The 111,950-nt window shown below is 65.1% G+C and carries 109 protein-coding genes (1 of these 109 running past the window's edge); 55 read left to right on the top strand and 54 right to left on the bottom strand.

Annotation, left to right across the window (positions count from 1 at the left end; all coding sequences use genetic code 11):
• On the bottom strand, window positions 1-422 hold the start of the coding sequence (locus P2T57_RS17585) for a DUF354 domain-containing protein (protein ID WP_276302433.1). It extends 709 nt beyond the left edge of the window; 422 of the gene's 1,131 nt are visible here — the first part of the coding sequence; its start codon is at window positions 420-422; its stop codon lies off the left edge, out of view.
• 257 nt (window positions 423-679) lie between these two features.
• Here P2T57_RS17585 and P2T57_RS17580 point away from each other — a divergent pair, with 257 nt between their 5' ends.
• Complete coding sequence (locus P2T57_RS17580; RefSeq protein ID WP_276302432.1) at window positions 680-973, top strand: PadR family transcriptional regulator; 294 nt, start codon at window positions 680-682, stop codon at window positions 971-973.
• A gap of 96 nt (window positions 974-1,069) precedes the next feature.
• On the opposite strand, the gene P2T57_RS17575 is transcribed toward P2T57_RS17580, so the two are convergent.
• Entirely contained in the window at window positions 1,070-2,368 is a 1,299-nt protein-coding gene (locus P2T57_RS17575; RefSeq protein ID WP_276302431.1) for an RDD family protein, read from the bottom strand.
• 74 nt (window positions 2,369-2,442) lie between these two features.
• Window positions 2,443-3,261 (bottom strand): aldo/keto reductase, encoded by an 819-nt coding sequence (locus tag P2T57_RS17570; RefSeq protein WP_276302430.1) that lies wholly within the window; start codon window positions 3,259-3,261, stop codon window positions 2,443-2,445.
• 105 nt (window positions 3,262-3,366) lie between these two features.
• Between P2T57_RS17570 and P2T57_RS17565 the strand changes: the two genes are divergently transcribed.
• Window positions 3,367-3,537, top strand: coding sequence for a hypothetical protein (locus tag P2T57_RS17565; RefSeq protein WP_276302429.1), 171 nt, complete (start codon window positions 3,367-3,369; stop codon window positions 3,535-3,537).
• Window positions 3,538-3,684: 147 nt separating this feature from the next.
• Here the strand turns inward: P2T57_RS17565 and P2T57_RS17560 are convergent, their stop codons facing one another.
• Both P2T57_RS17560 and P2T57_RS17555 read right to left on the bottom strand, forming a co-directional pair.
• Window positions 3,685-5,400: an MBL fold metallo-hydrolase gene (locus P2T57_RS17560; protein ID WP_276302428.1), complete on the bottom strand. Its 1,716-nt coding sequence runs from the start codon at window positions 5,398-5,400 to the stop codon at window positions 3,685-3,687.
• Between the two features lie 176 nt (window positions 5,401-5,576).
• Window positions 5,577-6,395 (bottom strand): phosphosulfolactate synthase, encoded by an 819-nt coding sequence (locus tag P2T57_RS17555; protein ID WP_276302427.1) that lies wholly within the window; start codon window positions 6,393-6,395, stop codon window positions 5,577-5,579.
• Window positions 6,396-6,494: 99 nt separating this feature from the next.
• On the opposite strand from P2T57_RS17555, the gene P2T57_RS17550 reads away from it, so the two are divergent.
• Window positions 6,495-6,638 (top strand): hypothetical protein, encoded by a 144-nt coding sequence (locus P2T57_RS17550; RefSeq protein ID WP_276302426.1) that lies wholly within the window; start codon window positions 6,495-6,497, stop codon window positions 6,636-6,638.
• Window positions 6,639-6,650: 12 nt separating this feature from the next.
• On the opposite strand, the gene P2T57_RS17545 is transcribed toward P2T57_RS17550, so the two are convergent.
• Window positions 6,651-7,031, bottom strand: coding sequence for a CGCGG family putative rSAM-modified RiPP protein (locus tag P2T57_RS17545; RefSeq protein WP_276302425.1), 381 nt, complete (start codon window positions 7,029-7,031; stop codon window positions 6,651-6,653).
• Window positions 7,032-7,173: 142 nt separating this feature from the next.
• Between P2T57_RS17545 and P2T57_RS17540 the strand changes: the two genes are divergently transcribed.
• The gene (locus P2T57_RS17540) at window positions 7,174-8,211 is read left to right on the top strand and encodes a hypothetical protein (protein WP_276302424.1); all 1,038 of its coding nucleotides are present in this window, start codon (window positions 7,174-7,176) and stop codon (window positions 8,209-8,211) included.
• A gap of 1 nt (window position 8,212) precedes the next feature.
• Window positions 8,213-8,854 carry a PH domain-containing protein gene (locus tag P2T57_RS17535; RefSeq protein ID WP_276302423.1) on the top strand — a complete coding sequence of 214 codons (642 nt, stop codon included), beginning with the start codon at window positions 8,213-8,215 and terminating at the stop codon, window positions 8,852-8,854.
• Here the strand turns inward: P2T57_RS17535 and P2T57_RS17530 are convergent.
• The 3 genes from P2T57_RS17530 to P2T57_RS17520 form a co-directional block, all read right to left on the bottom strand.
• Entirely contained in the window at window positions 8,851-10,206 is a 1,356-nt protein-coding gene (locus P2T57_RS17530; protein ID WP_276302422.1) for an MmgE/PrpD family protein, read from the bottom strand. The two genes, P2T57_RS17535 and P2T57_RS17530, sit on opposite strands and share 4 nt — an antisense overlap.
• 251 nt (window positions 10,207-10,457) lie before the next feature.
• On the bottom strand, window positions 10,458-10,991 hold the full coding sequence (locus P2T57_RS17525) for a helix-turn-helix domain-containing protein (protein ID WP_276302421.1): 534 nt from the start codon (window positions 10,989-10,991) through the stop codon (window positions 10,458-10,460).
• Between the two features lie 113 nt (window positions 10,992-11,104).
• A complete protein-coding gene (locus P2T57_RS17520; RefSeq protein ID WP_276302420.1) occupies window positions 11,105-13,246 on the bottom strand; it encodes a BGTF surface domain-containing protein in 2,142 nt (713 codons plus the stop codon).
• Window positions 13,247-13,485: 239 nt separating this feature from the next.
• Here P2T57_RS17520 and P2T57_RS17515 point away from each other — a divergent pair, with 239 nt between their 5' ends.
• Window positions 13,486-14,067: a DUF998 domain-containing protein gene (locus tag P2T57_RS17515; protein WP_276302419.1), complete on the top strand. Its 582-nt coding sequence runs from the start codon at window positions 13,486-13,488 to the stop codon at window positions 14,065-14,067.
• Window positions 14,068-14,113: 46 nt separating this feature from the next.
• Here P2T57_RS17515 and P2T57_RS17510 read toward each other — a convergent pair whose 3' ends face one another.
• Entirely contained in the window at window positions 14,114-15,745 is a 1,632-nt protein-coding gene (locus P2T57_RS17510) for a potassium channel family protein (protein ID WP_276302418.1), read from the bottom strand.
• A gap of 108 nt (window positions 15,746-15,853) precedes the next feature.
• On the opposite strand from P2T57_RS17510, the gene thiC reads away from it, so the two are divergent.
• Entirely contained in the window at window positions 15,854-17,287 is a 1,434-nt protein-coding gene (gene thiC, locus P2T57_RS17505; RefSeq protein ID WP_276302417.1) for a phosphomethylpyrimidine synthase ThiC, read from the top strand.
• A gap of 80 nt (window positions 17,288-17,367) precedes the next feature.
• Here the strand turns inward: thiC and P2T57_RS17500 are convergent, their stop codons facing one another.
• The 3 genes from P2T57_RS17500 to P2T57_RS17490 form a co-directional block, all read right to left on the bottom strand.
• Window positions 17,368-17,970: a hypothetical protein gene (locus tag P2T57_RS17500; RefSeq protein ID WP_276302416.1), complete on the bottom strand. Its 603-nt coding sequence runs from the start codon at window positions 17,968-17,970 to the stop codon at window positions 17,368-17,370.
• Between the two features lie 90 nt (window positions 17,971-18,060).
• A complete protein-coding gene (locus P2T57_RS17495) occupies window positions 18,061-18,243 on the bottom strand; it encodes a nucleoside triphosphate pyrophosphohydrolase family protein (protein ID WP_276302415.1) in 183 nt (60 codons plus the stop codon).
• Window positions 18,244-18,285: 42 nt separating this feature from the next.
• A complete protein-coding gene (locus P2T57_RS17490) occupies window positions 18,286-18,567 on the bottom strand; it encodes a winged helix-turn-helix transcriptional regulator (RefSeq protein ID WP_276302414.1) in 282 nt (93 codons plus the stop codon).
• A 137-nt stretch (window positions 18,568-18,704) separates the two neighbouring features.
• Here P2T57_RS17490 and P2T57_RS17485 point away from each other — a divergent pair, with 137 nt between their 5' ends.
• From P2T57_RS17485 to P2T57_RS17475, 3 genes are all read left to right on the top strand, one after another.
• Window positions 18,705-19,502: a creatininase family protein gene (locus tag P2T57_RS17485; protein ID WP_276302413.1), complete on the top strand. Its 798-nt coding sequence runs from the start codon at window positions 18,705-18,707 to the stop codon at window positions 19,500-19,502.
• Between the two features lie 99 nt (window positions 19,503-19,601).
• Window positions 19,602-20,009 carry a DMT family transporter gene (locus P2T57_RS17480; RefSeq protein WP_276302412.1) on the top strand — a complete coding sequence of 136 codons (408 nt, stop codon included), beginning with the start codon at window positions 19,602-19,604 and terminating at the stop codon, window positions 20,007-20,009.
• A 55-nt stretch (window positions 20,010-20,064) separates the two neighbouring features.
• Window positions 20,065-20,847, top strand: coding sequence for an SDR family NAD(P)-dependent oxidoreductase (locus P2T57_RS17475; RefSeq protein WP_276302411.1), 783 nt, complete (start codon window positions 20,065-20,067; stop codon window positions 20,845-20,847).
• Between the two features lie 102 nt (window positions 20,848-20,949).
• On the opposite strand, the gene P2T57_RS17470 is transcribed toward P2T57_RS17475, so the two are convergent.
• The 3 genes from P2T57_RS17470 to P2T57_RS17460 form a co-directional block, all read right to left on the bottom strand.
• Complete coding sequence (locus P2T57_RS17470; RefSeq protein ID WP_276302410.1) at window positions 20,950-21,612, bottom strand: O-methyltransferase; 663 nt, start codon at window positions 21,610-21,612, stop codon at window positions 20,950-20,952.
• A gap of 38 nt (window positions 21,613-21,650) precedes the next feature.
• Complete coding sequence (locus P2T57_RS17465; protein WP_276302409.1) at window positions 21,651-22,226, bottom strand: DUF7282 domain-containing protein; 576 nt, start codon at window positions 22,224-22,226, stop codon at window positions 21,651-21,653.
• A gap of 125 nt (window positions 22,227-22,351) precedes the next feature.
• Entirely contained in the window at window positions 22,352-23,620 is a 1,269-nt protein-coding gene (locus tag P2T57_RS17460; RefSeq protein ID WP_276302408.1) for a M20 family metallo-hydrolase, read from the bottom strand.
• A gap of 322 nt (window positions 23,621-23,942) precedes the next feature.
• Here P2T57_RS17460 and P2T57_RS17455 point away from each other — a divergent pair, with 322 nt between their 5' ends.
• From P2T57_RS17455 to P2T57_RS17445, 3 genes are all read left to right on the top strand, one after another.
• Entirely contained in the window at window positions 23,943-24,473 is a 531-nt protein-coding gene (locus P2T57_RS17455) for a 20S proteasome subunit A/B (protein ID WP_276302407.1), read from the top strand.
• A gap of 170 nt (window positions 24,474-24,643) precedes the next feature.
• Entirely contained in the window at window positions 24,644-24,886 is a 243-nt protein-coding gene (locus P2T57_RS17450; RefSeq protein WP_276302406.1) for an Rdx family protein, read from the top strand.
• Window positions 24,887-25,193: 307 nt separating this feature from the next.
• Window positions 25,194-26,354: a tubulin/FtsZ family protein gene (locus P2T57_RS17445; protein ID WP_276302527.1), complete on the top strand. Its 1,161-nt coding sequence runs from the start codon at window positions 25,194-25,196 to the stop codon at window positions 26,352-26,354.
• A gap of 21 nt (window positions 26,355-26,375) precedes the next feature.
• Here P2T57_RS17445 and P2T57_RS17440 read toward each other — a convergent pair whose 3' ends face one another.
• The gene (locus tag P2T57_RS17440) at window positions 26,376-28,001 is read right to left on the bottom strand and encodes an ArnT family glycosyltransferase (protein WP_276302405.1); all 1,626 of its coding nucleotides are present in this window, start codon (window positions 27,999-28,001) and stop codon (window positions 26,376-26,378) included.
• Window positions 28,002-28,232: 231 nt separating this feature from the next.
• A complete protein-coding gene (locus P2T57_RS17435; RefSeq protein WP_276302404.1) occupies window positions 28,233-29,498 on the bottom strand; it encodes an ABC transporter permease in 1,266 nt (421 codons plus the stop codon).
• Window positions 29,499-29,903: 405 nt separating this feature from the next.
• On the opposite strand from P2T57_RS17435, the gene P2T57_RS17430 reads away from it, so the two are divergent.
• Complete coding sequence (locus P2T57_RS17430; protein ID WP_276302403.1) at window positions 29,904-31,301, top strand: NAD-dependent succinate-semialdehyde dehydrogenase; 1,398 nt, start codon at window positions 29,904-29,906, stop codon at window positions 31,299-31,301.
• A gap of 24 nt (window positions 31,302-31,325) precedes the next feature.
• Here the strand turns inward: P2T57_RS17430 and P2T57_RS17425 are convergent, their stop codons facing one another.
• The 3 genes from P2T57_RS17425 to P2T57_RS17415 all read right to left on the bottom strand — a co-directional run bounded on the left by P2T57_RS17425 (window position 31,326) and on the right by P2T57_RS17415 (window position 35,255).
• Window positions 31,326-32,756, bottom strand: coding sequence for a S8 family peptidase (locus tag P2T57_RS17425; protein WP_276302402.1), 1,431 nt, complete (start codon window positions 32,754-32,756; stop codon window positions 31,326-31,328).
• A gap of 174 nt (window positions 32,757-32,930) precedes the next feature.
• On the bottom strand, window positions 32,931-33,557 hold the full coding sequence (locus P2T57_RS17420; RefSeq protein ID WP_420028558.1) for a halocyanin domain-containing protein: 627 nt from the start codon (window positions 33,555-33,557) through the stop codon (window positions 32,931-32,933).
• Between the two features lie 111 nt (window positions 33,558-33,668).
• A complete protein-coding gene (locus P2T57_RS17415) occupies window positions 33,669-35,255 on the bottom strand; it encodes an acetolactate synthase large subunit (RefSeq protein ID WP_276302401.1) in 1,587 nt (528 codons plus the stop codon).
• 86 nt (window positions 35,256-35,341) lie between these two features.
• Here P2T57_RS17415 and P2T57_RS17410 point away from each other — a divergent pair, with 86 nt between their 5' ends.
• Window positions 35,342-35,974: a hypothetical protein gene (locus P2T57_RS17410; protein ID WP_276302400.1), complete on the top strand. Its 633-nt coding sequence runs from the start codon at window positions 35,342-35,344 to the stop codon at window positions 35,972-35,974.
• A 29-nt stretch (window positions 35,975-36,003) separates the two neighbouring features.
• On the opposite strand, the gene hflX is transcribed toward P2T57_RS17410, so the two are convergent.
• The 3 genes from hflX to P2T57_RS17395 form a co-directional block, all read right to left on the bottom strand.
• Window positions 36,004-37,326 (bottom strand): GTPase HflX, encoded by a 1,323-nt coding sequence (gene hflX / locus P2T57_RS17405; RefSeq protein WP_276302399.1) that lies wholly within the window; start codon window positions 37,324-37,326, stop codon window positions 36,004-36,006.
• Window positions 37,327-37,752: 426 nt separating this feature from the next.
• Complete coding sequence (locus P2T57_RS17400) at window positions 37,753-39,162, bottom strand: glycerate kinase type-2 family protein (RefSeq protein ID WP_276302398.1); 1,410 nt, start codon at window positions 39,160-39,162, stop codon at window positions 37,753-37,755.
• Window positions 39,163-39,202: 40 nt separating this feature from the next.
• Complete coding sequence (locus P2T57_RS17395) at window positions 39,203-39,556, bottom strand: hypothetical protein (RefSeq protein WP_276302397.1); 354 nt, start codon at window positions 39,554-39,556, stop codon at window positions 39,203-39,205.
• Window positions 39,557-39,630: 74 nt separating this feature from the next.
• On the opposite strand from P2T57_RS17395, the gene rtcA reads away from it, so the two are divergent.
• Window positions 39,631-40,680, top strand: a complete 1,050-nt coding sequence (gene rtcA, locus P2T57_RS17390) for an RNA 3'-terminal phosphate cyclase (RefSeq protein ID WP_276302396.1) — start codon at window positions 39,631-39,633, stop codon at window positions 40,678-40,680.
• 84 nt (window positions 40,681-40,764) lie between these two features.
• On the opposite strand, the gene P2T57_RS17385 is transcribed toward rtcA, so the two are convergent.
• Window positions 40,765-41,109 carry a KTSC domain-containing protein gene (locus tag P2T57_RS17385; protein ID WP_276302395.1) on the bottom strand — a complete coding sequence of 115 codons (345 nt, stop codon included), beginning with the start codon at window positions 41,107-41,109 and terminating at the stop codon, window positions 40,765-40,767.
• A gap of 126 nt (window positions 41,110-41,235) precedes the next feature.
• Between P2T57_RS17385 and P2T57_RS17380 the strand changes: the two genes are divergently transcribed.
• The gene (locus P2T57_RS17380; protein ID WP_276302394.1) at window positions 41,236-41,448 is read left to right on the top strand and encodes a DUF7576 family protein; all 213 of its coding nucleotides are present in this window, start codon (window positions 41,236-41,238) and stop codon (window positions 41,446-41,448) included.
• Between the two features lie 22 nt (window positions 41,449-41,470).
• Here the strand turns inward: P2T57_RS17380 and P2T57_RS17375 are convergent, their stop codons facing one another.
• Window positions 41,471-42,925: an arylsulfotransferase family protein gene (locus tag P2T57_RS17375; RefSeq protein WP_276302393.1), complete on the bottom strand. Its 1,455-nt coding sequence runs from the start codon at window positions 42,923-42,925 to the stop codon at window positions 41,471-41,473.
• Between the two features lie 461 nt (window positions 42,926-43,386).
• Here P2T57_RS17375 and P2T57_RS17370 point away from each other — a divergent pair, with 461 nt between their 5' ends.
• The 4 genes from P2T57_RS17370 to P2T57_RS17355 all read left to right on the top strand — a co-directional run bounded on the left by P2T57_RS17370 (window position 43,387) and on the right by P2T57_RS17355 (window position 47,008).
• Window positions 43,387-44,238 (top strand): hypothetical protein, encoded by an 852-nt coding sequence (locus tag P2T57_RS17370; RefSeq protein WP_276302392.1) that lies wholly within the window; start codon window positions 43,387-43,389, stop codon window positions 44,236-44,238.
• Between the two features lie 145 nt (window positions 44,239-44,383).
• The gene (locus P2T57_RS17365) at window positions 44,384-45,007 is read left to right on the top strand and encodes a phosphoribosyltransferase (RefSeq protein WP_276302391.1); all 624 of its coding nucleotides are present in this window, start codon (window positions 44,384-44,386) and stop codon (window positions 45,005-45,007) included.
• 285 nt (window positions 45,008-45,292) lie between these two features.
• Window positions 45,293-46,294, top strand: coding sequence for a transcription initiation factor IIB (locus P2T57_RS17360; RefSeq protein ID WP_276302390.1), 1,002 nt, complete (start codon window positions 45,293-45,295; stop codon window positions 46,292-46,294).
• Window positions 46,295-46,405: 111 nt separating this feature from the next.
• Complete coding sequence (locus P2T57_RS17355) at window positions 46,406-47,008, top strand: DJ-1/PfpI family protein (protein ID WP_276302389.1); 603 nt, start codon at window positions 46,406-46,408, stop codon at window positions 47,006-47,008.
• 13 nt (window positions 47,009-47,021) lie between these two features.
• Here P2T57_RS17355 and P2T57_RS17350 read toward each other — a convergent pair whose 3' ends face one another.
• Window positions 47,022-47,465, bottom strand: coding sequence for a universal stress protein (locus P2T57_RS17350; RefSeq protein WP_276302388.1), 444 nt, complete (start codon window positions 47,463-47,465; stop codon window positions 47,022-47,024).
• 120 nt (window positions 47,466-47,585) lie between these two features.
• Between P2T57_RS17350 and P2T57_RS17345 the strand changes: the two genes are divergently transcribed.
• On the top strand, window positions 47,586-47,873 hold the full coding sequence (locus tag P2T57_RS17345; RefSeq protein ID WP_276302387.1) for a DUF211 domain-containing protein: 288 nt from the start codon (window positions 47,586-47,588) through the stop codon (window positions 47,871-47,873).
• A 10-nt stretch (window positions 47,874-47,883) separates the two neighbouring features.
• Window positions 47,884-48,462 (top strand): VIT1/CCC1 transporter family protein, encoded by a 579-nt coding sequence (locus tag P2T57_RS17340; RefSeq protein ID WP_276302386.1) that lies wholly within the window; start codon window positions 47,884-47,886, stop codon window positions 48,460-48,462.
• A gap of 249 nt (window positions 48,463-48,711) precedes the next feature.
• Here the strand turns inward: P2T57_RS17340 and P2T57_RS17335 are convergent, their stop codons facing one another.
• Window positions 48,712-49,152 (bottom strand): universal stress protein, encoded by a 441-nt coding sequence (locus P2T57_RS17335; RefSeq protein WP_276302385.1) that lies wholly within the window; start codon window positions 49,150-49,152, stop codon window positions 48,712-48,714.
• 99 nt (window positions 49,153-49,251) lie between these two features.
• Here P2T57_RS17335 and P2T57_RS17330 point away from each other — a divergent pair, with 99 nt between their 5' ends.
• Window positions 49,252-49,647 carry a DUF2267 domain-containing protein gene (locus tag P2T57_RS17330; RefSeq protein WP_276302384.1) on the top strand — a complete coding sequence of 132 codons (396 nt, stop codon included), beginning with the start codon at window positions 49,252-49,254 and terminating at the stop codon, window positions 49,645-49,647.
• Between the two features lies 1 nt (window position 49,648).
• Here the strand turns inward: P2T57_RS17330 and P2T57_RS17325 are convergent, their stop codons facing one another.
• Window positions 49,649-50,707: an iron transporter gene (locus P2T57_RS17325; protein ID WP_276302383.1), complete on the bottom strand. Its 1,059-nt coding sequence runs from the start codon at window positions 50,705-50,707 to the stop codon at window positions 49,649-49,651.
• A gap of 77 nt (window positions 50,708-50,784) precedes the next feature.
• Complete coding sequence (locus tag P2T57_RS17320; RefSeq protein WP_276302382.1) at window positions 50,785-51,021, bottom strand: DUF7542 family protein; 237 nt, start codon at window positions 51,019-51,021, stop codon at window positions 50,785-50,787.
• 167 nt (window positions 51,022-51,188) lie between these two features.
• Between P2T57_RS17320 and P2T57_RS17315 the strand changes: the two genes are divergently transcribed.
• Complete coding sequence (locus P2T57_RS17315) at window positions 51,189-51,497, top strand: hypothetical protein (protein WP_276302381.1); 309 nt, start codon at window positions 51,189-51,191, stop codon at window positions 51,495-51,497.
• A gap of 144 nt (window positions 51,498-51,641) precedes the next feature.
• On the opposite strand, the gene P2T57_RS17310 is transcribed toward P2T57_RS17315, so the two are convergent.
• On the bottom strand, window positions 51,642-52,373 hold the full coding sequence (locus P2T57_RS17310; protein ID WP_276302380.1) for a fumarylacetoacetate hydrolase family protein: 732 nt from the start codon (window positions 52,371-52,373) through the stop codon (window positions 51,642-51,644).
• Between the two features lie 177 nt (window positions 52,374-52,550).
• Between P2T57_RS17310 and P2T57_RS17305 the strand changes: the two genes are divergently transcribed.
• Window positions 52,551-54,263, top strand: coding sequence for a methyl-accepting chemotaxis protein (locus P2T57_RS17305; RefSeq protein ID WP_276302379.1), 1,713 nt, complete (start codon window positions 52,551-52,553; stop codon window positions 54,261-54,263).
• A 71-nt stretch (window positions 54,264-54,334) separates the two neighbouring features.
• Here P2T57_RS17305 and P2T57_RS17300 read toward each other — a convergent pair whose 3' ends face one another.
• Together P2T57_RS17300 and P2T57_RS17295 are read right to left on the bottom strand one after the other, a co-directional pair.
• Window positions 54,335-55,666, bottom strand: a complete 1,332-nt coding sequence (locus P2T57_RS17300; RefSeq protein WP_276302378.1) for a DUF7405 family protein — start codon at window positions 55,664-55,666, stop codon at window positions 54,335-54,337.
• A gap of 92 nt (window positions 55,667-55,758) precedes the next feature.
• Complete coding sequence (locus P2T57_RS17295) at window positions 55,759-56,451, bottom strand: TIGR00266 family protein (RefSeq protein ID WP_276302377.1); 693 nt, start codon at window positions 56,449-56,451, stop codon at window positions 55,759-55,761.
• A 108-nt stretch (window positions 56,452-56,559) separates the two neighbouring features.
• Between P2T57_RS17295 and P2T57_RS17290 the strand changes: the two genes are divergently transcribed.
• Window positions 56,560-58,404: a S9 family peptidase gene (locus P2T57_RS17290; protein WP_276302376.1), complete on the top strand. Its 1,845-nt coding sequence runs from the start codon at window positions 56,560-56,562 to the stop codon at window positions 58,402-58,404.
• An 80-nt stretch (window positions 58,405-58,484) separates the two neighbouring features.
• Here P2T57_RS17290 and P2T57_RS17285 read toward each other — a convergent pair whose 3' ends face one another.
• Window positions 58,485-58,625 (bottom strand): hypothetical protein, encoded by a 141-nt coding sequence (locus P2T57_RS17285; protein ID WP_276302375.1) that lies wholly within the window; start codon window positions 58,623-58,625, stop codon window positions 58,485-58,487.
• A gap of 378 nt (window positions 58,626-59,003) precedes the next feature.
• On the opposite strand from P2T57_RS17285, the gene P2T57_RS17280 reads away from it, so the two are divergent.
• Together P2T57_RS17280 and P2T57_RS17275 are read left to right on the top strand one after the other, a co-directional pair.
• Window positions 59,004-59,297: a hypothetical protein gene (locus tag P2T57_RS17280; protein ID WP_276302374.1), complete on the top strand. Its 294-nt coding sequence runs from the start codon at window positions 59,004-59,006 to the stop codon at window positions 59,295-59,297.
• 66 nt (window positions 59,298-59,363) lie between these two features.
• The gene (locus tag P2T57_RS17275) at window positions 59,364-59,966 is read left to right on the top strand and encodes an FAD-dependent oxidoreductase (RefSeq protein ID WP_276302373.1); all 603 of its coding nucleotides are present in this window, start codon (window positions 59,364-59,366) and stop codon (window positions 59,964-59,966) included.
• A gap of 14 nt (window positions 59,967-59,980) precedes the next feature.
• Here P2T57_RS17275 and P2T57_RS17270 read toward each other — a convergent pair whose 3' ends face one another.
• The 4 genes from P2T57_RS17270 to P2T57_RS17255 form a co-directional block, all read right to left on the bottom strand.
• Window positions 59,981-60,346 (bottom strand): DUF8048 family protein, encoded by a 366-nt coding sequence (locus P2T57_RS17270; RefSeq protein ID WP_474198310.1) that lies wholly within the window; start codon window positions 60,344-60,346, stop codon window positions 59,981-59,983.
• A gap of 18 nt (window positions 60,347-60,364) precedes the next feature.
• A complete protein-coding gene (locus P2T57_RS17265) occupies window positions 60,365-61,675 on the bottom strand; it encodes a DUF2238 domain-containing protein (RefSeq protein WP_276302371.1) in 1,311 nt (436 codons plus the stop codon).
• Window positions 61,676-61,750: 75 nt separating this feature from the next.
• Window positions 61,751-63,028, bottom strand: coding sequence for a tyrosine-type recombinase/integrase (locus P2T57_RS17260; RefSeq protein ID WP_276302370.1), 1,278 nt, complete (start codon window positions 63,026-63,028; stop codon window positions 61,751-61,753).
• A gap of 360 nt (window positions 63,029-63,388) precedes the next feature.
• Window positions 63,389-63,922: a DUF6789 family protein gene (locus P2T57_RS17255; protein ID WP_276302369.1), complete on the bottom strand. Its 534-nt coding sequence runs from the start codon at window positions 63,920-63,922 to the stop codon at window positions 63,389-63,391.
• A 96-nt stretch (window positions 63,923-64,018) separates the two neighbouring features.
• Between P2T57_RS17255 and coxB the strand changes: the two genes are divergently transcribed.
• Genes coxB through P2T57_RS17240 form a run of 3 tightly spaced genes read left to right on the top strand, consistent with a single transcriptional unit; the run spans window position 64,019 to window position 67,672 of the window.
• Window positions 64,019-64,801 carry a cytochrome c oxidase subunit II gene (gene coxB / locus P2T57_RS17250; RefSeq protein ID WP_276302368.1) on the top strand — a complete coding sequence of 261 codons (783 nt, stop codon included), beginning with the start codon at window positions 64,019-64,021 and terminating at the stop codon, window positions 64,799-64,801.
• Entirely contained in the window at window positions 64,798-67,362 is a 2,565-nt protein-coding gene (locus P2T57_RS17245) for a cbb3-type cytochrome c oxidase subunit I (protein ID WP_276302367.1), read from the top strand. Before coxB ends, P2T57_RS17245 begins: the two co-directional genes overlap by 4 nt.
• 46 nt (window positions 67,363-67,408) lie before the next feature.
• Window positions 67,409-67,672, top strand: coding sequence for a cytochrome C oxidase subunit IV family protein (locus P2T57_RS17240; protein WP_276302366.1), 264 nt, complete (start codon window positions 67,409-67,411; stop codon window positions 67,670-67,672).
• A 25-nt stretch (window positions 67,673-67,697) separates the two neighbouring features.
• On the opposite strand, the gene P2T57_RS17235 is transcribed toward P2T57_RS17240, so the two are convergent.
• Window positions 67,698-68,018: a DUF7410 domain-containing protein gene (locus P2T57_RS17235; RefSeq protein WP_276302365.1), complete on the bottom strand. Its 321-nt coding sequence runs from the start codon at window positions 68,016-68,018 to the stop codon at window positions 67,698-67,700.
• Entirely contained in the window at window positions 68,019-68,492 is a 474-nt protein-coding gene (locus P2T57_RS17230) for a hypothetical protein (protein ID WP_276302364.1), read from the bottom strand.
• Window positions 68,493-69,033: 541 nt separating this feature from the next.
• On the opposite strand from P2T57_RS17230, the gene P2T57_RS17225 reads away from it, so the two are divergent.
• From P2T57_RS17225 to P2T57_RS17205, 5 genes are all read left to right on the top strand, one after another.
• Window positions 69,034-69,633 carry a DUF5789 family protein gene (locus P2T57_RS17225; protein WP_276302363.1) on the top strand — a complete coding sequence of 200 codons (600 nt, stop codon included), beginning with the start codon at window positions 69,034-69,036 and terminating at the stop codon, window positions 69,631-69,633.
• 174 nt (window positions 69,634-69,807) lie between these two features.
• A complete protein-coding gene (locus tag P2T57_RS17220) occupies window positions 69,808-69,984 on the top strand; it encodes a hypothetical protein (RefSeq protein ID WP_276302362.1) in 177 nt (58 codons plus the stop codon).
• A 287-nt stretch (window positions 69,985-70,271) separates the two neighbouring features.
• On the top strand, window positions 70,272-70,577 hold the full coding sequence (locus tag P2T57_RS17215) for a hypothetical protein (protein ID WP_276302361.1): 306 nt from the start codon (window positions 70,272-70,274) through the stop codon (window positions 70,575-70,577).
• A 312-nt stretch (window positions 70,578-70,889) separates the two neighbouring features.
• On the top strand, window positions 70,890-71,237 hold the full coding sequence (locus P2T57_RS17210) for a hypothetical protein (RefSeq protein WP_276302360.1): 348 nt from the start codon (window positions 70,890-70,892) through the stop codon (window positions 71,235-71,237).
• 117 nt (window positions 71,238-71,354) lie between these two features.
• Window positions 71,355-72,572, top strand: coding sequence for a glycoside hydrolase 5 family protein (locus P2T57_RS17205; RefSeq protein WP_276302359.1), 1,218 nt, complete (start codon window positions 71,355-71,357; stop codon window positions 72,570-72,572).
• Window positions 72,573-72,592: 20 nt separating this feature from the next.
• Here the strand turns inward: P2T57_RS17205 and P2T57_RS17200 are convergent, their stop codons facing one another.
• The 3 genes from P2T57_RS17200 to P2T57_RS17190 form a co-directional block, all read right to left on the bottom strand.
• The gene (locus P2T57_RS17200) at window positions 72,593-72,916 is read right to left on the bottom strand and encodes a tRNA-binding protein (RefSeq protein WP_276302358.1); all 324 of its coding nucleotides are present in this window, start codon (window positions 72,914-72,916) and stop codon (window positions 72,593-72,595) included.
• Between the two features lie 346 nt (window positions 72,917-73,262).
• A complete protein-coding gene (locus P2T57_RS17195; protein ID WP_276302357.1) occupies window positions 73,263-74,327 on the bottom strand; it encodes a right-handed parallel beta-helix repeat-containing protein in 1,065 nt (354 codons plus the stop codon).
• 60 nt (window positions 74,328-74,387) lie between these two features.
• Window positions 74,388-76,394 (bottom strand): DEAD/DEAH box helicase family protein, encoded by a 2,007-nt coding sequence (locus P2T57_RS17190; protein ID WP_420028557.1) that lies wholly within the window; start codon window positions 76,392-76,394, stop codon window positions 74,388-74,390.
• A 144-nt stretch (window positions 76,395-76,538) separates the two neighbouring features.
• On the opposite strand from P2T57_RS17190, the gene P2T57_RS17185 reads away from it, so the two are divergent.
• Window positions 76,539-76,682: a hypothetical protein gene (locus P2T57_RS17185; RefSeq protein WP_276302356.1), complete on the top strand. Its 144-nt coding sequence runs from the start codon at window positions 76,539-76,541 to the stop codon at window positions 76,680-76,682.
• Between the two features lie 220 nt (window positions 76,683-76,902).
• Window positions 76,903-77,511, top strand: coding sequence for a right-handed parallel beta-helix repeat-containing protein (locus tag P2T57_RS17180; protein WP_276302355.1), 609 nt, complete (start codon window positions 76,903-76,905; stop codon window positions 77,509-77,511).
• A 451-nt stretch (window positions 77,512-77,962) separates the two neighbouring features.
• On the opposite strand, the gene P2T57_RS17175 is transcribed toward P2T57_RS17180, so the two are convergent.
• Window positions 77,963-78,262 (bottom strand): hypothetical protein, encoded by a 300-nt coding sequence (locus P2T57_RS17175; protein ID WP_420028556.1) that lies wholly within the window; start codon window positions 78,260-78,262, stop codon window positions 77,963-77,965.
• 283 nt (window positions 78,263-78,545) lie between these two features.
• On the opposite strand from P2T57_RS17175, the gene P2T57_RS17170 reads away from it, so the two are divergent.
• The 5 genes from P2T57_RS17170 to P2T57_RS17150 all read left to right on the top strand — a co-directional run bounded on the left by P2T57_RS17170 (window position 78,546) and on the right by P2T57_RS17150 (window position 86,344).
• Window positions 78,546-82,172: a PKD domain-containing protein gene (locus P2T57_RS17170; protein WP_276302354.1), complete on the top strand. Its 3,627-nt coding sequence runs from the start codon at window positions 78,546-78,548 to the stop codon at window positions 82,170-82,172.
• Between the two features lie 357 nt (window positions 82,173-82,529).
• Entirely contained in the window at window positions 82,530-83,789 is a 1,260-nt protein-coding gene (locus tag P2T57_RS17165) for an ABC transporter substrate-binding protein (RefSeq protein WP_276302353.1), read from the top strand.
• Between the two features lie 9 nt (window positions 83,790-83,798).
• Window positions 83,799-84,710, top strand: coding sequence for a branched-chain amino acid ABC transporter permease (locus P2T57_RS17160; RefSeq protein ID WP_276302352.1), 912 nt, complete (start codon window positions 83,799-83,801; stop codon window positions 84,708-84,710).
• Window positions 84,707-85,690: a branched-chain amino acid ABC transporter permease gene (locus P2T57_RS17155; RefSeq protein WP_276302351.1), complete on the top strand. Its 984-nt coding sequence runs from the start codon at window positions 84,707-84,709 to the stop codon at window positions 85,688-85,690. The genes P2T57_RS17160 and P2T57_RS17155 overlap by 4 nt, the downstream gene beginning before the upstream one ends.
• Window positions 85,691-85,918: 228 nt before the next feature.
• A complete protein-coding gene (locus P2T57_RS17150; protein WP_276302350.1) occupies window positions 85,919-86,344 on the top strand; it encodes a CopG family ribbon-helix-helix protein in 426 nt (141 codons plus the stop codon).
• A gap of 9 nt (window positions 86,345-86,353) precedes the next feature.
• Here the strand turns inward: P2T57_RS17150 and ctaD are convergent, their stop codons facing one another.
• Complete coding sequence (ctaD, locus tag P2T57_RS17145; RefSeq protein WP_276302525.1) at window positions 86,354-88,105, bottom strand: cytochrome c oxidase subunit I; 1,752 nt, start codon at window positions 88,103-88,105, stop codon at window positions 86,354-86,356.
• A 266-nt stretch (window positions 88,106-88,371) separates the two neighbouring features.
• On the opposite strand from ctaD, the gene P2T57_RS17140 reads away from it, so the two are divergent.
• From P2T57_RS17140 to P2T57_RS17110, 7 genes are all read left to right on the top strand, one after another.
• Window positions 88,372-89,088 carry a helix-turn-helix domain-containing protein gene (locus tag P2T57_RS17140; protein WP_276302349.1) on the top strand — a complete coding sequence of 239 codons (717 nt, stop codon included), beginning with the start codon at window positions 88,372-88,374 and terminating at the stop codon, window positions 89,086-89,088.
• Window positions 89,089-89,561: 473 nt separating this feature from the next.
• Window positions 89,562-90,563 carry a glutathione S-transferase family protein gene (locus P2T57_RS17135; protein WP_276302348.1) on the top strand — a complete coding sequence of 334 codons (1,002 nt, stop codon included), beginning with the start codon at window positions 89,562-89,564 and terminating at the stop codon, window positions 90,561-90,563.
• 105 nt (window positions 90,564-90,668) lie between these two features.
• Complete coding sequence (locus tag P2T57_RS17130; protein WP_276302347.1) at window positions 90,669-93,929, top strand: glucodextranase DOMON-like domain-containing protein; 3,261 nt, start codon at window positions 90,669-90,671, stop codon at window positions 93,927-93,929.
• 339 nt (window positions 93,930-94,268) lie between these two features.
• Entirely contained in the window at window positions 94,269-94,826 is a 558-nt protein-coding gene (locus tag P2T57_RS17125) for a thioredoxin family protein (RefSeq protein WP_276302346.1), read from the top strand.
• 80 nt (window positions 94,827-94,906) lie between these two features.
• Window positions 94,907-95,842 (top strand): ATP-grasp domain-containing protein, encoded by a 936-nt coding sequence (locus P2T57_RS17120; RefSeq protein ID WP_276302345.1) that lies wholly within the window; start codon window positions 94,907-94,909, stop codon window positions 95,840-95,842.
• A 288-nt stretch (window positions 95,843-96,130) separates the two neighbouring features.
• Window positions 96,131-97,117: a zinc metalloprotease gene (locus P2T57_RS17115; RefSeq protein ID WP_276302344.1), complete on the top strand. Its 987-nt coding sequence runs from the start codon at window positions 96,131-96,133 to the stop codon at window positions 97,115-97,117.
• A gap of 86 nt (window positions 97,118-97,203) precedes the next feature.
• Window positions 97,204-98,769 carry an HTTM domain-containing protein gene (locus tag P2T57_RS17110; RefSeq protein WP_276302343.1) on the top strand — a complete coding sequence of 522 codons (1,566 nt, stop codon included), beginning with the start codon at window positions 97,204-97,206 and terminating at the stop codon, window positions 98,767-98,769.
• 74 nt (window positions 98,770-98,843) lie between these two features.
• On the opposite strand, the gene P2T57_RS17105 is transcribed toward P2T57_RS17110, so the two are convergent.
• Entirely contained in the window at window positions 98,844-99,422 is a 579-nt protein-coding gene (locus P2T57_RS17105) for an NUDIX domain-containing protein (RefSeq protein ID WP_276302342.1), read from the bottom strand.
• Between the two features lie 411 nt (window positions 99,423-99,833).
• On the opposite strand from P2T57_RS17105, the gene P2T57_RS17100 reads away from it, so the two are divergent.
• Window positions 99,834-101,159 carry an oxidoreductase gene (locus tag P2T57_RS17100; protein WP_276302341.1) on the top strand — a complete coding sequence of 442 codons (1,326 nt, stop codon included), beginning with the start codon at window positions 99,834-99,836 and terminating at the stop codon, window positions 101,157-101,159.
• 39 nt (window positions 101,160-101,198) lie between these two features.
• A complete protein-coding gene (locus P2T57_RS17095; protein ID WP_276302340.1) occupies window positions 101,199-101,444 on the top strand; it encodes a CDGSH iron-sulfur domain-containing protein in 246 nt (81 codons plus the stop codon).
• On the opposite strand, the gene P2T57_RS17090 is transcribed toward P2T57_RS17095, so the two are convergent.
• The 4 genes from P2T57_RS17090 to P2T57_RS17075 all read right to left on the bottom strand — a co-directional run bounded on the left by P2T57_RS17090 (window position 101,441) and on the right by P2T57_RS17075 (window position 107,053).
• Window positions 101,441-102,706, bottom strand: a complete 1,266-nt coding sequence (locus P2T57_RS17090) for a threonine synthase (protein WP_276302339.1) — start codon at window positions 102,704-102,706, stop codon at window positions 101,441-101,443. The two genes, P2T57_RS17095 and P2T57_RS17090, sit on opposite strands and share 4 nt — an antisense overlap.
• Window positions 102,703-103,479 (bottom strand): HpcH/HpaI aldolase family protein, encoded by a 777-nt coding sequence (locus tag P2T57_RS17085; RefSeq protein ID WP_276302338.1) that lies wholly within the window; start codon window positions 103,477-103,479, stop codon window positions 102,703-102,705. Before P2T57_RS17085 ends, P2T57_RS17090 begins: the two co-directional genes overlap by 4 nt.
• 180 nt (window positions 103,480-103,659) lie before the next feature.
• A complete protein-coding gene (locus P2T57_RS17080) occupies window positions 103,660-103,938 on the bottom strand; it encodes a DUF7521 family protein (RefSeq protein WP_276302337.1) in 279 nt (92 codons plus the stop codon).
• Between the two features lie 85 nt (window positions 103,939-104,023).
• Window positions 104,024-107,053 (bottom strand): FAD-binding and (Fe-S)-binding domain-containing protein, encoded by a 3,030-nt coding sequence (locus P2T57_RS17075; RefSeq protein ID WP_276302336.1) that lies wholly within the window; start codon window positions 107,051-107,053, stop codon window positions 104,024-104,026.
• A gap of 470 nt (window positions 107,054-107,523) precedes the next feature.
• Between P2T57_RS17075 and P2T57_RS17070 the strand changes: the two genes are divergently transcribed.
• Complete coding sequence (locus P2T57_RS17070) at window positions 107,524-108,255, top strand: minichromosome maintenance protein MCM (protein ID WP_276302335.1); 732 nt, start codon at window positions 107,524-107,526, stop codon at window positions 108,253-108,255.
• Window positions 108,256-108,357: 102 nt separating this feature from the next.
• Entirely contained in the window at window positions 108,358-108,654 is a 297-nt protein-coding gene (locus P2T57_RS17065; RefSeq protein WP_135825051.1) for a PadR family transcriptional regulator, read from the top strand.
• Between the two features lie 17 nt (window positions 108,655-108,671).
• On the opposite strand, the gene P2T57_RS17060 is transcribed toward P2T57_RS17065, so the two are convergent.
• The 4 genes from P2T57_RS17060 to P2T57_RS17045 form a co-directional block, all read right to left on the bottom strand.
• Window positions 108,672-109,340 (bottom strand): hypothetical protein, encoded by a 669-nt coding sequence (locus tag P2T57_RS17060; RefSeq protein ID WP_276302334.1) that lies wholly within the window; start codon window positions 109,338-109,340, stop codon window positions 108,672-108,674.
• A gap of 342 nt (window positions 109,341-109,682) precedes the next feature.
• Entirely contained in the window at window positions 109,683-110,072 is a 390-nt protein-coding gene (locus P2T57_RS17055; RefSeq protein ID WP_276302333.1) for a hypothetical protein, read from the bottom strand.
• Between the two features lie 482 nt (window positions 110,073-110,554).
• Window positions 110,555-110,947, bottom strand: a complete 393-nt coding sequence (locus tag P2T57_RS17050; RefSeq protein ID WP_276302332.1) for a DUF8115 family protein — start codon at window positions 110,945-110,947, stop codon at window positions 110,555-110,557.
• On the bottom strand, window positions 110,944-111,840 hold the full coding sequence (locus tag P2T57_RS17045) for a ParA family protein (protein ID WP_276302331.1): 897 nt from the start codon (window positions 111,838-111,840) through the stop codon (window positions 110,944-110,946). The genes P2T57_RS17050 and P2T57_RS17045 overlap by 4 nt, the downstream gene beginning before the upstream one ends.
• Between the last annotated feature and the right edge of the window lie 110 nt (window positions 111,841-111,950).

The raw sequence follows: 111,950 nt of genomic DNA, 5'->3' as shown, positions 1-111,950 counted from the left end.
TTCTCGCCGAGGTCCTTGTCGAAGGTGTGGGGCGTCAGCACCGCGTCGGCCAGCGGGACCGAAATCGCGTGGTCCAAGTCGGTGTTGCCAGAGTCGTCCACGAGGACCACCGGCGCACCGCCGACGGTTCCGGCCAGCGCGGCGTAGGCCCCGCGCCCGAAGACGCAATCCGGGTCGTACTGGCGGGCCTTCAGCGCGACTCTGGCGAGGTGTTTGGGCAGTTCGCGGGCCAGCGAGAACTTCTGGGTCTCGCACCGACCGAAGATTTCGTAGGGGAGGTCGTAGTGGTCGAGCAGGGCCTCGGTGCAACCGTAGTCCCGCGCGAGGACCAGCACCTCGTGTCCTCGGTCTTCGAGTCCCGCGACTGCCTGCCTGTACTGGTGGGCCTGCGCCGGCGTGTTCGTGAAGAACAGATACTTCATGGTAATCTCTCGGTTGGGCCGGCGTCTCGGCGAGACCCCGGCGTTCGCTGGGCGAACGTTTCGCCGGAACGACCATTGTTATGCACTGCCTGAAACCGTAGTCGGGTGGCGAGCGCCCGCGATTCGCGTGGGAGCTATTCTCACTCAGCCTGACACCTCTGTAAGATAGAACGTGTATCTGGGTGTTTTTGGTGAGAAATTGAATTTACCGGCCACCAAGCTTATAATTACAGGGGAACTATCGTCTTTCGTAACTCATGCACGACCTGACTGGTTTCCAACGGGACCTGCTGTACGTCATCGCGGGCAAGGACGAACCCCACGGCCTCGCCATCAAGGAAGAACTCGAATCGTACTACGAGAAGGAGATTCACCACGGTCGCCTCTACCCCAACCTCGACACCCTCGTGGACAAGGGCCTCGTGGACAAGGGCCAGCGCGACCGGCGAACCAACTACTACGCCCTCACCGACCGCGGAAGCCGCGAAATCGACGCCCGCCACGAGTGGGAGTCCAAGCACGTCGGCGAGCAGGCATCCGTCACGGCGTAATCCCGTCGCCCTCCTTTTACCGCCCTTCACGCAGGTCGTCGAACTTCTCGCCCACACGAGACTGCGCCGAATAGCTCCGCGAAAAGGTGGTCGGCATCACTCGGTCCGGACGACCACGGTGTCGGCCAACAGGTCGCCGACGCGCTGGGCGCGGTCGGTCGCCAGCACCGAGACGAGACCGAGCGCGTAGAAGGGGACGAAATCGAGCGGCCGGAGGAGATTCCGGACGAGGAGGGCGCGTCGAGACGGGACGGACCCGTCCTCGGCGACGACGACCAGTCCGAGGAGCCACTTGCCGGGCGTGCGACCCAACAGCGTCTCCCAGACGACGAAGTAGAGGACCGGGGAAACGGCGAATCCGACGAGGAGGCCGGAACTGAGCGCGGACTCGCCGAGCGCGAGGGCGGCGACAGCACCGAGGACGACGCCCCCAACGAACGTGGCGACGACGACGCCCGCGAGGTCTAAGACCGCGGCGAGCGTCCGCCTGCCGAGGACCTCGGTCTCAGTGCTGGGTCGGGCGTCGGGCCGGGTGAGGCCGAACGCGGTCCGGAACCACCCCAGACCGGAGTTCTCGCCGACTCGCTCGGGGTCGGGGTCGTCGGTCACGTCGTCGGAGCGTCTGAGCCACCGGGAGACGTGCATCCGGGAGACGGCGAGGTCCCGGTCGCCAGCGAGACTGACGAGGCCGGCGAGGTGGCCCTTTCCGGTGACGAGGCAGGCGTGGTCGTACTCCTCGCGGTCGGCGATGTCGGCGATGTTCCGGAGCATGTGGCGGTTGCGATGCTCGTTGAGACTTCCCGCGGTGGCGAGGTAAAACAGGAGGACGACGGCGAGGACGCCGGTCGGGAGCAGGCCGATGGTTCCAGCGAGCAGGAGACCGCCCCACGTCGCGGGGATGGAGACGACCAGCCAGAGTCGTCTGTCGAGTCGCGCCGTCCCGATTGTGATTGCGCCCGCCAGAAGCAGGACGCCGGCGATTGCGAGAAACGAGACGCCGAAGGCCCACGCCAGACCGGCGAGCGCGAGCCAGTTAGCGACTATCCAGCGCGGTCCCGCCCTGCTCATGTAGAGGACGGGGTGGTCGTCGACCTCGTGGACCGGGAGGCCGCGCTCGTCGGCGATTCGCCGGACGGCGATGGCCTCGGCCTCGTCGTACTCCCGATTCAGCACGGCGTAGAAGGGCGTGAACAGCGCGAGGTGGAGGAGCGCCCCGAGGAGGAACACCGGCGCGCGGAGGCCGGTCCTACCGAAAGTCCCGAGCGTGACCTCGGTTTCGGGTTGTTCGATAAACAGGGCATCGGCGTCGTCCGCGAAGTCGTCTAACTCCGCTCGGACTTTCCCCGGTCGGTCCACGTGGAGAACGCCGAACAGGTCGAGCGTCGGAGAGGGCACGGGCCGATACTGGTCAGGGGCGGTGCATAACTTTGTTGTCTCGGCACTCACCCGGTCGCTCGCGTGCCACCGCGTCACACCCCGAGGCGACTCCGGAGAAAGGAGGCCCCGGTCTTGAGCATCGAGGGGCGCTCGACGCGGACCATCTCGGTCGCGGTGAGTCGGAAGTCGAACACGTCCAGATTCTCCCGGAGGTGGGCCTCGCTGGCTGATTTGGGGATGGCGACCACGCCGTCCTGCTGGACGACCCACCGGAGCGCCACCTGCGCGGGGGACTTGTCGTACTTGACGGCGAGTTCCCCAAGCACGTCGTCGCGCAGGATGCCGCCGTGGGCCAGCGGACTGTAGGCCGTCAGGAGAATATCGTGGGCCTGACAGTACGCCCGGAGGTCGCGCTGTGGCTGGTAGGGGTGAAACTGGACCTGATCGGTGAAAATCGGCGCGTCGGACACAGCGCGCGCGGTTTTGAGTTGATCCGCACCGAAATTGCTGACGCCGACGTGGCGGGTGAAGCCCTCGTCGCGGCAGTCGTTCAGTCCGGCCATCACCTCCGCGGTGGAAGCGATGGGGTTGGGCCAGTGGATGAGGAGTAAATCGACGTACTCAACGCCGAGTTGGGCCAGACTCGACGCGACCGAACTCCGGATGGACGCCCTATCGACGTGGCCGGGCCAGACCTTCGTGGTCAGAAACACGTCCTCGCGGGCCACCGGCGACTCGGCGATGGCGCGGCCGACCTGTCGCTCGTTGTCGTAGGCTTGGGCGGTGTCGACGTGGCGATACCCCGCTTCGAGGGCGGTGGCGACTGCCTGCCGGCAGATTTCGCCGTGCATTCGCCACGTGCCGAGGCCGATTTTCGGGACCTCCTCGCCCTGCACCGTCTCGTATTCCATGCACGCCAGTTCGGCGCGAGCGGGCAAAGGGGTGTGGGCGGGCGTCGTTTCATCCTGCGAGTCGTGACACTTTTGCCCGTTCGCGTCGTGGTCACGACGATTCGCGTGGCTCCGTTTGAGTGGCTGACCCCCGACCGAACCATGAAATCGCTGAGTCTCTTCGCTGGTCTCAACTTCCTCGGAATGGGAGTAGTCAACGTCTATCTCGGACTGGCCAGTCCCGCCGAATTCGACCTGTTCGGAACGGACGTGTTGCTGGTGATCGGCGGTTTCTAGATAGCGTCCGGCATCTGGTTCCTCGTCTACGAGTACGCCTTCCGGCCGCCGATACCGCCGAGACAGTCGGGGTGAAGGCCTCGCCAGTAGCAATATCTCTAATCGTTAAAGAACGAATTACGATTCTTTGAGGACTTCAGAGTTAGTTCAGTCGTCGTCGCCGTCGGGCACGACGACCGCTATCTCCTCGCCGTGTTCGAGGTCCGCGTCGTCCAGCAGACGGAGCATCGTCACGTCCTCGCCGCCGTCCACGACGCGAGCGCGGAGCCGGGTACCCGCCATCGCCGACTCCAGCGATTCGAGTTTGTCGAGGACTTCGTGGCGGAAGTTTTCGGCCTCCTCGACGGCCGGGAACTCGTCGGCGGTCGGCGAGGCCGAATCGGCCGCCGCCGCCGCGTCTGGCGAACTCTCCTCCGGCGAACTCGTCGCCGCCGCCGAATCGTCGCCCGGTTCCGCCGGCGAGGCTGGCGTCTCGGCCGACTGGTCGGTCTCCTCGCCGTTCTCGCGGTTGAATCGGTTGTCGAATCGGGCCACGTCGAGGCCCTCGGCTTCAAGGTCCACGGATTCGACGCGCTCGACGCGGGGCAGACCCTCCTCGCCGTCCACGATGTCGCCGAAGCGAGCGCCGTTCGAGCGCCAGTCTTGGGCGCGGATGGACTGGACCGCGGTTTCGCTCAACCACGGCGGGGGCGACCACCGGCCGTCCTCGTAGAGAGTCTGCTGTCGGTCGTCGTCGCTGGCCCAGACGAATCGCTCGTCGTACCGACCCCGGAAGTTCCGGAGCGCACGCCGGGGTCCGTGACCCGCGACGACGTGGATGGGGTCGAACTCCTCGACCAGTTCGTCGATGACGCCCATCGAAGGGTGGTTGACGACCTCGTAGTCGTAGATAGTACACCCGGCGGTCTTGACGGGGTTCGTCGCGCCGCCGGTCAACTGGACGAGGGTGGCCGTCGAGTCGTCCTCGATGGCTGTGAACAGTCTGTGGGCGCTCCCCTCGGTGGGGACCTCCGGCCCGGCGAAGGTGACGGTCCCGCGTTCGAGGAGTTCGTCGCACGAGTCGAACACGGGCGTCGTCTCGACGTTGGGCACGTCGTAGCCGAAGTCGGCGTAGAGTTTGGCGGCCTGCCCGGCCAGCGTGACCGGGATGGACCCGCCCAGACGCTCGCCGAGGTGGCCCAGCAGGTAGGCGTAGTGAACCGCGGTCAGCGCGCTCGCCGTCGCCAGCACCGACGACCCGGCTTGCACGCGCTCAACGAGCGTGAACAGCGAGTCCGAGAGGGTCTCCTCGAACTCGTCGGTGGTCGAGACGTTGACGAACAGCGCGTCGATGTCCACCGGCAGGTCCGACGAGAGGCCCGGATAGCCCGCCACGGGTCGGTCGGTGAAGTCGCCGGTGAACAGCAGGTGGTTGGCCCGCGACCCGTCCTCGAACCGGACGACGAACCCGGCCGCGCCGGGCGCGTGGCCCGCCGGAACGGGTGCGACATCGACCTCGGGCACGATGGTCTGCCACCCGTCGATGGGTTTGAGCGCGTCCACCGCCGACTCGGCCGCGCCGATTTCGTAGTTCTTCTCGCCCTCGACCAGCACGTTTTCGAGGACGTTCGCGGTGGGTTCGGAGGCGTAGACGGGCGCACCGTCCCGGAGCGAGTCGGCCAGCGAGGCGTAGTGGTCGAGGTGGGCGTGGGTCAGCAGGACCGCCGCGAGATACTCGTCGTCGGCCAGAAGCGAATCGAGGTCGACGCCGACGCCCGAGTCCACGAGGAGGCAGGGCGTGCGTTCGAGAGATGCGTCTCGGAAGCGAAGGAGGTACGAGCCACCGCCCGTAGAGGGGTTTGCATGTTGATAGCTCAAGTTCATCGGTAGCGGACTCGGCCCTCACCTCTCTCTGTTCCGACACACGTCATATTGTGGCCAAAGAACCGAGGTAAGTAAAGCTTTACTTAAAGACCTTGAAGTGCAAGGCTTCCTTATATTACTGTCCCGAGAATCGCGGGAGGGCGTCGGAATCGCTGTCCCGGCGTGTCAAAAACGGGTTACGAATCGTAGGACGTGACACGCCCCCAAGAACTCTTTTTGCCCCACAGGCCCGAGCGCATGCACTCCAGTTCCACGATTTGGGAGTTGTCCACGAACAGGTTGACCTCCGGCCCGAAGTTCTTGATGTACCACTCGAAGACCTGCGGGTCGGCGGCCTCGAACACGCAGTTCTCGACCCCGACCTCGTTGGCGATTTCGAAGGCCACGTCGGTCCGCCACTCCCGAACTCGCTCGGTGATGCCCTCGGACTCGACCATGATTTTGTACGCCCCCGCGTCGAGGTGGCGCTCGGCCTCCCGAATCGCGCTCGCCGGGTCGATTGCGGATTCGCTCTCTAGTTCCTCCACGCTCGACGCCCCGCCCGCGCCGAACTGGACGTTGATTTCGGGCTTGGCCTTCAGGCCCTTCTGTTGGACCAGTTCGGTCAGCGCCACCAAGTCGTCGGCGTCGATGGCGATGAACCCCGAGGAAATTTCCACGATGTCGAATCCCAACTCGGCGGCCTCCTCGACGTACTCCTCGACGTGGCCGTGGTCCCTGACGAGGACGCTCTCGACGAACCCGCCGGTCGAGACCTGTACGTCGTACTCGTGGCAGGTCTCGATGAGTTCGGTCACGGCCTCCTCGGGCATCAGCGCGAACGACCCGCCAGAGAATTTGTAGATGTCCACGTACTCGCCCATCGTATCGAGGATGTCGCGCAACTCGCGCGGCCCCATCGGGTCGTAGTACGGCCCCCGAATCTCGGTGATGCCCTTCTCCCGCGGTTTCGATTCGCGCTCGTTGACGTGCAGAAAGTCGAATGCTCGGTCCATCGGAAACCCCGGCACGAGTACGACGAACCGACACTTTACTGTTGGCCACCGGCCACCGACTGCCCAAGGACCCAATTGCCTCGAACCCGTACCCAGTCTATGACCTACCAAACTACGGCCGGATGGTCGCTGGTCTCGTCGGGCGTCGTCACGCTTCTGTTAGCCTTCCTCCCCGGCGACTCGCTGTGGTGGGGCGTCCTGCTCCTCGCGGCGGGCATCGGGATGCTCTACGTCAGACAGTAGGGGACCGCGCGTTCACTCGACGTGGACGCGGGTGACGTGACCGCCACAACCACACTGCTCGACGTACTCCCACGAGCAGTCTTCGCCGAACGCTTCGGCGAGCGCGTCGTAGAGGTACTCGTCGGGATGGCCGTGGTCCCCGTGCGTCACGAGATTGACGTGGTGCCCGCTTGCAGTGTGTTCGACCGCGGATTTGGCTTGTTCGACCACGAGACTGCGGCGCTCGGCGTGCTGGGGCTTTTCGAGGTTGGCCGACCACGAGTTATCGTGAACGCGGTCGGTAATCGGTTCCACGTCGCTGTCGAGGTCGGCGTCGTGTTCCCGGCCCGTGTCGCGTTCCCGGTCCGCGTCCTGCTCTCGGTCGGTTTCGCTGTCGTGGCTACTGGTTTCCATATTCAAAACGATGGTGCGCTCGCGCGAAGCGATTGTCCCGAACGTGTTCGGTTCGGAATACGAGACCGAACGTTACCTTTCCCTAACAATTCCGGTGTCGGCGTGTGGCAAGGTTTATGAATTCCTTGTGTGAGAAATTGGTATGAAACGGTCAGCCACCCGCAGGACCTTCCTCCGAGCGGACGTCGGCGGCGTCCTCGGCGGGAGCGCGCTCGTCGGCGGTGCGAGTCGGGCCGTCGCGGCCGACACGGTGACGCTCTCGGGGACAGTCGTCGCCAAGAGCGGCGCGGCGGTGCAGAACGACGAAATCAACACCTACTGGGACGACGTGAACCGGAACGTCCGCACCGACGGCGAAGGCTACTTCGAGATGGAAGTGCCGAAAAACCGGAACTACACGCTCAGCTACTACAAGGCCGACTCGTGGAGCGACCTCGAAGCCACGAAGAACGGCGCTCCCCACATCTACGAGTTCGAGGGCACCTTCGTCGGCGAGGACGACACCCACATCGGCGAACTCGTCCTGCCGGAGGCCCACATCGTGGACCTCCGCGTCCTGAAACCCGACGGCGAACCCCTGATGGGAGCGAAACCGGACTACCGGTACAGCGGTTGGGGTGCCAATCCCGGCCGACTCTCGCTCAACACCGACGGGTACGCCGTCATCGACGACGCGTCGTTCACGGGCCTCGAACTCGCTCGGTTCGGGACTGTCGAGGTCGAACCCCCCGCGGGCGACGAGTACGAGGACCGAACCTACAAACACCAGTTCTCCATCGACGGACCGACCGAAGTGGTCGCCACGGTGGACCCAGAAGGCGTGGAGTGGTCGGTCGGCGAGGCCGGCGAGACGACGCCGAAGGGAACGACTGCCGGGACGACCGGCGAGCAGACGACCCGAGCGACGACGAGCGACCGGACGAGTCGCTCGACGGCGGGGAAATCCACGACCGAACCCCGGACGACGCGGGACGACCCCGCGACGACCGCAGGCCGACGCGGGACCCAGCGCGGGACCGGGCAGGCCAATCGGACGACGACCCAATCCCGGCGCGGGTTCTTCTCGAACGGTCCGGGCGAGAGCGACTTAGAGATGCTCAACGACCCGTTCATGCTGACGGTCGGCGGGTTCGTTCTCTCTGCTGTGGGCATCGTCCACCAACTCGTGAGGGGGTACTGAGATGGCGCGCGGCGCACCCGCACTCTGGAGTACCCTGCTCGGTCTCCCGTTCGTCGGCGTCGGCGGGTGGCTCTACGTCGGCCAGACGACCTACCCCGAGATTATCGGCCTGCCGTTCGCGTTCTTCGGCGCGTTCGTCGTCGCCGTCGGGGCCTACGTCCACGCGGTGTCGCCGACCGAACCGCGGTTGAGCGACGGCGAGGAGCTACTCGAAAAGCGTCACCCGACCCAGCGCGTGGCCCGAGTCAAGATTTTCGTCGGCCTGCCACTGCTGGTGGCGACCATCTACATGCTGTTTCTCACGATGGTGCCCTACGTCTATCCGACCGCGACGTTCGTGGTGGGTCTCTACGCCTTCTCGTCCGGGCTATACACCTACTGGACCAACTCGCTGACGACCTACTACGTGACGACCCGGCGAATCATCAAGGAATATCGGTTCCTCTCGCTGGTTCGGCGGGAGATTCCCCGCGAGAAGATTCGGGGCGTCCAAGAGCGCAAGTCGGCAATCGAGGCGCTGGTCGGTCTGGGCAACGTGTTGGTGGCCAGCGGCGGCGGGCGCTCGCTGGAGATTCGGATGCGAAACATGGAGCGTTCAGAATCGTTCGCCGACAGCATCCGGAATCTGGTGTCGGAATCCTAATCCAGCAGTTCCACCAAGTCCGCGACCTCTCGCTCCTCCAACTGAAGCACGGTGTCGATAATCTGGCCGCGTCGGGTCTCGTCGTATCGCTCTCCCGCGGTCTCGTGGAACTTGCGTTCGATTTCGTCCCACGACATCGAGCCGTTGGGGTGGCCCTCGAACTGGTTTTTCTCGATTCGGTGGACCGTCCCGTCGGCCATCTCGACCTCGATTTCGGCGGGCATCTCGCCGGCCTCGAATCGCTCGGTGAGGTCGGGATTTTCGGCGACCGCGACTTTTCTGAGGAGGCCCTGCACGTCGTCGCCTCGAATGCGCTCGGGGTCGTACTGGTCGTTGCCCATCTCGCGGTCGATGAGCGAGACGGCGAGCATGTAGGGCAGGGAGTGGTCGGCCTGCGCTTTGGTCTCGACCTCGTAGCGACTGCCCTCGCCGCCGCCGATGATGAGTTTCGCGCCGGCGAAGGTGTCGAGGCGGATTTCGGCGACGGCCTCCGGGTCGATGTCCTCGCGCTCGGCGAGTTCGATGATGCCCTCGACGGCCGACTGGGCGTAGGTCTCGGCGACGTACTTCTTGGTCATCACGTCGTGGACGCGCTCGGCGGGGGTGAATTCGGCCTCGAACTCGCCGGAGACAGTCTGTTTCCACCCCTTCTGGCCCTCGAATAGGTTCTTCGGGCCGTCCATCCCGTGCTTGGCGAGGAAGGCCGAGTAGACCGCGTTCCGGCCGGCGTTGGCCGACGCGATGCCCTTCCACTCCGAGATGGCCTCGGTTCGGGTCACGCGGAGCGCGTTGTGGGCGGTGCCGGCGATGCCGATTGCCGACCGCAACTGTTCGCGGTCGAGGCCCAGAATCGCCCCGGCCCCGGTAGCAGAGGAAATCACGGTGTGTGTCACGTGGTCCCATCCTCGCTCGCGGACCGGCGCGTTCCACGCCAGCGCGGCCTGCACTTCGTAGGCCACGCCGACCGCCGTGAGGAGGTCCTTCCCGGAGGCCTCGGCGTATTCCCCGCAGGCGACGATGCCGGCGATGTTGTCGCTCGGGTGGGGCGTCTCGCCGGGCGCGAGAAACGAGTCCATGTAGTCGAGGTACCGGACCAGCGCGGTGTTGTACATCGTCGCGTCGGGCGGCGAGGCGGTTTCGGCACCACCAGCGCCGCCCCAGAGCGTGCATCCCTCGCCGCCGAACTCGGCCACGGTGTCGCCGACCACGCCGACTGGCTCCTCGTCCATCGCGGAGACGGCGATGCCGATGGAGTCCAGAACCCGCTTTTTCAACTCGTCCACGGTGTCGTCGCTCAGGTCCGAAAAGTCGAGGCCGAGCGCGAAGTCGGCGATGTCGGCGGTCGTGGTCATGGTGGCTGTTCGACGTGTGTTAGCAAAAAACAAGTCGTGCGTTCAGTCCGAAACGGGGATTAGAGCGAGGTAAGGCGGGGTTACGCCGGGAGACGCCACGATTGGACACCGTACCAGAAACGTGTTTATCTATCTTTAAGCAACCTCTATATTTCTTTCACGATTGTATCTAAGCGTGCGTGCTCGGAACTGCCCTTCGAGACGACCGGTCCGCCGTTCACGGACGGGATTCGGAACCGGGGTCGAAACCGCTACTCGTCCCAGTAAATCGCGTCCGAGGCGTCGTCCTCGCCGCCCGGACCGTCGCCGTCGGCGCGGGCCAGCGCGTCGAGTTTCTCGCGGTTGACGTGTTCCACGATGTCGAGGGCCTCCGCCATCCACGCGTAGAGACCGACCGTGAGTCGCTTGCGGACCTCCTCGACCGGGACCGGCGAGTAGACGTTGACGTACCCGCCGTTTTTGAGGAGGCGCTGGCGCTTGTCCAGCACGCCGATGTCGGTCAGGTGGTTCAGTTGTCGGCCCACCGTACTCCGGTCGATGTCGAGTCGGTCGGCGATGTCCACAGCGGTTGATTCGCCGTCCTCCATCAGGCAGAGACAGACCCGCAGGCCCGTCTCGGAGATGCCGAAGACCTCCCGGAGGACCACCGCGAGGTCGGGGTGCCGGACGGGTGAGGCCTCGACGCGACTCATCTCGGCGTCGCAACACGCCGAGGAGCCTTCGAACGCGACCGAACCGCAGTCGTCGCACTCGTAAATCTGACCCTGCGTGGTACTCTCACTCATACGCGTCGGTTGGGCGCGAACCGACAAGACGGTTTGGTGAGTCACGACTCAGCGGGTTTCGGCGACGTAACCGCCGCGAAATCGCCGACGAGAAAAATCGGAGCGCGTTCGTTTCAGCGGCGTCGGGCCACGAGCGCGGCCGCTGTCAACAGCGCGACGACGCCGACCAGAAGCGGGACCGGCCCGAACCCGGAGGCCGGTGCCGAGGCTTCCACCGTGGTCGTCTCGGTCGCGGTCTCGGTGGTGCCCTCCTCGGCGGGCGTCTCCGTGGCGGCGTCTTCGGCGGTCGCCTCCGCTTCGGTCGTCGTCTCGGTGTCCTCCTCGACGGTGGTCTCCGCGCCCGCCTCGCCTTCGGCGGTGGTCTCTGCTTCGGTCGTGGTCTCCTCGCCTGCCGTCGTCGTCTCGTCGGCCTCCTCGGTCTCGGTCGCTTGGTCGTCCTCGCCGGCGTCACCGGCGACGACCCCGCCGGTCTCTCTGACCGCCGGGTCGGTTATCGAGACGGTGAAGTTGGTACCGGCCGGGACCCCCGAGAGGTCGAAGGTGGCCTCCCAACTGCCGTCCTCCTGCACCGTCGCGGTCGAACGCCGGAGGAAGGGGTTCCGTCCCGTGTTGGCGACCTCGACGCTGATTTCGGTGCCCGGCGCGAGCGTGCTGTCGCCGGAGAGCGTTGCCTCACTAGACGCCGACACCTCTATCGGCCGGTCGAGCGAGACCTCCCGCGGGACCGTGGTGAAGTTAGCCACGAGCGAGGTCCCGTTACCGGGTTCGACGTAGGGGTTCGCATCCGAGATGGTGAAGTTGGCGCTGTAGGTCGCGTTCGGGGTCAGCGTGTTGGAGTCGAACACGAGGAAGAACTGGTCGTTCTCCTCGTCCACGACGAGTTCGCCCCGTTCGAGCGACACCTCCTCGGGCGGCACGTTGATTTCGCCGACCTGCGTCAGCGTCATCGACAGTCCGGTCGAGTCGTTGTTGAGGTCCGAGAGGTCTTGAACGTAGCTGTAGAGGCCCGAGGCCTGCACCTGCACGATGGCCCAGTCCTGATACGCGATGTCGGAGTCCTGCGTGGCGACCTCTGCGATGCGAGCGGGGCTTCCGACGTTGGCCGGGTCGGGCGCAGTCCAGACCTGAATCCCGCCGGTCGAGCGCTCGCTGAGTAGAATCGACCCGACCGCGGTCCGCGTCCCGCCGACCGACACCTCGATGGGATACGTCGCCGCGTCGAGGACATCGGGAATCGGGTCGGTCACGAGTTGGAAGTTGGTGTAGTTGTCCTCGCCGACAACCGAGATGCCCGGCGAGTCGGTCGAGATGCCCGCCCGATAGGTGTCGAGGACGACGGTCGCAACGCCGTCACCGTTCACGTCCCTGACGAGGAACCGCGAGCGGTAGCCGACCTGCTGAGAGCCGACGGTGACAGTGGCTCGGTCGGTCCCGTCGAACGTGACGTTGAACCGGGCCACGTCACCGCGCTGTTCGATGACGGTCGTGTTCTCCAGCGAGGCGGTCCCCTCGATAGGTTCGGTCACGGTGATGCTGGCTTCGTCCTGCGCCGTCCCGTCAAGCGCGAACACCGTGAAGTTGTACGTTCCCGGTTCGACGCCCGTGAAGTTCGCGTCGAGAACCTCGTCGCCGCTTATCTGTCTGGTCACCACCGCCCGGTCGTCACGAACCTCTGCTGACGAGAAGACCTCTGCGACTTCCGACGCGCTCAACTGCTCGGACGCGAGGAAGACGCGGTAGCCGGCCCGGTTCGATTCGAGTCGGAGGTCGGTCCGGGCGTCCTGCCCGTCGTCGTTCGTGACCCGCAGGTCGGTGAAGGTGGCGTCGAGCGTCTGGTTGGCGACGTCGAAACTGGCCTCGTTGACGGTTCCGACGCTCTGGGCCGTCCCGTTCCCGACGACGACCGGCTCCTCGTTCTCGTTGACGACGACGTACCGGCCTCGGAGGCCGCCGGTGGCGAACACCGCCGACCCCTCGCCGTCAAGCAACACTTCGGTCACGAGGTCGCCGACCTCGCCGTTCTCGACCCGGCGTATCGACCAGACCTCGCTCGCGTTGTCCGAACCGGCGGTGAACCGCAGGAACTGGCCCTGCCAGAACACGTCGCCGGAATCAACCGGAACGGTGGCGAGACCGTCGTCTTGAGCCTGATACGTCGTTTCGCTGTTCGACACCACGGCACCGGACAGTCCCGCGGTCGCCGCGCTGACGACCAGCAGAGCTGTCAGTAATACACTCGTTCGTGTTCGTGTCATGTTTTCCCCATCCCCTCCCGCACGTGTCCCGTGGTGATTCTACCACCACGCACACTGTTCCGCGGTGATTCCAACCACCACAGACCGCCGTGCGGGCGTTCGTGGGAACTTCGGCGAATCTCGATAAGTATCTTGTGACGGTAGTGGCGGATTGCGCCCGGATAAAGAGTGCCTAGCCCGGCGTATCTCGGGCGATTCGTTCGTGCAGGTATAAATGAGGGCGCTCCGAACCGGCAGACGTGTCAACGACAAACCGAATCGTGCGAGGGTGCGGCGTGGCCGCCCCGGTGGTCACGCTCGGCGCGGTGCTGGTGGCAACAATCGTCTCGCCGACGTTCTCGTGGACAGCGAGCGCGCTCTCGGACCTCGGTCGGGCCGGCGCGCCGACTGCCCCGATTTTCAACGGCGGGCTACTCGCCGGTGGGGCGCTCGCGCTTCCCTTCGTCGCAGGGGTCGGCCGAGGAGCCACGCAGAACTGGACCCGCCTCGGGACCGTGCTATTCGGCGTCGCGGCCGTCTCGATGGGTCTGGTCGGCGTGTTCCCCGAGAGCCACCCGTATCACTTCCCGGCGGCGCTCGGCCTCTACGCCTTCGTGACCTACGGGCTGTTTTGCTACGGGACGGGCCGGATTCTGGCGTCCTCGGTGCGCCGAGGACTCGCCGCGATTTGGCTCGGCGTCGGTCACATCACGTCGTGGGTCGCGTGGGGCGCTGGCCTGCGAGTCGGTCCGGGACTGGCGATTCCCGAGACCATCGGGGCCGGTATCTTCGTGGCGTGGATTGGACTGGCGTGGCGACTAGTCGGGAACGAAAGAGCGTAGCGAAACAATCGTCTGCAATTTCTTTGGAAACGAAATTGTTTCCCAATCAGTTCGCCAGCGTCGTGAACTCGTTGACGCCCTCGTCGGTCCCGGCGACGATAACGTCGTCGTCGCGCTCGAATCGGAACTCCGGGCCGACTTCGGTCAGCACGTCGCCGTTGCGCTCGACGGCGACCACGGTACACCCGGTCCGGGCGCGCACGTCGGCCTCGGCGAGGCTCTGGCCGACGAGTTCGGGCGCGGTGGTCCGGACGATTTCGACCTGCTTGTCCATCGAGATGACCTCCTCCTGTTCGAGAATCGTCGAGGCCAGCATCCGGCCGGAGACCGTCGAGAGCGCCAGCACGTAGTCGGCCCCCGCTCGGTAGATTTTCTGGACGTTCTCGGTCTCCTCGGCGCGGGCCAACACCTCGATTTCGGGGTTGAGGTCGCGCGCGACCAGCGTGCCGAACCCGGTCAGGGTGTCGTCGGCGACGGTGAGGACCACGGTTCGGGCCTGCTCGATGCCGGCCTCCTCCAGCGTCTCGGGGTCGGTGGTGTCGCCCACCACGTCCACGCCGGGTTTGTCCTCGATGTCTACCGTGGTGTAGGGGACGTTGGCCCGCGCCAGCGCGTCGGTGACGGTCGAACCGACCTCGCCGTGGCCGACCACGAGGACGGTCCCCCGACCGGGCCGATGGGCCTGCGACCGGGTAAGGTCCTTGAGACGTTCGAGTTGGGTCTGTCTGCCCACGACCAGCAGGACCGTCCCGGACCCCAGTTCCATGTCGGGCGAGGGCGGCGTCTCGAACTCGCCGCGAACCCACGCGCCGATGACGTTCGCGCCGGACCGCTCGCGGATGCCGCTGTCGGCCAGCGTCCGCCCGACGAGTTCACTCCCGCGCTGGACCGGGAGTTCGGCGATTTCGAAGTCCTCGCCGATTTCGACCGCGCCGTCGAGTTCGGTCGAGACGGCGGTGGTCACCTTGTCGGCCAGACTCTCGCCGACGAGTCGGCGCGGCGACAGCACCCTGTCCACCCCGGCGAGTTCGTGGTACGTGGCGAGTTCTGGCTCCTCGACCACGCTGACGATTCGCACGTCGTCGGCGGCCTCGTGGGCAGTCAGCACGATGCTCACGTCCACCTCGTCGCTGGCGTCGGCGACGAGCGCCTTCGACTCGGCCAGATTGACCGCCTTCAGCGTATCGACCGACTCGGGGTCGCCGTGGACGACCGAGTAATCCGACTCGTAGAGGTCCATCGCCGTCTCGCGGTCGGGTTCCACGATGACGTATTCGACGTTCCACGAGTCCAACTCCGAGATGAGCGTCTCGGCCCGCGGCGAGTACGTGCAGATGACCACGTGGTCCGATAACTCCTCGGCGGAAGTCGGGAGCGTGGTCGAGAGCGCGTCCTCGAACAGCGGGACGACGAAGACCGGGAGCGCCGCGAAGATGAGGACGACGCCGGTCAGGTCCATCACCATGACCAGCAGGTTCATCTCCAGCGTCTCCCACGGGGCGTCCGAACCGTACCCCGTGGTCGTGAACGTCTCCAGTACCACCTGCAAGGACTGGTAGAACGGCTGAGAGTGGCCCTCGTAGACGCTCATCCCGTAGTCGTAGACGAGTGCGTACCCGAACAGGAAGACGACCAGCGTGGTGAGGTAGTACGCAGTTCGGCGCTTCCACTTGTCCATCAGGTGGTGATTGACGGGACGGTGGTATATCAGTTCGGGACTCGCCGACCGCCCGACGAGTCGGCTACCCGCGACTTTTATTATCTAGTGGTATGACCTAGTGGTACGATGCCGACGCAGTTACAGGCCGCCCGTGACGGGCAGGTCACCGACGCAATGGAACGGGTCGCCGAGCGCGAGCAGGTAGACGCCGAGTTCGTCCGCCGGCAGGTCGCCGACGGACAGGCCGTGATTCCGGCGAACGTCGAACACGATAGCCTCGACCCGATGATTATCGGGCGGGAGTTCGCCACCAAGGTCAACGCCAACATCGGCAACAGCGAGGACGCCAGCGGCGTCGAGGAGGAACTCGAAAAACTCCACTCGGCGGTCCACTACGGCGCGGACACCGTGATGGACCTCAGCACCGGCGGGGACTTGGACCGGATTCGAGAGGCGAACGTCGAACACTCGCCGGTCCCCCTCGGCACGGTCCCCATCTACGAGGCCGTCAAGCATGTCGAGAGTCCGGCGGACATCACCCACGAACTCCTGCTGGAGGTCATCGAGAAGCAGGCCGAGCAGGGCGTGGACTACCAGACCATCCACGCCGGGGTGCTGATGGAACACCTGCCGCTGACCGACGGCCGCAAGACCGGCATCGTCTCGCGCGGCGGGTCCATCCTCGCCCAGTGGATGGAGGAGAACGGGATGCAGAACCCCCTCTACACCAAGTTCGAGGAGATTTGCGAAATCTTCGCCGAGTACGACGTGACCTTCAGTCTGGGCGACGGCCTCCGGCCCGGATGCCTCGCCGACGCGGGCGACGACGCCCAGTTCGCCGAGTTGGACACCCTCGGCGAGTTGACCCGGACCGCGTGGGACCACGGCGTGCAGGTCATGGTCGAGGGGCCGGGCCACGTCCCGATGGACCAAATCGCGGGACAGGTCGAGCGCCAGCAGGAGGTCTGCGACGGCGCGCCCTTCTACGTCCTCGGACCGCTCGTGACCGACGTGGCACCGGGCTACGACCACATCACCAGCGCCATCGGCGCGACCGAAGCGGCCAGAGCGGGCGCGGCGATGCTCTGCTACGTCACGCCGAAAGAACACCTCGGACTGCCGGACGCCGAGGACGTGCGCGACGGACTGGCGGCCTACCGCATCGCGGCCCACGCCGGCGACGTGGCGAACGGTCGAGAGGGTGCCCGCGACTGGGACGACGCGCTGTCGGAGGCCCGCTACGAGTTCGACTGGCGGCGACAGTTCGACCTCGCGCTGGACCCCGAGCGTGCGCAGGAGTACCACGACCAAACGCTCCCCGGCGACAACTACAAGGAGGCCAGATTCTGCTCGATGTGCGGCGTCGAGTTCTGCTCGATGCGAATCGACCAAGACGCCAGAGACGCCGACGGCGAGATGAGCGAAATCGACGACCAGACCGACGTGGAGGGGTCGCCCGCCGCCGAGGTGAATCGTCCTCCGGTCGGGACCCACCGGACCGACGACGACCTGCTGGCCGACGTGGACTTAGAGCGGGAGTATCCCTCGGCGGACGATTGAGGAAGACAATCGCGTAGCCACTTCGGAAAACGAATTTCGTTTTCTAAAGAAATAAAAATGTTTTTGAGGTGGCAGGTGCGCTACGGGTCGGTACACTTGTAGTACGAGCAACACGACGCCTGCGTCGCAACCCGGTCGCCGTCGTAGGTTACGGAACTCGACGCATAACACGCCCCGTCGTCGGTCGGGCAGATTTGCTGAGTGCAGTGGTCGGTCTGCGTGGTCGCGTCCTCGTCCAGCGTCCCGACTTCGGGGTTGAAGACGGTAACGGACCGGCCGTCGTCGAGGAGCGCGTACGACTTACCGGTCTCGGGTTCGACCGAGAGTCTGAGCGTCCCGTCGGTGACCTGCGTCACGACGACGAGTCGTGCGGGGTTGACGCCGGAGTCCACGAGCGCGGCCCCCTCGTCGCCGCGAAGCGGGGCGTCGGGCGACGCCGGACGACCGGTCGCCAGTTCGGTCACGTCCCCGGCGTCGAGGACGTTCTCGTCGGCGAGCAACGCCAGCAGGTCGCTACCGTACGATTCCACCAGTCGCGCGGCCTCGTCGCGCTCGATGGCGCGGGACGGTCGGTCCCCGCCGGTCGCCGAAGCGCTTCCGGCGGCGAGTCCGGTGGTCACGCCCGCCACCGCGGTCTTTTTCAAGAGCGAACGTCGGTCGATGGTCGTATCGTCTCGGGTCATGGGCGACACCCAATCATTTCTGGTTAGGAAACTAATATTTCTAGCCTAGCTTCTTGAATTAACGGCCGGTGGGGGTGCGCCCCGAGAAGACTACTTCACGCGCTCCAAGACGATTCGGTCCGCGAAGCCACCGCGCTCGTCGGCTTTCTCCTCGCGGAGCGTTTCGAGTCGGTCGGCGTTGAAGTCCTCGGCGACGTGGGTCACGGGCGTTTCGTCGCTCTGGCGGATACTTTCGGGAATCTCGTCGCGAACGAGTTTGTCGTACTCGGTCACGGCGTGGCCGACTCGCGGGAGAAAGGAAGACGTTTCGAAGAATCAGACCGCTTCGGCGCTCTCGGCCGCGGCCTCGCCGGCCTGCAGACATTCCTGCACCGAGTCGCTGAGCGTGTAGAGTTGCTTGCGGGCGTCCGGGATGTAGACGCGCTCCTCGATGACGTCCTGTTCTTTGAGGCGCTTGATGGAACTCCGGACCGTGCGGGGCGAGAGTCGGGTCCGGTCGCTGATTTCCTGCTGAGTCAGGGCGTCGTCGCTGTATTCGAGGACCTTTACGACCAGTTTCGCGCTCGGCGGGGCGTCGGCGTCGAGACAGTCAGTCATGTGTTCCGAACGTAGGCCGGGACGTAATTATACGTTTGCTAACCCCGGTGAAACGAGGTTACGTCGAGGTAACCGCCCCGAGAGGGCCCCGGTCGGCGCGGGGAAGAACTTTACTCGCTCGCCCCCGGCCTACCGGTATGTACCTCGCCGACCAGACGTGGCCGGAACTGGGTGATTACGTGGCCGAGGAGTCCGTGGCAGTCGTCCCCCTCGGTTCGACCGAACAGCACGGACCCCACCTCCCGCTCTCGACCGACCACAAAATCGCAGAGGGAGTGGCCCGCGAGGCCGCAGACAGAACCGGGTTCCTCTGCACGCCGACCGTGAACGTCGGCGTCAGCGTCCACCACAAGCAGTTCCACGGCACGATGTGGGCCGACCCGCCCGAGTTCCGCGATTACGTCGAGAGCTTCTCCCGCAACCTCTCGTACCACGGCATCGACCGCATCGTCTTCGTCAACGCCCACGGCGGCAACCAGACCCACCTCCGAGAGGTCGGCAGACGCCTTCGCGAGGACCGAGTGGCCTACGCCGTCGAGTGGATGTGGGACGAGTCCATCCCGGACCTCGTTGACGACCTGTTCGAGGTCAACGGTCCCCACGGCGGGCCGAAAGAGACCGCGATGATGATGCACTTGGACCCCGAAAACGTGCGGACCGACAAGTTGGAGGAGGCCCGCGACGAGGGCCTCGTAAACTGGGCCGACAGCGACGAGGCCACGGTCCACGGCGCGCGCAACTTCTACGACTCCATCGACAACACCGACAACGGCGTGCTGGGCGACCAGACCGACGCCACCCCGGAGAAGGGCGCACGACTGTTCGACGCCGCGAGCGACCAGTTGGCGATGCTCCTCGAATGGCTGGACGACCGGCGATTCGAGGACCTGATGGCCAAACCCCACGTGGACCCCCAACCCGGCAGTCGGCGGTAGGCGCGCTTGGGCGTATTTCCCGCACGCAGTTCTGCGCGCGCGAAATAGGAATCCGAAGTGGCCACAGCCCATAACCGACTGAGAACCCTTGTAATCTGCGTGAGCGACAACCCCTACACCGACGACGAGTACGACAGCACGTACAAGGACGTTCACGGGGACGAGGAGGCCCGCGAGAAGTACACCGGCGACGAGATGGGCGACTCGTTCTTCCCGTCGAGCGTCGGCGGCTCGCTGTCCCCCTCAGGATGGGGCATCTGGCCCGCGGGAGACGCCGCCGACGCCACCGCCGAGGAGGACCGCGCCGAGACCGGAGCTGACTACGACACCGCGAACGAGACCGGAGCGGACGACTCCGACGGTAGCTGGTGGGACGTCGGACTCATCGGGACGCTCCTCGTGGTCGGGGTCGCGCTGTTCCTGTTCCCTGAGCCAGCAACCTCGGCCATCGGCATCGGCCTCATCGCGCTCGGCGTCGTCGCGTGGGTCGTGGACTGGTTGATGTAGCCCGCCGGTCGCTCGTCGCCGGAACCTACAACCGACCGGCGACCCTCGTTCGGGCATGGCCAGTCTGAACCCCGACTTCTCCGACTCGACAGTTATCGTCACCGGCGCGAGCGCCGGCATCGGTCGCGCAGTCGCGCTCGCCTTCGGAGACGCGGGTGCGACAGTCGTCAACGCCGACGTGCGCGAGGACCCGAAAGCCGAGAGCGAGTCTGCACCGACCCACGAGAAAATCCGCGAGGAGGGCGGAAACGCCGAGTACGCCGAAACCGACGTGGCCGACCCGGACCAGATTCGCGCCGTCATCGAGGCGGCCCGCGAGTTCGGCGGCGTGGACGTGATGGTGAACAACGCCGGGGTCTACACCAAGCGCCGGTTTCTGGACGTGACGCCCGACGAGTACGACGAGGTGCAGGCGGTCAACGCTCGGGGCACCTTCTTCGGGACCCAAATCGCCGCCGAGGACATGCTGGACCGGGGCAATCCCGGCGTCGTCATCAACACCTCCTCCGACACGCAGGGCCGGGCGGCGTGGGACCACTCCCACTACGCCGCGACCAAGGGCGCGATTCGGATGATAACCCGGAGCGCGGCGCTCGAACTCGCGCAGGAGGGGGTTCGGGTCAACGCCGTCGCCCCCGGCCCGGTCGCCACCGAGATTCGGGAGGGGTGGTCCGACGAGGCCGACGAGATGGCACCAGAGGGCGAGACGCCGAACCTCCCGCTCCGGGCCGCCGAACCCGCGGAGTTGGCGGGCGCGTACCTCTTTCTGGCGAGCGACGAGGCGTCCTACGTGACCGGCGAGACGATTTGGGTTGACGGCGGCGGCCACGTCTGCTGACCTCCTCGGCGGCCGTCGGAACAACGAGCAAGCTACGAAGTTTCTTAAGAATGGATTGGAAGTTGTAGAGACCGAATTAGAAGTGTATTCACTCGCTGTCGATTACTTCCGAAAGCTGACCGCGATGCCCTGCCCGAGCGGAATCGCCGCCGTCTCGAAATCGGGGTCGTCCCGGACCCTCTGGAGGTAGTCGGCGATGCCGCGGGTGTCGTCGTCCACCGATTCGGGGTCGCTACCCTCCAGAATCTCCAGAATCGTCGCGAAATCCTGCGCGCCGCTCTGCATCGCGTTGTCCGCGATGACGACCCCGCCCTCGGCGACTTTCTCGCGCACCGCGTCGAAGGCATCGGGGTAGCCCGATTTGTGGCAGTCCACCAGCACCACGTCGAATGGACCCTCGTGGCGCTCGACGGTTTCGAGCGCGTCGCCCTCCTCGAAAACGGCGCGGTCGGCGTAGCCTCCCTCTGTGAGATACTCGCGGGCTTGGTCGAGTTCGTCGGCGTCGTACTCGGTCAGCACGATTTCGCCGTCGTCGGGCAGGGCCTCGGCGAACCAGTAGGCCGAGTAGCCGAATCCCGACCCGAACTCGAAGATTCGCTCCGCACCGACCATCCGGGCCGAGAGTCGCAGGAAGGCCCCGACCTCCGGGCCGACCGTGGGAAAGCCGATGTCCTCGCCGTGGGCCTCCATCTCCCGGAGGGTGTCGTCGCGGTCCGGAACCAGCGCGCTGACGAATCGCCGGGTCTCGTCGGGTAGTAGCTCCATGACTTCTCCTCGCGCGTCGAAAAGTTAATTGTGCTGAATTACGCGGTCGGCGCGACGCGACTCGCCGTGGTCGTCTCGTTCCGACCGGCGCTGTCGCCGACAGTGACGAACGCGACCGAGTTGACCGGGAGACCGGTGGCCTGCAAGTACGGCCGGTCGGTGGCGTTCTCCCTGCCCGCTTCCATCGCCTGCGTGGCGTTGAAGTCGAACGTCCGGTTGTCGTTGGTGTCGAGGTGCGGCGTGGCGATGAGGACCTGCGACCGACTCAGCGAGGTCGTCAGGTTCACCGTCAGGTTCTCGTAGCTCCCCGGTTCGAGGTACGACGAGTTCCCGAGCGCCGTGCCGTTCTGGGCGAAGACGACGACGTAGCCCCCTTCCGAGAGGTTAGCCTCACTGACGACCACCGACGAGTCCTCCAGCGATTGGTCGTTGAACGTGACCGACGCCGACTCGTTTGCGGTCTCGTTGCCCTGCGTCGTGGTCTCTTGGGCGAGCGGGGCGGGGGAAGCGGACCCGCTACTTCCCGCGGGCGACGGGCCGACCGCGCCCGAGAGTCCGGTCGTAACCAGCAGTACGGCGAAAACTATCGCTCCGAGCGTCGCGTTTCGTGTCATTCTCCGGGCAAAGGCTCGGTTTCCCGGCGAATAAACGAAAGCGACCGTTTTTGTTCGTAACGCCCGGATACGCCGGTTACGACCGGTCGAAACCCCGGTTAAGTTAGACTTACAGAGAAACCCGTTCAGGTCGCGGCTCCTGCCAAGTTCGCCAGCGCGCCGGCCAGTACCCGAGTCGCGGTGGCACAGTCGTCCCAGTCGGTCCACTCCTTGGGATTGTGCGAGATGCCGTCTCTGGAGGGTGCAAACAGCAGGCCGGCGTCGGTCTTTTCGGCGACGTGCATCGTGTCGTGGGCCGCGCCCGAGTGGAGGTCCATGGTCTCGATGCCGGCGTCCTCGCCCGCGTCGTGGGCTGACTGGCGCACTCGGTCGCTCATCGGCGTGGGTTCGAGGTCGAAGGGCCGGGAAAAGTCGGTCGAGACGCCGCGCTCTCGTTCGAGGCGAGCGAGACTGTCTCGGGCGCGGGAGGCGATGGTCTCCATCGACTCGCGGTCCACGTCCCGAATATCGACGCCCATCTCGACCGCACCGGGGACGACGTTGGTCGCGTTGGGTCGCACGTCGAGGCTTCCCACGGTGCCGACCGCGGTGTCGCTCGACTCCTCGACGACTTCGTTCGCGGCGCGCTCCACGTCGAGGACGAACTCGCTGGCCGCTGTGAGCGCGTCGGTCCGGTCGCCCATCGGGGTCGCGCCGGCGTGGTCGGCCTCGCCGCGGACCGTGGCCTCGCAGTGGGTGATGCCAGTAATGGCGGTGACGACGCCGACCGGAACGTCCGCGTCCTCCAATCGCTCGCTCTGCTCCACGTGGAGTTCGAGCCAACTGTCCCACTCGCCGGCGTCGAGGAGGCCCTCGCCCCGGAAGCCGATGCCTTCGAGCGCGGATTCGAGGGTCACGGTGTCGCCCTCCGGCCCCTCGGCTTCGAGCGCGAGGGCTTCTTCGACGGTGCGCTCGCCGACCGCGACCGAGGACCCGAGGAGGCCGGAGGCAAATCGCTGGCCCTCCTCCTCGGTGAACGAGACGACTTCGACGGGGCGGTCTGGTTCGACCCCGGCGTCCTGCATCGCCCGGACCGCTTCGAGCGCCGCGTAGACCCCGAGCGGGCCGTCGAAGATGCCGCCCTCGGGCACCGAGTCGAGGTGGCTCCCGGCTGTGACGGGGGCGGCCTCGGGGTCCGCGCTCTCGGGAGTCCACCGGCCCGCGATGTTGCCCACGGCGTCGATTCGCACGCCGAGACCAGCGTCTTCGAGGCGCTGGACGAGGTACTCGCGGGCCTCGCGGTTGGGTTCGGTGCCGGTCAGGACGGTCCGGCCTCGGCCCTCGTCAGTGGAGATGCGACCGAACTCGGCGTTCTCCTCGATGTCGCCGCGGAGTCGCTCGGTGTCTACGTTCATGCCCCAGCAGTCGGACGCCGGGCTAATGAGTGGTAGGTTAGCGGTAGGCAAGACGGCGAGCAGAACGCACAGACACCTGTTTGGTTTGGGTGCGCTCGGGAGCATATTCTTCTCCCGGCGCGCGCGGTTCTGCGCGCGCGAGGGACGACCGAACGAAGTGAGAGAGGAGGTTGGGGAGGCGTGAGGTTCGCGGTAGCGGTGCTGTGCGGGAGACGGCTTTGCTCACGCCTGACGCTAGCTTCTACTCGATTTCAGCAATCGAAACGCCCTCGATTCTCGGTCGGCAACAACGCACTTCCCCGCGGCCGTCGTATCCCGAGACATGGCAACAATCGTGGGCGTTCGGACCGAGGAGGGCGCGGTCCTCGCGGGCGACAGGCTCCTCGTGGCGGACGGCACCGTCCGGAGCGAGGACAAGCGCCACGTCTTCGACCTCGGCGAGGCCGGTGCGGCCGCGGTCGGCGACTCGGGCGGCGTAGACGAGTTCCACCGGCGACTCGAATCCGAGGTCGAGGCCCACGAAGTCGAGGACGACGAACCGATGGGCCTCACGCTCCTCGCAAACGTGGCCAGCGACCTCGCTGACGACGAAGGCGTCGAGGCCATCGTCGCCGGGCGCGATGACGGCGCGGCAGGCATCCGGGGCATCGGAAGCGACGGGAGCGTCCTGACCGACGACGTGGTGGTTTTCGGGTCCGGCGCGCAGGTCGTCCTCGGCGTGCTGGAGAGCCGCGAGGACGGAATCGGTCTGGACGACGCCGAAGAACTGGCCCGCGATGCGGTCGAAACCGCGAGCGACCGGGACACCGACACCGGCGGCGAGGTGGACACCTACCGACTTGCCGACGAGTGAGGGTGTAGGGGTGTCCTCGACAGCAGGAGTGATTTTACGATTCCTAAACACGTATAGAGTTATTTTTAGCAATTGAGTAGATTTCCCTATCCATTTCTTTCGGCGACGACGGCCGGCTTTGCCCCCGCATCCGCTTTTAAGTTCTTCCGTGCCGTACCGCCGAGTTGGACATGACAGACGTGGAAATCGAGTACTGCGTCCCCTGCGGGATGCTCGACCGGGCACAGGACCTACAGCACGCCCTTCTCAGCGAGTACGGCGAGCGACTGGATTCGGTGGCACTGGTGACGGGCGACAGCGGCGTGTTCAAGGTACGAGCGGACGGCGAACAGGTCTTCGACAAGGAGAGCGACGACTACGACGTGGACGCGATTGTGGAGTCGGTCGGCGAGAAGGTTTCGGCCTCGGCGTAGTCGGCCAGTCAGGACCGACTCGTCGTCTTGTTTTCGACCGCCTGCTGGAACCACGCCGGACGCGACCCGACTGCCCGACGACTCGACGCGAGGCCGGGCGAGTTACGCCCCACCTGACCGAGCGAGCTATCGCCTGCGAGACAAAACCGTGCTGAGGATTTATACCGATTCCCGTGGTCTACCCCCGCGGGGGCTACGGAATGTGTATCAATCAGTACGGGGATAGTTTCGAAGTTACAGGTGCCGCCGACCCAGACGACAGGCACCGATTGAACGCCGCAGAGGGGGTGTCGCCGTGAAGTTGGCGATGGTCGGCTTCGGCCAAGCCGGCGGTAAAATCGTGGACAAGTTCATCGAGTACGACCAGCGCACCGGCAGTCAGGCCGTGCGCTCGGCAGTCGCGGTCAACACCGCGAAGGCCGACCTGAGGGGCTTGGAGTACGTGCCCGACGACAACCAAGTCCTCATCGGCCAGTCCCGAGTCAAGGGTCACGGCGTCGGCGCGGACAACGAACTCGGCGCGGAAATCGCCGAGGAGGACATCGACGAGATTCAGGGCGCAGTCGATAACGTGCCGATTCACGACATCGACGCCTTCCTCATCGTCGCCGGAATGGGCGGTGGGACAGGTTCGGGCGGCGCGCCGGTCCTCGCCAAGTACCTCAAGCGAATCTACACCGAACCGGTCTACGGACTGGGCATCCTGCCGGGCAGAGACGAGGGCGGCATCTACACGCTGAACGCCGCACGGTCTTTCCAGACGTTCACCCGCGAGGTTGACAACCTACTGGTCTTCGACAACGACGCGTGGCGCGAATCGGGCGAGAGCGTCGGCGCTGGCTACGACCGCATCAACGAAGAAATCGTCCGGCGGTTCGGCATCCTGTTCGGCGCGGGCGAAGTCGGGCAGGGCGATGCAGTCGGCGAGAGCGTGGTGGACTCCAGCGAAATCATCAACACCCTCGACACCGGCGGGGTCTCGACCGTGGGCTACGCCGCCGAGGAGGTAGACAACCCTTCGGGCGGCCTCCTCTCGCGGTTCAAGAGCGACGGGACCGAGGACGTGGATTCGACACACGCGACCAACCGAATCACCAGCCTCGTCAGAAAAGCCGCGCTCGGGCGACTCACCCTGCCCTGCGAAATCGACAGCGCGGAGCGCTCCCTGCTGGTCGCCAGCGGACCGCCGAAGTACCTCAACCGGAAGGGCGTCGAGAAGGGTCGCAAGTGGTTGGAGAACCAGACCGGTTCGATGGAGGTCCGGGGCGGCGACTACCCGGTCGGTGGGGCCGAGGAGGTCGCAGGCGTCGTCCTCCTGTCGGGTGTCTCGGAGGTCCCCCGCGTGAAGGAGTTACAGGACGTGGCCATCGAGGCACAGGACAACATCGACGAGATTCGACAGGAGAGCGACCAGAAGACGACCGACCTCATCGAGGACGACGAGGACGAGTTAGACCCGCTGTTCTGAGTCGCCGATTTTCCGCTTTCGTCAGTGTCCGGCTTTCTCGCCCGATTGTCCCTTGCCTTGCTCGTCGCCAAGCACCTCGAAGACGATGACCCCATCGTTCTCGTAAACCGTCCGGTAGCGCGGCGAGAGGTGCATCGACATCGCCAGTCTACTCGTGCGCTGGTACTGCATCCCGCGGACCGTGAACTCGCCTTTCGGCAGGTAGATGTAGTCCGGACTCACGCCGGCCTCCGAGAGCGTCTGCGACATGCAGTGGGCGCTGTTGCACGACGACACCTCCCGAAAGAGGCCCAACTGGCGGTTGTACGGTTCGTGGCCCTTCCACTCGACGCCCCACGGGCCGACCAGCATCGTCCGGTGGGCCTGCTGTGGGAACCACTCGGCGGCGTCGCCCTGTACGACGAAGGTGGCGCTGGGCTTGGTGTTCTCCTCGGCCCACTCCATGGCTTCCACGTCGTCGTGGGTGATGAACTGCGGGAGCGACGGACTGCCGGCGTGGGCGTTCACGTCGCCAGTCGCGTACATCGCGCCGCCGGCCAGACCCACCGTGGCGATGAGGACCAGCGCGACCGTGACCACCTCTCGGCGACCCACGCCGACCGACGACTCGTTTTTCAGCCACGCGCCGACGCACTCCAGCAGGAAGACCGCGGTGATGAACGACCCGGCGACCAGCGAGAACCGGGCTTTCCCGATGACGGCGGTCACCGCGACGAACCAGACCGGGAGGAAGAATCGGCGCTCCTTCAGAAGGTAGACGATGCCCAGCGCGGGAACCAGCGACCAGAGCGTGCCGAAGAAGGCGCTTTCGAGGGGAATCTCGAGGAGCGCCGAGACCGACGGGATGCCGCCCCCGATGCCGCCGTGGGTGCCCGCCGCGGCGGTGAACACGTCGATGCCGTGGTAGGACATGACCTGCGTCCACCACGGCGCAGACAGAAGCAGGCCGCCGAACCCGACGACTGCGCCCCAGACGAGTCCCGTTAGCGTCCGGTCGAACTGGGCGAACAGCAGGAAGTACGTCAGCGCGAAGAAGACGGTGTAGACGGGATGGGTCAGCACCGTCAGGGTGAACAGCGCGAGCGAGACGACTATCCACCGGGGGTCGCTGTCCCGATAGAGTCGAAGCCCCGCGTAGACCCCCGACAGCGCGAACAGGAAGGCGGGTGCCCGGACGATGCCGCCCGCCGAGATGTGCCACTGGAGGACCGGCGGCGTGACCGCCACGAGGAGACTCGTCAGCGCGGCCTGCGGGCGAGACCCCAGCAGGTCGCGGGCGAACAGGTAGAGCGGAACGAGGTAGGCGATGGTCACGACGCCGGGGAGGTAGCGCGAGATGGCGATGGGGTCGATTCCGGTCAGGTCGCGTATCGCGGCCACCGTGTAGAACATCAGCGGTGGGTACGAGAACGGGACGCCGCCCTTCGTGTAGTGGGGAATCGTCTCGGGGAGAGCGTACCCCGCCTCGGAGATGCGCTCGGCGATGAGGAGATAGAGGCCCGCCCCGAAGGATGGGTAGGGGTGCGAGCGAAGGTACACGACGAACAGCACGCTACCGGCGAGGAGGGCGGGCGCTAGCCAGCGGGCGTCCCGTTTCCACCCCTGCTCTCGGACCGTCGTATTCTGTGAAAGGTTCTGTTCCGTCATAGAGAACTCCCCGCGTCCGAACCGGACGCTCTCGGTCTCGCCTCTCGTTTGTCGTGGGGGCCTCTTTGTTATCGGGGGGCTATCTGGTTCTCACGTCGAGAGACCGCCCGCACCGGTGTCGTTACTCTCGGGGCCGCGAAGTTCAAGGCTCGATTGTGGCGGAAACAGTTCGAAACGAACGAAATGTCTTCGGGGTGTTTGGGTGAAATAACCACGGTAGATAGTGTCATATCACTCGTACCGCAACGCGTCGATGGGGTCGGTGTGGGCCGCGTCCCACGCCGGGTAGAGGCCGGCGAGGACCCCGACCAGCACGCCGACTGCGACCGAGGCCACGAACCAAATCGGTTGGAAGGCGAGCGGAAGACCGATGGCCTCGGCCCCGGCGTACCCCGCCCCGATGCCGACCACCGCGCCGAGCGCCGACCCGAGGACCCCGAGCATCACGGCCTCGACGAGGAACAACTGAAGCACGTCGCGGTTCTGCGCGCCGACCGCTTTCATGATGCCGATTTCGCGGGTCCGCTCCGTGACCGAGACCAGCATGATGTTGGCGATGCCGATGGACCCGACGATGAGCGAGATGACCGCGATGCCGGTGATGTAGGCGGTGAACGTGCTGGTCAGTTGTTTGACCTGCCCGATGATTTGGTCTTGGGTCGTGACCTCGAACTGGTAGGACTGGGACTTGAGTTGGCGGGCGTCCGAGCGCTCGCCGAGGTAGTTGTACACCCGGCCCTGCACGGCATCGACCTCTCCGGGCGACTCGGCCTTGACGAGGACCCGACCGTAGACCAACTGGCGGGTCCGGAGGTTCGGACTCGACACGGTGCGCTCGTAGTAGGGTCGGGTCGGCGCGTAGATTCGCGGTTGCGCGCCGCTCCCCCGCGTCAGTCCGGAGATAGCGCCGCCGCTTTGGGCCTCCACGATGCCGACGACGGTGGCGTTCAGGACTTCGCCGTTGGCCGCCCGCGTGAACGAAACGTTGTCGCCGACCGAGACGTTCCGGTCGAACATCCGGGCCGCCGGCCGGTTCAACACGATTTCGCGTTCGCCCATCTGGTAGGGCCTCCCGGAGAGGAACGAGATGTTGCGAACCCGGAAGTAACCCGGCGACGAAACCGTCACCCACTGCCTGCCCACCGACGAGTTGTTAAACGTCACCGACCCGGCCGCGATGCCGCTCTCGGGCGCGGCGAGTTCGACCCCCTCGATGGTGCGTATCTGCTCTACGTCGTACTGGGTGAAGACGGCCGACCCGCCGCCCCCGAGCGACGGGAGTCGGCCCTCGCCCGGCGATTGGGCGGTCACGTACATCGTCGCGGCGTTACCCCCGGCCACGGTGGAGATGATGTCCTGCTGGAGACTCGCACCGAGCGTGACGAAGGTGATGACCGCCGCGACGCCGATGATGACCCCGAGCGTGGTCAGCGTCGAGCGGAGTTTGTGCTCCCGGATGTTGCGCCAACTGATTCGTGCCCCCTCGATGACGTTCATCGTAATCCCCGACCCCCAGTGGAGTTCCGTGACTCGTTTACGACGGCGAATGACAAAAACCCCCGAACCGAAAGCCGTCGTTACTTCGGGTTAGCTCGCTTGAAACGACTGTTCCGTCCGTTTCAGTGTGATAGCAAATCGCGTCGAAGAGCCAAAGAGCCGAAATCGCATCGAGGAGCGAAGCGAACGAGGGAGGCGATTGGGAAGGCGTGAGGTCCGCGGTCACGGCCCGTGGAAGCGTCTCTCTGACGGTGCAGGAGACGGCAAGCCTGCTCGCCAAGGGAAATAAAAACAATTCTTAAATATAGCAAAAGAATTCTCTAGAGACGAGTTAGGCATATTAGCCGGCGTCTCACGGCGAATCTACCCGAAGTTACAACTCTCCCCCGGACATACGTGCCCGTCATGGACCGACTCAACCCTGCAACCGGCGACTCGCTCGAACCGATTCCGGACGACTCCGACGAGGACGTAGACCGTGCCCTCTCGCGCGCCACCGAGGCCTTCGACGAGTGGAGGGACGTGCCGATTCGCAAGCGCCAGCAACTCCTCGAAAACGCCGCCGACGTACTCCGTGAGAACAAACGGGAGTACGCCGAGTTGATGACCGAGGAGATGGGCAAGACCCTCGAATCGGCGGTCTCAGAGGTCGAGAAGTGCGCGTGGGTCTGTGACTACTACGCCGAGAACGCCGGCGACTTCCTCGATTCGGAGCGTCGGCCGAGTCCGGCCCACGCCGAGGCCAACGTCTCCTACGAACCCCTCGGGCCGATTCTGGCGGTCATGCCGTGGAACTTCCCCTTCTGGCAGGTGTTCAGATTCGCCGCGCCGCACCTCACGTCGGGTAACGTCGGTCTCCTCAAGCACGCCTCGAACGTGCCGGGGTGCGCCGAGGCGATTGCGGAGGTCTTCGAGAAAGCGGGCTACCCCGAGGGCGTCTTCCAGTCGCTCATCGTCCATTCGGACCAAGCCGAGCAGGTCATCGAGGACGACCGGGTGGTCGCAGTCACGCTCACCGGGAGCGCCCGCGCCGGTCGCTCCGTGGCCAAGACCGCGGGCGAGAACCTGAAAAAGAGCGTCCTCGAACTCGGTGGCTCCGACCCCTTCGTGGTGCTTCCCGACGCGGACCTCGACGCCGCCGCAGAAACCGGTGCGACGGCCCGGACCATCAACGCCGGGCAATCCTGCATCGCGGCCAAGCGGTTCGTGGTCCACACCGACGTCTACGACGAATGGCTCGACAAGTTCGTCGCCGAGATGGACGAGTTGACGGTCGGGGACCCGACCGACGATGACACCGACCTCGGCCCGCAGGCCCGCGAGGACCTGATGGACGACCTGCACGAGCAGGTCGAACAGACCGTCGAGGAGGGCGCGACCCTCGAACTCGGCGGCGAACCGCTCGACAGAGACGGCTTTTACTACCCGCCGACGGTCCTGACCGACGTGCCCCGCGACTCGGTGGCCGCCTGCGAGGAGGTCTTCGGTCCCGTCGCGGCCGTCTTCGAAGTCGAGAGCGAGGAGGAAGCCATCGAACTCGCAAACGACACCCACCTCGGTCTCGGGGCGTCGATTTGGACCGAGGACTTGGACCGCGGCGAGCGCCTCTCCCACCGCATCGACGCCGGGATGGTGTTCGTCAACCAACTCGTCAAGTCCGACCCCCGCGTCCCCTTCGGCGGCGTCAAGGACTCAGGGTACGGCAGAGAACTCGCCGAACACGGTATCGAGGAGTTCGTGAACAAGAAGACGGTCTGGGTACAGGAAGCGAACGCGAGCGACGACGACGTGACGATAGAGTAGCGAAAAAGCGGTTAGCCGGTCAGTTTACCGAGCGCGCTTGACCAGTCGGCGCAGGTCGAGGTGACCAGCGCCGTGGTACTCCTCGCCGCCCGGCGCGTCGCGGGCGGTCTCTCGAATCAGGTCCTCGACCTCCTCGACGCTCGCGTCGGGGCGGAGCGACCGGACCAGCGCGACTGCGCCAGTCACCTGCGGGGCCGCCATCGAGGTTCCCGCCTTCCAGCCGTATCCGGGGACCGGGTTGCCCTCGTCGTCGTACTCCACGACGGCGGAGAGAACGAGGTCGTAGTACCAACCCGGAATGCCCTCGGCCGAGGCTTCGAGGTCCGCGTCGCCGCCGGCCGCGCTCACGTCCACGGCGTCGCCGTAGTTGGTGTAGAACGCCGGCGAAGCCGTCGAATCTTCGAGCTTCTTCAGCGCCTTGTCCTCGCGGCTCTCCTGTTTGTCGTCCCAGAGGTAGCCGATAGGCCCGGTCGCAGAGACGCCGAAGACGCCTTCGACCTCGGTCGGCAGACTCAGGACGCCCTCGCCGTCCATGTCGAGCGAGTCGTTACCCGCCGAGTTGACGACAACCATGTCCTCGGAGCGAGCGTAATCGACCGCGCGCTGGTAGAGTTCCTTGACCGCGTACAGGAAGGGGTACTTCTCGGGGTAGACGTAGGGGTAGGGGTACCCGAGGCTGAGATTCGCGGCGTCACAGCCCTTGGTCGCGGCATCCACGAGGGCCGCGATGACGTCACCGCTCGCGCCCTGCATGCCGGAGAACACGCGAAGCGAGAGGACTTCGGTGTCCGGCGCGGTGCCGAGGATGCCCTCGCCGTTGGCGTTCGTCCCGGCGACGGTGCCCGCGACGTGGGTGCCGTGGCTCCCCGCGCCGTTGGGTCGGAAGTCGTAGGGGTCGGTCGTGAAGTTGGCCGAAAGCTCGGCGTTAACTACGTCCGCGAGGTCCGGGTGGCCGTCGTAGACACCGGTGTCGATGACTGCGATGCGACTGCCCTCGCCCGTCGCGGTGTCTTGGACGGTCCGCTCCTGTCCGGGGTTCTCGGTCAGGTCGCCGACGCGCTGGGCGCGCTTGTCCCACTGGAGTTCGGTTCGAGTCGGCGCGCCGCTGTCCCACGCCGGACCGTTGCTTCCCTGCGCCTTCGCATTCCGCTCCTTGACGGGACCGCTCTGGGGCGTCTCGTCGTGCTGGTAGACCGCCATGTCCAGCGTCGTGGACGCCGAACCGGGTACGACCTCGGGGTCTCCTCGGGCCGCGAGGACGTCGATTTCCGAGATGTCGTGGACGATTTCGACGTCGTCGGGGACCTCACTCCGCGAGATTTCGCGCAGGTCGATGAGGAATCGCGTGTCTGTCCGCTCGCTACCGCCTGCGACCGCCGGACTGCTCATCAGTGCCGCGCCACTGAGCGCCGTCCCGGTCGCCTTCAGAAACCGCCGCCGGCTGTGGTCTGTCATTACAACTCACACATCAGATACGAGGTATATAAAGTTTGCTTATACAGAGGATGAACTCAAGTGAATTTCTCCGGTGTTTTAGCGCCCGTATAAGTATTTTACACCAGATGAAAATCAGAACTCAGCAGTCGTCTGATACCTAAGTTTTGTGGCCGGTGCGGTCGCGGTGTTCACTCACTGCCGACGCCGCATCTCCGACAGCGGCAGTCCGAGGAGTCCGGCGACCACCGCCCCACCGAACCCGAGCGTGAGGTACTCGCCGAGTTTCCCGTCGCCGGACCCCGACCCGCCGCCGGCCGGTTCGACTGATTCGGCGTCGGGTGCGGCGTTCGACCCGACTGCGACAGCGCCCTTCATGCCCATCGCCTTGTGGGGCGAGCAGACGTACTTGTGGATGCCCGACTCCTCGAAGGTCTGGGAGAAGGTGTGGCCCTCGTCGCCGACCATCTCGCTCTCGAACGCGCCGGTCTCGCTCACGACGTTGTGACTGCCGCCTTTTCCGGTCCACTTCCAGACGACTTTTGTTCCGGGGTCCACCCGGACCGCGGCCGGACCGAACGCGAAGTTGCCTTGGTTGCCCTTCGCGCCGACTTCGATTTCGACCTCGGACCTGCCGGTCATATCGACCACGCCGTCGTAGTTCGACACGTTGTCGAACCACCCGCCGAAGGACGAACCGGCGTCTTGGGCCACTGCGGGGGTGGTTCCTGCGCCCACTGCTGTGAGGGTTGCGGCCCCCACGCCCTTCAGAAACGTTCGTCGTCCCACCGCGCTGTCCGAATCGGAGGTGTCTGGGTTCATCGTAACTGGAGGTTCCGACCAAAGGGCGATATAAACCCCCTCCCGTTCCCGACCGATGGTAATCCGGGCGAACGTGTTCGGGTCGGCGTCGTCGGTGTCGGTGGCGGTCCGTTACTCCAGTACGACTTCGACCAGCGACATCTCGTCGCTCGGGACCGCCTCGGCGAGCGCGGTTTCGAGTTCGTCCCAGTCGTCGGGGCGGTAGGCCTCGATGCCGAAGCTCTCGGCGAAGGTCTGGAAGTCGGGGTTCTTGAGTTCGGTCCCGAAGTGTTCGCCGCGGTGTTCGACCTGCTCCTCGGTGATGAGACCGTACTCGTCGTCGCGGAACAGCAGGATTGTGTAGCCACACCCGATTCGGGTCGCGGTCTCGATTTCCGCGGCGTTCATCATGAACCCGCCGTCACCGGTCGCAGAGACGACGTTGGAATCGACCGCGAGGTCTGCTGAGAGGCCGCCGGGGACCGAGATGCCCATCGAGGCCAGTCCGTTCGAGATGATGCAGGTGTTGGGTTCGTAGGTCACGAAGTTCTGAGCGATTGCCATCTTGTGACTTCCCACGTCCGAGAGGAGAACGTCGTCGTCGGCCATCACGTCCCGGAGGACCGGCAGGACTTGCTTGACCGTGAAGGGGTCGCCCTCCTCGCGGTCCGGAGTCACGTCGGCGAGGATGTGGTCGCGCAGGTCGTCGTACCAGTCGCTCTCGAACTCGGCGTCGATTTCGTCGCAACAGGCGTCGAGTTCCCGGACCGCAGACGCGATGTCCGAGACGATTTCCACGTCGGGGTCGTAGTTCTCGTAGACCTCGGCGGGTTCGCTGTCCACGTGGACCACGGTGGTCTCGCCCGCGGGGTTCCAGTCGGCGGGGTCGTGTTCCGCGATGTCGTAGCCCACGGTTATCACGAGGTCGGCCGACTCGATGGCGTCGGAGGCCTCCTCGTGTTCGCCCGAGTCGAGCGTGAGCAGGGAGTGGTCGTCGTCGTCGGAGACTGCGCCCTTGCCCATGTAGGTCGCTGTCACCGGGAGGTCGTAGCTCTCCACGAAGGCCCGGAGGTCGTCGCTGGCGTCGGTCCGGACCGCGCCGTTGCCCGCGATGACGATTGGTCGCTCGGCGTCCGCGAGGAGTTCCCGGACCGTCTCGACCGAGGGGGCGTCTGGTTCCGGCCTGCGGACTCGCTGGCGGGGGTCCATCGGTTCGGCCTCGCACTCCTCGTCGGCCACGTCTTCCGGAAGTTCCAGATGGGTCGCGCCGGGTTTCTCGAACTCGGCGGTCTTGAACGCCTTCCGGACCGACTCGTGGACGATGCCGGGGTTCGAGATTTGGGTGTTCCACTTGGTCACCGGGTCGAACATGTCCACCACGTCGAGTCGCTGGTGGCTCTCGACGTGGAGGCTTTCGAGACCGCCCTGTCCGGTGATTGCCACGAGGGGTGCCTTGTCGAGGTTGGCGTCGGCGACCCCGGTCAGCAGGTTGGTCGCGCCCGGCCCGAGCGTCGAGAGGCAGACCCCCGCGTCGCCGGTCAGTCGCCCGTACACGTCGGCCATGAAGGCCGCGCCCTGTTCGTGGCGCACCGGGACGAAGGTGATGTCCGAGTCTCGGAGTGCGAACATCGTGGCCTCGTTCTCCTCGCCCGGAAGCCCGAATACGTGTTCGACGCCTTCGCGTTCGAGTCCCGCGACGAGGACCTCGGCGGTGTTCATGGAACCCGAATACGTCGTCGCGCCCCAAAGGTTCCCTTGCCGATTCACGTCAACTTTCAAGACGGTCGGTCCCGTCGTCGGAACCGATGTCACTCATCGAGCGACTGCTCGGCGACGGCGACGACGAGCAAGCCAGAATCGAGGAGGCCCGCGACTCGGCAAACGACGCCCTCCAGAATCGCGTGGACCCCGAGAGCCACGGCATCGAGGACGCCGCAGTCACCGGGATTGCGGTGGTCAACGAAGGGCCGGACGAGGAGCCAGTTACGGTCCCAATCGCGCGGTTCTCGCTGGGCGAGGACGTGGAGTCACCCGACTTCGACAAGGTGTGGCGACTCGTCGGCGAGGCCCTCCGCGCGCTCGAACCGGCCTTCGAAGACGTGTTCGTCCGACACTTCGACGTGCAGTTTACCTTCGACGGCGACGAGCTGTTCGAGGCCGAGGAGTGTCGCCGTGTCGCGGTCACGACCGACCTCGCAAATCGGTTCGTCTCCGACCCCGGATTCGGCGTCGAGGACCTCCGGGAGGCGATGACCGACGCCCACGACATCGACGACGAGGTGGCACCGGTCGCGTGGGGCGAGTGCAAAGATTACAGTCAGAACGCCGGGATGGCGGTCGTAGCGACCGGCGGCGCGGCCGGAGCGAGCGCGGCGAGTTGCGCGGGTGCCGGAAGCGGGGCCGCCGGATGCGGCGGTGCCGGTGCGGGCGGCGTCTGAGACCCGCCGGATTCGGGCGGTTCACTCGCCTACGCTTCGACTTCCAGCGACTCGGCCTTCCCTCTGGCCTGCTCGACTATCGACTCCTTCGCTGTGAACGCGACCGTCACCTCGTCGTCGCGGTAGGTCACGTCCGAGACCGACGCGCGGTCGTAGAGCCACGACACCACGCTCATCGCGGCGTCGTCGTTCGGAAGCGCGAGTTCGACTTCCCGGCGCTCGGCCAGCGCGTCGCCGATTCGCTCGCGGAGCGCGTCGAGGTTCGTTCCGTCCTCAGCGCTGACCGCCACGGGGTCGCCCGAGAGGTCCACTGACGTTTCCGCCGAAACCTCGGCGACAACCTCCTCGCGCTCCCCGAGGTCGGCGTCGGTCAGGCGGTCGGCCTTGTTCAGGACTACCACGACCTCGCCCTCGGCGTCGTCCAACAGGTCGAAACTGGTGGTCAACTTCTCGCGGAGTTCGGGCGGCGAGTCGCTGGCGTCGGCGACCAACGCCACGCAGTCGGCCGATTCGGTCTCCGACAGCGTGCCGTGGAACGACGCCACGAGGTCGTGTGGCAGGTCGCTCACGAACCCCACGGTGTCGGTCACGAGCGTCCGCCTGCCGTCGATGGTCGCCCGGCGCGTGGTGGTATCGAGGGTCTTGAACAGGCGGTCCTCGATTTCGGCGGTCGCGTCGAGGTCGGCGTGGTCGGCCTCGCGGGTCTCGTAGTCCAACTCGTCGGCGAGGCGGTGCAGGAGGGTGGACTTCCCGGCGTTGGTGTAGCCCGCGAGGGCGACGAACTCGAAGCCCTCCTCACAGCGTCGCTCTCGGCGGTCCTCAGCGTCGTCGCCGAGGTCGGCGAGTTGGCGGTCCAACTCGTCGATTCGGTCCAGCACGTCGTAGTACCGGGTGCCCGACTCGGTGCGCTTGTTCATGGCCTGTTCGTCGGTGTCCTCGCGGATTCTGGGCAGGTTCCACGCCAGTTTGGCGCGCTCGACTTGGAGTTTGGCGCGCTTGCTCCCGACCTGCTCCTCGAAGATGTCGAGGACGAGGCGGTGTCTGTCCACGATTTCGGTCCCGTCGGGACACAGGTCCGCGAGTTCGACGGTCTGGGTCGGCGTGAGGTCGTTGTCGAAGACCACCCTGCTCGCGCCGGTCGCTTCGACCGTTTCGGCTAGCTCCTCGGCCTTCCCCCTGCCGAACTGGAGCGACGAGTCCTCGGTCCGGGTCTGGGTCACTTCCGCGACGACTTCGTGACCGCCAGCCTCGGCGAGTCGGCGTATCTCCTCGGTGTCTGGGGTGTCCTCGTCTGCTGTGCGTTTGGCGACGACTGCTGTTCTGGACTGCGCGGGTGCGTTCTGAGATTGCATTGATGGGTTCGATGGCGGGCGATTACTCGTCGCTACCCCGACCGGTCTCGCTGGAAAGCGCGAGGAGCAACGCGCAAAGCGTCCTCGCAGTGAACCGACTGAATCGCAAGCCCGAACCGGACGCCGCCCTGCGGCCCAACGGCGACTTCACGAGATGCACGACGCTTCGACTGCAGAATCGGCAGTCGCCACAGCCGCGGACGCTCGTCCGGTCAACGGCGGAGGAGAGAGAGCTTCATTCGACGTACCACCGAATTGTCCGGTATCTGTGATAAATGTTGGGTGGGTGTGGGAACCGTTCTGCCCCGGACGAGACGGGCCGTCAGTCCTCCCGAAAGACACATAGACAATTTAAAATACTTCTTTTACACATAATATTATTTCTTGAAGAACTATTCTATTGTCCCTAAACCGTCCGGCGCTTCGTCACGCCTCCCGTTCGCGCTCGTCGCCGACCACCAGCACCCGGAGGTCGTTGACGTTCGTCCCGGTCGGTCCGGTCCGAATCGCGCACCCGGCGTCGGCCAGCGGGGCGAGCGCGTCGTTGTCGGCGAGCGCATCGCGGGCAGTATCGGCGTCGATTCTCCCGCCGACCGTTCCGGCATCCACCAGCGCGCCCGCAACGTCGGTTCCGCCGTCGCGCCCGTCGGTGTCCACCGCGGCGAGTGCGATGGGGGCGTCTGCCGGGGCGTCGAGGTCCAACGCCCACGACAGCGCGAACTCCAGATTCGGGCCGCCCGACCCACCTCTGCGGACCGTCACCGTCGTCTCGCCGCCGGAGAGAACCACCGCGGGCGGAGCGAGTGGGTTCCCGGAGGCCCGGACCTCCTCTGCGACGCCGGCCAGCGTCTTGGCCGCCTCTCGGGCCTCGCCCCGGACCCGCGAGGAGAGAATCGAGGCCCCGAAACCCCGCTCCCGAGCGACTTCGACAGCGGCGTCGAGCGCGGTCAGGCCGTCGGCGACGACGTGGACCGAGACGCACTCGAAGGCCGGATGGCCGGATTTCGGCGTCTCCGAGACCTCGCCGCGCGCTCCTCGGTCCAACCGGTCGCGGACCGCCGCGGGGGCGTCGATTCCGTAGCGGTCCAGCACGCCGAGCGCGTCCCGAAACGTCGTCTCGTCGGGCGACAGCGGCCCGCTGGCGATGGTTCCGAGGTCGTTGCCCACCACGTCGCTCAGCGCGAGGCCGACGACGCGGGCCGGGCCTGCGCGCTCGGCGAGTCTACCGCCCTTGAGCGCCGAGCAGTGCTTGCGGACCGCGTTGATGTCCCGGATGTCCGCGCCGCTGTCCAGCAGGTCGGCGGTGACTCTCCGAAGGTCAGCAAGCGAGACGCCCTCGGCGGGCGCTGGCAGGAGTGCGCTTCCGCCGCCGGTCACGACGGCGAGGACGAGCGTGTCCTCGTCCGCCGAATCAGCGAGTTCGAGGACTGCTCGCGCTCCTTCGACGCCGCGCTCGCTCGGCACCGGGTGGTCGGCCTCCCGGACCGCGATTCGGTCCAGCGCGCCCCCGCCGTCAGCGTCGTCGGTCACGACCGCGCCGCGGTCGATGCGCTCGCCCAGCACCGATTCGAGCGCGACTGCCGCGCCGACCGCCGCCTTCCCGCCGCCGAGGACGACGATTTCGGCGTAGTCGCCGAGGTCAAACGTCTCGCCAGCGACCGAGAGAACGTCGTCGTCGCCGAGTGCGACTGCCTCACGGACGACGCGCTCGGGGCGGGTCCCAGAGACGGCCTCCTCGATGCAGTCCAACGCGAGGCCTCGGATTCTGTCGGCGCTCCCGCTGTCGCCGTTCTCGCCATCGCCACTCCCGACCAGTTCGTCGCGGTTCCGTATCATCGCCGGGAGTTCGGCCCCGCGGCGGTTAAATCTCGGCAACTCAGAGAAACCGGGTGTACCGACACGACGCACACCGGAGTTCGTCGCTCCGGCGGACGAGGACGCCACGCCGGCAGTTCGGGCAGGGACCGACGGCCGGCGACCCCGACGAGTCCCCGTTAGCCCGAACCACCCGGCGAAGCCACCGGAGTTCCGACTCCAGTTGCTCGACGCGCGCTTCCAGTTTCCTGACTCGCTTCTCTCGGCGGCGGTTGCGCCCGCGGCGACCGCCGCGCTCTCGGTCTCCCTGACCGTCGCGTTCTCGATTTGTCCGGCTACTGCGCTCTCGGTCCGCTTCTCGAATCACGTCTCTCACCGACTCCAGTACGCTGTGGGGCATAGTAACGATTCCCACATCTGCACGTTCGCTTAGAGAAAGGCCTTTGGCGAGGGTCTGCGTAGCCCCGACGAACTACCCCCTTTCGAGACATGACCGACGAAACTCTCCTCGAACTCGACGGGTCGGCCGGCGGCGGCCAACTCCTGCGGACCGCGCTCGCTCTCTCGATGGTAAGCCAGACGCCCTTCCGGATGGAGAATATCAGGGGAAATCGGCCCACACCGGGTCTCAAACCCCAGCATCTCACCGGGGTCCGCGCCGCCGCGGAACTCTGCGACGCGGAGGTCGAGGGCGCACAACCGGAGTCCGAGGAGCTAACCTTCCGACCGGGCGCACCGACCGGCGGCCGAGTCGAGGTCGAAATCGGGACCGCCGGGAGCGTCCTCTTGCTGTTCGACGCGCTCCTGCCGGTGGCGACCGAACTCGACCGCCCGCTGGCGGTCACCGCGACCGGCGGGACCGACGTGAAGTGGTCGCCGACGCTTGCCCACTACCGAGGAGTCAAACTCCCGCTGGCCCGGCGCGCCGGTCTGTTCGCAACGGTCGAGGACGCCCGGACCGGGTTCTACCCCGCGGGCGGCGGCGAGGCCACCCTCCTGCTCGCGCCCTCGGAGTTGGCACCCATCGAGGCCGCCGACCGGGGGGCGCTGGAAGGGGTTCGAATCTCCTCGAAAGCGTCCGCCGACCTCGCCGACGCCGACGTTGCCGGGAGGCAGGCCGAGCGTTCTGCTGACCTGCTCCGGGCCAATCTGCCAGAGGAGGTCCCCGTCACCGAACAAACGGCCTCGTCGGTCGATACTCCCTCGACCGGTTCCGCGATTTCGGTCGCGCTGGACTACGCCGAGACCACCGCCGGGTTCGACGCGCTCGGCGAGCAGGGCAAACCCGCCGAGGCGGTCGGCGGGGAAGTGGCCGAGTCCGCGGTCACTTTCCACGAGGGCGTCGGCGCAGTGGACGCCCACACCGCCGACCAACTGGTGGTTCTGCTGGCGCTGGCCGGCGGTCGGGTGGCGATTCCGGAGGTCACGCCCCACGTCCGGACCAACGCGGACCTCGTGGCCGAGTTCGGCTTCCCGGTCGAAATCGAGGCCGGCGACTCGGGCGAACCGGCGGTCCTGACCGCGCCGCGGTCGGAGTAGCCGACCGCGCTGTTTTCCGCGGTCAGTTACTCCGACCGCGCTGTTTTCCGCGGTCAGTTACTCCGACCGCGCTATTTTCCGCGGTCACCGAATTCGGTGGTAGTCGTACTGTCCGCGAACGTTCTCGTGGAAGTAGGTGCCGTGGGAGCGTGCGCTCAGGAACTCCTCGTAGGTCTCCTGCGAGACGCCGGCGTACCGGTAGACGCCGCCGCTCTGGAACTCGATTTCGAGTTCGTCGGCCTCGTCGTCGTAGCCGATGGACCGGATGGAACTCGACGCGACCGGACTTCTGGTCTGGGCGACGCACTCCAGTCGGTCGTAGGGGACGTAGCCGACGATTCGGTCGTCCTGATAGAGGACCAGTCCGTGTCTGCCCTCCTCGAGTTCGTCGCACTCGATTCGCTGGTCGCCGACCGTGATGGCTTTCATGACGGGAGTACGACGGGCCGACACTCAAGCTATCGGCCGCGAGCAGGATGGTGAATCGGATGGCGAGTCGGTGGTCGCGTTCGGGGAGTCGGTACAACTACGACCCTCGCTCCCCTACCCGATTGCATGCCCGAACTGTACGGCGAGTTCGAAGGCGAGGCCGACGCCCAGTTCGTCGCGTGCGTCGTCTGCGGGACGACCCTCGACCTGTTCGAGTCACATCCGATGTTCCGCGACGAGGACGTTTCGGAGGTCGGCGAGGTAGTCGCCCGGACCTACCACTTCTGTAGCGACGACTGTCTCCAGCAGTGGCGGCGCGGGCGGGATTCCGGCGAGTGAAAAATCGGGGACGGAGCTATTTTCAGGCGATTCTGCGTCTGACGCCGCTGGAGATTCGCTTGCGGTTGTAGAGCAGTTCGCCGAGAATCCACCCGACCAGCAGGAGACCACCGGCGACTGCGCCCACGAAGTCCCACGGACCCATCCAGACCGGGCGGACCCACGGCGCGATTTTCGACCACTGGGTGGCGAACTTGCCCATCGGTTCGGCGATGGGCGTGCCGGCGAACGCGGCGGTGAGCCACTGCGAGAAGGTCAGCTTCTGGCCGGTACCGGGCGTGAGTCCGGCACTCCCCGTGATGGGGTACTCGCCCTCGGCGTTCTGGTCGGCCATGGTCGGTCGGTCGTCGGCGGACATCGCTTCGTCGCCGAGGTGCATCCGTTCCACGTCGTAGGGTGCCCACGGCGCGTAGAACTCCCAGACGACTTCGCCCTCCGTGTTGACCTCGACGACGCGGTGGTTGTTCGAGTCAACGATGAGGGTGTTGCCGTTCGGGAGTCGGTCGGCGTCGCGGGGCCAGTTGAAGCTCTGCTGAGAACCGACCTGCCACGTCTGTTCCCAGTCGCCGTCGCCACGCTTGGCGTATTCGACCACTCGGTCACCGTGACTGTCGGCGACGAGGATGGTGGGCGTCCCGTTGTCGCTCTCCATGTAGGTCGGGTTGTGCTGTTCGTTCATCACGTCGTAGTTGTTGTCGCTCCCGAGACGCATGTCGATGTCCTTGGTGGAGCGATTGATGACCATCACTTGGTCGAAGTTCCGGGGCGAGATGAGATACTGACCCTCGGCGATTTTGTCCACGTCGTTGACGTGAGTCCAGTCGTCGCCACTGCCGTCCTCGGCGGCGTAGGTGCCGCCCTGCTTTTTGGTCCAGTCGGTGTGATTGCGGAACTGCCATTCCCAGACGACTTCGTTCGTACCGCGGTCGTAGATGAAGATGCGGTCCTCGTTGACCTCCTTCTCGGGGTTGTAGTTGCGCATGTTGGCAACCAGCAGTTGGTCGCCGTTGATGAGGTCAACGTCGTGAGTGTCGTGGGCGCTCTCGAACGTCTCGGTCCAGAGTTTCTCGTCGGTCTCGGGGTTGTACTCGTAGACGACCGTCGGGTCCTTCTGTCCCGCGACGTGCTTGGTCCCGGTGACCAGCAGATTGCTCCCGTTTATCGGGTCCACGTCGTAGAACCACGTAATCGACTCTCCTCCGTTGTGAACCCACTGCACGTCGCCGCGAGGACCGACACCGACGAGTCGAGCGGGCTTCTTTCCGTTAGCTTGGCCTTGGAACTTGAACCCCTGAATCGAGATGACCGTCGTTCCGCCGGCGGGCGACTCGATGGTTCCCTTCTGGAGGTCGGTGTCACTCGGTTCGTAGGTGAGGGCGGAGACCGCGGAGGGGGCAAACAGCGATACGATGACAACGAATACCACGGCGCGTACCAGCCACGGCCGCGAGAATCGCGTCTTCGACTCGTTCGACATACACCCCGATACATCCAGCCAAGATATATGGGTTTTGTCCTGTTTCCCCCGGAAGGCGCGGGCAAACTAACCGAAACCGGCCGTGGATTTTTCAGCGGGACGGCCGTTTGGCAGGCGTCTCCGACACCGACGAGCGCGCGCAAAAGTCGGAGAGAGAAACGACATTGATTTCTTGAGACATAATATTAAGTCTTAAAAATAACTATGTATGTCTTTTAGCTCGGGCTTAACGCCGAACGTCGCCAGACCGGCGGGCGCTCGGCCGGCCGCCCGCCAGTAAACGCTCGGTGGAACAGTCCACTAGCGAACGCACGGTGGAAAGCTGATGGGGCGGGCCAAAGGAATTTCAGAAGCTATCATTATCGCAGTCGTTGTCGGACCCGCCACAGTATGTTACGTACAACTGATTAATATATAGCAACTCTTATACGGTTTCTACTCTGACCAGAAACTGGTTGAAAATGACCAATACTTATGTTTACCTTAGAGACGAATCATTTATTCACGATTCGTTTGAATGGGGTTTCGCTCAGTATGAGAACGAAACTGATGAGAATTTAGTTACGTATCCGATACCCGACACCCAATGGTCGAAATTCCGAACCGAATTCAGTATTAGCCAGTTCCAGCGAGTAAATTACTACGAAAGTGAAGAACCCATAGATGAGTCGTTAGAGGACTTTGGACGCCGAATAGCGGTAAGTGACCAGCACATCCCGGACAACGAGAAGGGAACGCTCCAAATTGCAGGGGCGGTCCAAACTGACTCGTTGCTCTACGTTCCTATTTCTCGACACTTCACAGTCGAAGGGGAAGACCGAGAGGAAATCGTTGGCGTAGCCGTATTCCGCTCAGAAAGTGATGTAATCGCAATCCGCGTCAATACCGACAAACGGGCTGGTAGCGTCTATAATCTTCTCCGACATAACCTCCAGTGGGAAACGGAACCACCTGAGTCACAGAAACCGAACTTTGATGAGAAGTTCCGAACTAAATTCGGGGAGCGACTCGCCGAAGCGTATACACAGGTTTGGTTCCGAGACGGAACCGCAGGAGAGGTAAATACAATCCACTTCCAAGGCTCAGGGGACCTTCGAGAAAATAATATGGTTTCTGAGTATTTTGAGGAGTACGACCTCTATGCGGGCTATGTACGAATCCAAGCAAATCCGGATGCGAAGTTCTACTTTAATTGGCACGAAAACAGAATTTCGTTCCGAGGCCAGACCGCGGAAAGTGAAATAGTCGAGGCTTCAGACCGAATTCTTGCGCTCTTGGACGCCGAGATGGCCCCCGGTACTCCAACTGTCTGACTGGAAAGGGCATCGGAAATCCGAGTGTGAGATTCAGAGACGATTTTTACGTCATCAGCTAACCGAAACACGATGGTCTTCGCTACTCGTTCCTCGCTTCTCGCCTAGCTTTAAGCCCCCCGAGGTGGCCCACCTACCGAGAACGATGTTCCAGAACCGAACCGACGCGGGACGACAGTTGGCCGACCTCCTCGACGACCACGACGTAGCGGCCGACGTGGTACTGGCGATACCCCGAGGAGGACTCCCAGTCGCGCGCCCCGTCGCGGACGCGCTCGGTGCGCCGCTGGATGTCATCGTGGCGTCGAAGATGGGCGCGCCGGACAACCCCGAACTCGCCCTTGGCGCGGTGGCCAGCGACGGGTCGATGTGGCGCAACGACGACCTCATCAATCGCCTCGGCGTGGACGACGAGTACGTCGAGCGAGAGCGCCAATCGGAGGCCGAGTCCGCGCGCGCGAAACTCGAACGCTATCGCGGGACCGACCACCCGCCCGACGTGGACGGCAAGCGCGTGGTGGTCGTGGACGACGGCCTCGCCACGGGGGCGACGACCACCGCGGCGCTCCGGCAGGTCCGGGCGGCCGGCGCGAGTCGGGTCGTCCTCGCCGTGCCGGTCGGGTCGCCCGATTCCGTCGAGCGCCTCCAGTCCGAGGCGGACGAGGTGGTCGTCCTCGAAACGCCGCCGCACTTCAGCGCCGTCGGCCAGTTCTACGAGTCGTTCGAGCAGGTGTCCGACGACGAGGCCGTGGCGTATCTCGACCAGTAACGCTGTTTCGCCGGAGGTAGTATTGCAAGGAGTTGCAATACCATACCAGAACACACAGCCCCGCTAACTAGTAGTTTTCGACGGTTCAGACGACCGATTAGCGCGGTTTCGACCGGCGAGGCGGCCGGCGACTCACGGCCGTATTTGCCGCGTTTCCGTGTGAAAGTGACGCACGACAGCGAAACATTTAAGTATGTATCGGCCTTACTGATGGTTAGGAAGCGAGGCCCGCGGAGATTCTTTAGGTTTTCTCCTCTCCCTGAGCCTCACCCAACTCAATCCATCATGACGAGTACACGCATCCAGAGCTACGACGAACAGAACGGTGTAACCGAGTCCGAGCGAACCGACCAGCCCGAAACCGAGGAGACCGCCCGCGAGACCGAGGACCAGCAGGTCTGTCCCGAGTGCGGCGGCGACCTCGCCACCCACGACAACGAGACGGTCTGTGCGGAGTGCGGTCTCGTGGTCGAGGAGGACAACGTGGACCGCGGGCCGGAGTGGCGCGCGTTCGACTCGAAGGAGAAGGACCAGAAGTCCCGCGTCGGTGCCCCGACGACCAAGATGATGCACGACAAGGGCCTCTCGACTAACATCGGATGGCAGGACAAGGACGCCTACGGCAACTCGCTCGGGAGCAAACAGCGCCAGAAGATGCAGAGGCTCCGCAAGTGGAACGAGCGGTTCCGCACCCGCGACTCCAAGGAGCGAAACCTCAAGCAGGCCCTCGGCGAAATCGACCGCATGGGGAGCGCGCTCGGCCTCCCCGAGGAGGTCCGCGAGACGGCTTCGGTCATCTACCGCAGGGCGCTGGACGAGGACCTCCTGCCGGGCCGGTCCATCGAGGGCGTCGCCACCGCCGCGGTGTACGCCGCCGCGCGCCAGACCGGAACGCCCCGGTCCATCGACGAGGTGGCCAACGTCAGCCGAATCGAGGAAATGGAGTTCAAGCGGACCTACCGCTACATCGTCCGCGAGTTGAACCTCCAGATTCAGCCCGCAGACCCCGAGGACTACGTGGCGCGGTTCGCCAGCGAACTCGGCATCTCGGACGAGGCCGAGCGCCGGGCGCGGGAACTCCTCCGGAACGCCAAGCGCCAAGGCATCCACAGCGGCAAGTCGCCGGTCGGACTGGCGGCCGCCGCGGTGTACGCTGGTCCGCTCCTGACCAACGAGAAGGTCACGCAGGCCGAGGTCAGCGACGTGGCGCAGGTCAGCGAAGTGACGATTCGGAACCGCTACCACGAACTCCTCGAAGCCTCAGAGAGCGGCGCAGTTCCGGCCTAAATTATTGGTTCTTCGGCACCGAGTCGCGGACCCGATTCGGAGCGGTTCGTCGCGGATTCTCGGCGATAGCTATTTTCGCTCGCCAGTCGTAGCTCTGTGTGGATAGAGACCATGCCCGGCAAGCAACTCCTGATGATAGTCGGCGACTTCGGCGAGGACTACGAAATCATGGTACCGTTTCAGGCGCTCCAAGCGGTCGGACACGAGGTAGACGCGGTGTGCCCGGAGAAAGAGGCGGGCGAGACGGTCAAGACCGCGGTCCACGATTTCCGAGGAGACCAGACCTACGTCGAGTCTCGGGGCCACAACTTCCAGTTGACCGCTTCCATGGCAGACGTTGACCCGGCCGAGTACGACGGACTGGTCCTGCCCGGCGGCCGCGCCCCGGAGTATCTCCGGACCTACGACGAAGTGATTTCGGCGGTCCGGCACTTCTTCGAGGAAGACAAGCCGATTGCGGCCATCTGTCACGCTGTCCAGATTCTGTCAGCGGCGGACGTAATCGAGGGCCGGACCTGCGCGGCGTACTCGGCGCTGGAGTCCGACGTGGAGGACGCGGGCGGCACCTACTACGACGGGGTGACGACCGACGGGAACCTCGTGACGGGCAGAGACTGGGGCGACCACGTGGAGTGGATTTCCCAGTTCCTCGACGTGCTGGGGACCGAAATTCAGCACGGCGAGAGCGCGCCGGCCGAACCGGCGGAGGACTGACCGGGTATCGGTGTCACGCTCCGGGTTCCGAGTCGTCTTCCGCGTGGACCGTGAGGACCGGCGCGTCGGCGAGTCGGACGACTTTTTCGGTGACGCTCCCCAGCAGGTAGCGGTCGATGCCGGTCCGGCCGTGGGTGCCCATCACCACGAGGTCGACCTCCCGGTCGCCGGCGTAGTCGAGGATGGCCCGATGCGGAGTACCGGGGACGACTTCGGTTCGGGCCTCGACGCCGGCCTCCCCGGCGCGCTCGGCGGCCGAGGAGGTCACGCCCTCGCCGTAGCGGTCGAGTTTGTCCTCGACCGGCCCAGCGTCGATTTCGTTCGGGACCGACGCCACGCTGACGACGAACAGCAGGTGGATTTCGGCGTCGTAGGTGTCGGCGAGACCGAGCGCGTGGTCGAGAGCGTTGTCGGCCTGCTGGCTTCCGTCGATGGGGACGAGGATACTGTCGTACATGTTCGACAGTTCGCAGACCGGTGATAGAAAAGCCCCAGCTAATTCTCAGTTTTCAGGAACAGCGCAGAGGGGCCGGACTCGTCACCAAGCCTTTGTCCGTCGGCGTCGTGGGTCGGCCCAATGCCCCCAGTCCGCCGCATCGTGGCCGACGTGTTGAAACCCCACGCGCCGTCGCTGGTCGAGTTCGCCGAACAGATGGCCGAGGTCGAGGGCGTCTCCGCCGTGAACGCGACGGTCCTCGAAAACGACGCGGAGACCCAGACCATCGAGTTGACCGCCGAAGGCGACGACGTATCGGCCGACCGACTCCGAGAGACCATCGAGAACATCGGCGGAAGCCTCCACTCCATCGACGAGGTGTCGTGCGGCGAGTACACAGTCGAAAAGCGCGGCCCCGCACGGGAGTAGCGAGCGCCCCGTGATTTCGCTTCGCCGCCTCCTCGGCCTGCTGGGCGACGAGGAGGTCCAGTCCATCTCGCGGCGGTACTTCATCTCCAACGGGTTCGACGGGACCCTGACCAGCATCGGCGTCGTGGTCGGCGCGGTCCTCTCGGGGGTGCCCGACGGCATCACGGTGGTCAAAATCGGCGTCGGCGCGGCGGTCGGTCTGGGGACCTCGGGCGTCTGGAGCGTCTGGGAAATCGAGCGCGCCGAGACCAAGGCCGAGATTCGCCGGACCGAGCGCGCGATGCTCACCGACTTGGACGACACCCGATTCGAGCGCAGACAGCAGGGTGCCCGGACGGTCCACGCGATAGCGAGCGGGACCGGCCCGCTCATCGGGATTCTCCTCCCGCTGGTTCCGTTCCTGTTCGAGGGCGCGCTACTGACGCTCCCACAGGCCGCCGCGATTGCGGTCGCTCTCGGGGTGGGTCTGTTGTCCTCGTTCGGGGCCTACATGGGGTCGATGTCGGGCCAGCGGTGGTACGTCGCCGCCTTCCGGATGGGACTGGCGGGGGTAGTCGTCGCGCTCATCAACATTTTTCTGCCGGGGTAGCGCGGAATCTTGACTGCTATCGAAGGCTCCGGAAATATTTTTCTAGCTTTGAACCCACCATACACATATTTAACAATCGTAATTACGTCTTTTCTCCCTGCGACTGATTTTCAGCGTTGGGACCGCAGGCCGACTAGCCGACCAACCGACGGGACGCGCTCGCCGACAGACCGCCAGCGAACGCTCCGCCGACCAACCCCGGCGTTTCGAAGACCCGAGGACGTTGCCGACAAGTCCCACAAGAGCCACTTATTCCGCGGACTCGTCGTCGCCGCGGACCGTCAGGACCGGCACGTCGGCTTTCCGGACGACGCGCTCGGTGACGCTCCCCAGCAGGTAGCGGTCCAGTCCGGTCCGACCGTGGGTGCCCATCACGATGATGTCCGCGTCGTTGTCGTCGGCGTAGTCGAGGAGCGTCCGGTGAGGAACGCCCTCCACGACTGCGGTCACGACGCGCTCGACGCCGGCGTCCTCGGCGCGCTCCCGGAGGCGTTGGGTTATCTCCTCGCCGGCCTCCTCGAGTCGGTCAACGATGGTGATGGCATCGAACTCGCCGGCGAGCGCCGACACGTCCACGACGTAGACGAGGTGCATCTCGGCGTCGTAGGTCTCTGCGAGGTCCAGCGCCCGCTCGAAAGCGCGGTCGGCCGCGACGCTTCCGTCGGTCGGCACGAGGATTCGGTCGTACATAGCAGGGCCTTCCACGCCGACTGACAAGAAAACTCGGTCGCTCCTCGACTTCGGGAACCCACCGTTACGTATTTTCCGAAGTCCGTGGTAGCTTCGCCTATGAAGTACGACGACTTCATGGGCCAAGTCCAGAATCGACTCGAACTGCCCGATACCGGTCGGACCGTCCGGGCGACCCGCGCCGTCCTCCAGACGCTGGCCGAGCGATTACAGGCGGGCGAGGCCGAGGACCTCGCCTCGCCCCTCCCGATGGAAGTGGACTACTACCTCCTGTCCGCCGACTCGGGCCAGCGGTTCGACTACGACGAGTACCTGAATCGTGTCTCCGAGCGGGCGAACGTCGAGCGGTCCGACGCCGCCTACTACGGGAAAGTCGTGGTGGGCCTCGTGAGCGAACTCGTCCCGGCGGGCGAAATCGAGCAGGTCCGGGCACAACTCCCCGACGACTACGACACCCTGTTCGACCTCATCGACGCCGAGGAGGTAGAGGAGTAATTCAGACCGTCATCTGCATCTCGGGCATCTCGATGAACGCGGTTTCGTAGCCCTCGTGGCGGGCGACCTGCGGCGGGGCATCCACGACGACAGAAAGTTCGTCGCCAGATTCTATCCCGTCCACCGCCGCGCCGTAGTGGTACCCGAACTCGGAACCCAGCGCCGACCGGAGAATGTCGTCGAAAACCGTCTCGCCGTCCCGGACCAGTTTCGCCGACAGCGACATGAACGGCAGGGGATACCGGTTGTACGGCGTCCGGGGAGAGACCGCGAGGTAGGACTTCCCGTCGGGGACGAAGTGGGGGTTCTCGTCCGGAGCGAAGGCCGCGAATTTGGCGTCACCGCTGGACCCCACGCCGATGGTGTTGGGCAGGGCGTCAGGCTTCGGAACCTGCGCGATGGGCATCTTCATCTCCATCGGTTCGAGTGCGCCCGCGGTGCCCTTCTTGTCGGGCAACTGCTCGTAGGAGAGGCCGCCCAACTTCTCGCGGGTGTGTTCGAACTCGACTTCGAGCGTGGTCTGGTCGCCGAAGGCGTCCCGGAACGCGCCCATCCGGCGGGCCTGCATCGCGCCGACCGAGAGCTTCGCGGTGTAGGTCCCGTTCCCGTCGAGGGCCACGTTGTCGCCGAAGTGATAGCCCATGTTCTGGGAGAGCATCGGCCAGAGCGACCGGGAATCGACCTCCTCGCCGTCCTTCAGAATCGTCGCCGAGACGTTGGAAGTGGGAAGAACGGTCTTCGTCTCGCTATCCCAAATCGTCGCCATCAGGTGGGCCGTCACGTCCTCGCCGACCTGCGCCAAGTTCAGGTCGGTGCCCGTGATGGTCCAGAAGGCGTGGGGCGCGCTGTACATCAGGCCGACCTTGTACCGGCCCATCCCGCCCATCCCGACCATCGTCATCCCGTCGATGTGCGAGGGGTAGTAGACCTCCTCGCCGCGGTCTGCGACCGTGGTGAACTGGCTGGCGGCCGACGATTGGGTCTCGAACATCCCGGTGCATCCGGCGAGGCCCGCGAGTCCGAGGGGCGCTCCGGCGCGGAGGAAATCGCGGCGTTGCATTGGTGGGTGCTAGCGGCGTCGGGGAAATACGGGTTCTGGTACGGGCGTCGAAAAGGAAGGTTGGGCCGGTAGAGAGCTTATAAATCGTCCCGGAACAGCGGCGACTCCCTGTCTCCGCATCCCTCTCGACCGCAGACGCCGGCCTCGTCCCCGGCCCGTTCCACGCCCTCCGAGAGTCGCCCGAGGTCCCAGACGGCCTCGTGGCCGGTTTCGGTCCGGTGGTCCTCGATTCGCTCGCGGGCTGACGCGAGTTTTCGGAACTCCTCGTGGAGGTCGCAGTCGGGACAGGTGACGGTCGCGCGCTTGCTCGCCATCGTTCGATATGTGGGTGACACGGGATAAAACTCTCTCGCTCGGGACCGCGACTGCCGAGGAGACGCAGTTTTCTCTTGTCAGAGCTTTAATTTTATTCTATATCGTTTAATTTATAACTAGTGATACTCTCTACCAAGTAGCAGGAGTTTACTGCTAACTAATACCAATGTACCGGAAATTCACCGCAGTTTTGCTCGCACTCGCACTGATAACCGTCGGCAGTACGGCCGTCACGGCCGACGAAGGCGCTGGTCCCATCGTTGACTACGACGAGGGTGCCGGACCAATTGTTGACTACGACGAAGGCGCTGGTCCTATCGTTGATTACGACGAGGGTGCCGGGCCAATCGTCGATTATGACGAGGGCGCTGGTCCTATCGTTGATTACGACGAAGGCGCGGGTCCCATCGTTGATTACGACGAAGGTGCTGGCCCCATCATCGAGTACGTGAGTACCGGCCTCGTCCTCGCCTGATGGTAGACAGCGACTGACGCCGACAATAAACCAGTTCCAACGGTAGTCGCCACAGCGCTGGCGACACGTTGTACTCGATTCTCGGACGTCGAATCTGACCGACTAGCCACTTCGAGAGCGAATCGGTGACTCGCGTGCGCTATCTCAGTTCTCGCGCACGCCGTGGCGAAGCACGCCGACGCCCTCGACTTCGACCGCTACCTCGTCGCCGTCTTCGAGGGGTGCGACCCCCTCCGGCGTTCCGGTCGAAACCACGTCGCCGGGTTCGAGCGTGAGGTAGGTCGTAATCTCCTCTATGAGTTCCGGGACAGTCCAGATGAACTTCTCGCGCGAGGACGACTGCCTCGTCTCGCCGTTCACGCGCAGTTCGACGCTGGCGTCGTCCGGAACCTCGTCGGGCGTGGCCACCACCGGGCCGAGGGGCGCGGAGTTGTCGAAGGCCTTGCCCCGGACCCAGTTCTGCTCGCGGTCTTGGTCGTCGCGGTTCGAAACGTCGTTCATGCAGGTGAACCCGGCCACGTAGTCCATGGCCTCGTCCGCCGAGACGTTGCGGGCCTGCTCGCCGATGACGACCGCCAACTCGGCCTCGTGTTCGACCTGCTCTTTGCCCGCGGGGAGGGCCACGGTGTCGCCGTGGGCCGAGAGGGTGTTTGGCGGCTTGAGAAAGAGGAGCGGTCGGTCGGGAACCTCCTCGTCGCGCTCCTCGGCGTGTTTGAGATAGTTGCGACCGACGCAGACGATTTTGGTCGGGTCGGCCGGTGGGAGGACAGTCACGTCGTCCTCGTGGTAAATTTCGCCGGCGGCCTCGATACCCTCGTCGGTCCACTCGCCGGTCCGGGTGCTTCCGGCCGGGTCGCGGAATCTGACTTTGCGCATGGGAGAGAGTGAGTGACGGGATACTAAAGAGGTTCGCGGTGCGGCGAGCGTTTCGGGTTCTCCGGGCGGTGTGGACGATACTCCACCGAGTGACGCACGATTTTAAATAATCTGACCTTCGGAAATGCGTTTAGCCAAACCGCAAGGATTTAGAAATCAAAAGTTTTCACCTCTCGTATGGAGAAGCTCCGTGACGAGGCCGAGTCTGCGAACGAGGCCGAGTCCGTGAACGAGACCGAGAGCGATTCACCGAAGACCGGAGGCGACTCACCGGAGACCGAAACGCCGGCGAGCGAAAGCGACGACTCACGAGGAGAAGCGGGCGACGAGCGGCGACGAGCGGACGACGGGAGTGACGCCGCCGACACGCTCGGGGGACGCGATTCCAGAGACGACGCCCTCGACATCGGGACCGGGGCGCTCCTCGATACGCTCCCGCAACCAGCGTTCATCATCGACACCGGACACCGAGTCGTCGGGTGGAACCGGGAGATGGAGGTCCTGACGGGAATCGACCGCGAGGAGGTCCTCGGCGACGACGACACCGCCAAACTCTTTCGGGACGACCGGACCCGGACGCTGGCCAACGCCGTGGTCGAGAACCCCGATTCGGCCGACGAGACGTTCGACGCGGAGCGGTCGGGCCGCGACCAGCGGGCCTACGAGGCCGAGCAGGAACTCGAAAACGCCGACGGCGAGGTCCTGTACGTCCACTCGACCGCGACGCCGATTTACCAGCAGGGGGAACTGCAGGGCGTCGTCCAACTGCTTCAGGACAACACCGACATCATCCGGCGGCGAGAAGTGATGGGCGACCTCGTGGTGGAAGTTAGCACGACGGCGCAGGCGCTGGAGGAGGGCAACCTCGATGCCCGCGTCGAGTACGCCGACGACCGGGACCTCCTTGACGACGAAGTACTGGAAATCGTGGACGCCGTCAACGCCATCGCCGACGCGACCGAGGAGATGGTCAGAGGTCTCGTCTCGGAGATAGACGACCTCTCGGACGCCGCGACTCGCATCGCCGACGCCTCCATCGAGGTGGACGAGCGGATAACCGAGCAAAACGACTCCATCAGCGTCATCACCGACGAGATGGAGAACCTAAGCGCGACCATGGAGGAGGTCGCGGCCACCTCCGACCAAGTGGCCTCGGCGGCGACCGAGGCCCGAGAGACCGCCGCCGAAGGGGCCGAGGCCAGCGCGAACGCGAACGACAAGATGGACGCAGTAGTCGAGGCGACCGGGGACCTCGTGGAGACCGTCGAGCAACTCGCCAACCGGATGGAGGAGGTGGACGAGGTGGTCGAGGTCATCGCCGACATCGCCGAGCAGACCAACCTGCTGGCGCTCAACGCCAACATCGAGGCCGCCCGCGCCGGCGAGAGTGGCGACGGGTTCGCGGTGGTCGCCGACGAGGTGAAAAGTCTGGCCAACGAGAGCAAGGAGAACGCCGAGGAGATTTCGAGCCAACTGGCCGAGATTCAAGAGCAGACCCGCGAGACAGTGGGTCGGACCAAGGAGACCAACCAGCGAATCGAGGACGCCAGCGACGAGATAAGCGCGGTCATCGACGCCTTCGATGGCGTTCACAACGCGGTCGATGAGGCCGCCGACGGCATCACCGAAGTCGCGGACGCCAACGACGAGCAGGCCGCTTCCGTCGAGGAAATCACGGCGACCGTCAACGAACTCGACCAGAAGGCCGACGGCGTGGAACGCCAAATCGGCGACATCACCGAGTGGACCGCCGAACAGCGCGATGCGGTCGAGGAGATGGTCGAGTATCTGGACGAACTGGCGAACACCGACGCCATCGAGTCGGGCGACCGAGACCTGAATCGGGTCGAAGCGGCCGAGAACCGAGTGGACAAAGCAGACTCGGCGTGAGCGAAGCCGGAGCAGAGAGAACGTATTTGGATTCCTAAAGAATCAAAAACGATTTTTTAAGACAGTTAAAGTTAGCTCCCGTCCGGCGTCGGCAGGGCGCGCTTCTCGCGGGGCGGTAGCAGGAAGTTCCCGCGCCTCAGCACCTCCATGTACTGCAAGATGCCGTTGTTGTTCTTCTGGCCCACCGCCGACCGCTCGGCCAAGTCCTCGCCGTTCATCGCCTCGCGGGTGTCCACGAAGTCCGAGATGGTGCGCTGGAGCGAGACGAAGTGCAGACCGGCGTGGCCGTCGTCGGTCGAGTCGAAGTCCCGGCGGAGCATCAGCGGCGCGCCGTCCTTCCTCGCGCGGGCCGACTTCTGGGAGTGGCCGACCATGCCCCGCGTCCGGGCGTGGTCCTCGGCGTGGGCCGGACACCCCTTCTCCTCCATCTTGGCCGAGTCGCCGAGGTTGTCGCCCGCGCCCTCCACGAGGTCCTCCTCGGCGTGGACCGGACAGAACATCTTGCCGACGCGCTGGGACCTGCTATCCTGCTCGTACCACTGCTCCAGATTCAGCTTGATTTTCGATAGCTGATGGGTCGTCCCGCCGGCGAACGGCCCCTGCTGAATCGTCACGCTGTCCTCGCTGGCCTGATTCTTCTGGAACCCCGACTTGAACCCCATGTAGAGCGGCGAATCGGAATCGACCGGCCCCGAATCCGGAATCCCGTCCACGTCCTGATTGTCGGCGGGCAGGCCCTCGCCGATGAATCCGGTCCGGCGGTCAACTTTTTCCAAAACTCCCGAGAGGTCGGCCGCCACCTCGACGCCGTTGATTTCGGATTTCTCGCCCAGCAGGGCCTGCTCGGCGGACAGCACGACTTCGGCGTGGTCGCTGGCGAGGTGGACCACCGCGTCCTGCTGGTCGAGTTCGGGGTCCTCGAAGGGCGCGAGCGCCCGCGGTTCCTGCAAGTCCACCGACTCGGGCAGGTCGGCGTCGAACCGCTCGAAGTACGACGGCGAGTAGCCTACTGTGAACAGCAGGCCGTCGCCTCCTCTGGCGTAGGCCCGGTCGAGGCCGCGGAGGGAGTCCTCGACCGTCTGGCGCTCGGATTCGCTCGGCGTCCCGTCGCCGGTGTAGTCCAGCAACAGCAAGACCCGGTGGCGAGGAGCCGTCACGTTACCGTGTTTGTCGCGTTCTAAATATTGATTCCACGCGTGTTGTCGCGCGGGGAGCGTCGAGAGGTCGTCCGGTCCGGTCGGCACGTCCGGCGGCCCGCCGCTCCGGCCCAGACACGCCGACAGCGCCGAGGCTCCGCCGATTGCGACCGCGGCCTTGGCGAACTCCCGGCGCGAGATTCCCCGGCCGCTCTCGCCCCGTCCGGCGTCGGTTCGTCCCGGTTCGCTCGGTCCGGTGTCGTCCATCGCCGGTGTCTAAGGACGGGGCGTGAAAGGGGGTTCTGGTTCGCGCGTCGAAAGGGTCGGCCCGGTCCACCGCGAAGGGCCACGCCGAGGCGTCAGGGCTGGCTCGGCGGCGCGCTCTGCTGTGGAATCTTGGGCAGGAGCCACGACAGGAAGGCGTCGGGACTCCGGGTCTGAAGCCACACCCGGCCCGGCCCCTCGAACCGACACACCAACCCCTCGCCCGAGAAAATCGTGGACTTGAGGCCCGCGACTCGTCGGACCGCGAAGTCGGCGGTGGCCTCGAACGCGACGATGTGGCCCGTGTCCACGGTGTAGGCCTCGCCGTCGCTCAAATCGACCGACTTGATGGCCCCGTAACTCGACAGAAAGACCGGGCCGAATCCCGAGATTTTCAGGAGAAACAGCCCCTCGCTCCCGAAGAACGTCTTCGCACCGCCGAACTCGGTGTCCACGTCGAGGCCGGTGTCACCTGCGATGTAGGACCCCGATTGGACGTAGATGGTTTCGTCCGATAGCTCCTCGTGGGTCACGTCGCCGGGCAGGGGCGGCGCGAGCGTCACCTCGCCCTCGCCGCCCGACGCGGTGAAGGTGTTCTGGAAAAAGCTCTCGCCGCCGAAGACGCTCCGGCGGAGCGAGCGCAGAAATCCGCCGGTCGCGTTGGTGTCCATCGAGACGTTCTCGCCGTGACTGACCATCGCGCCGCCCTCGGCCTGAATCTGTTCGCCGTCTTCGAGCGTGACGTTCAAAAGCGAGTACGCCGGGCCGGACTCGACTTCGTGTCGCATGGAGGGACCACGACGAAGGCCGGGAAAACGGTTCGCAATAATGTCGAATATCCAATTGAAATGCGCTTCTGCGAATCCTTTTGTGACTCGGTACCGCTACTCGGAGACGTGACCGACGAAAACCTCGACGTACTCGAAGCGCTCGCGGGGCTTCCGACCTTCCACCACCCGGTGGTGTCGCCCGACGGCGAGGAGATTGCGCTCTATTACGACGTGTCGGGCCGGAACGAACTCCACTTCGCGGACGCTGAGACCGGGGCGTTGGAGCAGGTCAGCGACGGCGAGGTGCCCCGGAACGCCCGGTGGTACATCAACTGGAGCGCCGACGGCGAGCGAATCTTCTTCCACGACGACCACGGCGGCGACGAGCAGAACGACATCTTCGCCATCGACCGCGACGGAACCGTCGAATCGGTGGTCGAACTCGGCGGCCAGACCGTCCTCGCCGACGTGGGCGACGACGGCGAGACCCTGCTGGTGGCCTCGCCCGAGTCCGGCCAGATGAACTTCTACCGCCACGATTTGGCGTCGGGCGAGACGACCAAACTCACCGACTACGACCGGGCGGTCAGGGCGGGCGTCCTCTCGCCGGACTGCGAGCAAATCGCCTACGCCACCAACGAGGCCGACGACTACGACAACGTGGACGTGTACGTGGCGAACGCCGACGGGAGCGACCCCCGAAACCTCGAAATCGGCGAGACCGGTGCCGAGGCCGGACCCATCGACTGGGGGCCGGAGGGCGACCGACTGCTGGTCACCGACAACACCGAGAACTTCTCGCGGGCCGGCATCTACGACCTCGAAACCGAGGACATCGCGTGGTACGGCAATCTCGACGCCGAGGAGGACCCGGTGGGATTCCTCCCCGGCAGGGACCGGTTCGTGGTCCAGCGCACCCGAGACGCCCGAGTCGTGCCGGTGGTCTACGACGTGGAGTCGGGCGAGGGCAGAGAGTTGGACCTGCCGGCGGGCGTCGCCGGCGTCTCGGACACCGGCGAGTTCGCGCTCGACGACGACCGAGTGGTCGTGACCCACACCTCGTCGAACCGGCGGCCCGAACTGCTGGTCTACGACCTCGACAGCGACGAGTACGAGACGCTGGTCGAGGCCGAGTACGGTCCCTTCAATCCCGACCGGTTCGTGGAAGCCGACTACTACACCTTCGAGTCCCACGACGGACTGGAAATCGGCGCGCTCAAGTACGACTCCGGCGAGCGCCCCTCGCCACTCGTGGTCAACCCCCACGGCGGGCCGCGCCACGCCGACACCCTCTCGTGGGGCCTCTACACCCAGTTCCTCGTCTCGCGGGGCTACAGCGTCCTGCAGGTCAACTACCGGGGTTCGACCGGCAGAGGCCGCGAGTTCGTGGAACGCCTCTACGACGACTGGGGCGGCGGCGAGCAGGAGGACGTGGCCGAGGCCACCCGCCAACTCGCCAGCGAGGACTGGATTGACGAGGACCGAATCGTCGTCTTCGGTGGCTCCTACGGCGGCTATTCGGCCTACTGGCAGATGGTCCAGTATCCGGAACTCTACGCCGGGGGCATCGCGTGGATAGGCCTGACCGATTTGGACGAGATGTACGAGACGACGATGCCCCACTTCCGGACCGAACTCATGGAGAAGCAACTCGGGACGCCCGACGAGAACCCGGACCTCTACCGGGAGCGCAGTCCCATCGAGTACGTCGAGAACCTCGACGCGCCCCTGCTGATGGTCCACGGCGTCAACGACTCGCGGGTCCCGGTGTCGCAGGCCCGGATGTTCCGCGAGGCGTTGCTGGAGGCGGGATACCGAGAAGGCGAGGACGGCGATTTCGAGTACGTCGAACTGGGCGAGGAGGGCCACGCCTCCTCGGACATCGACCAGAAGATTCGGCTGTTCGAGACGCTGGACGACTTCCTGAAGCGTCGGTTGCCGGCGGTCAGCGCGCCCGAGCAGGACGACTGACTGACGGCGACCCAAGTGGCTTCGGCGAAACAGCGGAAGCGCCTGCGTCGAACCGATTCCGGTACGTCTGTTGGGTCGAGTCAAGCGAGTCGCGGGTCCGGGGCCTCCACCACGTGACCGCACCGCGGGCACCGATAGCGAGGAGGTTCGTCCTCGGCGAACTTCCGGGTGGGACCGAGATAGCCGCATTCGGGGCACCGACGAATCGGGAGGCGGATCACACCCGACGTGACGCTCCGGAGCGATAAAAACGGGTCGCCGCCGCAACTCCGCGCCAGCGGCGGCCGACCGCGAGTAAACAGCGGAAACGACGGTGTGACCCAAGACAGCGGAAAGGCCGGTGTGGAGATACGCAGACGGCACCGGGACCGGGCGACGGACAGCGGAAATCGTGGCGTGACGCCGACCGGCGGGAACTGAAACGCGACGAGCGACAGCGGAAACGACGGGGTTACTGGTAAAGAGGATTGGCAACTAAATTCGTTGGTAAAACCCCTTATTAATTTCTTAAATAGTATTTTTATTGCTTTCAGCGAAGCGTTATGGTAAATCGCGTCCGGGAGCGCGAGACTAATTAGCCCCCGACCCGAGGACGAACGATGGCGGTTCGACGGAAAGACAGCATCCACATCGACGCCGGCAGAACCTACGTCGCCGACGCCGCCAGCGCAGTCGGCGACGTGAATATCGTGAGCCACGCTCACGCCGACCACATCTTTCGAAAGACTCCGGAAACGGTGGTCTGCTCGGCCGAGACCACCGCGCTGGTCGAGGCCCGAACCGGCGCGTCCGTCCCCGAGTTCCGCGAGGAGGCCGCCGAAACCTCACTACTCCGCCACGGTTACGACGCGAGACCCCTGCTGGGCGACCAGACGCCGCTAAACCAATTCTGACGGAGAGAGTCGGTAGGACCGACCGCAGGGTCAACGTTTACGTCGATACCCGTCGTGTCGTGAGGTATGCCGACAGTTGCCATCGTCGGGGGCGGCCCCGCCGGACTCAGCGCCGGACTGTTCACCGCGAAGAACGGCCTCGAAACCGTCGTGTTCGACACCGACGAGACGTGGATGCACAAGGCTCACCTGTTCAACTACCTCGGCGTCCGAAGCCTCGGCGGCGACGAGTTCATGACCATCGCCCGCGGGCAGGCCGAGGACCGCGGCGTGGACCTCCGGATGGGCGAGGAGGTCACGGAAGTCGCCCAATCCGGAGACGGCTTCACCGTCACCACCGAGGAGGGCGAGTACGACGCCCGGTACGTCGTCTTCGCTACCGGGACCGACACCGACCTGCCCGAGCAGTTGGGATGCGAAGTAGACGACGAGGGCCTCGTGGACGTGGACCTCTCGATGCAGACCAGCGTCGAGAACGCCTACGCCACCGGCGCGATGATTCGCAATCAGGAGTGGCAGGCGGTCATCTCGGCGGGCGACGGCGGCGCGGCGGCCCTCGACATCCTGAGCGACGAGAAGGGCGAACACTTCCACGACTTCGACACCCCCGCCGACGTACCGAGTCTGAGCGATTTGCCCGACGAGGAAGTGGAAGACGACGAAGAGTAGAGTCCGAAACCAATCTACACGTCCTGTCCGTACAGCGGCGGGTCCTCGACGGTATCGACCACGACCAGCGGTTCGGTCCCCTCGGCGAACATCCCTTCGAGCGAATCGCGCTCGTCGCGGCCGTCGGCCGAGGCCACCATCTCGCGGCGGTGAACCTCGCGGGCGGCCCCGGCCTCGTCGTCGGACAGCGAGAGTTCTTCACGGAGCGTCTCCCAGATGCCGTCGCCATAGAGGTAGTAGGCGTCGTCGCGCCACGCGAAGTTGTGTTGCGAGGAGTACTCGTACTCGTCGTCGTTTCGTGAAAGCGCGTCCTGAATCCGAGCGAGCGCGTCGTCGAGGGACTCCTCACTCACGCCGCGTTCGTCGGCAACCTCCGCGATTCGCTCCTCGGTCGCCGGTCAGTTCGACCGCTCCTCTGGCTCCTCTTCGCTCGCCAGCTTGTCGGCCAGCGACTTCGAGACGCCGGAGAGATACGCCGCGCCCCAGACAGCGACCAGCACCCCGCCGACCAAATCGAACACCAAGTCGCTCATCGTGTTCGCCAGACTCACCTGCGCGAGGACGCTCTCGGTGCCAGTCATCGAGGCCATCCCGTCGAGGCCGAACTCCAGCAGTTCCCAGAGGACGCCGAACGCCAGCGTGAAAATCAGGATGAACCCGGCGACGAACTTCCGGGGGAGGTAGACCCGCGGGTCGTGAACGTCGAACGCCCGGACCGTGGCGTATCCCGCGGCCGCGACCAGCGACGACGAGAGCGCGTGTGTCAGGTTGTCCCAGAGACCGAACATCCGGTAGAGGCCGAACGACCCGACAGCGTGGAGAAACACCGGAATCACTATCCAGAGCGTCAGTCTGGCGTCGATGGGCAGACCGAAGTCGCGTTCGAGTAGGCCCGGCAGTTCCATCACCGCGAGCGCGACGAGGACGTTGACGACCACGCCGACGTTCAACTCGTAGAGGCCGACCGCGAGAATCCCGACCAGCGCCACCTGAAACCCGCGGACGACCCGTCGCTGGCGGCGGTCCGAAAGTTCGAGCCAATCGTCGCCCTCCGAGACGGAATCGGCGGTCTCGAACTCCGGGGCGTCGGAATCTGCCGCGAGGGCGGAGGACTCGCGCTCACCGGCGGTCCAGAACCCGAGGCGCTGGCGGTCCACGCGCCGGAAGTAGACCGCGAACAGGAACCCGGCGAAAAGTCCGACCCCCGTGGCGGCCGCCAGCGACCACATCACGTGGTAGAGGCCTCGGAGGTTGTCCATCCCGAGCGCGAGGTCCGCGGTCCACTGGACTACCGCCCACGCTCCCGCCGCAGACATCGTGGTCGTCACGACGAACAGGACGGCGAATCCCGGTGACATCTCGACCACGGTGAAGGCGTCGAACTCGACCGCGACGGCCAGCGCGAGCGCCGGAACGACGAGAAACGCCGCGACCGACCGCGGCAAAAGCAGGTCGAACGACTGGAGGAGGTAGGGCACCGCGATGAACAGCGACACTTCCCACGGGAGCGTCGCCGACCAGCGCCGGTAGGCTGAGGCCGGCACTGCCGCGACCGAAATCGACGCGAGGCCGAGACCGGCCCAGAGGACGTCTCCTCGGGCGGTGCTGGCGAGCGCACCGACCGCGATGCAGGCCAGCAGGCACCACGTCGCAATCGCGTTTCGCCGTCGCGCGACCACGCCGTCGGCAGTCGTCGTCTCACCGGGCACGCCACGGGATACGACGAGGACAGGGAAAAGCGTAGAGCAGGGCGAGACAGAAGATTCTATATATCGAAATAGGGTTTACTGCCCTGCTCCCTCGAACGCCTTGGCGAGTTCGGCGCGCATGAACTCCCGGCGGACCCGGCGAGCGCGCTCGTCCGAGAGGTAATTCGACATGACGACTCGGGGGTCGTCGCTCCCCTGTTCGGCCGCGATGTCCTCCAGTTCGTCCAGCACGCCCTCCAGCACCGAGGTATAGGTGTCGTACCAGTAGCGCCGGCAGAGTTGCGGACTCGGGCGCTCGCCGTCGATTTCCTCGGGAAGGCCCGCGCGCTCGGCGAGGTCCCGGAACCGCGACCAAATCGTCTCGCGGGCGACGTGGCGGGTTTCGCCCTGCTTGGAGGGAAAGAGGTAGCCCGACCAGTCGTCGGGGTTCCCGTCCGCGAGGTCCGCGATTCTGGCGTCGAGGGCGTCCAGTCCGTAGACGAGGTTGACCTCGCCGGGTCCGTTCTTTCGCTCCTCGAAGGTGACGTAGGGCGCTTCGTCGGGTCCCACGTCGCGGACGATTTGGGAGGCGTGGAGGCTAGCAACCTCGTTGGCTCGGAGGCCCCACCCTGCGAGCGCGACGACCAGCAGGCGCTCTCGGGGCGAATCGGCAGTCACGGCGAGACGCCGGACGTGTTCGTGCGAGAGCGGCGACGGGTCCGACTCCTCGACCTGCCACTTGAACTCGTCGTAGAGACCGGTCGCGGGGTTGACCGCCGCAAGTCGGCGACCGACGAGGTGCTGGTACCAGCCATCGACGACGCTCCGGACGCGGGTCTTGGTCCGGGCGCTGTAGTCGCGGTCGTTCAGCCAGTCGAACGCGGCGTAGCAGGCGTGAACCGCCTCGTGGACGGGGGTTTCGGAGTCACTGGCGACCGGCGAGAGGAGGTCGTCGGTCCCATTCGCCTCACAGTAGGCCCGGACGTAGAGGTTAAGGCGGCGGCGCTTGGTCTCGACCGTCGATTCGCGGAGGGAGTGGCGCGTCCGGCGGCGGTCGAGGAACCGCTTCAGGGCCTCGCGGGTGTCGGCGTGGTCGGTCGCCCAGTCGTATCCGCCCTCACCGTCGCCGAGTCCGAGGTCCTCGCGCCAGAAGTCGCCGAACGAGCGGTCGTGGTGCCGTCGGAGGGCGGCGAGAAACGACCGGAGGTCCTCGTCGCGGAACCACTGATGGCTCGGCTGGTGGGTTTCCGGGTCCTTCCCCTCGGCTTCGAGCCGAGGAGCGACGATATCCCAGTAGCAGTCGCAGAAATCGTCGAGCGAGCAGGTCGTCCAGCGAACGTCGGCAAACGGGTCGCTGGCGGTCGATTCGCTCATTCGTCGGACGCTCCCGCGGGAGTGGCGATTTCGGGAGGAAGGAGGCTCCTCGCTTCGCCGGACCTCGATTTCAAGACGGGCATACTCGCCCGTCTCGACGCTTCTATCTTATTTCTTATGGCTTCGTGGAGATAACGGTCCGCTGGGGACTGTTGTACCCACGGAAAATCCGACAGACGTCGCGGGACAACACATAAATTGTATTTCGATATATCAAATACTTCGAGGACCCGCTCGCAGAATCGGCCTCACGACGGGGTACCAGAAGGGATTCAGCTACGTCCTCGGCCGAACGGGCCGTTTCGGCCCTGAGGAAACAAAAATAATTCTTTTAGCTGTGTTTTAATTGCTGAGGGGATTCTATACCAACGTCTCGGGCCTATCGCCGAGATAGTCGAACACTGCTCCGAGCGTGAACCCGTAAGAGAAGTGCGCGCCGAGCGTCAGCACGAGGTACAGCACCAGCGCGAGGCCGGTGTAACCCTCGTAGAACGCGGGGGCGAACCCGGTCCAGAGGACGAACCCGAACGGAATCCCCTTAACAGCGTACTTCTCGCCCGGCAGGTACGCGCCGATGGACGCGAACAACAGCGGCCACATCACCATCCCGGTCAGCAGAAACAGGATGAATCCGACCGCGACCGGACTCAGCGGGAGGACGGCGTTGAACCCAGTGAGTTCCGACAGCGTGCCGAAACTCCCTATCTCGAAGGCCCCGAGCGACGCGGCGATGAGCAGGCCGATAGTCAGCGCGCCGGTCCCCACCAGTCCGCCGACTGCGCCGATGAGGCCGTCCACGACGATTCCCCAGAGGTGGTCGAAATCCGGTTCTGCGGCCGTCTCGGCCACGTCTTCGCGCATCTCAGCTGGAATATCCGTCTCTTCCCCATCCATGGTTATAGATACCACTCACCAATCCAAAAGCCTTCCCCTACCTTCACTAAAATTTGTGCAAAATAGATAAGTGGGTGAGTCGTGTTTACAATTATCATGAATCCGTCGGCCGGACGGTATCCGTTGGTGGTCTTTCAACAGGGCGGAATCGTACCGAAGGGGACCCGCGTCGAAGTGTTCCAACAGATATTCACGGTCTTTCTGGTGCTGGGGACACTGGTCGGCGTCGTCGTCATCGGGTACATGGTCTACAACGCCTACAAGTACCGCGACGGCGAGGGGGACGGCCACCGAGGAGCAGACGCCGAAGCTCCTCGTCTCGGGGAACTCCCTTCGGGTGGCGGCGGCGGGCGAAAGCTGTTCTACTCGTTCAGTCTGAGCGCCATCATCGTCATCTCGCTCATCGCGTGGACTTACGGGACCCTGCTCTACGTCGAGGAGAACCCGCCGGGCGACGCCGACCAGACCACGAACATCGAAGTCGTCGGCTTCCGGTTCGGGTGGGAGTTCGTCTATCCCAACGGCCACACCGCCAGCACCCTCCGGGTGCCCGAGAACGAGACGATTCGGCTCACCGTGACCTCCGACGACGTGTTCCACACCTTCGGCGTCCCGGAGTTACGGGTCAAGACCGACTCGATTCCGGGCCAAGAGACCAACACGTGGTTCCGGGCCAACGAGACTGGGACCTACGAGGCCAGATGCTTCGAACTCTGCGGGGCGGGCCACTCCTACATGACCGCCGAGGTTGTCGTCATGGAACCCGACGAGTACGACGAGTGGTACCAAAACACCACCAGTCCGAACGGGAGTGCCGATAACTCGTCCGCACTCGGAGCGCCGACTGACGCGCCGAGCGCAGTGGAGGTGGTCGCATGACCGACGAAAACCCGGAACCAGACGGCGGAGTCGCCGACGCGACCCACGGGGCCGACCACCACCACGACCTGCCGAGTCCCGAGAGCATCAAGCGATGGCTGGTCACGACCAACCACAAGGACGTTGGGATTCTCTACACCATCACGGCGCTGTTCTTCCTCGTGTTCGGCGGGGTGCTTGCTCTACTGATGCGCCTGCAACTCTGGACGCCCGGCGTGAGTCTCCTCGAACCCCTCCAGTACAATCAGGCCGTCTCGGCCCACGGCCTGCTGATGGTGTTCTGGTTCCTCTCGCCGTTCGCGTTCGGGTTCGCCAACTACGTCGTTCCCCTCCAAATCGGCGCGAAGGATTTGGCCTTCCCGCGACTTAACGCGCTGTCGTACTGGCTCTACCTGTTTTCGGGAATCCTGCTGGGCGTCTCGTTCTTCCAAGGCGGCACCTTCGCCGGCGGATGGACGATGTACGCGCCGCTGAACCTGCCGGTCTACACGCCCAACATCGGCGCGAGTACCGCGGTGCTGGCACTGGTGATGTTCACCGCCTCCGTCACGGTCGGGTCGGTCAACTTCCTGACGACGATGCACCGGATGCGCGCCGAGGGCCTGACGCTCCGCCAGATGCCGCTTTTCACGTGGACCATCCTGCTGACGACGTGGATGATGCTGTTCGCGTTCGCCGCCCTGCTGGCGGCGCTGATGATTCTCTCGGCCGACAGACTCCTCGGGACCACCTACTTCGCGGCCACCGGCCACGCCGGGTCCCTGCTGTGGGCGCACCTGTTCTGGTTCTTCGGCCATCCGGAGGTCTACATCGTCTTCTTCCCCGCCCTCGGCGTGATGGCCGAGACGTTCCAGACCTTCACCGGCCAGCGACTCGTGGGGCGCAAGTGGTTCATCGCGGCGATGGTGCTGGTCGCGCTCCAGAGCTTCCTCGTCTGGATGCACCACATGTTCCTGACCTCCATCAACCTCGAAATCAAGACGCTGTTCATGGCGACCACCATCGGCATCTCACTCCCCTTCGACCTGATGGTGTTCGCGCTCATCTACACCACGGTCAAGGGGAAAGTCCGGTTCACCACGCCCTTCCTGTTTTCGTTCGGCGCGCTGATGCTGTTCATCCTCGGGGGCATCACGGGCGTCTTCCTCGGGGCAGTCGTGCTGGACTACGAGTTCCGGGGCACCTACTGGGTGGTCGCGCACTTCCACTACGTCATGGTCGGCGGCGTCACCGCGCTGGTCGGGGGACTCTACTACTGGTACCCCAAGATGACCGGCAAGATGTACGACGAGTTCTTGGGCAAGGTCCACTTCGCGCTCTACTTCGTCGGGTTCAACCTGCTGTACTTCCCGATGTTCGTCGCGTGGGAGACGCCGCGCCGGGACTTCGTGTATCCCGAGGCGTTCGTCGGGTGGCACCAACTCGCCACCGTCGGCGGGTTCATTTTGGGAGCCTCGTTCCTCGTGATGTTCTACAACCTGTTCGTGAGCCTCTGGCGAGGAGACGACGCCGACGACAACCCGTGGCAGTACTCGACCACGACCGAGTGGGCGATTCCCTCGCCGCCGCCCCTCGAAAACTTCCCCGGTAAACCCACCTTCCGCGATGGCTCGCTCAAGTTCCTGCCGGGAGCGGGCGGCACGAGCGGCGAGATGGCCGACGGCGGGAAGTTCACGGTCGAGGAGGCCACCGACGGCGGCGCGGAGATGGCCCAGACTTCCGACGCCCACACTGCCGAGACCCACGCCGAGGACGAACCCGAGAGCCACGCCAGCATCTGGCCCTTCGCCACCGGAGTCACAGCGTTCGTCCTCCTGTTCGGCCTCTCGGGACTTCAGGACGCCAGCTATCCGGCCGGAATCGAGGGCGGATTCTACGTCGCGCTGACGGTCGGCGGACTGGCGGGCGGCCTCGGCGCGCTGGTCAAGATGGCCAGCGAGCAGTTCACCGGGCCGAGCGGACCGTTCGGCGAGAGTTGGCCCTTCGAGGCCGTCGAGAACACCAAACTCGGGATGTGGATATTCCTCGCCAGCGACGTGGTGCTGTTCGGCGCGTTCGTCGGTTCCTACGCCTTCATCCGGGTCGCCGAGGGGTGGACGAACTGGCACCACCTGATTCCGGCGGCCCACGTCCCCCTGCCGGGACTGATAAATACGTACATCCTGCTCACGAGCAGTTTCACGGTGGTTCTGGCACTGGTCGCCGCGGAGAAAGGAAGTCGGTGGGGGCTGGTGGGGTCGCTGGCGACCACGTTCGTCCTCGGGATGGCGTTCCTCGTCAACAAGGCGCTGGAGTGGTTGCACCTGTTCCACGTCCACACCGAGGCCTTCCCCGAGGGGTGGAACATCGGGACTAACGTCGCGTCCTCGACGTTCTACCTGACGACCGGTCTCCACGGCCTGCACGTCATCGCGGGACTGGTGGTGACGCTGTATCTCCTCGTGAGAGCGTGGAACGGGGCGTATCTGGACGACGACAGGCCCTTGGAGTACTTCGGTCTCTACTGGCACTTCGTGGACATCGTGTGGCTGTTCCTGTTCCCGCTGTTCTACATCCTCTAACCGTGACACCGAATTCGACAATCGAAATCGAAATCAAAACGAACCAATGACTCGAACAAAACTCTACACCGGAATTTACGTCGTACTGTTCGTGTTCGCAACCGTGCAGGTCCTCGTCGAGCAGTCGGGCGGACTGCCGTACTGGACCGCGTTCTGGGTCATCATCGCGCTGTCGTTCGTGAAGGCGGTGATGGTGGCGTGGTACTATCAGCACCTCAAGTGGGAACCCCGGTCGGTGACGTTCACGATGTTCGTCGGCCTGCTGGCGGCGCTGGCGCTGACGACCGCCGCGGCCTACTCGATACTGTAGGTCTCGCGACGTTTTCCTTCGCACGTCACCCCGGCGTCTGCATCGCCGAGACGGCCATGTACGACAGCAAGAGGAAGGCGTACACCGCCACGAGACAAGCAACCACCTTCAAGTGGAAGATAAAGAGGTCCTCGCGCTCGGCCTCGCGGGCCTCGTCGTACTCGTCGTGCTGGTCCGGGGTACACTCCTCGGCGTGAACGTCGCCGAGGTGGAGCGCGCGGAGTCGCTCGGTCCGGAAGGGTCTGGCGCAGTAGGGACACCGCGGGGGCGTTTCGCCGTCAGGGACGCGGACCTCCGGGGGTTTCGGGGCCTCCGGAGACGACGATTCGGAGGACTCGACCGCCATCTATCCGGCGAGGACGAGTTTGGCGGCGATTCCGGCGACGAACAGCGCGCCGAATAGCCACGCGCTGACCAGTGCGGCGTGGGCGCTCGGGAGTCCTCGGAAGCGCGCCGAACTGTAGGTGCCCCACAGAAGGAACCCGCCGAGGAGGACGCCGAAGACGAGCGCCAGCGCGACCCAGTTGCCCACCGCGGCGGCCAGCGCGGGGTCGCTAACCAGCAGAACTGCGCCGCCGCCGGCGAGTGCGGCCAGCAAGACGAACCCGGCGACCCACGCGCCAACCGAATCGTCGGCGTTCGCTCCGGCGCGGCGCGTTCGGCCTCCGCCGTCTGTTCCCGCTCGGCCGTCTGCTCCTCCGGCCCCGCCGCCCGCGAGTTCGTACCGCCGCCAGTTCTCCATCCTGAGAACGAGCGTCCAGACCGCGAGCAGGAGCGCCCCGGTCACGAGGGCGCTCGTCAGATAGGCTGTTTCGGCCATGAGAGTCGATTCGTAATCATTGTTAGTTACTATCAAGCATAAGTGTTGACCTCGGGCGAGCGGTCGGTGTTCAGACAAGCCGTGAGAGGAGCGACGATGGTTTCAAAAGTCCTCGCCCGGTTCGCGGTCACGCGAACAGAGTCTTGCCGACCAAAGTCGTTCGAAAATCTTCGATTTTCGTGACTGAGCAGGACGGTGTCCTGCGAGGGCAACGAGACCGCCGGTCTCGCCCGCTCACGAGAGCGTCGCTCTCGGACGACGAGGCAACGGCTCGGAAGACGCGGTTTGTCTTCCGGTGTGAGTGTGGCCTCGGAGGACGCGGGTTGTCCTCCGGCGGTCGTTCAGCGACCCTTCCGGTCCCGTTCGACGGGTTCAGCGATATTGGAGACATATAATCAGATGCTAAAGCAATATATTAGAGTCTGAAGAAAACGTCGTTGTTTGTTTCCGAGGCACTTCCCCGCCGAGGCCTGTCGAATATCTACGGAAATTCTCACTTGCCGACCGCACACCTTTCCGACTGGGGACCCTACTGTTAGAGATGGCAGACGATAAAACCGGCCGAGACCAGCAAGCCGACGACGCCGAGCGACGACAGCGGGAGCGCGACCTCGCCGCGGAACTGGAGCGCGGCGACGAGACGAAGCCGCCGGTAGACGCCGCGGAGGTCACCGATTTCGAGTCGGAACTCGAAAGCGTCGAGTTCCCCGCGACGGGGAGCGAGGTCGTCGCGGCGGTCGGCGACCGGGAAGTCGAGTCACCCGACAAGACCTACGCCGTCGAGGAGTTGCTACCGGACACCGATGTCGAGACGTTCGACTCGCCCGCCGCCGTCCGAATGCGGGTCCAACGGCCGACAATCGCCGCGGCGATGAAGAGAATCGTGGAGGCCAGCGGGACCATCCCGAACGTGGAGTTCCGTGACTCACAGCGCAACGGGTACGAGAAGACGCTTCGGGAACTCAAGGCAATCGACGCCGACGATGACGACGAAGGGATTCAGGTAATCACGGACTGGATAGTCGAGCGAATCCGCGAGAAAGAGAAGCTACCGAAGTCGCGGGCGGTGCGCCGCCAAGCGGCGAAGTTCTGCCGGTCGAACGGGTATCAGGTCCGGGACGACGAGTGGCTCGGCATCTGACCCGACGGCCGCGAGTGCGATGCCCGCAAGTCGGAAGCGAGTCGAAGCAGGTCGGAACCGAGTCGAAATTGCTACGACACGCGCTAACAGAGTTCAGTCAGTTTTAATAGATAACCGATTATAGCAGGAATTACTCCGTCGCCCGGACAACCGGGCGCGCGAGGTGATTCACCCATGAGCAATCCACCACTCCGGACCTGCACTTTCGGTACTTCCGAGAGCGGCCTGTCCGGCACCCCGGCGTTCGGCAGTTCTGCCGGGAATATTCCGGCACTCGCCAAGCACGCCGGAGGGGTGGATTATGTGGGTGATATGACCTATCGCCTCGAACGGACCACCCCGACCGCGTAAGGCGTCTCGGACGCGGCCTCGGCGGACGCTTCCGCCGGGGTCGCGCCGACCGAAACGCCGGGTCGGCTCGCTTCCTCTCGATTTCGACTCGGAAGCGAGCGGCGTGCGTCGGAAGGGGTCCGCTCGGCCACGTCCTTCTCCGGCGCATCGACTCGGTAGCACGGCGCGTCTCCGCGAGTCGGCACCCACCGACCAGAGGCATCTCCGCGCTCCCCGAGCGCCACGTCTCGCGCTCGGGAGACGGGCCTGCATCGGCTACGAACGAACCTCACCACGAACCCACGACAATGAACGCACTCGAAATCGACGCGACCGCCGACCTCGAAATCCAAGTGCCCCGCGGCGACGACGGTAGCCTGCAGGACGGTATCGTCACCGTCCTCGGCCGGAGCGCCGCGGTCGACCGCACCGAGGTCGTGGACATCTCGGGCGTCACGCCGACGCTCAACGACCTCCGCGTGGACGCCGAAGTCCGCCTGCGCGTCCACCTCGACGATTCGGTCGAGGACGAACGGGCGGCAGTCCGCGAGACCGTCGCCGACCAGTTCGGCGTCCGGACCGTCAGCGCGGTCGAGACCGACCGCTCGTCGTGAGAACGCACTCGGCGCATCGACCCACTACCGAACCCACCCGACCCAGACCAATGCGACACACGAAGTACACGGCGAAACTGCCGACGAAGACGACGCTCTGAAAGATGGCGGCCCGAACCCGCACCACCGCGAGTAACTACGCGAGTGAGACTTTGGCGTTCGCTCCGCACCCGCCACACAGAAATTTCTACCTCCTAATATTTCGTCGGTCGAAACCGACCGAGTAAGCGGTAGCAAACGCTCCGAAGGCAGTCCTTACCCCAATTAAGGCCCGCCATAACAATGGAAACGTGGCCCAGAGAACCCGGTGTCATGGACGTACTGAAAGACATCACGGACGGACTACGACGGGGCGACGACGCCGAAACCGAGGAGGACCGGACTCCCGAGGAGAACCGGAACCCCGAGGAGGACCGCGGCGAGGACGAACGCGACGAGACTCCGGAAACCGAGGGAGCAGAGGAGCGCAAATCGACGACCGACCGCGCCGGAGCAACCGCCGACCGGACCGACGGGGCGCTCGCGGGCGACAGTTCGGCACCGGCCGGATTCGACCGCGAGGAGGTCCACGTCTGCTCGTTCTGCGAGGCCGAATTCGACGCGGGGCGGGACGCCTGCCCGGAGTGCGACGCGAAAATCGTCATTCGAGGGGCGAGATAGCGTCCGCGGAGAGAAGACACCAACCCCCGGAAATCAGAGGTTACACAGTTTGACACGCGATACTTATCGTGCAACGTAAGTACACTTTTACACCAGATGGTATCGTGGCGAGCGTCAATGACCAGACGGTACACCCGACGCCAGTTTCTCGGAGCCACCACGGTCGCCGGAATCACCGGCCTCGGCGGATGTGCCGCCCCGACGGGACAGCGACGACGAGACGCCGGCACCGCCGAGTCGAACGGAACCGGTGGGTCTCTCGCTGACGGGGCGGCCGGGACGACGCCCGACGAGATGGCGCAGTCCAACGCCGACCCGGTAGACGTTCGGGGCGCGCTCTACGTCCCCGCTCGGGCGTGGAACACCTTCCAGATGTGGCACGGCTACGACGAGCGAATCATCGAGCGGGATTTGGGCTACGCCGAGCGAATCAACATCAACGCCGTCCGGACGTGGGTCAGTTTCGAGCAGTGGCTCGAAAACCCCGAGCAGTTGGAGCGGTCCATCGACCACTTCCTCAGCGCGGCCGACGACCGGGGCATCGAAGTCCTGTTCGGCCTGTTCGAGAGCGTCGGCAAGGAACCGAGCGAGGAGAACCTCCACGACACCGACCCGCTGACCGCCCCGCCGGTCCAGTCGCCGTCGAGCAAGGTCATCGTCAACGAGGACAAGTGGGACGAACCCCGCGAGTTCGTCCGGTGGTTCATGGACCGGTGGAAGGACGACGACCGACTGCTCGCCGTCGAGGCCATGAACGAACCGGGGTGGCTCCCGAACATGAAGCGCTTCGCCGGCGGGATGTTCGAGACCATGGCCGAGAATCGCGGGTCGGTCCCGCTGACGGTGGGTTCGACCAGTCTGGCCAACAACGCCGACTACGTGGACTGGGGTGCTGACATCCTCCAGTTCCACTACAACTTCCCGAGCGAGGCGGACGTGTACCACGACCTGCTACCGAACGCCAACCAACTCAGCGAGGACTTAGACATGCCGGTCTACCTGACCGAGTGGCAACGCATCGCCAACTACGGGTGGGGAAGCAACGAGACGGTGGACCAGTGGCAACCGGACTACGCCTCGATTGCACCGGTCATCCACCAGCACGGCGTCGGCAACTTCTTCTGGTCGCTGATGGTGAAACCGGCCTACGTCCGGTACATGCGAAAGCGGGGCATCATCAACGGCCTGTTCCACGAGGACGGCGCGGTCTGGCACAAAGACGACGCGAAGGCCATCAAGGCGATGTCCGGCGAGGCGGACGTGTCGGACCTCGAACAGCGCCAGCAGTGGCCGCAATGGGCGCGGAAGGTCAAGCGATACGCCCACGGCGGGTGAAAGCGCGAGTCGGGAAGGGGTCAGTAGAGTTCGCCGCCGAGGGGCACGTCCTCGTCTGGACCGACCAGTACCGGATGGCCCTCGTCGTCGGGGACGCCGACGGTCAGAACCTCGGATTTGTAGCCCGCGATGCGGACCGACCCGAGATTCGTCGCGCAGAGGACCTGCCGCCCCACGAGATCGGCGGGGTCGTAGTTGTAGCCGGTTTGGGCGACCGACTGGACCTCCTCGTCGCCGAGGTCGATTTGCAGTTTGGCCATCTCGGGTTTGTTCGTCTCGGGGAAGTCCTCCGCTTCGAGGACCTCGCCGACGCGGAAGGTGGTCTCGAACAGGTCTTCGGGCATGGGAGTTCGTTGGGCGGCATCCGACTTAAATATCGAGTTCGGGGAAGATGGTGGTGTTTGGATTTGCGTGACCAACCATCGCTTCGCTCGCGGTTCCACCGCTCGCCAGTCACAGCGCGGAGCGCCGCCACCCCTCACGTGACCGCGAACCGCGTGAGGGCTTTCGAGACCTCTGTCGCTGTTTTCGAGCAAATCGCGTCCTACCGGAGAAATCCGAGAGAAGCTAGCTTCAGGCTTGAGCAACGGAGTCTACCGCCCCGCCAGCACGCGCCGAAGTAGAGAGTAGACCAGTCCGCCTATAGAAATATATTCATTTCCTTTGGAACTCTTAGAATATATTAAACAATTACATATAGTTCCGTAACGTAGAAACACTATTATTCTCGCTCCCTCGGGCCACCACGAAATTCCGCCGGTTGTCCCGGACGACGTTCGCCCTGAAACGATTATCACTAGAGGCCAGAAGCGAGACGCCGCGCCGGTTGCCAGTCACGCGATTCTCGACCACCGAGTTCCGGTCGCTCTCGATGAGGAGCAACCCATCGCGCCCACCCGTCGCCAGATTCCCTCGGAGGAGATTCCCGTCGCTGTTTCGGAGTCGGAACCCGACCGCGGTGTCCTCGGCGCGGTTCCGCCTCAGCGTGTTGTTCGTCGCGCCGTCGGCCAGAAAGACGCCGTAGAATCGATTTTCGAGGCGGAGGTCCGCGACCAGATTCCCGTCCGCCGTCGAGAGCCAGACCCCCGCGAGGCGGTTGCCGGTCGCCGACCCGCCGACAACTCGGTTTCGGTCGGCACCGACCGCGACGACGCCGTACTCGTTCCGGCGAGCGGTCACGTTCCAAATCGCGTTGCCCGACGAGTCCGCCCCGAAGTGGACGCCGAACAGCGCGTTGCCGGTGGCGGTGACGTTCTCCGCGCGGTTTCCGTCGCTGTCGTCCGCCAGCGAGAGACCGTGGACCGCGTTGTCGGTGGCGCGCACCCCGTCGAGGTGGTTCCCGCTGGCGCTGTAGAAGCGAACCCCGACCCTGCTCTCGGTGGCGGTGACGTTCGCCAGCGCACCCCGATTGGCCTCGGTCAGGCGCACCGCGTCGTCCCACTCCGAGACCGTCAGATTCCGAATCGTGACGTTGGAGACGCTCCGGCCCCACGCACCGACTGCGATTCCCGCCGTGCCGAAGGCTCCGGTGCCCTCCACGAGGTGCCCGCCGCCCTCGATTGCCACGTCGCTCGCCCGAATTCGGATGCACTGGCCCGCAGAGACGTTTCGGAGGTCGGCGGTCACCGCGTAGCGACCGGGGTCGGAGATGGTCGTGCAGGCATCGATTGGCGTCGGCTCGGACCGGTCGGCAGGGCCGACTCCCGACAAGACCAGCAACGCGACGAGTCCGACGACGGCGAGCGTTCGGACCATGCCGGTGCTTCGACCGACTCGCCCCTCGTTATTCGGTCCGTTCCGGGAGCGAACGCCGGATTACGGCCGGCGGTCCTCGACCGCCTCGGCACTCTGCTCGGTCACGCGGACTCCCTTCTCCGAGAGGTGTTGCATCCGGCGACGGGCGAAGTCCTCCTCGGTCGTACCCCGCGTGGCGAGGACGTACATCCGGGCGCTCCCCGTCGGTCGCATCGTCCGACCGGCCCGTTGTGCGCCCTGTCGCCGGGACCCGCCGAGGCCCGACGCCACGATGGCCAGTTCGGCGTCGGGCAGGTCGATGCCCTCGTCGCCGACCCGCGAGACGACCAGCGTGTCGCGCTCGCCGGATTTGAACTCCTGCAGTAGGTGCTGTCTGCGGGCGTGGCGCATCTCGCCCGAGATGAACGGGACGTTGAGCGCCTCGGCCAACTCGTCGCCTTGGTCGAGATACTCCACGAAAATCAGGGTCTTGGCGTGGGGGTGCCGACTCCGCAGGTGGCGAATCTCGTCCAACTTGGCCGGGTTGCTCGCGGCGATTTGGCGCTTCTCGTGGCCCTCCGCGGTGCCGTACTCATGGCGGTAGGTCTCGTCGTCCCACGGGACGTATCGAATCTGAACCTCGGGTTCTTGGACGTATCCGGCCTCGAACAGCGCGTCCCAGTCGGTCCCGATGGGCGGGCCGATGAGGGTGAAGATTTCCTCCTCCTTGTCGTCCTCGCGGACCGGCGTGGCCGACAAACCGAGGCGGTGCTTGCTCTGGAGTTCCGCCGACCTGCGGAAGACCTTCGACGGCACGTGGTGAACTTCATCATAGATAATTAAACCCCACTCGCGCTGGTCGAAAAGCTGGCGGTGGCGGTCCATCCCGGCGGTCTGGTAAGTCGCAATCGTGACCGGGCGAACGTCCTTCTGGCCGCCGTGGTACTCGCCGATTTGGTCCGGCGCGAGCGTGGTGTGAGAAAGCAGTTCCTCTCGCCACTGGTTTGCGAGTTCCCTTCCCGGCACCAGAATCAGCGTCTCGCCGCCGACCGCCTCGATTGCGCCCATCCCGGCCACGGTCTTGCCGCTTCCCGGCGGGCCGACGAGGACGCCCGCCTTCTGCTCCACGAACTGATTCACCCACTCCTGCTGGTAGCGCCGGAGTTCGAGGCCGAGGTCCACGTCTAGCTCCTCACCGGTTTCGAGATTGCGCTCGTCGCTGACGGGGTAGCCCGCCTCGTAGAGGAGGCGCTTGACCTCGGCGACGGCCTCCTCGGCGACCCAACTCTCGGTGTCCGAGAGCGGAGCGCGCAACTGGCCCGCGTCCAACTTCTGGCGGGCGACGTTGCCCATCAGGTCCTCGCTTGCGGCTTCGAGGACGACGTAGCCGTCCTCGTCGTCGGTCCGGAGGACGAACTGGCGGGCGCGCTTCCACTGGCTCTCTATCCACTCCTCGAGGTGAGGAGACCGGTCGGGAAGCACGTCTCGGACGGTGCCGATGAGGTCCTCGAAGTCGTCGAAGGGCGCTGACCACACGTCTTCTTGGCGGATTTCGTACATGTAGCCGCCGTCTCGGGTGGTGTCCACGAGGTGAGCGAACTGCGAGAGTTGCGCCCGAGTGAACTGGGTCGGTTGGTCCACCACGAGTTCTCTGCGCTTGGGGAAGACGACGACGCGCTCCCGGTCGGCGAGTTTCCCCCAGTCGGTCGGGTACCAGACTACGGGGTCGTTGGACACGTCGAGTCGCTCGACGCCCTTGCTGTCGCCCTCGGCGAGGCCGGCCAGCGCGTCGTCGGCCTCGGCCTGCGAGGAGTCGAGGGCGCGGGCGACTTCCTCGGCGGTGACGACCGGCCTGCCGAACTCCTCGACTGCATCGTGGAAATCCTCCACGTCCACCGTGTCGGACGAGTCCTCGGCCTCCTCGCGGGTGGCATCGTCGCCCGCATCGGCGGAGTCGCGGTCTGCGCGGTCTGCGCGGTTGGCGGCGTCGTCGGACGCCGAGGAGTTGCCTGCTATGTCAGGGTCGGCCTCGCGTTCGGGGGCCGAGTCGGCCGTCTCGTCTCCCGTCTGGTCGTCTGAATCGGTCACTACGCGGGCTAAGCGGGCCACGAACAAACGGCTTGCGTTCCACGCGATTCCGTCCTTGTTTTTCCAACAGGTGGCCAGAAGATTTATTTCTATAGGTTGACAGCCAGAGTAAAATTTGAGTAGTATGGGTTTGACGGGAGAGGTATGGACACGGGAATCGCGGCCATCGAACGCTGTGCGTACTGCCGGGAGTACGTTCCGATAACGGTCTTACCAGTCGCTCCGAAGGACGGACCAATTTCGGCCGAAGTGGCCGTCTGCGAGGAGTGCCGCACCGACGGTCGCTGATGGCCGCGAGTGCAGTATCGGATTGACAGTCAAACGAACGCGCCCCGGCGGACCAGCAGTCGGTCGTCGCCGGTCTCCGGCGCGCGCCGGATAGCGCCTGCCAGAGGCCCTGAACACGGTTCCCGTTCGCTCCATTAGTCCCTCCTTACCGTTCCGTTCGCGGCAGTTCGGCGTCGAACCGCCGCGAGGGTATAACTACCCCTCCGTCGTGGCCCGGAGTATGAGTGTTCGAGACGCACGCGGATTGGGCGTCCTCCTCGTCGCAGTCGCGGTGGCCGTCGGCGGGTCGGCCGTCGTCGGCGCAGTTCCATCCGGCGCGGGGCCGGCCGGAGGAGTCCCGTCCGGCGCAGTGAGTCCGAGCAAGCAGGCACCGACCGGCATCGACTCGTGTACCACCATCGACGAACCCGGCGAGTACGTCCTCACGACCGACATCGAGAACGGCGGTAAGACCGCCATCTCGAAGGCGTGCATCACGATTACCGCCGACGACGTGACCTTCGACGGCGGCGACCACCGCATCGACGGCCGAGGAGTAAGCCACACCAAGGGCGTCCACGTCCGGGACGCCGAGGAGGTCACGGTCGAAAACGTGGAAGTTGACGACTGGCACTCGGGTCTCCTCGTGACCGGCGGGTCGGCCACGATTCGGAACGTGACGACGTTCTCGAACGCCTACGGCGTCCGACTGGAACGGGCCACCGACGTTCGAATCACGGACAGCATCGTCACGAACAACCTCGTCGGCGTCTACACCGACACCGAGAGTCTGACACTCGACGGGACGGAGTTCTCGGAGAACGGGATGGAAATCAAGCGAGATTACTGAGCAGGCTTTCAGAAATTACACGGATTTTACAGTAATCTCGGCGCGTGCTGGCGGGGCCTCTTGTGGCCCCGCCAACCGCGCGAGGTCGTCGGGAGCGGAGTCGTTCGAAAATCGAAGATTTTCGTGATCACGAGAGCATCGCTCTCGGACGACGACCGACTGCTCGGCAGACGCGGTTTGTCTGCCGGTGGATGAGCATCGCAGGCGAAGCCGAGAAGCGCAATCGGTTGGGGAGGGTGTGGCCCGCGGTCGCGGTGCTGTGCGGTAACGCCGAGGCTCAAGCCTGAAACTAGCTCCCTTTCCCTTTCCACCTTCGGCACCTGCTGGCACAACACTCTCGTCCCCCGGCACAGCATTCGCCACCTACCGACACAACACTCTCAGCCGCCGATACAACAAATCCCACCGACGCAACGACTCACGACCTCAAAAACAGTCACCCCGATTCGCGCTACCCCGTCGGTAGTTTGTCCTCCACGTCGCTGGCGACCGACTCGAACTCCTCCTGAAACTGGTCTTTCAGGGTGGCCGCCTCGTCCTCGAACCGCTCGACCTCGCGCTCGACGTAGTACACCCGTTCCGAGGGGATGCGCCGCACCGTGTCTCTGCCGTCGTCGTCCTCGCCGGTCCTGACTAACCAGTGGTCTTGGAAGTAGACCACGTGTTCGTTCTGGACGGTGAGTTCGCTCGGGTCCTCGTCGTGCGGGTCGTCGTAGACGACCGTGGCCTCTCCGAACTCGCGTTCGACCATGCCACTGGGTCCGACGCCGAGGAGGTTAATCGATGGGGCCGAGACGCGACCGAGCGAAATGTCGAAAATACAGATGATGCTTTCGAACAGCAATACAATTCTTATAAAAACAATTTCCTATGTTCATCCACCGCGAGGACACCACGTAACCGATTCCTATCGGCCGTTACCCAACTGCTGTCTGACAGGTACGTCCGGTCTTCGGACGTTAGCCGGCTCCAGAATACCGGCCAGAGAGTCCATAACAAAGGGAAATACCGGAATACGGTAGCTCAGTAGCGTAATGGATACCGATAAAACCACGATACTGAGCGTAGCGCTGACGGTGCTGTTGGTCACGTCGGCGCTCCCGACGGGCATCGTCGGACTGGTCGGCACCGCGAGCGCGGACCACGGCGGCCCGTGGTACACGGTTCGGCAACCCGGAGCCGGCGTGTGCCACGAGGTCCGCGCGTTCACCTACGACCATCCGAAAATGGAGCCAGAAGTCGAAGTCAGAGGAGCAGTCGAGGACTACGAGGAGCCTCGGGAGGCCGACGTGACCGGTCCCTTCCGGAACCCCGACTGGGACGGGTTCGAGTCCATCGAGTCCATCATGGACTATCGCTATCGGTACTACCCCGACGGGAGCGAACACGCCGTCGGCCAGACCGAGTACTACGCGCCGTACCTCAACGACCAGTACCGGAACGAGGGGTGGGACTACGGTACCTACGGTCTCTACAACTGGTCCGAGAACGGCGAGAGTCACATGTTCTTCTACCAGAACCCCAACGGCGAGGTCAGTCTCGTGGTCCGCCACGACCGACTGTACGAGACCACCGGTACGGCCTCGCACAACCCCTACAACGGCGAACACGGCCCCGGTGACGGCTTCTTCCGGCCCGCGCCCGGCGGCGGCGCGGCGGACTGGACCTTCCAGAACCTGCCCAACGGCGAGTGGGCGTACATCGACGACATGTACCCCCGCGAGAACATGGACGACGAGTACTACGACGCCAGCGGGACGCGATACGGCCACCAAGAGGCCGAGTACTCGTCTCGACCGCTCGAAAGCTTTCGGCCGAGTCGGGACGGCCGGCGCTTCGAGGTCAACTGGGTCTGGGGGTCGGGCGGCACCGACGGCGGTGCCTACCGCGGCTTCCACAACCTCGGCGGACGCGAGACCGTCATCACGCCGTCGTCGTTCACGAACATCGATGCGTGGCAGGTCCGCCACTACGACGGGAGTACGAACGGCGAGCAGTTGAGCCTCGACATGAGCCGTGAACTCGTCATCGAGGCGGGCCGCCACTGTCCGAACACAGACCTCAGCGCCACGCCGAGTCCGACCGGCAACCCGCCAGAGGCCGGCGAATCCGTGACGTTCACCGCCAGCGTGGACGCGAGCGTCGAGGTCTTCCGCTGGGACTTCGACGGCGACGGCACGACCGAACTGAACACCACCGACCCGAGCGTCACCCACACCTACAACTCCTCGCAGAGCGGGACGGCGAGCGTGACCGTCGAAACGTCCGGCGGTATCATCGACGGGGCCGAGATTCCGGTCGAGGTCTACCCGAACGAACCCCCGACCGCGAGGTTGAACGTGGACCCCGGCGACCGGGGCCTCCCCGAGTACCACGTCGTCGGCGAGCGAATCGTCCTGAACGCGACCGGTAGCACCGACAACAGCGGCGCACTCACCGGCGAGTACCGGTGGGACTTCGGCGACGGGACGAACGGCACCGGCGACGCCAGAGTCGGCCACACCTACGACGAACCCGGCACCTACGAGGTTTCGGTGCAGGTCACCGACCCCGCGGGCAACACCGACACCGAGACGATGAGCGTCGAAATCGTCGAGGAGGACACCCAATCACCCACCGCGAGAGCGACCCTCCCCGAGGAGGTCGAGGCCGGTGCGCCTCTGACCTTCGACGCCCGCAATAGCACGGACAACCGCGGCATCCGGACCTACCGCTGGGACTACGCGGGCGGCGACGGCTTCGACGCCGAAACCACCGACCCGACGTTCGAGGACGCTTACGGCTCTGCGGGCGAAGTCAACGTCACCCTCGAAGTCGAGGACGGCGCGGGCAACGTCGATAACATCACCGTCCCGCTGACGGTCCTGCCGAGCGAGGACCCGACCGTCACCGACGTTTCGGTGCCCTCGGAGGTCTCGGCGACCGAGGAGTTCGAGGTCTCCTCGCGGGTCGCGGACAACGGTACCGTGGCGAGCGTGACCTACCGGTTCAGCGACGGCGAGCGCGAGACCGTCGAGGCCGGAGCGACCGAGACCTTCGAGAGTAGCGTGACCCATCGCTTCGAGACCACTGGCACGCCGACGGTCTGGGTCGTGGCCCGCGACACAGCGGGCAACGAAATCGCGTCCGGCCAGTACACCGTCAACGTCACCGACGCGCCGAGCGCCGCGCTCTCGGCCCCGGCCAACGCGACCGAGACCGGCGAGCAAGTTACGCTCGACGCCAGCGCCTCCAACGACGCCAGCGGCGAGGTCGTAGAGTACCGCTGGGACTTCGACGGCGACGGCCAAATCGACCGGACTACGAACGCCTCGACGCCCCGAGTCACCACGACCTACGGCGACGGCGGCACCTACAACGCGACGGTGACAGTCGTGGACGACACGAATCGGACCGACACCGCGACCGCCGAGGTCGAAATTGAACGGGACGAGCGCGCCGCGACCGGTGGCGGAGGCGGCGGCGGCGGAGGAGGTGGCGGCGGTGGCGGAAGCGTCAGCCTCGGTCCGCCGCCGGTCTCGAAGCAAATCCAGCAGACCGACGCCAACGCCGCGGAAATCGACGTGCGGAACGCCCGGTCCGACGAGACGATTACGGCCACCCTGCCCGCCAGCGAGGCCGCCAACGAGACCGGCGTCCAGTTCGAGCGCGTGGCGGTGGACATCGCCCGAGACGACTCCCACGTGGTCTTCGAGACCGCGGCGAGCGCCGAGTCGCCCGACGGGGTGCCGCAGTTGACCGACGCTGACGAGGCCTTGGCCTATCTCCAGACGGACGCCAAGTACCTCGACAGGGGCGTGGAGAACGCGACGGTCGAGTTCACGGTCCAGCGGTCCGCGGTCGGCGCGTTGGCCTCGGCCGACGACGTGTCGGTCTACCAGCACGATTCGGCGGAGGGGTGGACCGAACTGAACGCGACGGTCGTGAAGACCACCGACGACGCGATGCGGCTGAAGGCGACGACGAACAGTCTCGGCACGCTCGCGGTCGGCGCGAGCGACTCGCTGTCGGTCGCCGAGGCTGGACTGGCCACCCAGACCGTGGCGAAAGGCGACGACGTGACCGCCACTGCGACGGTCGAGAACGCCGGGTCCTCGGCCCGGACCGCGACGGTGAACCTCACGCTGAACGGGAGCGTGGCGGCCTCGGAGACGGTCGAAGTGCCAGCGGACGAGACGAAGCAAGTGACCCTGACCGGGACCGCCCCGGCCACCGGTAGCTACGAGGTCGCGGTCGGCGGGGCGTCGGCGGGCGACCTCACGGTCAAAGAGACTCTGCCGGCCGACACCGCGGTCGCCGGCATCTCGCTGAACGAATCGACCATCTCGGCGGGCGAAACGGTCGAAATCACCGCGACGGTCGAGAACACCGGCGGCGAGACGGGCGAACAGAACGTCACGCTGACCATGTTCGGCGAGGAGGTAGCGACGAGGACAGTCGAAGTGCCCGGCGGCGAGACGGTCGAAGTCACCTTCGTCCAGAAGGTGGACGCCGGGGGCAACCACACAATCGAAGTCAACGACCGGACCGCCGAGTTGAGCGTCACGAAGTCCGACGACGGCGGCCTCGGTGACAGGGCACCCGACGTGCCCGGATTCGGCGTCGGCGTCACGCTGGTCGCACTGCTCGCCGCCGCGCTGTTGGCCCGGATGCGGAACTGACCCGCAAACCGGGCAACACCACTGAACGACAGCAGGACCCCGCGACGACGCCGTTCACAGCACCGAAGCCGGAGCAGTGAGAAATAAGCAACCACTTTTAGAATAGGTAACGTTGGCTTTAGCAATTGTGGAGTTATTTCTTCGACACCGGCCGCCGGGAAGCAGGAGATAGTCGCTGGGACCGAGGACCTCGAACGCGCAGAACCGCGCGCCGAGGACGAGTCGAGACCAACCCATCCAATTTTCGCCCGTCGTGACACGTAAGCCGGGATTTATCCGTACTCTCGTCGCTCGAACGTGTCGTGGCACCGAAGGGTATTAGGTAGAGAGGGTTGAGGGATACGGTTGGTGGGGGAAATGAAAACACATACCACGCGCCGGACCGTGCTGAAGGCGCTCGGTGCAGGCGGCGTCACAGCGACTACGACCGGCGTGCTACAGCAGGGACAGACGTACAGAATCGGGTCTGCGGTCTCTAGCTCGGGCGACCTCGCGGTCTACGGGTCGCGCCACGAGCGCGGGATGAATCTGGCGCTCGACCGGGTGAACTCGGTCGGCCTGAAAGACGGCGGTGAACTGCGGGTGTCGCTAGAGGACACCGCGAGCGCGCCACAGACCGGCGTGAGCGCGGCCCAGAAGTTAGTCAATCAGGAGGGCGTTCCGCTGTTGATGGGCGCGGTGTCCAGCGGCGTCACCGTCGCCATCGCGCGGTCGGTCACAATACCGAATCAGGTCGTGCAGGTGAGTCCGCACAGCACGAGTCCCCAGATTACCACGCTGGACGACAACGGCTACGTCCTGCGGACAGCGCCCTCCGACGCCTTTCAGGGCGCGGCGATGGCCCAGTTGGCGCTCGACCAAGGCATCGAGTCGGCGTCCGTGATTCTGGTCAACAACGACTACGGCCGCGGGTTCGCCGACGTGCTTCAGTCCCGCTTCGAGGCCGCAGGGGGCACCATCACCAACACCGTGCCGTACAACTCCGGGCAGGCGTCGTATCGCCCGCAACTCAATCAGGCGACCCAAGGCAACCCCGACGCCATCATGTTCGTCGCCTATCCGGAGTCGTTCACCACGATGGCGCGCCAAGCCTTCGAGATGGGCATCAAGGACCAGTACCAGTACATCGGGGCCGAAAGCACGCTGGCAGAGCCGATTCGGGAGAACGTCCCAGCGAGGGCGCTGGACGGAATGATAGGCACGACCCCGAGCGCGCCGACGGAGACCGATGCGTGGGACTCGTTCGTCTCGGAGTTCCGGAGTCGCTACGACACCCAACCGTCGGTGTGGGCGGCCTACTCCTACGATGCCACCCTGCTGTCGGCGCTCGCCATCGAGTCCGCCGACGAGTTCAGCAGTTCGGCGCTCCGGGAGTCCATCTATCCCGTCTCGCGCCCCGAGGGAACGACCGTCTCGTCGTTCGAGACAGCGAAAGAAGAACTCGCCGCGGGCAACCAAATCGACTACTCGGGCGTCTCGGGGTCCATCGACCTGAACGAGGAGGGCGACGTCCCCGGCACCTACAAGTGGTGGCGGTTCGAGGACGGCGACTACCGGATGCAGGGCTTCCTCGACGTGGAGCAGGAGTCCGACGCGACCACCACGCAGGGAGAGTAGGCGAAATCGATGGCTAGCCTCCTCCAGTTGTTCGCCAACGGGGTGATTTTCGGGAGCATCGTCCTGCTGGCGTCGGTGGGTCTCTCCCTGCTCTACGGCATCGGCAACTTCGCCAACTTCGCCCACGGCGAACTCCTGACAATCGGGGCCTACACTGCCTTCGTCGCCAAGGTGACGCTGGGCCTGCCCTTCGTCGCGGCAATCGGCGTGAGCATCGTAGCGACGGCACTCGTCGGTCTCGTACTCGACCGACTGCTGTTCGTGCGCCACCGCAACTCGTCGCCAATCGTCCTCCTCATCGTGACCATCGGGGTCGCGCTGGTCCTGCGAAGCGCCATCCGCATCGTCTGGTCGAACCAGTTGCGCTCGCTGGGGCTTCCTCTCCGGCGGGGCATCCAGTTCGTGGACGCGACGATTCCGATTGCGGGCTACGACCTGCTCCTCCGACTCCGGGTCACGCAGGACGGTCTCACTATCGTCGCGGTGGCGGCCCTGTTCGCGCTCGGGACCCACCTGTTCCTGACGAGGACCACGATGGGCGTGGCGATGCGGGCCACCGCCGACAACCGCTCGCTGGCGAAGGTGACGGGCATCGACACCGAGCGCGTCCTCCGGGCGACGTGGGGGCTTTCCGGCGCGCTCGCCGGGGTCGGCGGGGTCTTTTTGGGGATGCAGACCGGCGTCATCATGCCCCGGATGGGGTTCAACATCCTGCTGGTCGCGTTCTCTGCGGTCATCCTCGGTGGCATCGGAAGCCCCTACGGCGCGATGGTTGGGGCCTACGTCATCGGTATCGCCCAAGAGATGTCCATCGCCATCCCCGGCGTGAGCGCGAGTTACCGGGCCGCGGTCTCGTTTCTGATTCTCGTGCTGGTCCTGCTGGTCAAGCCCGACGGCATCGCGGGAGGGCGGTGGGGATGACCAGCGAACCGATAATTTTGGCGGGGCTGACCGGCCTCCCGGCCTTTCTGGTCAACGTCGCCACGTTCGCGGTGGTCTACATGATTCTGGCGCTCGGTCTCAACCTCCAGTGGGGCTACACCGGCCTGTTCAACATCAGCGTGGCCGCGTTCTGGGGCATCGGAGCCTACACCGCCGCAATCGTGACCAAGCCGCCGAGCGCGCCGACCGCCCTCGGCCTGAACCTGCCCTACCTCTGGGTTGACGTTGCCGGCGTCCCGCTCCCGCTCGCGCCCGCAGTTCTGGCGGGCGCGCTCGCGGCGGGAGCGGTGGGCCTCCTGATTGCGATTCCGACGCTCAGGCTCCGGGACGACTATCTGGCCATCGCCACGCTGGGACTGGCGGAGGTGATTCGGTTGGTGCTGACCAACGAGGAGTGGCTAACGATGGGCGCGCGAGGCCTCTCGGTTTCGAACCCCCTCCTCGCGCTGGACTACTCGAACCTCCTCCTGCTTGGGGTCGCGCTGGTGCTGTTGGGCGTGACCTACTGGTTGCTGGAGGTCGGCGTCGAGAGTCCGTGGGGCCGGGTGCTGAAGGCGGTCCGCGAGGACGAGACGGTCGCCGAGAGCGTCGGCAAGGATACCTTCACCTACAAGACCCAGAGCTTCGTCCTCGGGAGCGCCGTGATGGGCGCGGCGGGCACGATTACCGCCCTCCAACTCAACTTCTTGGTGCCGAGCCAGTTCGGTCCTCGGTGGGCGTTCTACATCTACATCGCGGTCATCGTCGGCGGAAGCGGGACGAACCGCGGCGCGGTGCTGGGCGGGCTTTTGCTCGCTGTTCTACTCGAACTGCCCCGGTTCCTCCGGGACTTCGTGCCCTTCGAGAGCGTCGTGACGAACCTCCGGTTGCTCGTGATTGGGGTGTTGGTAATCGTGATTATGACCTACCGGCCGTGGGGGATTCTGGGCGACCCGCAGGCGATGCAGAGAGACGAGTGACCGGTCTCCTTGGGACGCCACTTCACTCGCCCTTCGACGATGCAATTGTAACGAAACGTCTCGAACGCATCTATAATTCCGAAACAAATACGGAGTTGTCTTAGAACGGAACTATCGAACTCGAAACGGCGAGTCGAATCCGAACCGCCGGCAGAGTTAGCAATTAGGTCCGGGTGATTCCGACGATAGTAATAAGAGCTATTAACCTAACAGCGCCGACTTAACAGCATGACCGTCGTCAGCATCTCGATGCCGGACGAACTGCTGAACCGCGTGGACGACTTCGCCGACGAACACGGCTACACCGGCCGGAGCGAGGTCTTCCGCGAGGCCGCCCGGAACCTACTCGGGGAGTTCGAGGACAAGAAGTTAGAGGACCGCGACCTGATGGGCGTCGTCACAGTGCTGTTCAACTACGAGAGTTCCGGCGTCGAACAGCGCATGATGGAACTGCGCCACGAGTACGACGGGTTGGTGACTTCGAACGTCCACAACCACGTCGGCGACCACTACTGCATGGAACTGTTCATCCTCGAAGGGGAACTGACCGACATCTCGACGTTCGTGGGCAAGATTCGGGCCACCCAAGACACGCTCACGGTCGATTACTCCGTGACCCCGGTGGACGAGGTGGGGCCGTTCGCCGGCGAGTGAGGAGGAGAGTCAGTCGTCGGCGGTCTCCTCGCCGCCGTCAGTGCGCTTCTCCGAGGAGGTCCGGGCCTCCTCGTCGTCCTCGCCGCCGTCGGTGGCGATGGCGGTCTCTCGCTTGCGCTCGAACCACGCCCACTCCTTGGTCTTGAGGCCGTCGTCTTCGAGGTCCCACGGGTCGCCGCTCTCGACACGCCGGCCCTCCAGCCACGAGGTGACGACGTTCCAGACGAAGATGAGTTGGCCGAAGCCCATGATGAACGCCCCCGCCGTGGCGACGACGTGGAGGTCTTGGAACTGCGGGAGGTAGGTAGCGTAGCGCCGGGGCATCCCGCCGTAGCCAAGCAGGAGGAGCGCGAAGAACGTCACGTTGCTTCCGACCATCGTGAGCCAGAAGTGCCACTTGGCCAGCGTCTTCTGGTACATCCGGCCGGTGTACATCGGGAACCAGTAGTAGATGCCAGCGAACCCGGCGACGGCAATCGCGCCCATGACGATGAAGTGGAAGTGGCCGACGACGTAGTAGGTGTCGTGAAGCACGAGGTCAACCGGAATCGACGCGAGGAAGATACCGGTGACGCCGCCGATGATGAAGTTCTGGACGAACCCGATGCAGAACAGCATCGGCGCGGTCATCCGGAGTTTGCCGTTCCACATCGTCGTAATCCAGTTGAACACCTTGACCGCGCTCGGCACCGCGATTGCCAAGGAGACCGCCATGAAGCTAGCCCGGATGCGGGGGTCGATGCCCGTGCTGAACATGTGGTGTGCCCACACGCCGAAGCTCAGGACGCCGATTGCCAGCGTCGAGTAGACGATGAATTTGAACCCGAATAGCTTCCGGCCAGAGAACCGCGGGAGGATGAGGCTCACAAGCCCCATCGGTGGCAGAACGAGGATGTAGACCTCAGGGTGGCCGAAGAACCAGAACAGATGTTGCCAGAGAATCGGGCCGCCGCCCTCCGGGGAGAAGAACATGGTACCGAAGTTCCGGTCCATCAGGAGCATCACGAGCGCACTCCCCAAGAGGGGGAACGAGAACAGGATGAGGCCCGACTGGGTGAGCATCGTCCACGAGAAGATGTCGAGGTTCTCCCAGCCAACGTCCTCTCCTCGTTCGGTGAAGATGGTGGCGATGAAGTTGATGGCCCCCATCGTCGCCGAGACGCCAGTGAGGTGCAAGCCGAGTAACATCAGGTCCACGCCGGGATTCGTCTGCTCCACCGAGAGGGGCGTGTACATCGTCCACGAGGTCTGGGACGGGTCGATGCCGATGCCGAACGGTGCGGCGAAGAAGCCGAACCAGATGAGGAGCGCGCCGGGTGGCAGAAGCCAGAACGCGATGGCGTTGATGCGCGGGAAAGCCATGTCGTCCGCGCCGATGAGCAAGGGAATGAAGTAGTTCCCGAACGCCGCGATGATGGGCGTCCCGAACAGGAACAGCATCGTGATGCCGTGGGACGTGAGCAGGGAGTTGTAGAAGTTCGCGCCCATAATCGCCGACTCGGGCGTCAGGAGTTCGGTCCGCATCAGCAGGATGGCGATACCACCCCACGCGAACGCTATCAGTCCGTAGAGGCCGTAGAGCAGACCGATGTCCTTGTGGTCTACGGTGGTTAGCCAGCGAGCCAATCCGCCGGGTTTCTCCTGATGGGTCGTCTCACCGGCCTCGCCGTAGCCGCCACCACCCCCTGCGAGGGGCGTGTACGACTGCCAGTCCTCGATGCGGAGGATGTACGCCGCGACAGCGACGAGAAGCACCCCCATGACGACGGTGAGTACGATCTGCCCTGCTTCGACCATATCCCAAACCAAGGCCGAGAGATACGTGGCTTCTCGGTTGGCGTGCGACAACTCCGGTCGGCGTTCGATGGCGTCGGCGACGACCGGCGCGCAGTCCGGCGATTTGCCGGTATTCGTACGCTGATAGCTATTCGTTTTGAGGATTCCGGCGGTGGACTGAACGGGCAAGCGCCGGAACGCCCGATTCTTTCCACCCCCGACGCTAACTTGCCACGGACCCAAGTCGAAGTATGCGCGCCGTTTCGTTCGCGCTGGAGTACGAGACCGGTGCCGACGCGGTGGCCGACGCCTTCCGCGAGCATCCCGACCTCTACGGCCACTCGCTGTCGTGTACCGTCACCCCGAGCCACTGCTGGCGAGTGGACCGCCTCACCGGCCCGGCCACGGCGCTGGAGGTCGCCGAGGAGGCCTTCGCCGAGGACGGGCACACGGCCGACTGCTTCGGAGCGAGCGACTGCCCGGCCGACACCCGGAGCGAGGTCCTCCACCGCGACCCCTCGACGCGCATCCTGTTCACGAGTTGGCGGCGAACCGACGAGTGCGCGTCGATTCCCCACCTCGCGCTGGAGTACGTCGGCCCCGGCGTTTTGTTCGCCACCGAGCGCCGCGGGTCGCGCTACGAGTGGCACGTCCTCCTCCCGAGCGACGCCAATCTGGGCGCGTTCTCCGACGCGATTCAGGCCGAGAAGGCCCCGAACGTGCGGTTCGACCTCCGGCAGGTCACCGACGAGTCGGCGTGGCTCTCGGCCTACAGCGGTCGGCCCGCCCTGCCCTACACCCACTACGAGGCGATGGCCGCCGCCGTCGAACGCGGCTACTACGAGACGCCCCGCGGGATTACCGTCGAGGAGTTAGCCGACGAGTTGGACCTGCCGCGCTCGACGCTCTCGTACCGACTGCGCCGGGCGGAGGCGGAACTGGCGCGAAGTTTCGTTGGAAGCAAGTGAGAAAACAGTCGAAGCTAGCGTCAGGCTTGGGCGTCGGCGTTACCGCACAGCAACGCTCCGCACCGCGACCGCGGGCCACACCCTCCCCAACCGACTGCGCTTCTCGGCCTTCGGCCTCCGATGCTCGTCCACCGGCAGACAAACCGCGTCTGCCGAGCAGTCGGTCGTCGTCCGAGAGCGACGCTCTCGTGAGCGGGCGAGACCGGCGGTCTCGTTGCCCTCGCAGGACACCGTCCTGCTCAGTCACGAAAATCTTCGATTTTCGAACGACTCCGCTCCCGACGACCTCGCGCGATAGGCGCGCGCTAGCACGCGCCGTACATAATAAAGTAGTAGTCGAGGAGCAGTGTCGGTCGAGACGCCGAGAGAGAAAGAGAGAGTAAGTCGGGAAACCGAGGAGGTGAAATCTATTTCAGGCCGGGCCTGCCGCGAGCGGAGATACTTTTGACCGCTGAGACGAACTGTAAGTTACCATGAACATGCTCGTGGACGGCGAGTGGCGGACCGACGCCTACGAATCAACCGACGACGAGGGTAACTTCGACCGGCAGGAGACCAGTTTCCGCGAGTGGGTCGAGGACGACCCCAGCGCCGAGTTCCCGGTCGAGGCCGGGCGCTACCACCTCTACGTCTCTGCGGCCTGTCCGTGGGCGCACCGGACCTTGCTGGTCCGGAGTCTGAAGGGGTTGAAGGACGCCATCTCCGTCTCGGTCGTGGACCCCTACCGCCAGAACGACGGGTGGGAGTTCAGTCCCGAGAAATCCGGATGCACCGAGGACCACCTCAACGGTTTCGACTACCTGCGGGAGACCTACGTCGCCGCGGACCCCGATTTCACGGGGAGAGTCACGGTGCCGGTCCTCTGGGACACGGAAACGGAGACCATCGTGAACAACGAGTCCGAAGAAATCATGCGGATGTTCGACACCGCGTTTCACGACGTGGCAGAGAGGGACGTGACCCTCTACCCCGAGGGCTACCGCGACGAGGTGGACGAAATCATCGACGACATCTACGACCCCATCAACAACGGGGTCTACCGCGCCGGGTTCGCCGGGAATCAGGAGGCCTACGACGAGGCCGTCACCGAACTGTTCGACGCGCTGGACGAGTACGACGAACTCCTCGCGGACCAGCGGTACCTCTGCGGCGACCGACTCACCGAGGCCGACGTGGCGATGTTCACTACGCTGGTCCGGTTCGACCCGGTGTACCACACCCACTTCAAGTGCAACGTCCGCCAGATTTCCGAGTACGACAATCTCTGGCCCTATCTGCGGGACCTCTACCAGACCGAGGGCGTGGCCGAGACGGTCAACCTCGACCACATCAAACACCACTATTTCCGGAGTCACACCGACCTGAATCCCAAGCAAATCGTGCCGAAGGGACCGGCCATCGACTTCGAGGCACCCCACGACCGCGACGAACTGCCGGGTGGCCCGCCCGAGCAGGTCGAATCCTCGGCACGGTAACGCTTCGACCCCTTCTCTCCGTACTCCCTTCGTTTCGCCGAGGTTCCATTTCGCGCGTTTCCGGGGCAACAAGAACCAAGTGGCTCGTCTGATACTGAGAGTACTGTGCGAAAAAACAATCCGGTTCCGAGTGAATCGAGGCGTGACGTACTGAAGGCGGTCGGCGCGAGCGCAACCCTCCCGTTGGTCGGCGCGAGCGCAGTCTCGGCGAAATCCGGAGACGAGACCGAAGTCTCCGGCGGCGACACCGCCCACTGGACCACCGGCGAGCAGTACGGGGTCGGAACGGTTGCCGACCACGCCGAGGACGACTCCTCGAACGTCTGGTTCACGCTGACCGAGGGCGCGCTGGCCCAAGCCCGATTCCCCCGAATCGACCTCATGGACCTCCGGACGCTGGACTTCGTGGTGGCCGACCCCGATTCGGGCTACTCGGCCCGAACCTTCAACCAGAGCAGGAAAGACGACGACCGGTCCCCAATCGAGCGAACCACCGAGATGGCCGACGACGACGCGCTGGTCTTCCGCCAGACCATCGAGGAGACCGACCGCGGATGGCTCCTCGAAGTCGAGTACGCCGCCGACCCGGAGGCCGACGCCGTGCTGGCCGACGTGCGATTCCGGTCCCGTGGCCCCGAGAAGTACGACCTCTACGTCGTTGCCGACACCGCGCTGTCGAACTCCGGGCGGGGCGATTCGGCCACGGTCCGCGGCAAGCAAAACGACCGATACCTGACCGCTCGGGACACGACCAGCGACGACGAGGCCGTGATTCTGGACGAGGAGGGCGACCCCTACAACGTCGCCGTCGGCCTCGCCTCCGACCGCGGATTCGAGGCCGCGAGCGCCGACGTGGTGGGCGGCGACATCGAAGCCCTGTTCGGCGAGGGCACCTTCACGCCCCACCAGAGCGCAGAGGGGAACGTCGCGCTCGTCGGTAAACTGGCCGGAGACGCCCCGCAAGTCAAGGACACGGTGGTCCTCGGATTCGCCGAGGAGAACGACGAGAGCGCCGCAGTAAGCGAAGCCGAGGACGCCCTCTCGCGGTCCTTTTCTGCGGTCCGGGCCGAGTACGCGAAGGGTTGGCGCGAGTACCTGAAATCCATCGAGACCCCCGAGTCGGTGCAGGGCGACCCCGACCTCCGGCGACAGTACGACGCCTCTGCGATGGTGCTGAAGGCGGTCGAATCCAAGCAGTTCCCCGGCGCTGGCGTCGCCAGTCCGTCGGTCCCATGGGGTGAGGCGGTCACGGCCGACCAGCCCTCGGACTACGGCTACAACTACGTCTGGGCGCGGGACCTCTACCAGTCCTACACCGCCTTGTCAGCGATGGGCGACGACGAGAGCGCCCTGTCGGCCCTCGAATACCTCTACGAGTTCCAACAGCGCGAGGACGGCTTCCTCCCGCAGAACACCTTCCTCGACGGGCGGACTCGGTGGGGCGGCGAGCAGATGGACAACGTTTCGTTCCCGCAGGTGATGGCCTACCAGCACCTCGACCGCCACGGCCTCGACTTCTCGGACGTGGGCTTCGACTACGAGAACGTCGCGTCCTCGGCGGACTACGTTGCTGGCAACGGCCCTTACACCGGCCAAGAGCGGTGGGAGGAGGAATCGGGCTACTCGCCCTCGACCACCGCGGCCGAAATCGCGGGACTGGCCTGCGCCGCCCGACTCGCAGACGACGAGGGAGAACGCGGTGACGCCCTCGTGTATCTGGCGCTCGCCGACGAGTGGCAGGAGAAGACCGACGACTGGATGGCGACCGAGACGGGGACCGACCAGCACGAGAACACGCCCTACTACGTCCGAATCAACGACGACCGGGACCCCGACGATGGCGCGTCCCTCGACATCAACAACGGCGGTCCCTCGCTGGACGAGCGAAACGTCATCGACGCCGGATTCCTCGAACTCGTGCGCCTCGGCGTCAAGCCGTGGGACGACGAGGTGATTCGGAACTCGCTGGAAGTGGTGGACGACACCATCCGGGTCGAGACGCCCCACGGTCCGGCGTTCTACCGGTACAACGGCGACGGCTACGGCGAACAGGACGGGAGCGACCAGTACCCCGCGGGCGCGCCGTGGAGCCTCGACAACACCGGGCAGGGCCGACTCTGGCCCATCTTCTCGGGCGAGCGCGGCGAGTACGAACTCCTCGCGGGCACCGACTCGGGCGCTGTCGCGCCCCGAAACCTGCTGGAGACGATGGCCGACTTCGCCAACTCCGGGCGGATGATTCCCGAGCAGGTGTGGGACCGGCCCGACGAGACCGAATTCGGGTGGGAGTTCGGCGCGGGGACCGGTTCGGCCACGCCCCTCTCGTGGAGCATGGCCCAGTTCGTCCGCCTCGCTCACTCCATCGACGCCGGACGCCCCATCGAGCGCCCCGAGTTCGTGGCCGACCGCTACACCGAGGGCGACCGACCCGAGGGGCCGGTCCTCGACGTGGAGTTCCCGCCGACTGTCGTCAGCGACCCGGAGGTCACCGTCTCCGGAACCACCGACGGCGCTGAGGTCGTAGTCAAGACCGGCGCGGAGACAGTCCGGCGCGAGGTCAACGACGGCACATTCTCGGTGGACCTCTCGGTCGGCGACGGCGAGACCGAAATCACGGTGGTCGCGGCCACCGCGGGCGACGTGACGGAGGTCGGCACCTCGGTCGCCCAGAAGACGGTCGCTCGCGTCGAGGTCGGCGACCCGGTTGCGGACTTCGAGGACCCCGAGGGCGACGACCACGGGCCGGGAAGCTACGTCTACCCGAAGGCCGGCGCGTTCGTGGACGGCGCATTCGACATCGACTCGTTCGGCGTCTACGAGACCAGCGACACCTACCAGTTCCTCGTCCGCCTCGGCGGCGAGTTGACCAACCCGTGGGGCGGCAACGCCGTCTCGGTCCAGTCGCTCCAGATTTACGTCCGAGACCCGGCCCAGTCGGGCGGGACGACGCAGGCCCGAACCGGCGTCAACGCGACGTTCACGGAGCCATACCACTACCGCGTGTTCGCCGAAGGCTTCGTTGCTCCTCGGGTCGAGGCCGCAGACGGGTCCGAAGTCACCCGCGACGTGACCCTCTCGGGCTATCAAGCGGTAGACGCTATAAAAATCGAGGTCCCGAAGTCGGCGCTCGGCGGCACCCTCGAAGACAAGCAACTCGTGCCGCTGATGCTGTGTCAGGACGGCTACAGCGAGGGCAGAATCCGGCCGGTCACGGCCGAAGCGGGCAACTGGGTGCTGGGCGGCGGCCGCGACGACGACATGAACCCGAACGTCATCGACCTCGTGACACCCGACGGCGTGAGCCAAGCGGAGGCGCTGGCCTACTCGGCGACCGAGCAGGCAACGATTCCGTACCTGTCGCTGTAGGTCGGACGCTCTAAGCAACCAATATATTCTCTATAGCATTGTTTTTATTTGTTTAGAACCCCTCTGGGTTTCTTTGACGAGCGCGCTCGGTGAGACCCACCACCGCGAAAGTTCCGTGAATCGACCGACAGAAAGCGCCCGGTGAATCAACCGCCGCGGAAGCCCCGCCGACCAACCGCCGTCTGGATGGAATGAAGGGGCCGGTCGGGGGCGTCAGCGGTCGTCTTCGCTGTGTCCTCGGCGGTCGTCTCTGCCGCCGTGCCGATTCGGGTACACCCTGAAACAAAACGAGTCCATAGCTCCCGAATCTATTTTCCCGAGGAAAACCAACCCACCAGCATGGTCATGAAAGAGTCCGCGGAGAAACTCGAGCGCGGCGAACCGGTCCCCAACTTCGAGTTGCGGGGCACCGACGGCGAGACCCACACCCTCTCGGATTTCGCCGACTACGACGCCGTACTGCTGGTTTTCACCTGCAATCACTGCCCCTACGCGCAGGCCAAGTTCGACCTGCTCAACGACATCTCAGCGGAGTACGACGACGCCGCGGTGGTCGGCATCAACCCCAACGACGCCGAGGAGTACCCCGACGACTCCTACGACAAAATGGTCGAATACGTCGAGGACGGCACGATTCGCTACGACGCCTACCTCCGCGACGAGACTCAAGCGGTCGCCGAGGCCTACGGCGCGGAGTGTACGCCCGACCCCTTCTTGCTGAGAAACGGTGGGGACACCTTCACCCTCGCCTACCACGGCCGCCTCGATGACGCGCTGAACCCCGACGACGACCCCACCGAAATCTACATTCGGGACGCCATCGACGCCGTGCTGGCGGGCGAGGACGTTGACTTGGACTTCATGCCCTCGCGGGGTTGCTCCATCAAGTGGAAGTAGGTCCATCGAGCGGGCGGAGATTCGTCGGGCCTCCTCTCGAAACGAAAACAGCTATACTGAGCCGAGAACAAACCGAACCCATGACAGTCCTTATCATGGGTTCAGCGGAGTTTCCCGAACACCGGATGCTCGGGGAGGCCGTAACCGAGGCGGGCGGTTCGGTCGAGTACTACGACACCGACGAGTGGCCCGACCTGCCCCACGTCACCTGCTTATCGCCCGACGGTCGGAGCGAGTCACCGCTCCCGAGCGAGGACGTGACCGGGGTGTACGCGCCGCTCTACGACCTGCTGGACCCCAAGTACGACCAGCGATTCGACGACCGCTTCGCGGAGAACTGGCGGCGGACCTACACGGTCCAACAGGACTACCGATGGGCGCTCTTGAACTACCTGCGGATTCTGGAGGACGAGGGAGCGACGGTGCTACCGGGCTTCGAAGCCCAATTCGCCCACGACAGTTCGGCGTGGCAACTCCATCGGTTCGCCGAAAACGGGCTTCCCGTCCCCGAGACGGTCGTGACCGACGACCCGGACGAAGTGCGGGCCATCCACGAGACGGCCGAGCGCGTCGTCTACAAGCCGTTGGCGACTCGAATGCCGCCGAAAGAACTCACCGACGACGACATCACCCCTGAGCGGTTAGCAAAGCTGACCACCGCCCCAGTCGTGTTTCAGGAGTTCGTTCCGGGCCGGGACCTCCGAATCTACGTCGTCAACAGCGAAGTCGTCGGCGGGTTCCACTACCGGAGCGACCGACTCTCGTTCAAGTGGAGCCTCGTGGACGGCGAGGAGGTCCCCGTCGAGCGCGTGGACCTGTCCGAGTCGATACGGGAGTCGGCCCGCCGAGCGGCGTCGTTGGCCGGACTGGAGTTCGCGGCCGTGGACGTGATAGACCGGCCCGGCGATGGCCACGCAGTTCTCGAAGCCAACCCGTCACCGCGGTTCTCGGTGCCCCAGAGCGAGACGGACGCCGACATCGCAGGGGCCGTCGCCGCGATGCTCACCGAGGACTGAGGAGAACACTCGACGCCGGGAGTCACGAGCGAAAGAAATCGGTCAGCGTACGAAGCGTCCGAACTGACCCGACGGCTTACAGGCCGTCGATGATGGTCAGGTACGGGCCGGTGTTCTCGCGCTCTTCGACACTTTCCACGTCGTCGTCCGCGTCACTAAGGTAATGGTCCTGCATGACAAATGGTACTTGGTACCAATCCGGTATTAAATTTTTCTTATATAATCTAACTTTATGACCTTCGGTAGCTTACAAAATGTTTTTCTCGTATGATAGGAACTATCCGCCGTATGAGGACCGAGGCCGAGGAGACCGACTCGTCGTTCGGGTTCAGTTGGGGGCGAGTCGAGGGCGACCACTTTCTTCGGAACGGGGACGACGAGTTCAAGAAAGTGAGTTCGAACGTGATAACCGGGCTTCGGGAGGCCGCCACGAACGGCGAGCAGTTTTCGGCGGTCATCGACCGTATCGGAGAAGCGAATCCGGCGGCCGCCGAGACACTGCGGGAACTCTCCGAGGAGGGATACGTGCGCTCGGGCGACGGCATCGAACGCGTTCGCCCGCCCGACGACGTTCGGCTCTGGCCCCGAGTCGCCCTGTTCGTCGCACTCCTCGCAGTCTTCGTCGGCGCGTCAGTCCACGAACTGACCCGCGGGGCACTCGCGGGATTGTCCGCCGACCTCTCGGTCGGTGAGTACGCGGCCGCCCTCGTCGCGCTCCTCGGTTTCACCGCGGTCCACGAGTACGGCCACTACCGGGCCAGCAAACCGTACTTCGACGCCGACGTGACCGTCGGCACGATAAACGCCGTCGTCCCGACAGTCAAGACCGTGACCAACGGCGCGTGGTTGCTCCCGACCAACCTCCGGCGGTGGATAAGCCTCGCCGGCCCGCTGGTCGAACTCGCGGCGTGCCTGCCGTTGGTGGTCGCGCGGTACGCCGGGGTGTCCGACAGTCCCGTCCTCGCGCTGGTCGTCGTGGGCGTCACCAGTCAGGTCGTCTTCGCGCTCAACCCGCTCTATCACGGCGACGGCTACTGGCTGTTGGTCGATACGTTCGGACTCGACGGGCTGAAATCCCGCGGCGTCGAGGACCTCCGAAGCGGTCGAGCCACCGGAGCGGCCGGGTACGCTGTTCTCTCCTACGGGTTCGCGCTAGTGGCGACCGTCGGGGCGACTGCGTATGCCTACGGACGGTTCGGGCCGGCCGGCGCGCTCGCGTCGGCGAGCATCGTCGGGAGCGCCTACCTCGCGTCGTGGGTCGGCGACGGAGGGTAGTCCGGAGCGTCAGCGACGGAGAAAAGACCACGCCAAGTCGGGTGTTTCGCTACGTTTACAAGACGGGTCAGTCTATCCAGCGAAACATGAACGCTCCCGCCCTCCCCGAGCGACCCCTCGCTCGCTGTCGGGCCGCCATCGCGCGCCGGTTCGGCGTCGATGCGAGGGCGCTGGCCGCGCTCCGCGTCTCGCTGGGGGTGCTTCTGCTCGCGGACTTGCTCCTCCGGTCGCGGGACCTCGTGGCGTTCTACGCCGACTCGGGAGTTCTGCCTCGGGCGGTCCTCCGCGAACAGTTTCCCGCGATGGCCGCCCTCTCGGTTCACGCCCTCTCGGGGTCGGCGTGGGTGCAGGGCGCGCTGTTTCTCGCCGCCGGTGGGGTGGCTGTGGCCCTGCTCGTCGGCTACCGGACGCGATTGGCCGCGCTCGTCTCGTTCGCGCTGTTGGTCTCGCTCCACGCCCGGAATCCCGTGGTCCTGAACGGCGGCGACTCGCTCCTCCGGCGACTGCTGTTCTGGGGGATGTTCCTGCCGCTCGGGCGGCGGTGGTCGGTGGACGCGCTCCGGGCCGCGCGGGAACGGGCCGCGGACGGTCGGTCTCCGGGGTCGCTCTCGGAGGAGTACGAGCGCCAGCCCGGAAATCACGTGGCCAGCGTCGCCACCGCCGCGCTCCTGATTCAGGTGGTCGTGGTCTACACCGCGAACGCGCTGTTCAAACTCCGAGGAGACCGGTGGGTCCGGGGCGACGCCATCCAGTACGTCTTCAGCCTCGACCAGCTAATCGTCGGGTTCGGCGACGTGCTGGCGCGCTATCCGCTGGTCCTCGGATTCTTCGACCGGGTGTGGCTCGGCCTGCTGGTCTCGTCGGTCGCGCTGGTTCTGCTGACCGGCCGGCGGCGGACCGTCTTCGCCTCGCTGTTCGTCGGCATGCACCTCGGGATGGCGCTGACGATGCGACTCGGTATCTTCCCGCTGGTCTCGATTGCCGGTCTAATTCCCTTCCTCCCGCGGGCGTTCTGGGACCGGGCGACCGCCAAACTTCGGGCGTCGGAGGCGTGGGACCGATTCGACCGCGAGGACCGGCGCGGCAGACTCGACGGTCTCGTCTCGGAGCGAAATCGCCGGGGACCGGCCGAGGCCGCCCGGCAAATAGGCCGAGCGAAACCCCCGGTCGTGGCCGGTCTGCTGGCGTTCGTCCTCGTCTGGAACGCGGCGACACTCGGTTACGTCGCCGCGCCCGAGGAGGTCGAGTCCGCGGTTGACCCCGGCGAGTACCGGTGGGACATGTTCGCGCCCGAACCCCGAGGAGCGGACGGGTGGTACGTGGTGCCCGGACGACTCGAAAACGACACCCGGCGGGACGTGTTCCACGGGACCGCGGTCAGGTGGGACCGCCCGCCGGACGTGGCTGACAGCTATCCCAACGTCAGGTGGTTCAAGTACCTGATGGACCTCCGGGTGGGGGCGAACGAGCCACTGCGGCCGCACCTCGCTGAGTACCTCTGCCGGCGGTGGAACGCGAGCCACGGGGTCGGCGTGGAACGCCTCGGGATGTACTACGTCGAACAGCCAACCCGACTTGAGGGGCCGGAGCCGACCCACCGAATCGAACTCCTCCGGTACGCCTGCGCTCGGCAGGCGTCGGTGAGCGAGTGAGAAAGTTAGCGTTTTCGTAAGCGTTTGCGTTTACGGAAGCGTAAACGCCAGTCGGCGAGACCCCCGCGGTCGTCTCAGTCCACGAACAGTCGAACGTCGTCCGCCACGAGACCGGCACCCGGCGGCAGGTTGTCGGGGACCGAACCGAACCACCCGGCGTCCCAGTGGTCGTTGTCGGGGTGGCCGGGGTCCGCGAGGACGGCCTCGTCGGGGTCGCCGGTGAGCGAGGCCCGGAAGACGACGCCGTAGGTCGTGGCGTGGGGTTCGTCGTCGTTCCCGACGAAGTGGTCGATTTCGCGCACGACCGCCACGCCGTCGATTTCGAAGGGGAGTTCGGTCGTGAGTTCGACCTTCCGGCGAGCGACCGCGACCCAATCGTCGCCGGATTCGACTTCGCCGTGGGGGAGCATGGCGACGGACTCAGCCTCGTGGACCGCCAACAGGACCTCGCCAGCGTCGTTGGTAACGCCGACGACGGCCCGGCCCGCGATGTCGGTGTTACAGTGTGTCCGGTCGTCGTGGGCGGCCTCCTCGTGCGTGAAGCGGACCGAATCGTCGTCGCGCAGGTCCTCGGGGTCGGCGAGCGAGTCGAGACTGCCGGTGTCGGAATCGGTCGATACTGCGTCGGCGGCGTCCGGGGGTGTGTCTGGCATGGGTGCTATCGGTGTCGCGCGATACCTGACGGACGGCGGGCGACTCCGACAGGCGTCGCTGGTCAGGTAGGTTTCTGCGCGATTCGACCGCGAGAGCGCCCGAATCCCGCACGTTCGAGCGCCGGAGCAGTAGCTATGCGGAACTGATAGAAAAAAGTGCCGATTTTATTTCTCCAATACTTCTTGTGTAATAATTCGGTGCGGTAGGGAATAAATGTTCCGGAAGACAAGGAATATTATTTTGTATAGATATGTAGAGAAAGTCTTAACGATTCAAATTATGTTTTTAGGTCTCCTCGTCGGCGTCGAACCGGATTCCGCGAGCGACCGCCGAGGTGCTGACCGAGCGACCCACCGACAGGCGTGCCGACCAAACACTTTACCGACGAACCGTCGAAGACGGAGTTCACCGTGCCCGAACTCGAAGCCCCACTCGAAATCGGCGGCGTCGAGCTATCGAATCGGCTCTACCGCGCGCCACTGCTGGAGTGCGCCGGCGAAGGACCCGACGCCCCGGATATTCTCGCGGACGAACTCGAACCCGCTGTGGAGGCCGGCGCGGGACTCGTCTGTCAGGGCGCGTCACCGGTCCACGAGGAGGGCGGCAGGGTCGCCCCCTCGATGACCCCGGTCGCCGACCCCGAGTTCACCGCGAGTCTGTCGGCGGTGCCCGAGACCATCCACGACCACGGCGGGCGAATCTTCGCCCAGTTGGACCACGGCGGCCTCCGGAGCATGGAGGCGTGGCACGTCGAGTACCGCCGGGCCAACCCCGGTTACAGCCAACTCGCGGTGTCGCCTCCGCCGCGGCTCCTCCGGGTGGCCGACCGCCTCGGCTTCCTCGAACTCGACCCGCACGTCCTCTCGACCGAGGAGGTCTACGACCTCGCGGAAGATTTCGGCCGCGCCGCGGCCAACGTCGCCGACGCTGGCTACGACGGCGTTCATCTCGCGGGAGCGAACATGGGCGTCCTCCAGCAGTTCCTCTCGCCGTTCTACAATCGCCGGAACGACGAGTTCGCCGACGGCGTGCGCTTCTTCGAGGCGGTCCACGACGAGATTCGGGACCGAGCGGGCGACCTGCCGGTCATCGCCAAGATTCCCGCCGAAACCGAGGCCCCGCCGTTCGTCCGCAACTCCCTCGCCGCCGACGAGGCCGTCGCCGTCTGCGAGCGCCTCGACCGCATCGGCCTCGACGCGCTGGTTCCGGTCCGGGTCTCGACGTTCTGGGACATGAGCATCGTCCGCGGGCGATTTCCCGACCGGGCGTGGCGCGACAGCAACTTTCGGGAGGGCTACGTCTCGGCGTTCGGCAGTCGGTGGAAGGCCGCGCTGGTCGCCGCCGCGAACCGCGTGGAGGCCGCCCGCTACGACTTCGAACCGGCGTGGAACGCCGACCTCGCCCGGCGAGTCCGAGAGCGCGTCTCGGTCCCGGTCCTGCTGGAGGGCGGGATTCGCTCTCGTGAGCAGATAGACCAACTCCTCGGAAACGACGGCTCTCGGCCGGCCTGCGATGCGGTGGGAATGGGCCGCCCGTTCTACGCCGAACCCAGACTGCCCGCCCGACTTCTCGACCCCGAGGACGCCCGAGACTCCGACGAGGTCGAGGCCGTCTGCGAGAACTGCAACAACTGCACCGTCCCGCAGGTGACCGGCGCGAATGGGGTCTGTCGGACCCCCGAGGTCATGGCCGAGCGCGGGAAGTTGGTCCGTCAGGGGGCCTACGAGCGAGACTGACGGACAAAACCTACCAGTCCCCGGCCCCTACCGCCGGGCATGGCCCGCGAAGTCACCCACGACGCGACCGGTCCCCTCAAACTGGACGAGAGCGACTTGGACGACGAGAAAGGCAACATCGCGGTTTGTCTCTGCGGTCTCTCGGAGAACTACCCCTTCTGCGATGGCTCGCACGAAGTCGCCGAGGACGAGGAGGCCGACGTTCGCTACAAGTACGAGGAAGACTCCCCGGACGGCGAGCGCCGGGAAATCGAGGAGGTCGTCTTCGCCGACGACGAGGACTAACCAGCTAGCGCCCGGAGACGCTCCGGCAGGTCGGCGAGTGCGACCGCCTCGGGTTTCTCCCCGCCCGCGTCGAGTTCTCGGAAGCCGGTCCCGGTCAGCACCGCGACCACCTCGTCGTCGGCGTCGAGTGCCCCGCGCTCGGAGAGTCGCCGAATCCCGGCCAGTGTGGTCGCCGACGCCGGTTCGACGCAGAACCCGGCTTTTCGAGCGAGGTCGGCTTTCGCGTCCAAAATCTCGTCGTCGGGGACCGAGATGACCGCGCCGCCGGTGTCTCGGGCCGCGGTGAGCGCCCGCGTTCCGCTCGGCGGGTCGGCGTTGGCGATGGAGTAGGCCGCGGTCGATTCGGTCTGCTCAATCGCGGTCACTTCGTCGGCGTCCTCGCGGTAGGCTTCCGCGATGGGGTCGCAGGCCGACGCCTGCACGAAGTAGAGTCGGGGGAGGTCGGATTCGGCGAGGAGGCCCGCGGTCCGGAGTTCCCGCAGGGCTTTCCACGTCGCGCTGGCGTGGCCTCCGCTGGAGACAGGCAGGACGATGGCGTCCGGAGCGTTCGGTGCGAACTCGTCGCAGATTTCGAGCGCGGTGGTCTTCTGGCCCGCGACCCGGAGGGGCGTGTCGCTGTTGACGAACTCGACCGGCGCGTCCGCAGAGAGGGTCCGGTAGTAGAGGTCGCCGTAATCGCCCGAAATCCGGAGGACTGCCGGGTCGTACTGCGCGATAGCCGCGAGACGTTCGTCCGAGATGTCGTCCGGGACGAGGACCAGCGCCGCCGGCCCATCTCCCTCCTCGCGGCCGGAACCGCCTGCGATTCCGGCGGCGTTGGCGGCCACGCTGATGGCCATGTTTCCGTGGGAGACGGTGCCAATCCACTCGCGGTCGGCCTCGGCAGACCACACAGCGCCGACGGCGCTCCCGCGGTCCTTGAAACTCCCCGTCGGGTTCTCGCTCTCGTCTTTGAGCCAGAGTCGGCATCCCGCGCTGTCGTCGAGGGGTTCGGCGCGGACCAGCGGGGTCGCCCCGGCCGCCGCGCCGACGCCAGCGGTCGCGGTGACTCCGGCAGAGGAGTCTCCGGGGCCGGAGATTTCGACCGGCAGAAGGTCGTCGTAGCGCCAGACGCCGGTGGAGTCCGAGCCAGTAGAGTCCGGCCACGAGAAGTCGGCCGCAGGGCGCTCGGTGTCGAACCAGAGTGGTTCGCCGCACTCACACCGCTTGCGGTCGGGGAAGGCGGCGCTCGCGCCGCACCGGTAGCAGACCAGATTTTTCATCCCATCTCCTCGTCGTAGACCGACTGTGCGCGCTCGGCCCCCGAGGCGAGGTAGCCCGCGTCAACGCCGACGATTTGGTAGTCGTAGCCGTAGTCGGCCCAGAGCCGGATTTCGTCGTCGCTGGTCGCCAGCGTGCCGACCGGGGTATCGGCGTCGTGGGCGCTGTCGAGGACGCTCTCGACGGCCTCGCGGAAAGTTTCGGATTCGTACTCGCCGAAGACGCCGAGCGACCCCGAGAGGTCCGCGGGGCCGACCAGCAGGGCGTCCACGCCATCGACCGCCGCGATTTCGCCGACGTTTTCGACCGCCTGCTGGGTCTCGATTTGGACGACGGTGACGAGGTGGTCGCCGCCCTCCTCGACCTGCTCGGCGAGGCCTCTGCCGTAGTCGTTGCCCCGCGACCCGGCGATGCCGCGGACGCCCTCGGGCGGGTAGCGCACCGCTTCGACCGCGTTTCGGGCTTCCGCGGCGTCCTCGACCATCGGAATCAAGACACCGGAAACGCCGGTGTCCAGCACGCGCTTGATTCGCACGGGGTCGTTCCACGCGACGCGGGCCAGCGGGGCAGTGGGTTCGTCGCCCGCCGACTCGATTGCTCGGACCGCGTTCGCCACGTCGCCGAGGTCGGTCGGCGCGTGTTCGGTGTCCACGACCGCGAAATCGGCGTCTCGGGCGCAGATTTCTGCGACCGCCGGGTGGCCGACCGACAACCAGTGACCGGTTACGGGGTCTCCTCTGCGGAGTCGTCGCTTGAACTCCGGCGCGTCTGTCATGGGTGGACCGTGGGCGTCCGGCGGCAAGTAGGTTTCCGAGACGGCAGAACGGTCGGAAAGCATCCGATTTGATTATTTTACAGTCACATAGAGATGTTAGGAGAAGAAAAATATGTCTGGGCGGTACCAACAGCAACGACCCGGCAATCGAGCGTAGAACCCAGACCCCGAGAAAATCCGCTACTGCGTCCGAACGCTAATGATGATGAAGAGGTACCCCAGCGTCGTGACCGCGTAGTTCACCGTCAGCAGGTACCGACTCGCACCGAACTCGGTCGCAAACGCGCTGAAGGTAGTTGCGACTGCCGCGGCGACCACGAGCAGGAACCCGACTGCGAGGAGAAACATCGAACGATGTCGGGTTTCGAGATAGGCCCGCGCCGCGAGTGCGACGAGCGACAGACCGGCGACCACGAGCGCCGCGCTGAGGACGACGTAGACGACTTCCATCGGTAGCATTTCGCTATCTGACCTATCACAGTCCAGCGATTTAAAGTTGAAGCGTCGTTATCAAACCGGAGAATCGGAGGTCCTCGTCGGACAGTCACCGGCGAGAGAGCGCCTCGGCCAACTTTTCGACGGGATGGGTCGGGTGGCGGGTTTCCAACTGCGAGCGACACGACGCACCCGGCGCGACCACTTCGTCGGCGTCGGCCTCGTCGATTTGGTCGCGCAGGATGTCGGCGATGGACTGGGAGAGGTCGTAGTGTTCGGCGTGGTAGCCGAAGCTTCCGGCCATGCCGCAACAGCCGGAATCCAGCGCAGAGACCTCGTAACCCGCACGAGAGAGGACCCCCACGGCGTGGCCCGCGGTCCCGAGCGCCTGCTGGTTGCAGTGGCCGTGGTAGGCCAGTCGCTGGTCGGGCGCGTCGAAGTCGATGGTGCCCGCGTGGTGGGTGTCGAGGTACTCGCAGACGCCGTAGGCGCTTTCGGCGAGGAGGTCGGCCCCGGCGGAGTCGGGCAGAAGGTCCCGGTACTCGTCCTGCACCATCACAGCATCCGAGGGTTCGGGGTAGACCGCCGACCAGCCCTCTCGGACTCGCGGAGCCAGCAGTTCGACGTTGGATTCGGCCCGGTCGCGGGCCGTATCGAGGAACCCCTCGGAGTAGGCCGGTCTGCCACTCGGGTCGGCGTCGGGGACCCTGACGTGGACCCCCGCGGATTCGAGGACCTGCACCGCAGACCGGCCCGTCTCGGGGTAGACGTAGTTGGTGTAGGTGTCGGGCACGACGAGAACCCTGTCCTCTGCATCCGACCGCGGAATCCGAGGCCCGCCGCGGGCTTCGAACCACGCCGAAAACGACTGGTCGGCGAACTCCGGCGGGTCGCGCTCGCGGGCCACGCCGACCGTCTTCTCGGCGAGGAGTCCCACGCCGGGCAGGTCGGCGAGCCAGTTCGAAACCGGCGCGAGCGCCGACCCCACTCGGGCGAGGCGGTCAACCGCCGAAAAGAGGCGTTCCCGGAGGCCAGCGCCCTCTCGCTGGTGGTACCGGTGTTTGACCTCGGCCTTGAGTTTGGCGAGGTCCACCCCGGTCGGGCAGTCGCTCTGACACCCCTTGCATCCCAGACAGAGGTCCAGCACCTCCTTCTGGAATCGGTCGCTGTGCATCTCGTCGGGCGGGAGTTCGCCCGAGATGGCCGCCCGGAGCATGTTGGCCCGGCCGCGGGTGGTGGCGACCTCCTCGTCCATCGCCCGGTAGGAGGGGCACATGACCTCGGTGTCGGTCTGGCGACAGGTGCCGCAACCGTTGCAGAGTTCCACGAGGTGCGAGAAGCCACCCTCCGCCGAGAAGTCCTGTTCGGTCCGGGGTTCGAGCGACGAGTAGGCCGGGCCGTAGCGCAGGTTCTCGGTCATGTCGGTGGGGTCCTCGTCGCGGAAGACCACCTTTCCGGGATTCATGCGCCAGTCGGGGTCGAAGGCAGTCTTGAGTTCCTTGAATGCGTCCCAGAGGTCCGGGCCGTACATCTTGGGGTTGAACTGGGTCCGGGCCAGACCGTCGCCGTGTTCGCCCGAGAACGACCCCCGGTGGTCGAGGACGAGCGAGGTCACGTCCTCGGCGATGGACTGCATCTTCTCGACGCCTGACTCCTCCTTCAAATTCAGGACCGGTCGGACGTGGAGGGTCCCGCTCCCGGCGTGGGCGAAGTAGGCCGCGGTGGTGTCGTGGGCCGAGAGAATCCCCTCGAATCCTTGGACGTACTCGGCGAGTTCTTCGGGGGGCACCGAGGCGTCCTCGATGAAGGGGTAGGGCTTGGGGTCGCCCTCCATGCTCATCAGCAGGGGGATGGCGGCTTTCCGGAGTTTCCAGAGGTCGGCCTGCGACTGGTCGTCGTAGGCCTCCAGCACGTCGAACGCTGACCCGGCGTGAACGAACTCGGCGTTGGTCTCTGCAATCGCGTCCGCCAAGTCGTCGTGGACCTCCGAGTCGAACTCCAGCATGAGTGCCGCCGCGGCATCGTCGGGGATTGGTTCGGCGTACTTGGCGTACTCGGTTGACTCGCGGGCCAAGCGAAACACTTCGTCGTCCATCAACTCGACCGCGCTGGGGTCGTAGTCGAGCGCCACCGGCACTGCCTCCATCGCCGACAGCAGGTCCGAGAAGCAGTAGAGCGCGAGTGCGGTCTCGTCGGGTTCCGAGACCAGCGAAAGGGTGGCCTCCGTCACCACGCCGAGGGTGCCCTCCGCGCCGACGAACAACTTGGCCAAATTTACGTATTTATTTGCGTTTTCGTTTCCGGTTGCGTTTGCGCTATCGTTTGCGTTTACGTTTCCAGTTCCGTAAACGCACTTGTGGAGGTTGTACCCCGACACCGACCGCTTGAGTTCGGGATACTTCTCCTCGATTTCGTCGGCGTTGTCCTCGACCAGTCCGCGGACCGTCCGGTAGAGGTCGGCCTCGCGGCCGTCCTCGGCCATAATCGCCTCCCACTCGGGACCGCCGATTTCGATTTCGCGGGCGTGGATGGGGGTTCCGTCGGCGAGGACCGCCTCGACCTCCTCGACGTAGGCGTCGGTGATGCCGTACCGGACCGAGTGCGCGCCGGTGGAGTTGTTGCCGATGCCGCCGCCGATGGTCGCCCGGTTCGAGGAGGCCGGGTCCGGCGCGAACTTCAGCCCCCACTGGTCCAAGTGCGAGTCGAGGTCGTCCTGCACCACGCCGGGTTGGACCGTCGCCCGCTTTGCCTCGGGGTCCACATCGAGGACGCTATCCATGTGCCGGGTGAAATCGAGGACCACGCAACCGGGACCGACCGACTGGCCCGCGAGCGAGGAGCCTGCTCCTCGGGGCAAAATCGGCACGCCGTGGTCGGCCGCAGTCTCCAGCACAGCGCGAACGTCCTCAGCATCGGTGGGGAAGACGACGCCCGCGGGCCGGGCCTGATAGATGCTCCCGTCAGTCGCGTAGAGTATTTGGCTGTACTCGTCGAAGCGCACCGCGCCCTCGCACGCCGCCCGGAGGTCACGGGCGAGGACGCCGTGGGTCGGGTCGTCCTCGGTCTCGATGCCCACCGACTCGCGGTAGGATTCGACGGAGAGGTCGGTCGAGTCGTTTGTTTCGGGAGGGGACGACATGGCACGTATTGACAGTCGGGAGCGTATTAAGTTCCGGGGCGCTATGGGACGTATCGAGCAGGAGACTTCGAGGAGTTCTCCGAATCTGTTAGGCACGTACGAGTGTCGAGAGCAGAATCGTTGTGGGAAGCTCCGCTTGAAGCCCCATCCTTCATCCACCGGAGGACAAACCGCGTCCGTCGAGTCGGTCAGCCAGTAGCCGCGGGAGAGTAGAGAATGAAGAATACGTGTTAGAGCATTTTTTCTAACTTTTTAGCAAATACAGAGGAGGCCGAGTCGGTAGACACTCGACACTACGTCGCTCACGGGTGCGCCGCGAATCGCTTACGTTTGCGTAAACGGAATCGTAAACGAATACGGAAATGGAAGTGAAAACGACGGACAGCGGTCGGTTCACAGGCGAACGCTAACCCTCTCGGGCGGCCGACAGGAGGCGTGTAACAAAGATTGGAGCGCGAGAAGGGTCGTCCATGTCAGTACGAAGCGGCGACTTGACCGAGAAATGGTACGAATACGTGTACCGCAACCGGGCCGAGTCGGTGCGCCGGTTCGCCGAGGAGTACCCGGAAAATCGCTCGCTGTCGGTGAGTTGCGAGCGGTTCGGCCACGACTACCGCTTCGTCCGGCCGCTGTTGGCCGACCCCGACGACGCACTCCGGGCGGGCAAGGCCGCGCTCAAGCGATTTCTCGCCGACGAGGACCGGGAGATGCAGGACATCTACCTCCGAGTCACCGACCTGCCCGACGAGAGCAGAGTCGCGCTGGCGGACCTCAGGGCCGAACATCTCAATCGCCTCCACACGACCCGCGGCGTCGTCGCCGAGGCCGGAGAGTGCCGACCGAAGGTGGTGCGCGCGGGGTTCCGGTGCGCGAAGTGCGAGGACGTGACCCGCCACGTCGCCCAACCCGGTCGGGAGTTCCGGTCGCACGCCAAGTGCCCGCGGTGCAACTCGGTCGGGTACCTCTCGTTCGCTCCCGGCGCGAGCGAGTACGTGGACGCCCAAGAGATACGCCTCCGGGACCCGACAGGTGCCGACGCCGTGCCGGTCCTGCTCGAACACGATTTGGCCGGTTCGGTGTCGGACGGCGACGAATTGAGACTCGTTGGCATTCCACGTGCCTCGCGGACCGACGACTCCACGGTGGCCGACCTCTGGGTCGAGTCCGTGAGTATGGAATGCTTAACGGACTCGAACCGATAGCGTCCGTCGATTTTGGAATCATCCGGCCGTGACAGGTTTTCAGCTACGAAACGGCCATCATACTTTTCACGATACGAAGATTTCAGTCTAGAAGGGGAAACGATGTACGACTTGACAGGCTTCCAAAGGGACTTGCTATACGTCATCGCAGGACTGGACGAACCACACGGCCTCGCCATCAAAGACGAACTCGAATCGTACTACGAGAAAGAGATTCATCACGGCCGACTGTACCCGAATCTCGACACCTTGGTCGACAAGGGCTTCGTGGAGAAGGGCCAGCGCGACCGGCGGACCAACTACTACACCCTGACTCGCCGGGGCAAGCGCGAAATCGAGGCCCGCAGGGAGTGGGAGTCCCAGTACGTGGACCACTCCCAAGAAGCAACCGCCCAGTAGAACGACCGCCCGCGAACTCAGGGGTGGGACGGAGCGAGCGTCGCGCCGACGACCGCGGCGTCGAGCGACTGCACCAACCGGAGGACCGGCCCGAACGGCGCGACGACGTACTCGTCGCCCGACTCCTCGAGGACCGAGAGGTCCACCAACTTCTCGACGTGCAACCAGACCCGCTTGCGCGAGACCCCCGTCAGTTGATGGACCTCCTCTTGGGTCAACACCTGTTCGGGTTCGGACTCCAATAGCGCGTCCAACATCAACCGAACCGATTCGAGGCGCGCGAGGTACTCGAAGCCGGATTCGTCGTCCGGCGCGCCCGTGGTTTCGACTGCCTCGGAGAGGTCCGCCGCCATCCGGTAGACCACCGAATGCTCGTTGATTCGATAGGCTCCCTCGTCGGCGACCAGCACGCCGAGCGAGAGGAGCGCGTCGATGGCGTCCTCGACGGCCGACTCGTCTAACTCCGAGCGCGAGGCCAAGTCGTCGATGCCGTAGCGCGCGTCGGTGTCGGCCGACAGGAGCGCGGCCAACAGCGTCCGAATCGACTCGTCGCCGGTCAGCCAGAGCCACCCGCTCGGGTACGCCCGGCGGGCCTCGGCCGGACTGCCGTCCTCCACGAGGTCCCACATCTGCTCCTCGGTGTCGCTGGTCCGTAACTCCGCGTCGTCGGTCGTGGGAAGACTCATTACGTTTTGGGTGACGCGGGGGCGATAAAAAGCTACCGTGGACAAACGAGTATCGGTGAACTACCGAGTCGAGAAAGACAGACGAGGGAGGAGTAGCTTCAGGCTTGAGCCACACCGTCTGCCGCACCGCCAACCACTTGCTTCGCTCGGTGAGCCAATCCATCCCCCTTGGCGGACTGAAAGGGCGAGCGCGGTTCGCGCAACGCGTGGTCGCTGGTCGGCCTCTATCCGTCGCAACTACGTCCGTCGGATATGTCGGCCAGCGACCGCGAACCGCGCGAGGGCTTTCGAGGACGTTACTGTTCCGTCTACTCCAGCGCCTCCGAAAATCACGACAGAAACTCAATCCGGCCGCATCGTCTCGCGCTCGACGCACCACGCCGACTCTGCGGCCTTCCAGAGCCGAGTGTACAGTTCCCGGAGCGCCTCGGGGACCGTCTCCGGCAGGACGTGAAACTCCACGGTCCCGTAGCGGACCACGACCCGGAAGGCGGTCGAATGCTCCTCGTCGTGGACCAGATACACCGGTTTCGGGAGTTCGAACCAGTCGCCGTAGGTGTACCGGTCGGCCGTCAAAATCTCCTCCACGAGCGTCCCCAGTTCGTCGTCCGACAGGTCCGCGTCGGGCGAAAGCCGAAACGCCGTCCCGCCCTCGTACTCGACGCCGCCATCGCTGGGGTAGACCCGGTCGGGCCGGCAGGGGATTTCGAACCGCGGGGTCTCCTCGGTCACGAATCGAAGTACAGCGCCACCACTTATCAATCCCTGCTCTGAATTGAACTTCCAACGCTATTTGCGATTTCGTTTGCGGTTTCGTTTTCGTTTGCGTTTACGCGAGCGTTTCCGACAGCGATGCTCCGACGACCACCCGGACCGCACTCACCGGCCGCGACCGCCCGGAAATCCGAGGCATTTACGCAAACGTTTACGAATTCGTTTTCGTACACGTTTCTCGCTACAGGGAGTCCTCCGCGATGCGGACTGGCACCCGAAACTGGTTCACCCACCTCGCCACAGGAGGTCGCTGTCAAGCCGATGGCGAGTGTGAATCACGGCGAGCGAGAACACTGCAGGTGCGAATCGACAACGAGCGAGGACCGACAGTGAACGAGACTCGAGGAGTCGAGCCTCGCTTTCGAAATCGAAAACGCAAACGAAAACAGGAGCGCAAACGAACTCGCAAACGATTTCGAAAACGGCGTCGAAAGCAGGTTTCAGACGTTCCGGCGGGCGTACTCGCCGGAGGCCTCGGCGAGGAGGTCAAGGTAGTCCGGGGCGGCCTCGCGGAGACCCAACCGGACCGCGAGGCGGACGATTTCGCTCCGGTCGAGTTCCGAGGGGTCGATTTCCCGGCCGAGTTCGCCCTGAAGCGAGGTGCCGAGGGCTTCGAGGTCGTCCCGGCGCTCGTCCAGCGTGGTCAACAGCGCAGTCACCGACTCGTCGCGGGCCGCGAAGGTCTTGGCCTGCTCGCCCGAGTCGATGGCAGAGAGGGCGTCCACCAAGTCCTCCAGCAGGTCGTCGGTCCCCGGCGGCGTGTCGGCGGACTCGGCGAGGCGGTCGGTGCGCTGTGTCTGCTGGCGGAGTTCTTCGAGGTCAGGGTCGCTCACGCCGTCTCACCTCCAGTCGGGACAGCGCGCTCTCGCTCGGCGGATTCCAGACGCTCGGCCAAGGTGTCAGCGTTTTCTAGGAATGCCTCGAGCGCGCGTTGGGCCGTCGTGGAGGGTTCTTCGAGCGCGAAGGCGGTCCGGCCCGACTCGGCGGCGTTCCGGATGTCCTGACTGACCGGGACGTGGGCCGGCGCGAACGCTTCGGGGTAGGCCGACTCGAAGGCGTCAAGGTACTCCTCGGCGAGTTTGGTCCGGGTATCGACCTTGTTCGGGAGGACCATGGCGAGTTCGACGCTCACGTCGAAGTTCGCGCCGATTTTGTCGAGGTCGGCCCGGAGGGCCTCGGCCTGCTCGGACTCGAACGGTCCCATCTCGACCGGCGCGATGACGTTGCGCGCGGCCCAGAGACCGTTGTAGCTGACGTTGTTCGTCAGACCCGGCAGGTCGATGAGGATGGCGTCGTACCCCAGCGGTTCGATGTACTCGTCGAGGAAGGAATCGAGGCGCGAGTAGCGGTCCTGCGCGTCGTCGATGTTTCCGAGTTCGGCGTCGAGGCTGTCGAGTCCCGGATGGGCCGGAATCAGGTCCACGCCCTCGTCGGTTTCGAGAATCAGGTCCTCGACTGCGGCCTCGCCCAGTTTCTCGGCGATGGCCCCCCACTGGTCTTGGAACACGGTGGAGATATTGGGCCAGTCGTCGTCGTCCTCGATTTGGCGTTCGACGGTCTCCCACTGGCCGAAGTGCTTTACGAGGTCGCCCTGCTTGCCGGCGAGGTCGATGAGCAACACGTCGTTTCCTCGCTCGGCGAGGGCCACTCCGAGGTGGGCCGCCGTCGTCGTCTTGCCCGTCCCCCCTTTGTCGAGGAAGGTGCAGGCGCGGATGGACCGAGACATGATTTGCGTTTGCGCAAACGCAAACGACCCATTTAATCCTTCGTCAGACATCTGTGGGAGAAACAACATTTACGGAAGCGTTTGCGTTTACGTTTTCGCAAACAAAAACG

This window comes from Halorussus lipolyticus, from assembly GCF_029338375.1.
Lineage (GTDB): Archaea > Halobacteriota > Halobacteria > Halobacteriales > Haladaptataceae > Halorussus > Halorussus lipolyticus.
The sequence above is the reverse complement of the archived record's forward strand: the minus strand, read 5'-3'. Positions and strand labels throughout refer to the sequence as shown.

Coding starts and splice junctions, on each gene's coding strand:
- P2T57_RS17580 (WP_276302432.1), top strand. CDS start 680: ATGCACGACCTGACTGGTTTCCAACGGGACCTGCTGTACGTCATCGCG.
- P2T57_RS17570 (WP_276302430.1), bottom strand. CDS start 3,261: ATGGAATACGAGACGGTGCAGGGCGAGGAGGTCCCGAAAATCGGCCTC.
- P2T57_RS17560 (WP_276302428.1), bottom strand. CDS start 5,400: ATGAACTTGAGCTATCAACATGCAAACCCCTCTACGGGCGGTGGCTCG.
- P2T57_RS17555 (WP_276302427.1), bottom strand. CDS start 6,395: ATGGACCGAGCATTCGACTTTCTGCACGTCAACGAGCGCGAATCGAAA.
- P2T57_RS17550 (WP_276302426.1), top strand. CDS start 6,495: ATGACCTACCAAACTACGGCCGGATGGTCGCTGGTCTCGTCGGGCGTC.
- P2T57_RS17545 (WP_276302425.1), bottom strand. CDS start 7,031: ATGGAAACCAGTAGCCACGACAGCGAAACCGACCGAGAGCAGGACGCG.
- P2T57_RS17540 (WP_276302424.1), top strand. CDS start 7,174: ATGAAACGGTCAGCCACCCGCAGGACCTTCCTCCGAGCGGACGTCGGC.
- P2T57_RS17535 (WP_276302423.1), top strand. CDS start 8,213: ATGGCGCGCGGCGCACCCGCACTCTGGAGTACCCTGCTCGGTCTCCCG.
- P2T57_RS17530 (WP_276302422.1), bottom strand. CDS start 10,206: ATGACCACGACCGCCGACATCGCCGACTTCGCGCTCGGCCTCGACTTT.
- P2T57_RS17525 (WP_276302421.1), bottom strand. CDS start 10,991: ATGAGTGAGAGTACCACGCAGGGTCAGATTTACGAGTGCGACGACTGC.
- P2T57_RS17520 (WP_276302420.1), bottom strand. CDS start 13,246: ATGACACGAACACGAACGAGTGTATTACTGACAGCTCTGCTGGTCGTC.
- P2T57_RS17510 (WP_276302418.1), bottom strand. CDS start 15,745: ATGGACAAGTGGAAGCGCCGAACTGCGTACTACCTCACCACGCTGGTC.
- thiC (WP_276302417.1), top strand. CDS start 15,854: ATGCCGACGCAGTTACAGGCCGCCCGTGACGGGCAGGTCACCGACGCA.
- P2T57_RS17500 (WP_276302416.1), bottom strand. CDS start 17,970: ATGACCCGAGACGATACGACCATCGACCGACGTTCGCTCTTGAAAAAG.
- P2T57_RS17490 (WP_276302414.1), bottom strand. CDS start 18,567: ATGACTGACTGTCTCGACGCCGACGCCCCGCCGAGCGCGAAACTGGTC.
- P2T57_RS17485 (WP_276302413.1), top strand. CDS start 18,705: ATGTACCTCGCCGACCAGACGTGGCCGGAACTGGGTGATTACGTGGCC.
- P2T57_RS17475 (WP_276302411.1), top strand. CDS start 20,065: ATGGCCAGTCTGAACCCCGACTTCTCCGACTCGACAGTTATCGTCACC.
- P2T57_RS17470 (WP_276302410.1), bottom strand. CDS start 21,612: ATGGAGCTACTACCCGACGAGACCCGGCGATTCGTCAGCGCGCTGGTT.
- P2T57_RS17465 (WP_276302409.1), bottom strand. CDS start 22,226: ATGACACGAAACGCGACGCTCGGAGCGATAGTTTTCGCCGTACTGCTG.
- P2T57_RS17460 (WP_276302408.1), bottom strand. CDS start 23,620: ATGAACGTAGACACCGAGCGACTCCGCGGCGACATCGAGGAGAACGCC.
- P2T57_RS17455 (WP_276302407.1), top strand. CDS start 23,943: ATGGCAACAATCGTGGGCGTTCGGACCGAGGAGGGCGCGGTCCTCGCG.
- P2T57_RS17450 (WP_276302406.1), top strand. CDS start 24,644: ATGACAGACGTGGAAATCGAGTACTGCGTCCCCTGCGGGATGCTCGAC.
- P2T57_RS17445 (WP_276302527.1), top strand. CDS start 25,194: ATGGTCGGCTTCGGCCAAGCCGGCGGTAAAATCGTGGACAAGTTCATC.
- P2T57_RS17440 (WP_276302405.1), bottom strand. CDS start 28,001: ATGACGGAACAGAACCTTTCACAGAATACGACGGTCCGAGAGCAGGGG.
- P2T57_RS17435 (WP_276302404.1), bottom strand. CDS start 29,498: ATGAACGTCATCGAGGGGGCACGAATCAGTTGGCGCAACATCCGGGAG.
- P2T57_RS17430 (WP_276302403.1), top strand. CDS start 29,904: ATGGACCGACTCAACCCTGCAACCGGCGACTCGCTCGAACCGATTCCG.
- P2T57_RS17425 (WP_276302402.1), bottom strand. CDS start 32,756: ATGACAGACCACAGCCGGCGGCGGTTTCTGAAGGCGACCGGGACGGCG.
- P2T57_RS17420 (WP_420028558.1), bottom strand. CDS start 33,557: ATGAACCCAGACACCTCCGATTCGGACAGCGCGGTGGGACGACGAACG.
- P2T57_RS17415 (WP_276302401.1), bottom strand. CDS start 35,255: ATGAACACCGCCGAGGTCCTCGTCGCGGGACTCGAACGCGAAGGCGTC.
- P2T57_RS17410 (WP_276302400.1), top strand. CDS start 35,342: ATGTCACTCATCGAGCGACTGCTCGGCGACGGCGACGACGAGCAAGCC.
- hflX (WP_276302399.1), bottom strand. CDS start 37,326: ATGCAATCTCAGAACGCACCCGCGCAGTCCAGAACAGCAGTCGTCGCC.
- P2T57_RS17400 (WP_276302398.1), bottom strand. CDS start 39,162: ATGATACGGAACCGCGACGAACTGGTCGGGAGTGGCGATGGCGAGAAC.
- rtcA (WP_276302396.1), top strand. CDS start 39,631: ATGACCGACGAAACTCTCCTCGAACTCGACGGGTCGGCCGGCGGCGGC.
- P2T57_RS17385 (WP_276302395.1), bottom strand. CDS start 41,109: ATGAAAGCCATCACGGTCGGCGACCAGCGAATCGAGTGCGACGAACTC.
- P2T57_RS17380 (WP_276302394.1), top strand. CDS start 41,236: ATGCCCGAACTGTACGGCGAGTTCGAAGGCGAGGCCGACGCCCAGTTC.
- P2T57_RS17375 (WP_276302393.1), bottom strand. CDS start 42,925: ATGTCGAACGAGTCGAAGACGCGATTCTCGCGGCCGTGGCTGGTACGC.
- P2T57_RS17370 (WP_276302392.1), top strand. CDS start 43,387: ATGACCAATACTTATGTTTACCTTAGAGACGAATCATTTATTCACGAT.
- P2T57_RS17365 (WP_276302391.1), top strand. CDS start 44,384: ATGTTCCAGAACCGAACCGACGCGGGACGACAGTTGGCCGACCTCCTC.
- P2T57_RS17360 (WP_276302390.1), top strand. CDS start 45,293: ATGACGAGTACACGCATCCAGAGCTACGACGAACAGAACGGTGTAACC.
- P2T57_RS17355 (WP_276302389.1), top strand. CDS start 46,406: ATGCCCGGCAAGCAACTCCTGATGATAGTCGGCGACTTCGGCGAGGAC.
- P2T57_RS17350 (WP_276302388.1), bottom strand. CDS start 47,465: ATGTACGACAGTATCCTCGTCCCCATCGACGGAAGCCAGCAGGCCGAC.
- P2T57_RS17345 (WP_276302387.1), top strand. CDS start 47,586: ATGCCCCCAGTCCGCCGCATCGTGGCCGACGTGTTGAAACCCCACGCG.
- P2T57_RS17335 (WP_276302385.1), bottom strand. CDS start 49,152: ATGTACGACCGAATCCTCGTGCCGACCGACGGAAGCGTCGCGGCCGAC.
- P2T57_RS17330 (WP_276302384.1), top strand. CDS start 49,252: ATGAAGTACGACGACTTCATGGGCCAAGTCCAGAATCGACTCGAACTG.
- P2T57_RS17325 (WP_276302383.1), bottom strand. CDS start 50,707: ATGCAACGCCGCGATTTCCTCCGCGCCGGAGCGCCCCTCGGACTCGCG.
- P2T57_RS17320 (WP_276302382.1), bottom strand. CDS start 51,021: ATGGCGAGCAAGCGCGCGACCGTCACCTGTCCCGACTGCGACCTCCAC.
- P2T57_RS17315 (WP_276302381.1), top strand. CDS start 51,189: ATGTACCGGAAATTCACCGCAGTTTTGCTCGCACTCGCACTGATAACC.
- P2T57_RS17310 (WP_276302380.1), bottom strand. CDS start 52,373: ATGCGCAAAGTCAGATTCCGCGACCCGGCCGGAAGCACCCGGACCGGC.
- P2T57_RS17305 (WP_276302379.1), top strand. CDS start 52,551: ATGGAGAAGCTCCGTGACGAGGCCGAGTCTGCGAACGAGGCCGAGTCC.
- P2T57_RS17300 (WP_276302378.1), bottom strand. CDS start 55,666: ATGGACGACACCGGACCGAGCGAACCGGGACGAACCGACGCCGGACGG.
- P2T57_RS17295 (WP_276302377.1), bottom strand. CDS start 56,451: ATGCGACACGAAGTCGAGTCCGGCCCGGCGTACTCGCTTTTGAACGTC.
- P2T57_RS17280 (WP_276302374.1), top strand. CDS start 59,004: ATGGCGGTTCGACGGAAAGACAGCATCCACATCGACGCCGGCAGAACC.
- P2T57_RS17275 (WP_276302373.1), top strand. CDS start 59,364: ATGCCGACAGTTGCCATCGTCGGGGGCGGCCCCGCCGGACTCAGCGCC.
- P2T57_RS17260 (WP_276302370.1), bottom strand. CDS start 63,028: ATGAGCGAATCGACCGCCAGCGACCCGTTTGCCGACGTTCGCTGGACG.
- P2T57_RS17255 (WP_276302369.1), bottom strand. CDS start 63,922: ATGGATGGGGAAGAGACGGATATTCCAGCTGAGATGCGCGAAGACGTG.
- coxB (WP_276302368.1), top strand. CDS start 64,019: ATGAATCCGTCGGCCGGACGGTATCCGTTGGTGGTCTTTCAACAGGGC.
- P2T57_RS17245 (WP_276302367.1), top strand. CDS start 64,798: ATGACCGACGAAAACCCGGAACCAGACGGCGGAGTCGCCGACGCGACC.
- P2T57_RS17240 (WP_276302366.1), top strand. CDS start 67,409: ATGACTCGAACAAAACTCTACACCGGAATTTACGTCGTACTGTTCGTG.
- P2T57_RS17235 (WP_276302365.1), bottom strand. CDS start 68,018: ATGGCGGTCGAGTCCTCCGAATCGTCGTCTCCGGAGGCCCCGAAACCC.
- P2T57_RS17230 (WP_276302364.1), bottom strand. CDS start 68,492: ATGGCCGAAACAGCCTATCTGACGAGCGCCCTCGTGACCGGGGCGCTC.
- P2T57_RS17225 (WP_276302363.1), top strand. CDS start 69,034: ATGGCAGACGATAAAACCGGCCGAGACCAGCAAGCCGACGACGCCGAG.
- P2T57_RS17220 (WP_276302362.1), top strand. CDS start 69,808: ATGAGCAATCCACCACTCCGGACCTGCACTTTCGGTACTTCCGAGAGC.
- P2T57_RS17215 (WP_276302361.1), top strand. CDS start 70,272: ATGAACGCACTCGAAATCGACGCGACCGCCGACCTCGAAATCCAAGTG.
- P2T57_RS17210 (WP_276302360.1), top strand. CDS start 70,890: ATGGACGTACTGAAAGACATCACGGACGGACTACGACGGGGCGACGAC.
- P2T57_RS17205 (WP_276302359.1), top strand. CDS start 71,355: ATGACCAGACGGTACACCCGACGCCAGTTTCTCGGAGCCACCACGGTC.
- P2T57_RS17200 (WP_276302358.1), bottom strand. CDS start 72,916: ATGCCCGAAGACCTGTTCGAGACCACCTTCCGCGTCGGCGAGGTCCTC.
- P2T57_RS17195 (WP_276302357.1), bottom strand. CDS start 74,327: ATGGTCCGAACGCTCGCCGTCGTCGGACTCGTCGCGTTGCTGGTCTTG.
- P2T57_RS17185 (WP_276302356.1), top strand. CDS start 76,539: ATGGACACGGGAATCGCGGCCATCGAACGCTGTGCGTACTGCCGGGAG.
- P2T57_RS17180 (WP_276302355.1), top strand. CDS start 76,903: ATGAGTGTTCGAGACGCACGCGGATTGGGCGTCCTCCTCGTCGCAGTC.
- P2T57_RS17175 (WP_420028556.1), bottom strand. CDS start 78,262: ATGGTCGAACGCGAGTTCGGAGAGGCCACGGTCGTCTACGACGACCCG.
- P2T57_RS17170 (WP_276302354.1), top strand. CDS start 78,546: ATGGATACCGATAAAACCACGATACTGAGCGTAGCGCTGACGGTGCTG.
- P2T57_RS17165 (WP_276302353.1), top strand. CDS start 82,530: ATGAAAACACATACCACGCGCCGGACCGTGCTGAAGGCGCTCGGTGCA.
- P2T57_RS17160 (WP_276302352.1), top strand. CDS start 83,799: ATGGCTAGCCTCCTCCAGTTGTTCGCCAACGGGGTGATTTTCGGGAGC.
- P2T57_RS17155 (WP_276302351.1), top strand. CDS start 84,707: ATGACCAGCGAACCGATAATTTTGGCGGGGCTGACCGGCCTCCCGGCC.
- P2T57_RS17150 (WP_276302350.1), top strand. CDS start 85,919: ATGACCGTCGTCAGCATCTCGATGCCGGACGAACTGCTGAACCGCGTG.
- ctaD (WP_276302525.1), bottom strand. CDS start 88,105: ATGGGGGTGCTTCTCGTCGCTGTCGCGGCGTACATCCTCCGCATCGAG.
- P2T57_RS17140 (WP_276302349.1), top strand. CDS start 88,372: ATGCGCGCCGTTTCGTTCGCGCTGGAGTACGAGACCGGTGCCGACGCG.
- P2T57_RS17135 (WP_276302348.1), top strand. CDS start 89,562: ATGAACATGCTCGTGGACGGCGAGTGGCGGACCGACGCCTACGAATCA.
- P2T57_RS17125 (WP_276302346.1), top strand. CDS start 94,269: ATGGTCATGAAAGAGTCCGCGGAGAAACTCGAGCGCGGCGAACCGGTC.
- P2T57_RS17120 (WP_276302345.1), top strand. CDS start 94,907: ATGACAGTCCTTATCATGGGTTCAGCGGAGTTTCCCGAACACCGGATG.
- P2T57_RS17115 (WP_276302344.1), top strand. CDS start 96,131: ATGAGGACCGAGGCCGAGGAGACCGACTCGTCGTTCGGGTTCAGTTGG.
- P2T57_RS17110 (WP_276302343.1), top strand. CDS start 97,204: ATGAACGCTCCCGCCCTCCCCGAGCGACCCCTCGCTCGCTGTCGGGCC.
- P2T57_RS17105 (WP_276302342.1), bottom strand. CDS start 99,422: ATGCCAGACACACCCCCGGACGCCGCCGACGCAGTATCGACCGATTCC.
- P2T57_RS17095 (WP_276302340.1), top strand. CDS start 101,199: ATGGCCCGCGAAGTCACCCACGACGCGACCGGTCCCCTCAAACTGGAC.
- P2T57_RS17090 (WP_276302339.1), bottom strand. CDS start 102,706: ATGAAAAATCTGGTCTGCTACCGGTGCGGCGCGAGCGCCGCCTTCCCC.
- P2T57_RS17085 (WP_276302338.1), bottom strand. CDS start 103,479: ATGACAGACGCGCCGGAGTTCAAGCGACGACTCCGCAGAGGAGACCCC.
- P2T57_RS17080 (WP_276302337.1), bottom strand. CDS start 103,938: ATGCTACCGATGGAAGTCGTCTACGTCGTCCTCAGCGCGGCGCTCGTG.
- P2T57_RS17075 (WP_276302336.1), bottom strand. CDS start 107,053: ATGTCGTCCCCTCCCGAAACAAACGACTCGACCGACCTCTCCGTCGAA.
- P2T57_RS17070 (WP_276302335.1), top strand. CDS start 107,524: ATGTCAGTACGAAGCGGCGACTTGACCGAGAAATGGTACGAATACGTG.
- P2T57_RS17065 (WP_135825051.1), top strand. CDS start 108,358: ATGTACGACTTGACAGGCTTCCAAAGGGACTTGCTATACGTCATCGCA.
- P2T57_RS17060 (WP_276302334.1), bottom strand. CDS start 109,340: ATGAGTCTTCCCACGACCGACGACGCGGAGTTACGGACCAGCGACACC.
- P2T57_RS17045 (WP_276302331.1), bottom strand. CDS start 111,840: ATGTCTCGGTCCATCCGCGCCTGCACCTTCCTCGACAAAGGGGGGACG.